Below are 115343 nucleotides of genomic sequence, written 5' to 3' on the forward strand. Positions count from 1 at the left end.
CAGTCATCGCTACTATTCCGGTTACTATACCTAATGTTTTATTTAAAACTTTATGACTTCCTCGTTTAAAAAAGTAATACATTGGTAATGTAAACATAGTCGTAGCTAAAAAACTAGCTGCATCACCCACAAAATTTTGAGGAGACAATCCTGTAGTAAATAGATGGATTGCTGATCGGATAAAAGCGGTACTGATCCCTGCTAATGGTCCAAATAAAAACATACTGATCATTACGGGAATATCGCTAAAATCGATTTTCAAGAAACTAAAAGCGGGCATGATCGGAAACGCCACAAACTGTAAAACGACACCTATTGCTGCTAACATTGCTACACTTACCATTTTTTGTACCTTACTGTTTCGCATATGAAATCCTCCTGTTAAGGACCCATCTTCAAACGAACTTTTCTAAACTAACATTTTCAGTGATGACTCTTATTTTGTTGTGAGATGCGGACTGATGAACACAGCTGACTTTGTAGTTGCATGACTATAATGCTATTGAGCGTACTTCAATACAAATCTAACTTCGTTCACGATTCACGCCGAATATTCCTCGTTTACTTTGTCTTTTGACAAGCTACGTGCTATCGGCTTAGTGACGTCACTTACTTCGGTCGCCAAGTGCTGTTCAACATCTACTCTGCCTCTGGCAATCGTAGTGATTCTTGACGGGTAACTTCGCTCACTTCGGTCGCCAAGTACTGTTCAGCATCTACTCTGCCTCTGGCAATCGTAGTGATTCCTGGCGGGTAACTTCGCTCACTCCGGTCGCCAAGTACTGTTCAGCATCTACTCTGCCTCTGGCAATCGTAGTGATTCCCGGCGGGTAACTTCGCTCACTCCGGTCGCCAAGTACTGTTCAGCATCTACTCTGCCTCCGGCAGTCGTAGTGATTCACAGCAAAAACTCTATTTTCCAACAGGGAAAATAGAGTAGAGTTATCTTATCTGAAAAATGCCAATTCAAATAAGCCCTATCTTCTTTATCCAGACTGTACTGTCGGTACTGGAATTTCACCAATTCGACTACTTAAAAAAGTAGTTCGTGGACTATAACCACCGGTCGGGAATTTCACCCTGCCCCTGAAGACGAACCTTTATTAAATTTTTATTACAAGTATAATTATACAACCTTTTATGAAAAAATCAATCTTTATGTTCAATAAGTCACATAATTAACATTCCTATTCGTACAAAAAAATGCTTGAACTGTCTCTGATAGAGGGTATGCTCAAGCATTTAAAATGTAATTATTTGGATTGATTCATTAGAACACTGATCTCTTTTTTATTTAAATTACGGTATTCTCCTGGGCGAAGGCCTTTTAAGGTTAGGTCGCCATATCTTTCTCTTTTTAGCTTTTGGACAGGATAACCAACAGCTTGAAGCATCTTCTTCACTTGGTGATTACGTCCTTCATGGATCGTTAATTCCACAATGCTGGTATTCGTTTTTAAATCGACAGATATGATTTGAAATGCAGCTGGAGCCGTTTTGTAGCCATCGATCTTCATTCCTTTCGTCAGAGGAAGAAAATCATGTTTTTTCGCTAAGCCTTTTACTTTTGCGACATATACTTTATCGATTTCGTGACTTGGATGTGTCAGTTTTTGCGAAAACTCCCCGTCGTTTGTTAGAAGCAACAAGCCTGATGTATCATAGTCTAAACGTCCGACAGGATAGATCCGTTCCTTGATATGAGTGAAATAATCTGTTACGACTTTTCGACCTTTGTCATCTGAAACAGCCGAAATCACTCCTTTAGGTTTGTAAAACAAATAATAGCCATATTCTTCTTTATAGATTGGAACATCATCGACTTCTACCATGTCGTTCTTCCCTACTTGAGTACCTAACTCCCGAACAATTTTTCCATTGACTTTTACGCGCCCGTTGACAATGTATTCTTCGGCTTTTCTGCGGGATGTGATACCTGCATGGGCAATTACTTTTTGAAGTCTCTCCATTTATTTTTCTTCCTCCGATTCATTTGTATCTGTAGTTTCTTCTTCATTTAATTCTTTATAACGATCAAAAAAGAGGTCTAGAGGTAATTCTTCTGCGATTTCTTCTTCCATTTGGTGAATATCCGGCAGTTCATCTAGTGATCTTAAACCAAAATAATCCATGAAATAGGCAGTTGTACCATATAAAATTGCTCGACCTGGTCCATCTACTCGGCCTTTTTCTTCTATCAATTGACGAGCAACCAGTTTTTGCATAGAACCTGCTGACTGAACGCCTCTGATTTCATCAACTTCGACTCTTGAAATTGGCTGCTTGTAAGCTACGATCGATAATGTTTCTAGCGCAGCTTGTGATAAAGCATTGGAAATCGGTGATTGGGCATATTTTTTTAATAGTGGAGCAAATATTTTTTTCGTGGATAACACAAAATGATTGCCAACTTCTAATATATTTAATGCCGATTGATCATCTGATTCATAGCGTTCTTTTAGTGCAGTCAAGGATTCATAGGTTTTAGCTGTAGAAAGTTCCAACAAGTAGGATAATTCTTCTAGACCAATCCCTTCCTCACCTACAACAAATAAGATCGCTTCGATTTGACTAATTGTGCTCACGCTGTTTCCTCCGTACTTGAATCAATCTCAGCCAATGCATTGTATAGCAAGATCGTACTGTAATTTTCTGTTTGCTCAACCTGAATCGATCCTTTTTTCATTAATTCCAATAAGGCCATAAATGTCGTAACGATCTCTTGTTTTGAATAAGAGGTAAAAAAGTCTTCGAAATTCACGGGTGTTCGCCGATCGATTTGAGCCATTCTTTCTGAGATTGTTGCTATTTTTTCTTCAATCGATACATCGTCCCCAGCCACAGTGGTTTCTATCGGCTGACGATTTTTTTTCTTTTCAAGCATTGCATGAAAAGCTAAGAATAAATCGATTGTGTTTAACTGATTTGGTTCCAGCAATGGATTGTCTTCTTTATACTCATCAACATCCATTGGCTCTTTCGTGTAATAAAGGCTTCGTTCTGATTCTTTTTCATGTAAAAGCCCTGCTGCATATTTAAATTTACGATATTCCAACAACTGTGCAACCAATGCATCTCTAGGATCCTCGCCCGCTAGAAGTTCATCGTCATTCGTTGCTTCCAACTCTTGTTTTGGGAGCAGCATCTTACTTTTGATTGCCATCAAGGTTGCCGCCATTACTATGTATTCACCAGCAATTTCTAGTTCTAATGTTTTCATGGTGTGGATATAGTTCATATATTGCTCTGTCACAGCAGCGATTGGAATATCATATATATCTATTTCTAATTTTTTGATCAAATGTAAAAGAAGATCCAACGGTCCTTCAAATACATCTAATTTTACATTCATTTCCTGCAAGATCATCCAACTTTCTTTTTCGACTCTCTAGTTTACCATAAAATTCATTCGTTGTGTTCTTTCCATTTAGATAAATACGCAGAAGTCGCTTTTGTACCATAGATTTTGGTCTCTGGATACATCGATGCTACTTCTTTCAGTAATTCAAATCCCAGATTTTCACCGCGAAAAGAAGGTGTAATCGAAATATCGTGAACAATTAATTCATCTATAGTTGTCCTCTCGATTCCTATGATTCCTTGAATATTTTGTTCATCATCAGGTGTCCAAAGAAATAAGTGTAAGTGTTCATCGTTTTCATACATATCGATTTCTTTCAATAATGACTGATATTCGGTCATTTTTTTGTGAAAGCTCAATAAACCCATAGCAATCTTTCGTTGTTCCTTTCGATAATACGTTAACATGATTTCACCTTCTTTTTCTTTTGCTTATGCTCTTGGAAAATGTTGTTTATAGACATCTGCCATTCTTTGCTTAGTAATATGCGTGTAAATCTGAGTAGTGGAAATATCGGCATGTCCCAGTAACTCTTGCACGATTCGTAAATCCGCCCCATTTTCCAACAAGTGAGTAGCAAAGCTATGTCTTAACGTATGAGGAGTGATGTTTTTGTTAATACCCGCTTCTTGAACAATTTGCTTCAAGTTTTTCCAGACACCTTGACGTGAAAGTGGCTTGCCATGATGGTTCACAAATAGATGCGTTTCATTTTGATTCTTTTTGATCAAAGTGGGTCTTGCTTCTTCCAGATATTTTTCGATCCATTGAATCGCATAGTCGCCCAGCGGAATAATTCGCTCTTTATCTCCTTTACCAATCGTTTGCAGCAAACCAATCGATAGATGTAAGTCGCCTATTTTCAAATCCACCAGTTCGCTCACTCGCAAGCCTGTGGCGTACATCACTTCTAAAATCGTTCGATTTCTGATGCCCAGTGGCTTGGTTGTATCCGGTGTTTCGATCAATGCTGTTACTTCCTCTACAGAAAGTGTGCTAGGCAGTTTTTGAGCTTTCTTAGGTGAATCTATGTGCTGCATTGGGTCGTGATCCATCACACGTTCCTGTCTCAAAAATTGATGAAAGCCTCTTAATGTTGAGATCATACGAATAATCGTTGCAGAAGAATTACTTTCATTGTTCAACAGCTGCAGATATTCCATAATTATGTATCGGTCAACAAGTTGCCATGACTCTATTTTTTGGTCTTGTAAAAAAGCCAAATATTTATGTAAGTCTCGTTCGTAACTTTTTCTTGTATTGAGAGATAGTCCACGTTCAATTTGTAAATAATGGAGATAATCGATCATTTGTTCTTCCATCTATTTTACCTCATTTCTTTTTATTATCCTATCAAAGAATGCTAGTTGATTTGTAATAATCACAGGAAATCTCACTCTTCAAAGATTAAAAAGGAGAACGGGACAGAAGTATCTGCTTTTACTGTTTATCTGAATTCCGCGTGAGTGGGATATGACGAAATGATTATGTTTCACTCACGCGTACGTTAACAGACTGTCTGTGACTAGCTTTTTTTATTATTGTACATATTTATTCAAGAAATGTTCCACTTTCTCTTTATAAGCTTTTTTATTCACTGAATAGGCTTTCGCATGCTCTGCTCCCGGCACAACATATTTGTCTTTAGGAGCATTTGTGGCAGCATAAACTTCGTCTAACATTTCAAAGGGAACAAAGGTATCTGCATCACCATGAATAAACAAGATCGGTGTTGTATTTTTCTTCAACTGAGCAATAGAACTCGCCTCACCAAAGAAATAGCCTGCACGAATCTTAGTAATTAAACTGGTAACAGGAACTAATGGAAATGACGGCAAATTGAACATATCTTTTAATTGATATGCCAACTCTTCATTTACCGTAGAATAACCGCAATCTTCCACAATTGCTTTTACATTTTCCGGCAGAGCTTCACCACTGGTCATCATGACTGTAGCGCCTCCCATGCTGATGCCGTATAAAGTGATCTGTGCATGTTCTCCATTTTTTTCAATAACTTGATTGATCCATTGAAGATAATCCTTACGCTCCGGCCAACCAAAACCAATATATTCTCCTTCACTTTTTCCATGACCGCGAGCATCAGGAACAAGAACATTGTAGCCCCAATCATGATACATTTTTGCAAAGCTTGCCATCGTTTCAGCATTTCCCATATAACCATGCGCCATGATGACATTTTTATCCGTTTTTTCAGCCGCTGGTAAATAAATGGCCTGTAATTTTAAGCCGTCTGCGGCTTCTAGCGTCCAATAAGTACGATTTTTGTCGTCCTTAAACCATTTTTCTTCGGGATTTTTTGCCTCTACATCTGTGCCAGGTGTGTCACCAGCTAAAAAATCTTTCTCAGAAGGAACAACTGCATAATTATAGAAATACATTCCTCCACCGATCAACACAATTATGATCACTATTAATAGTGCGATCAGTATTTTTACTATTTTACTCATCTAATAACTCCTCAACTACTTTGCTCGACTATTAAGATCTTTTCTTTTTTCTTACTCATTGAGCAAACTTTTTAAAATCAATAAATAGTATAAAGTTTTCTACCTATTTTCGCAATCTTAATCACAGATGATTTCATTATTGTTCTCTTGATAATCTTGAAAGAGCATATAATAATTTTCCTTGATTACTCGATTTTCAGAAAGGGACAGTGCTAAGATTTCTTTCAAATCAAAATAAGCTGCCTCACTTGTTTCAATACCTGGTTGGATTGTTTGGGTCTCTGCCTCACAACGAATAAAAAATTTATAGACATAGGTCAATGATGGCGGATAATCATGTTTTGCTTTATCTAAAACTGCAATCAAGCGTGTGGCTTTGACTTTAATACCGGTCTCTTCAAAGGCTTCTTTTTCAGCTATTTCTTTAGGTGAATAGCCGATATCCGCCCAGCCTCCAGGTAAGGACCATGAGTGATCACTTTTTTCTTTTACAAGTAATAGCTTACCTTCTTGATCAAAAATAACAGCTCGCACATCAACCTTCGGTGTTGCGTATCCTTCATCTTTATCAAAGAAAATGGAAAGCTCCTGCTCAGAAAGGGTTGGATAAATTAAGTGAGTCAATTCTTTTGCAACAACTGAAAGCTCCTCATAACGTTCTTGATCAAAGATATCTTTGCCAAATTTTTTGCCTGTTTGCGCGATTCCTTGAAGTTTGGCTAACAAAATACTTAATTCTTTTTCCATTTTTCCACCTCGTATCGTTTATTATAGCAAAAAGATGCTCATTTTCGACATTTCTGTATAAAAAAAGAATATACTGAATGTTTTTACAGCATACTCTTTTTTGTTGATTATTTTTTATTTTCGATCAGTTTAAAGCTAGACCATGGTTTTAAGAAGTCTAGTAAGAATAGTTCATCATCAGAAATTCGGCCAACAACATTTACACGTCCATCATTTTTCATTGATTTCAAGGCAATTTGTGTTTCGCCTTTGTATTGACCATAACCAACGTTGTCGATCAAAACATCCCCTTTAGTCATATCGATCGTATTATGCGCAGGGAACTCACGATCCTTAAAGTGAATACGAGTCATTGTTGAACGTAAAATGTATTCTGAACGATCCCCGCGATAGCTATGAAGACTGGTAAACAATACTTCTCTTTCATCGTCTGAAATATCTTTTGCAACATCTACTTTCACTGAAGGATATTCCGCATTGAATGCTTCTGCCATTGCTTTTAGCTCTGCTTCAGAGGCATACGCATTTCCCACTAAAATATCATCGATCAACCCAGTCAAAACAAGATGTTTTACTTGTGTGGCAATTTCTAAATCACGATGGTCTTCTAATGAACATAAACCGTCTTGTGTCGGCCACGGACCAAATGTAGCATCATGAGAGTTGACAAATGCCATCGTGTTTAAATTGTATTTTCTAAATTTTTCAGAGCAGAAAACAAAATGATCATAGCCTAAACCAGAATAACGATGCGGATAAAAGTTATGAGAGCCTAGTAAATTCTCAGTATTTGGTGAGTAACTCATAATATTATCAACATAGCTTGTTCCTGTACTCATATTGATTTCTATTTTAATACCATAGGGATTGCGAGTCATTTTAGCTTCTTCAGCACCAGTGAAGCCAACATCTAAACGTACACCGTAGGCACCCATTTCATTGAAAAAGGATAAATCATCATAAGAAATTTCCAATTGTTCGAATAAAGCAGGATTGATGTCGACCATCACTTCCATGTCGAGACTATTTGCATAATCAACGACTTTTTTGAACTCTGCCAATACTTTTTCTTTATCTTCTGTAATTTGTAGTAAGCTGGTAAATACACGTTTAAATCCATATTTATGTGCTAAATCTAGATATGCTTTGTCCTTTTCAAAAGTTGAACGTTCTGGATAAATAGAAATACCTAATTTTCCCATTGTTGCTGCCCCCTAAGATTTATAATGATTATAATGTATCCATTTTCATTATAGCAGAATGATGAAAAGTGGTCTACACCTTTCCGAAATCTTAAAAAAAATCTATTTTGACTAGAAGTTCTAGAGATCATTTGTTATTATGAAATGGAAACTATTTTTGAAAGGAAGACTTAACCTTATGAAAACAAAAAAATTCATTACTGCTACAGCGCTTTTAGCTTCATTAGTGCTATTTGCAGCGTGTGGATCTAAAACTGAGCAAAAAGCAGATTCATCTACTAACTCAGAAACGAAAACCTCTGAATCTGTTGATTTAAATTCTTTAGAATTGCCACAATTATCAGATGAAGTGAGTGACGATGAAGATTTAGTTGAAATGGTTACTACTGAAGGTTCTATCGAAATCAAGCTATTTCCAAAACAAGCACCAAAAACAGTAGAAAATTTTATGACTCATGCTAAAAATGGTTATTATGACAATGTTACATTCCACCGTGTAATCAAAGAATTCATGATTCAAGGCGGCGACCCTAAAGGAGACGGCACTGGTGGCGAAAGTATCTGGAATGAGGCTTTCGATGATGAAATCTCTAACCAGCTGTACAATATTCGCGGTGCATTATCAATGGCTAACGCTGGTACAGATGCAGATGGTAAAGGGACAAACGGAAGTCAGTTCTTTATCGTTCAAAACGATGAAGATGTTTCAGATGGCTTGCTGAAAGAAGACTATCCGCAAAAAATCATTGATGCTTACAAAGATGGCGGAACACCTTTCTTAGATGGAAAACATACAGTGTTTGGACAAGTAGTCAAAGGTATGGACGTTGTAGATAAAATCGCTGCCGCTGACACTGATGAAAGCGACAAACCAAAAAATGATATCCGTATCGAAAAAATCAATATTTTGCAAGAAGCAAAAAAATAGTTCATTACTAACTATCGAAGACAAAAGCATTTAGTTATGAGAAATAGAAATTCACGAAAATGACAAGAAACACAGAATTTTCAATTTTGATATTGGATGATTCTACAGGGTCTTCTTCAAATTTTCGTGAATTTTTTTATTGTGGAAGGAATTGCTTTTACGCGCTGTTTATTTTGGTTTGGCCCCTATACGAGTTTTGTCCCAGAGCTTTGTTAAGTTTAGATAGATGGAGATGAGGTACGAAATGAAAAAGATCATGATTTGTGGACCGGTTGGCAGCGGTAAAACCACCTTTGCCAAAAAGCTTGCAGCAAAAGAAAAGATACAACTAGTTGAATTAGACAATCTTATTTGGGAGCGAAACCCTCGTGGCGATAAACGCTTTACAAAAGAACAATCGATTCAACTACTACAAGGAACACTTGCTACAGAAAGCTGGATCATTGAAGGAACAACCACACAGGATTGGATAAAGCCAGCAGTGGCACAGGCGGATATTATTTTGCTCTTACTCCCTCCTTACCATGTTCGACTATATCGAATTTTCAGCCGCTTTATCAAACAAAAAAGAAACGTGGAGCAGGCAAATTACACCCCCACATTTCAATTATTAAAACAAATGATTGTTTGGAATCATCATTATGAACAGAAAAATATCTTTGAGCTAAAACGGTTAAATGATTCTTTTCCCGATAAAATCATTGTTTTAAAAGAACTCGATGCATATGCAGCTTATAAAATCATCATTAGAGATTATAATAAAAACTACTGACACCGAATCAAAAGATACTATTCAGCTCTCATTCTGTTCATTTTTTATGATTGAAGCATATATTTCTTCGAATTTTAGATCACTATTTTTGCCCCTATTATATCCGTTTACTCAAATTTTTTTAAAGCGGATACAACCTCTTCATCAGATAACTCTAAAATCCCAGAAATGTTTAGTGCTGCCATTCCCGTAACAAAAAGCCAGATGTTTGCAAATTGTTTTTCTAAGCTGTCTAATGAAACAGACGCAAAGCGCTTGTCCGTTTTAAGACATTTCTTAAATAGTTCAAAAGTTAATTGTCTAACATGTTGAACGTAAGAATGCTGATCAACAAAAAGAGCAATGAATAACTTGCTTCTTGCTTTAGCAAGCGCAATGTAGTTAAGGCTAAAGCTCACTAAAAGATCGTCCGATTGATTTATCGAGAAGTATTCCCTTTCAAACGACGCATAAATCGTTTGCAACAACGTCACTTTTAAATCATCCATGTTTTTGAACTCTAGATAAATAGGTTGTGTCGAAATCCCCATATGCTCAGCTACATTTCTTGCTGTTATCGCAGAAAAGCTATTTTTTTCTAATAAATCTGAGGCTGCCGCTAAAATATGCTGCTTTTTGTATACTTTTTTCCTGACCAAAAAAATCCCTCCATCAATCTCTTTTCTATTTATTTGTTTTTTATTTATTATCATTTCATTTTACACTTTTTTAACACCTTATTTTCTCAATAATTATAGAAATAATTAAAAAATGTGATAATTTATAAATAATGGTTAAATTTCCATTGACCAACACTACTTTGTCACGCTATAGTAAACTTATCAACTGATAACGGAGGTAGTGTTTATGGCTAGTAATAGCAGTCAACCCTTTTTTTTACAGACAGATAAAAAGCTAGAAAAAAAGTCCAGTCAAAAGAAACATTATCAGCTCTTGATTGTCTATTGTCTCCTTCTGATTTCCATTGGAATAAGCAGTGAGCCTTTTGCGGTTTTATGGGAAGGAATGGTACGTATTCTGACTTCTCCCAGCAATCTTTTGACCGATTATATTGCTTTGGGTACTTTTGGAAGCGCCTTTGTAAATAGTGGTTTACTCACCTTGATCAGCGTATTGATCGCTCAAAAAGAGAAAATCCCGATCAATGGCCCTATGATAGCAGCTCTATTTACCGTATCTGGCTGTTCTTTTTTTGGAAAAAATCTATATAATTCTATTCCGATTATTATTGGTGGTATTATTTATGCAAAAATTGTAAAAAAACCTTTTTCTCAATTCATCGTTGTTAGCTTGTTTGGAAGCGCGCTGTCACCGATCATCAGTTTTTTTACATTTGGACTTTCATTTCCATTGTTTTTTTCATTGCCTTTAGGTTGTATCGTCGGTGTCTTTATCGGATTGATACTACCACCGCTCGCTTCTCATGTTTTAACGTTTCATCAAGGGTTCTCTTTGTACAATGTTGGTTTTACTTCTGGATTGATTGCTATGATGTTTACAGGAGTATTAAGAATGTTTGGAGTGAAAATTGAAGGAAAAAGTTTGGTCTCAGATGAACATCATCTTAAACTACTCTTTTTTATGCTGCTCTTATTTTTTTTGATGTTTATTACTGGTTTTATTATGAATCATTTGTCTTTTAAAGGCATTAAAGAGATCAATCGAACATCGGGAAAGTTAATCACTGATTTTACATTTATTTCCGGTATCGGTGCAACAATGATGAATATGGCGTTTATGGGCTTTCTTCTCCTTTTATACACACAACTTAGTCACTGTACACTTAATGGACCAATCATCGGTGCCATTTTATCTGCTGTCGGTTTTAGTGCTTTTGGTAATCATCCACTAAATAGCTTGCCTTTACTCGTTAGTGTCTTCTTTACCGCCCAGTTATCTTCTGTTTTTGACGTCGATCAAACTACAGTTGCGCTTGCCGGAATATTTGGCACAGGACTTGCTCCGATCGCTGGATATTATGGACTGACATTTGGATTAGTTGCAGGGTTCTTGCATATGTCTTTAGTGACAAACGTCAGTTATCTTCATGGAGGATTAAATCTTTATAATAATGGATTTTCTACTGGTTTTGTAGCGGCTGTCATGGTACCATTACTAGATAACATTTTACAGATCAGAAAGGTGAAACAACATGCAAGAAAGAGAAAAAGCTAAACGTATTATCGATGAACTTTTGTCTTATTTTTTTTCAAATAATATTGAAGATATTCGGATCGGTCTCGATTTTACGCCTGAAGGGTTTTACATAGAAATGCAAGGACAAACCAAAGAGGAACCTGAAGGCGTCCTACACTTATTAGAACTGTTGAATACACCAAGAGATCTAAGCATTGAGAGCTATTATGATGAGCTTCTTGGCGTCACTCATCACGAAGAAGAAGATTACCACTTGCTTGGCTTGATGATCGATGAAGCCGAAATCAATTTTGATTCACCTATTTTTGATATTAAGGTTTTTAGAAAAAAATAACCTTCATTAATCACAAAACAGAAGCAAATTTTGCTTCTGTTTTATTCGTATACCGCACGATTTCCACCAATCAGTTTAGGTCGGCTATACAAGAAAGTGGTATGTGCGCTTCCAATTTCGCTGATCGATGTTCTAATTGGGATCTGTACGTGTTTAACATGCATTCCGATCGCGGTATCACCAATATCCATACCGCCTCTAGCAATGATTTTTTCAACTACGACTGGATTCGTGAATGATTGAAAAGCTGCAACGGCTGCGGCACCGCCAGCATGAAGTGCTGGAACAACAGATACGATTTCAAAATCATGTGTGTTTGCGACTTCTTTTTCTACTACAAGCGCCCGATTGATATGTTCACAGCCTTGTACAGCTAGATAGATCCCTTTTTCGTCTAAACTTTTTTTCACTATAGCAATCACTGCCTCACCAACATCCAGTCTAGAATTTTTACCGATTACACCTCCTAAAATCTCACTGCTGCTGCAGCCTAAAACAAAAATATCTCCCGCTTCAAATGATGTTAAATCGAAATATTCCTCTATACTTTTCGTTAACTGCTCTTGATAGTTTGGTTGTTGCGTCATTCGTCTACCTCCCTTTCTCTCTATTTTATTTCATTATGCGAAAGAATCATATATTAGTCAAAAGAAAAAAACATCCAAAAAGTTTGGATGTTTTAGGATTACTATTTACCATCTATGATATTTAAACGAACTTTTTTGGGTCCATCCACGCGCACACTGTAAACGATCGTGCGAATTGCTTTAGCAACTCGACCTTGTTTACCAATGATACGGCCAATATCTTCAGGCGATACAGTTAAATTATACTCTAGAAAAGTATCAGACTCTTCTACTTCTAATTTAACCATCTCAGGTTGACTGACTAATGGACGAACGATAGTTAACACTAACTCTTTCACATCTGCCATAATCGGTCACCTTATTTCTTTTCAAGTTTAGCTTCGTGGTGTTTCTTCATAACGCCTTCTTTTGAAAGGATGTTACGAACTGTATCTGAAGGTTGCGCACCTTTAGACAACCAGTCTAAAACTAAATCTTCTTTTAAAACTACTTCTGCAGGATCTTTCAAAGGATTGTAAGTTCCAACAGTTTCGATGAAACGTCCATCACGTGGAGAACGAGAATCAGCGACTACAATACGGTAAAAAGGACTCTTTTTAGAACCCATACGTTTTAAACGAATTTTTACTGACATTTTATTATTACACCTCCATTAACTTAATCACAAATGTTAGTTTAACAGATTTCAATTAAGCTGTAAAGAGTTTTTTCTTGACACCCTTAAAATTGTTTCTGCTCCAACGTTTTGCCCCCTCCATAAACGTATGCTATACTAACATTACCTTGGCAGGGGCAATTTTTTGCTTCAAAAAACAGCTTAGTATCTTTTCATTTGAAAAAATACTAAGCTGTTTTTATACGACCGATGAATAGTAGTCATATAACACATGCTGCTCAAATCCAATCGAACGATATAATCCCATTGCAGAATTATTTGTTGTTTCAACTTCCAAATAGATTCGAGAGAACTTTTCAATCATTAATTGGTGTACGACTTGGGTAATAATTTTTCGACCAATGCCTTTTCCACGCATATCTGGTCTAACGACAAAACCATAAATTCCGCATTCCTTATCACTTTTTTCGAGCCGAATACTTGCAATGATTTCACCGTCTTTTTTGAATACGAGCGTTTTAGCCAAATCAGCGGCTTCAATTACTTTGTATTCGCCATGATCTGAACCATCTTCAAGACAGGAAATTGCAGTTGTGTCTTCTTTTTTGGCAAATTCTAAAAGACAATTAGAAGGAGCTAAATCTATTGAATTATTAAAAACCATAGCACATTCAGAAAAAGAATAGTTGTATCTTCCACTTTGTTTGATGAAATCAACGAGATACGAATCATTTCTATCAACGATCCATAGTACTCGCTTATAATAATGTTTCCTTGCAAAATTTTGGACAGTTTCTTGTAATTTAGCGATAACGATTTGGTTTGGATCAACGATCATCGTTACCTCTAATTCCTCTAAATCATAACTATTCAAAGCAACATATCCAATAAAATTCTCCTTTTCCCAACACAGGATATGATGAATGTTATCAGACTTATTTGAAAAAAAGTTTAAATCTATTTTGTACTCATTTCCATAAAGCTGTTGATTTTTTTCTTTTAGCATGTTGATTTCTTTTAGCTCATGTTGGTCAATCGTCTTTTTAATGTTTAGTTTAATCTTATCTCCCTCTCTTTCAGTCTATTTTACTGAATTGTAACTTAGTACATATAGAAAAACAATATTAATGTAAACTAGTGTTCTTTTTTAAGACAGACTTAGTTATCTATGATACAACAGTTTTATTCCTTAATCGGTACAGGCTGCACCCAATGCTCCATGTATGCACGACCATCTGTCACTGGATAATACATTTCCACTGCAAAATCTGTAGTAGACAGTTTGTGTTCTTTCATCCATCTCTCCATAAAAGTTTGTGCTTTATAGACAGCGGAATTTGTTAATTCTTCAAAATTTACAGCTTCAAATCCGCAAACAAGATAATCTGAATCGGGAAGCTCAAAAACTGTATATCCCTCAATGACTGAGCCGTATTCGACCTCAGCTCCAGCTAAATAAGTACAATGATCTTTTTTAGCTCCTCCCATATAAAGCGCTCCCAATTTATTTCCATTTGCAAGTAAATAAGGAATTTTTGCTTTTACCTCATGAAACTCATCCCATAACTTCGCAGCAAATGAAACACCTGTGTTAGTACCGCCCATTAGCTCTGAAAGGGGGATTTCTTTTGCAATCCCTATAAAAGTTCTTGGTTTATCTAATTTTTTCCGTGTGACTTCCAGTACAATACCATCTGTAACTAATGGAACATTCTCATCAACCATCACATAATTCAACATCAAGTCAGGTTTTACAAACTGATTCAGTTGGATATCCGTTGTACGGTATTTATCTGGTGTAATACCATATACTTCTTTAAATGCTCTAGTAAAGTTTGCGTGACTCGAAAAACCGTAGTCCATCGCAGTGTCTAGTATTCGAGTATTGTTTGTTTTTAGGTCGCTGACTGCTTGTGCTAATCGACGAAGTTTAACATATTCAAAGACTGGTTTTTGGACTAAGCGAGAGAACAGTCTTTGAAAATAAAATGGTGATAAACCTGCCATTTCCGCGAGCTTTTCAATTGATACCTCTTCAGTCAAATTACTTTCGATATAATCAATCGATTTTTGAATTGCTTCCCATGCGTGCATAATTTGATACGCCCCCTTCTTTTGTTAACAACATCTTATCAAGAAATTTCCATATGTGCTTATCATTCAATGCTCTGTTTTATTACATATTCTTTTTTTTAACTCAGCTTCATATATATTCAGCATCTTATCTAATGTATCAAAAAAGACTGGGACATAACTCTATAAGTTACACCCCAGACTCTTGGAAGCAGAAACAATCTCTTCATTTTTATAAAAATAGGATTAAGCTATTTTTTCTTCTTTTTCTTCTTTTTATTTTTCTTCATCATACGATTCATCGCCATTTTGCCGAGTTTACCCTTAACGCCGCCACCAAGCATTTGATCCATGCCAGGGATATCCATATTGCCTTTAGACATTTGCTGCATCATTTTTTTAGATTCTTTGAATTGTTTGATCATTCGATTGACTTCGACCACACTATTTCCAGAACCAGCTGCGATTCTTCTCCGTCTACTTGGATTTAATAAGTCTGGATTTTCTCTTTCGGCAGGTGTCATTGAAAGAACCATCGCTTTTTTACGCGCCACATCTTTAGGATCGACTTTGACATTTTCAAGACCAGGCATTTGGCTCATTCCAGGGATCATTTTTAAAAGATCTTCAATTGGGCCCATCCCCATCACTTGATCAAGCTGTTCAATAAAATCATTGAAGTCAAAGCTGTTTTCTTTCATTTTTGTTGCAAGTTCTTCTGCTTTTTTCTCATCGTAATCTTGTTGCGCCTTTTCGATCAGCGTCAACATGTCACCCATACCCAAGATACGGCTAGACATCCGATCCGGATGGAAAATTTCTAAATCAGTTAATTTTTCACCAGAACCAATAAACTTGATTGGCGCTCCAGTCACAGCACGAATAGAAAGTGCTGCACCACCACGTGTGTCGCCGTCTAATTTCGTGATGACCACACCAGTGATGCCTAATTGTTGATTAAAACTGTCTGCTACATTTACAGCATCTTGTCCTGTCATTGCATCAACAACCAGTAAAATATCATCTGGTTCTGCAACTGCTTTGATTTGTTTTAACTCATCCATCAGTGCTTCATCGACATGAAGACGTCCGGCTGTATCAATCAGTACATAATCGTTTTTCTTTTCTTTGGCTAGTGCCATCCCTTGACGAACAATCTCAACTGGATCTGTGTCCGTTCCCATATCAAAAACAGGTACATCAAGCTGTTGACCCAACACTTTTAATTGGTCAATCGCAGCAGGACGATACACATCGGCTGCGATCATCAATGGACGAGCATTTTCCGTTTTCATCAGATGGTTTGCTAATTTCCCGCCGAAGGTTGTTTTACCGGCCCCTTGTAGACCGGCCATCATAATAACGGTTGGAATTCGTTCAGATTTATTTAAGCCAACGGTTTCTGAACCTAGCGTTGCCGTTAGTTCTTCATCAACGATCTTAACGATTTGTTGAGCTGGTGATAAACTCTCTAGGACTTCTACACCTACAGCACGTTCCCGTACACGTTTCGTAAAATCTTTGACCACTTGCAAGTTTACGTCGGCTTCAAGTAAAGCTAAACGTATTTCTCTCATCATTTCTTTTACGTCAGCTTCGGAGACTTTTCCTTTACGACGTAATTTACTCATTGCCTGCTGCAATCGATCTGTTAAACTTTCAAAAGCCATAATCTCATTCCTCTACTTCTTGTATTTGTTCTATATAATTTATTATTGTTGTATCTTTCGGATAGGTTTCACTCACGTAGTTTTTTAGCTTATCCAGTAATTCGCCACGTACAACATAATCAGAAAATAAATGAAGCTTTCGTTCATATTCTTCCAGTATTTTTTCTGTTCGTTTAATGTTATCATAAACCGCTTGACGACTTACATCGTATTCTTCGGCAATTTCACCTAATGAAAAATCGTCCGCATAGTACATCTCCATGTAATTCATTTGCTTTTCCGTCAGCAATGTAGAGTAAAACTCAAACAATGCGTTCATTCGGTTCGTCTTTTCAATTTCCATCGTTGCTACTCCTATCCTCGATCCCTCTTAGGTTACCGATTTCAAGTGAATTAGTCAATAGTTCTCAAGTGATTTCTATGGATTTCTTCAAAAATTTTGATCAACTGTTCATAGTAGCTTTCGGCATTTGCACAGAAATCTTTTTTAGCAAATCTTTCCCGGATCATTTTTTGCTTCTGATCATGTTGATGATAACCAGTTAATACAACCTCCGTCACTGAACCATTGAAAATACGTTTAAAACTAGAAAGAGGAATGCGAAACAAGCTACTTACCTCTTCTTCCTGTAAATCGAAGCCTCCTAGTGTAATCTCCTGTTGTACAACATAAACATTCGTAAATTCATTATCAATAAACGAGCCTAAATCAATACGCACAGGAAATACGCCTAAATATTCAGCCTCCTCTACGGAAACATCGAGACCTAATTCTTCTTTCACTTCTCTGAACCCATCTGTCACCGATTCATCTGCTAACAAATGACCAGCAGCTGTAATATCTAATTGATTTGGAAAATCTTTTTTCTTAGATGAACGTTTTTGAAAATAAATAATCAGCTCATCTTGATCTATTGTATAAAACCAACAGTGGAATGTTTCATGCCAAAGTCCTTCTTTATGGACACGTTGTCTAGTGGCAGTGCCAAGTTCTTGATACTGTTCATCAAAGATTTTTAACCACTCATTTTCAGCCATAGTCTGCCTCACGTTCAACAATTTTTTGCCACTGGTTTTCTGAAATAACTTCCAGTCCTTGTAAAATGAAATACGCTGTTGCGACTCCTGCTCCAGCTATTCGGCTGCCAGAGAAGCTGCCGTCATAAATACTGTTGCGACCACAAGAAGGACTATTCTCTTTAAGAACGATCGTATCAATGTTTTTATCACAGAGCTTTTGGTAGGCAAGTTGTGCGCCTTGCTTAAACATATCCGTCACATCGTCTCCTGAAGCCGTATAAACCTTTGCCTGATTCTGCCATACAGCAAAACCATCCCCACCACTTATTTCTGCGGGCTCTCTAGGTATCAGCAAGCCGCCTAAAACCTCTGGGCAAACTAGTATCGCTTGATTTTGTTCAACTAACTGCTTTAAATATGAAATTTCTTTGGCCTGGCCATCATATCGACAACAAACACCACCCAGACACGCACTGATTCCTATCATTGGCTTCCCTCTTTTCAATCTTTTTTATTATACCATTTCTTTGGTCTTGAATGTAGTATTACAACTATTCCTTAAAGTTTTTGATCACTGTAAAACTATGATAAAATAGCTTTGTATTGATATCGTATATAAAAGGAGCTAAATAGATGAAAAAAGTTCTAGTTGTTGACGATGAACCGTCAATTGTAACGTTGCTGACTTTTAATTTAGAAAAAGATGGTTATGAGGTTATGAGTGCTACTGATGGCACGGTAGGTTATGAGTTAGCATTGACCAATCAGTTTGATTTCATTATTTTAGATGTTATGCTGCCAAATATGGATGGGCTGGAAATCACAAAATCTTTGAGAAGAGAAAAAATTGACACGCCTATTTTGATTTTGACCGCTAAAGATGACCAAGTGGATAAAATAATCGGACTAGAAATCGGTGCAGATGATTATTTAACAAAACCGTTTAGTCCTAGAGAAGTTCTTGCCAGAATGAAAGCCATCTTTCGACGCTTGAAACCCACTACTGAAAAGAAGGAAGACATAACAGATTCTGTAAAAGAGCCCTTGATTTTAGGTGATATTATCGTTGATGAACAAAATTATGAAGTCTCTGTTCGTGGTAAAAAAATCGAATTGACCCCAAAAGAGTTTGAGCTATTGGTCTACTTCATCAAACGGAAAGACCGCGTGATCGATCGAGATACGTTACTCGACCGTATTTGGAACTACGATTTTGCTGGACAAAGCCGTATCGTTGATGTCCACGTAAGCCATTTGAGAGACAAAATCGAAATTGATCCAAAGCATCCAGTGTATTTGGTAACTGTTCGAGGATTTGGCTATCGTTTTCAGGAGCCTAAAAAATGAAAAAGCGGCAACGATTTGAATACCTGCTAGTGATACTTATGATGGTTGGACTTTTCGTCGGCAGTATTTTTCTTACCAATTATTTTTTTCGAAAAGAGCTATTAGCCCAGCAAGAAGAGTACCTGCAAAAAAAAGCGACGTTGCTTTTAGACCAGCTATCTCCTGAATCTTTTTCACGCCAACAATTTTCTTCTCAAGAAAAAACACTTATCGATCATTATTTGACTGACAAGAATGAACGTTTGAGCTTAATGAGTGCCAATGGGAAAATTTTTTATGACAGCATCGATACAGAGTTAAATGAGTCTCGAAAAAATCGACCAGAAATCAAAGCAGTTCTTTCTGGAGCGGACTTTGGATCTGCATTGCGAAAGAGCGCTACGTTAAATAAGGAATTGCTCTATCTTGCTCTGCCTATCAAAAAAAATGGAGAGCTTATTGGAATTATTCGAATGTCGGAGGAAACCACACAGTTTTCAAGTAGTATCCAGTCCTTTCGACGATATATTTTATTCACTCTCGGTCTTCTGTTTTTAATCATTACAGCGTTTGTTTTTCTATTGCTTCATCAAAAAAATGAACCACTTGTTACTGTTTTGCCTGTATTAAAAAAGATTGTTAAATATCCCGATGAGGCGCGCTCCATCATTCAAGATTCTCCCGAATGGAATGAGCTTTATCAAACCGTCAATTTGTTAAGTCAGCAAATGAGTCAAACGTATTTAGCTTATACTTCTACGGAAGAGCAGTTTCATGCGCTATTAGATGAGTTAATGATCGGTGTCTTTATAATTAATGTCGACGGTCAGCTTCAATTGATCAATCCTAAAATGCTGGATATTTTAAAAATCGATACAGACACCATTGGCAAAGATTATTTTGAAGTGATCAAAGAGCCCGTCTTAATTCACTTGATTCATCAAGTAATCACTGAAAAAAGTACGCTTCATCAAGAAATTACTTTAGCGGAAAGTTTAAACGACACGATTTTAGATATGTCCTTACGTTTTATTGAGGAAGATGGAAATGACTATCAAGTTTTGGGGATCGCCTACGATTTGACTCGCGTCAGACAATTAGAAAAGATGCAAAAAGATTTTGTTAGTAATGTGTCCCATGAGTTGAAAACGCCTGTTACGTCTTTACTGGGCTTCACAGAAACGTTGTTGGATGGTGCTAAAGAGGATCCGGAAACCTTGACTCAGTTTTTAGAAATCATGCAAAAAGATGCACTGCGTTTGCAGCAATTGATACAGGAAATTTTACAGCTTTCTCGTGATGGTAAAACAATTGCCTATGATGATCAAAAGATTGAGCTATATCCATTTACCGAAGAGATTATACGAACCTACCGTAAAACGATCAAAGAAAAAAAACTGACCGTTCAAATTCTTGGTGATACGACAGCAAACTATACAACTAAATATGAGCTATTTTATCCTATCGTAAAAAATCTCATCGAAAATGCTGTTCAGTACTCTCAGACAAATGAAACGATCACGATCGATTTTGGCTTTACCGACTTCTTTTATTTTACTGTAAAAGATACCGGTATCGGCATCAGTCAAAAGGATCAAGAACGAATATTTGAGCGATTCTATCGGGTTGACAAGGCTCGAAGTCGTCATTCCGGCGGAACAGGCTTGGGCTTATCCATCGTTCAAAACTATACTGAATTATTGGGTGGAACCGTAACGATCGACAGCCACTTAGGCTTGGGTACTACATTTACCATTCAATTACCTAAAAATTAACAATCCCAAAAATCGAATAAACGCCAAACTAAAAGCAGCTCCGAAAGAGCTGCTTTTAGTTTGATCAAAAAATTTATTTGTTTGTAATAGTACCCGATACGTCTCGTTCAACTTTCATATCTGTAATCGGCAAGTAGCCTAATTCTTTTACAATATTTTTTTGAACATCGTCTTCCAGCATAAAGTCTAGGAAGGCTTTTACTTCTTTATCAGGTTCTCCTTTAGTATACATATGTTCGTAAGACCAGATTTTCCAAGAATTGTCGGCAACGTTTTCTTCTGTTGGTTTCACATCATCTACACTTAATGCAGTTGTTGAATCGTCCATATATGAAAACGCTAGATAGCTGATTGCTCCAGGTGTTTGAGCAACGATTTGACGAACAGTCCCTGATGAATCTTGTTCTTGTGATTGAATCGCTGTTGCTCCATCTAATCCCCATTTTTCAAATGTTGCACGTGTTCCACTGCCGCTTGGGCGATTAATTACAGCAATTTCTTGATCCTTGCCGCCTAATTCATTCCAGTTTTTGATTTTACCAGTAAAAATATCGATCAATTCCTGTTTTGTAACATTCTTAACACCGACTTCTTTATTAACTACTGGGCCCATGCCAACAACTGCTACACGATGATCCACTAATTTTGATGCATCAACACCTGATTTTTCTTCTGCAAAAACGTCTGAATTACCAATCGTTACAGCGCCATCTGCAACTTGAGATAAACCAGTGCCACTACCGCCGCCTTGAACGGAAATCGTATAATTAGAATGCTCTGAAACAAATTGATCTTTTGCTGCATCTACCAGAGGCTGTAATGCAGTTGAACCAACGGCTACGATCTTTACCGGCTGGTTACTGTTACTTTCGTTTGTTTTATTGCCGCTTTCGTCAGTTGCTGCACCTTGATTGCCGCATCCTGCGATTAATAATCCTACACTCAAAACAATTGCTGATAATAAAGGTTTCTTCATTTCTGCACTTCCTTTTCAATTAGTTACAAGCATAGTTTAACAACCTAGTGTTAATTCTAATTCAAGGTTTTGTAAACAATCAGTAAAGGAGTGTAAAGGTTTTGTTTTGTAAAAAATGGAAACGTTTATTTCATTTCAAGCAATCGTTAACTATGCCTGCATATAATTAGCTATGCGTCTCATGGCCTCTTTTAATGTGTCTAAATCAGCTGCATAACTGATTCTTACATAGCCCTCCCCTTCTTGCCCAAAAGCGATACCAGGAATAATCGCTATGGCTTGTTTTTGAGCTAGGTCAACACAAAACTTCATAGAATCTTGCTCATAGCCTTCTGGAATTTTAGCGAAAATATAGAACGCACCATTTGGTCTAGCTACCTCAAATCCGATGTTTGTCATTTGCTCATAAACAAAATCACGACGTTCACGATACTCTTCTTTCATCACAGCTGCATCATGGATTCCTTCGATCAGCGCTCTAACTGCTGCTTTTTGAGAAATCGTAGAAGCAGCGGTAACCAAATATTGATGAACTTTAATGATTTCAGCAATCAGAACATTAGGTCCAAAAATAAAGCCGATTCGCCAACCGGTCATTGCATGAGATTTAGATAACCCATTAATAAGAATTGTTTGCTCTGGGATAAACTCTGCAATCGATACATGCTCATCTTCATACGTTAATTCACTATAAATTTCATCACTGATCACAAAAATTGGATATTTCTTCACCACATCAGCAATAGCTTTCACTTCTTCTCGATTATACGTAACACCTGTAGGATTGCTAGGATAATTCAAAATAATTGCTTTGACCTGATCCCCATGTTCTGCCATTGCATCTTCGATCATTTGCGGGGTTAAAACAAAATTATTTGATCGTGTGTCAATATAAACAGGTTCTGCATTTGCTAAGGTAATTACAGGTTCATATCCCGGATAAATAGGCGCAGGCATCAATAGTTTATCACCTGGCTCTAAGATTGCTAATAAGCTAGCTGAAATCGCCTCCGTTGCACCTACTGTTACTAGTACTTCGGATGCAGCATCATAGCGCACACCATATTTTTCCTGCATAAAAAGAGCAGCAGCTTCACGAACATCCGTCAATCCTGCCATGCCTGAATAATGAGAAAAATTATCATCGATTGCTTGGTGTGCTGCCGTTTTCACATGCTCAGGGGTGTTAAAATCTGGCTCCCCCAATGTCAATTTTAAAATGCCCTCAATTGATGAAACCTGCTCATCAAATTGACGAATAGTTGAAACAGCAATTTTATATACTTGCTTATTAAATCGTTGCGTTAAATCCATGAACCTCTCTCCTTCTCTCGTCACTCTCGTATCAAATAATGATCGATTATTAAGTTGCGGTAAACAGCTCCGCATTTTTTATCAATGGATTTATGATAGCATATTCTCTTTTAAAATGAAATTTGTATTTAAAAAAAGTGGATTTTCTTTCCAAATTCACATATTGCACTTGCGAAACCCTTTCTGCTTCTTTATAGTTATAAGAAATGAAGGGAGCAGTGTAGATGAAAGGACTTAGAAAAATCACCCCATATATTCCAGGGGAACAGCCTAATTACGTAAACATGATCAAATTGAATACAAACGAAAATCCTTATCCACCATCGCCAAAAGTAGTCGAAACGTTGAAAAACTTTGATGCAGCATCATTAAAGCGCTACAGTTCTGTTGACAATCAGGAATTAAAAAAAGCTTTAGGGAAAAAATTTGGGTTATCTACAGAGCATTTTTTGATTGGAAACGGCTCTGACGAAGTACTGGCTTTTTGCTTTCAAGCATTTTTCAATAGTTCAGATCCGCTTCTCTTCCCAGAAATCACTTATGGGTTTTATAAGGTTTGGGCGGAATTATTTCATATTCCATTCAAAGAACTACCCCTGACTGACGACTTTGATATTTGCTTCTCTGATTATAAACAAAAAAACGGCGGAATCATTATCGCTAATCCTAATGCACCAACAGGCTTGTTTCGCTCTCACGACGAGCTGGAACAACTGCTTAAAGAACAGACTGATGTGATTGTAATAATCGATGAAGCTTATATAGACTTTGCTGGAAAATCAGCCGTAACTTTACTTAAAAAATACCCGAATCTCATCATTATCCGTACCTTATCAAAGGCAAATTCATTAGCAGGTTTACGAGTTGGTTATGCAATAGGCAATCCTGAATATATCCGCATTGCGGAAAGCATCAAATCGTCTTTTAATCCTTATTCAGTGGATATGTTGGCAGAAACGTTGGCTACCGCAGCGATTGAAGATGACGCTTATTATCAGGAGACAACTGAAAAAATCTGTCAAACCCGTGAATGGTTCAGTGAACAATTAAGCACGTTAGGCTTTTGCTCATTGCCCTCAAAAACCAATTTTATCCTAACCACTCATCCAAAAATAAAGATAAATGAGCTTTATCACTACCTAGAAACTCAAGATATTTTCGTTCGCTATTTTCCGAATGTTCAACGTTTAAACACATACTTACGAATTTCGATTGGTACGCAAGCAGAAATGGAAAAAGTTCTGACTGTGCTTAAAAAACAGGTTTTATAGATATTCGTTCATAATAAAAAATGGATCTAAGGTATAACTATTATAGTTATACCTTAGATCCTAAACATTTAAAATTACAAGTTTCTGCTCTACTTTTTTCTATTTAGATACGTCTTGAATCGAATCCAAAATAGTTTCAAGTTCTTTACCGTTCTTAGCTTTTTTACTATTCATTGTCCATGCCATTTTTTGTGCATAATGACCTGCATCAGATTGAACGATATCATAGACATAGTAAGCTTTCATACCATCTATTTTTGCAGTGATCATATAGCGGGTACCTTTCCAGCCAGACTGGTCAATCTCTTTTTCAGTTTCATCTTCCACTTCTAGCCATTCGTGAAAATCGATGATACTTTTGAAGCTGTCAAAACCATCATAATCATCGGCAGATTCACTCAAAACAGCTACATACATAATCTTTTTATCATTCTCTAAGGCAAGATCTGCTTCATCGTTCAACTCAGTTGGTTCAATTTCTTCCCAACCTTCAGGTAAAACAACAGAAAAAGTGCCATTTTCCGTTTCAATCGTTTTTTTCTCAGATTCTTTTACATCAGACTCAGAAGCCTTAACTGGCTCTTTCGAGGAACTAGTCTGCTCTGTTTTTGTAGATTCTTTACTTGATTTACTCATGTTTGCTGAGGTTCCACAAGCAGATAATACCAACCCCAATGCAATAATCAGTGCTGCCTGTCCCATTTTTTTCTTTTTCATTTGTTACACTCCTTTTAGTTCTTTAAAACATACCTTCATTTATTTTATACTATTTAAATAAAGCTTACAACATCATTCAAATAGTTGCTTCAATTCACTTATAAAGTACTGACCTATCTCACTAATATGTTTGTTTTTCTGATAAAGAATACAAATTTTATTCTTTGTACTTTCCGCAAGCGGGATTAAGCGAATTTCTTTCTTCGTAAATCCTGTTACCACACCAGAGCCTGAAGCATAAGCATCTGTCTCCACAAGTAAATTCATCAAGGTGCCGCGATCATTCGTATAAATCACTGTTTCCTGCTCTTGATTTTCGATCAAATCTTCAGAAAAATAAGCAAAATTACTTCCTTCTTGGGTAAAACGGACTTGAGGATAACAGCCTAACTGCTCTAGTTTGATTTCCTTTTGTTGTGCCAAAGGGTGATCGTTTCCAATAAAAATATGCGTTTTAAAACTGCCGACAACGTCATATGCCAAATTTGCCTGCTCAAGATAACGTTCAATACCAGATTGGTTTTGACTGTTTAAATAAATAATCCCTAATTCACTATGATAGCTTTTTACATCTTCGATCACCTTAAGCGTTGTTGTTTCAAATACACGAAAATTTTTATAATGATCTTTAAAATGCCGGATGACTTTTCCCATGACAACACCGAGAAAGTCATAGTGCTGTGAAGAAATTGAAAAACGTTCGCTTGTGGTGACTTCCTGATATCGATTTTCTAACATGTCCATTTGTATCAGCACTTTTTCTGCATGCTCTAAAAACGTTAGTCCTTCTTCTGTCAGAGAGGCTCCTTTATTCGTTCTGATAAATAGACTGACGCCGATTTCCTCTTCTAATTCACGAATCCCATTAGAGAGACTTGGCTGGGTGATAAACAATTTTTTTGCCGCTTCTCTGAAGCTGCCATTATTTGCAACAGCAACCACGTATTTCATTTGTTGGATATTCATTTTGGCCCTCCATATTATTCAGAAAAATAAATTTTACGACCATTGAGCGGTTGAACCGGTCGATTATTAAACGGCAGCATACCTTCATCGATCCGCTGGAAAAAGTCATGATCCATTTGCTGAACTGTATCAAATACAAACCAATGAACTGGTCCTTTTGTCGGTGGCGTTGTTAAAGAACCCAAATAATGAAAATGAGATCGTTGCTCCGGTAAAAAAATTGCCGGATTAAACCATTGCTGATGTGTTTCTGTTTGCCAAATAAACGCGGCCTGATCTTTAGAAAATTTGTTGATTTCTTTCGTGAGTATAAATAAGCAGCCTACTACCAGGTTTTCACCTGAATTGTTCATATGAACAAGATGAAATTCTAACGGACAATGCTCGCCTTCAAAAGTATGCTCACTTGGTGTATGGAAATGGATATCTGTTAAATAGTATTTTTCTCCTTCAAAAACCACATAACTTTCTGTATTTGGCGGAACGAAATGAAAAGTATTTTTAAATTCTTTTTCAGTAAACTCTTCATTTTTATAAAAGAAAGTAATTTCTCTATCCGCGGTATTTTCGCTAATTAATGTCTTAGTTAAATTTACTGGAGATTGATAAGGGTATTTTGCTCCTAATGAAAACCAATCACAAAGCGTATGCCAATGCTCTGGTCCTGTTTCTCCTGTATAGCCCCATTCTACGTCCATATTTCGAATATTTTTCATCAAACCCCACCTTCTACTTTTGTCGTCTAAATCATTAAATAAAGTACTAGATTTATAGAAATTTTGTGGTCCTTCCTATAATTAACCAGTAATTTTTTTAATAGTCAAAGTATAGCATAAAACAAACAAAGGATATAAGAATAAAAAACATGATTTTTGATTGTTGAGCCAAAAATCATGTTTTTGTTTATTTTTTTAACCAGTTATCAGGATCTTTTTTCCATTCCTGCAATAAAGCAACATCGTTTTCTTCAATGTAGTTTGATTCCAACGCTGCATCGATCAGAGTCGAATAATTCGTAAGCGTTACTAATTTTGTTCCTTTTTCTGCAAATTTTTCTGTTCCTTTAGGTAATTCATACGTGAAAATTGCCGCAACACCTAAAACATCTGCGCCTTCACGTACAGCTGCTTCAGCTGCTTCCAAAACACTACCGCCTGTTGAAATCAAATCTTCAATAACAACCATTTTTTGTCCCTTGAAAATACGCCCTTCGATTTGATTTCCTTTTCCATGATCTTTCGCTTTGCTGCGAATGTAGACCATAGGTAAATCTAAAATCTCGGCAACCCATGCTGCATGAGGGATACCAGCTGTAGCAGTTCCAGCGATTACTTCAACATCAGGAAACTCTGCTTTGATTTTATCCGCTAAACCTTGAGCAATATCTTTACGTACCACAGGATAGCTCATAGTAATACGATTATCACAATAAATTGGGCTTTTGATCCCGCTTGCCCAAGTAAATGGCTCATTGGGACTTAAAAAAACTGCCTCTATTTCCAATAAATCTTTTGCTATTTTTTTTGCTAATTCTGTCATCAGACTTCCCCATTCCATTCATTTTTGATTATTTGATAGGCTTCATAAGGTTGTTTCGCTTGGGTAATTGGTCTGCCTACCACGATATACGTTGAGCCGATTTTTTTTGCTTCGCTTGGTGTTACCACACGCTTTTGATCACCAACCGCACTGCCGCTTGGTCGAATACCAGGAGTCAGGCAAACGAAAGCATCACTTGTTGCTCGATGAATAGCTTCCGCTTCCAAAGCAGAACAAACCACTCCGGCTAAACCAGCTTTCTCTGCACAGCTAGCGTAGTGTATGACACTTTCTTCTAAGCTGACATTGATCAGTTGGTCTTGGTGCATTTGTTCTTCACTTGTAGAGGTTAGCTGAGTAACAGCAATCAGAAGCGGAACCTGCTGACCTGGAGCAGTTCCTTTTTTTAAGCCTAATTTGGCAGCTTCCATCATCTTAATTCCACCAGCCGCATGAACATTGGTGATATCTACACCCAATTTAGCTAAACCAGTCATCGATCGTTCGACTGTGTTTGGAATGTCATGTAGTTTTAAATCTAAGAAAACAGAGTGCCCTAAAGATTTTAGCCAGCGAACGATTTCTGGACCTTCTTGATAAAATAATTCCATTCCTACCTTAAGAAATAACGACTCATCTGCGGGAAATTTTTCTAAAAATAATTGAACTTCGCTTTTTGAAGGAAAATCTAAAGCGATAATTGGTCTATGGCTCATTGTTGGTTTTCCTCCTTCACTTCTTTGATCAACTGTTCAAGTGATTCGATCCCCAATTCTGCCATTCTGATCGGTAAAGCATCGATTAGCTTAGGACAAATATATGGATCTGAAAAATTAGCCGTTCCTACACCGACAGCACTCGCTCCTGCTAGGAACATTTCTAATACGTCATCAACCGTTTGAACACCACCCATGCCGATGATCGGTAAATGACTAACTTGTGAAACCTGTTTGATCAAACGAATCGCTACAGGTTTGATTGCAGGTCCGGATAATCCACCTGTTTGATTGGCTAGGATCGGCCGACGTGTTTTTAAATCGATCCGCATGCCCAATAATGTATTAATCATTGAAAAGCCATCCGCACCACCGGCTTCGATGGCTTGAGCAATTGGCACGATATCCGTAACGTTGGGAGAAAGTTTTACATAAATTGGCACATCCGTTACTTTCTTTACAGCTTGTGTCAGCTGAAAAGCCACATCTGGATCTGTACCAAATGCTATACCACCATGTTTGACATTTGGACAAGAAATATTCAATTCTATTGCTTTTACATTAGGTGCATCACCAATTTTGCTGCAAACTTCTACATAATCTTCTTCACAAGCTCCAGCAACGTTTGCAATAATCGGAAGATCGTATTTTTCTAAAGGTGGAAGTTTTTCAGTCATTACTACGTCCAATCCCGGATTTTGTAAACCGATTGCGTTCAGCATGCCGCTAGGAGTTTCTGCTACTCTAGGAGTGGGATTTCCAAATCGTGCTTGCGGTGTCGTCGCTTTTACCATGATTGAACCCAGTTTTCCTAGATCATAATATTTTGCATATTCCTCACCAAAACCAAAACAACCACTGGCAGGAATAATTGGATTCTTCAATTCTAAACCAGGAATAGTGACAGCTAATGGATTTTTCATCATAAAACTACCTCACTCGCTCTAAAAATCGGTCCTTCATCGCAAACCTTTACACTTTTCGTACCAGTTTCGTCATCAGGAACATGACAAACACATGCATAGCAAGCACCCATACCACAAGCCATACGTTGTTCTAAAGAGAGAAAGACATTAGGCTGATCAGGAAAAACTTGAGCAATCATCTTCAACATGCCATTCGCACCACAAGCGTAGACTGCATCGGGGGTTTCGGTTTTGATTGCTTCTAAAATCAGGTTGCCGACGTTCCCTGCTACACCAAAAGAACCATCATCTGTTGCAAATCGAGTATCCCCTAGTTCGATGAACTCATTTTGAAAATAAGCAACTTCTTTAGAAGCATAGCCTAAAAAGTGTACAACTTCTATGCCACGCTGTTGTAATTGTTTCGATAATTCGTACATTGGTGGAATACCAATTCCACCACCGACAACAAAAGCCTTTTGTCCAGCTTTTAAGCAATCAACATCAAAACCATTCCCTAAAGGACCCATAACATCTAAACGGTCTCCCGCACTCATTAACGAAAACTCTTTTGTTCCATCGCCTTCAACTCGATAGATGATCGTACACGTCTGAGCTGATTGATCGATTTGATTTAGGCTAATCGGTCTTCTCAAGAGCAGATCTGCTCTAGGTACTTTTATATGAATAAATTGACCAGGTTTTTTCATTTCCTTAACTAATTCACCTGTCAAGGTCATCTGGAAAATTCTAGGAGCTAGTTGCTGCTGCGAAACGATCGTCATTATTTCCTGTTTCATGATTTCTACTCCTTTAAATGATAGTGTACTACTTCGTTAGAAAGAATCCTCTTGCAGAATTACAGCGCATCAGTCGAAAACGCTCTTGACTCTAGAACTTTTAAAATTGCTTCCGCTGTGTCGAGAGAGGTAAACAATGGAACACCATGTTCTACTGCTTCTCTACGGATCAAAAAGCCATCTTGGTTTAAATCTGAGCGGTTTTTATCCATCGTATTGACCACAACTTGAGCTTCTCCAGAACGAATTAAATCGAGGACTGTTTCATCATTTTCTTGATCGATTTTAGAAACAGTTTTAACAAACAAGTCATGTTTTTTCAGATACTCTGCTGTTCCTGCTGTAGCAATCAAACTATAGCCGATCTCATTGAAACGTTTGGCTAACTGTAAGGCTTCTTCTTTTGTCTCGTCAGCTATCGTAAATAATACGGCACCAAAACTCGGAAGATGTAATCCAGAAGCTTCAAAGGCTTTGTACAAAGCTTTTTCCAAACTATAGTCCGAGCCCATCACTTCACCTGTTGATTTCATTTCTGGTCCAAGATACGTATCAACTTTTTGAAGTTTTGTGAAAGAAAAGACTGGCGCTTTAATGTGCACTTGCTTGCTTTCAGGATATAATCCATCTTGATAGCCTAATGATTTAAGGCTTTGTCCTAAAATCGCTTTTGTAGCAACTTGCGCCATCGGAATACCAGTGATTTTGCTCAAGAATGGAACTGTTCGGCTAGCACGAGGATTGACTTCGATGACATAGACTTTTTCTTCGTGAATGACAAATTGGATATTCATCATCCCAATACAGTTTAAGCCCAGTGCTAATTTTCTCGTGTAATCAGCGATTGTTTGCTGAATTTCTGAAGATAAGGTTTGCGGCGGATAGACTGCCATCGAATCACCAGAATGAACGCCCGCTCTTTCAATATGTTCCATGATTCCCGGAATCAATACGGTTTCTCCATCACAGATGGCATCCACTTCACATTCTTTTCCTAAAAGATAACTGTCAACTAATACAGGATGTTCAGGAGAAGCTTTCACAGCGTTTTCCATATAATCCTCTAAATCTTTTTGATTTTCTACAATTTCCATGGCACGTCCGCCTAATACATAGCTCGGACGCACGAGAACAGGATAACCGATTTTGTTGGCTACAACTACTGCTTCTTCAGCACTTGTAGCTGTATCGCCTGGCGGTTGTGGAATATCAAGCTCTTGTAATGCTTGTTCAAATAAATCTCGGTTTTCCGCACGATCTAAATCTTCAATCGTCGTTCCCAAAATTTTGACCCCTTGTTTTACAAGTGGCTCCGCTAAATTGATTGCTGTTTGTCCGCCAAATTGAACGATAACACCTGTCGGCTGCTCTAGTTCAACGACATTCATTACATCTTCCAAGGTTAACGGTTCAAAATAGAGTTTATCTGAAATCGAGAAGTCTGTTGAAACTGTTTCAGGATTACTATTCATAATAATTGCTTCGTAACCCGCCGCTTGGATTGCCTTCACGGAATGAACCGTTGCATAGTCAAATTCGACCCCTTGACCGATTCGAATTGGTCCTGAACCTAAAACAAGTACAGATGGTTTTTCGGAACGAATACTCTCATTTTCAAATTCATACGTACTATAAAAATATGGTGTTTGAGACTCAAATTCAGCTGCACAAGTATCGACCATTTTGTATACAGGTAAAACCTGTTGTTCATGACGATAATCAGATACCTGCTGCTCTGTTAGCTGCCACAGCTCAGCAATTTTACGATCTGTAAACCCATTTTGCTTCGCTTCTTTTAACGTCTCAAGATCCTTTACTTTCTCTTTTAAGGTCGTTTCAATTTCAAAAATATGCAGAAGTTTATCTAAGAAAAAAAGATCGATTTTTGTTAATTCTGCCAATTCTTCGATCGTATAACCGCGTCGAATCGCTTCTGATAAGTAGAACAAACGATCATCTTGGGCTTTAACAATTTTCTCTGTTAAAAACTCATCTGTTACTTGTTGAATTTCTTTTAATTCATTATGATAGGCTCCAATTTCAAGTGAACGTACAGCTTTTAACAAGGATTCTTCGATGTTGCGACCGATTGCCATTACTTCTCCTGTTGCCTTCATTTGTGTCCCTAAACGACGTTCACCTTTTTCAAATTTGTCAAAAGGCCAGCGAGGAATTTTAGCCACCACATAATCTAATGCTGGTTCAAATTCTGCGTAAGTCGTTTCAGTAACAGGATTCTTCATCTCATCTAGGGTTAAGCCAACAGCGATTTTTGCAGCTAATTTAGCAATCGGATACCCTGTTGCTTTACTTGCCAAAGCTGATGATCTAGAAACACGCGGATTTACTTCGATCACATAATAATTGAAGCTATGTGGATCAAGGGCTAGTTGAACATTACAACCGCCTTCGATTTTTAACGCTCGAATGATTTTTAAAGATGCATCCCGTAACATTTGATATTCATAATCTGATAACGTTTGGCTAGGAGCAAAAACAATTGAGTCACCAGTATGAATGCCCACGGGATCAAAATTTTCCATGTTGCAGACAACGATCGCGTTATCAGCAGAGTCGCGCATTACTTCGTATTCAATTTCTTTATAACCGGCAATGCTCTTTTCAATCAGACATTGTGTTACTGGAGACAACTTTAAGCCATTTTCAGCAATTATGCGCAGTTCTTCTTCATTATCACACATTCCTCCGCCTGTTCCCCCTAGAGTAAAGGCCGGGCGGACAATGATCGGATAACCGATTGTGTTGGCAAACGCCACTGCTTGCTCAACCGTATTGACGATATCGCTTTCTGGAATGGGTTGATCCAGTTCTTCCATCAATTGCTTAAACAAGTCTCGGTCTTCTGCTTGATCGATCGCACTTAATTTTGTACCAAGTAGTTCGACATTTAGTTCATCTAAAATACCTGACTCAGCAAGTTCCATTGCCATATTCAATCCTGTTTGACCGCCTAATGTCGGTAACAGAGCATCTGGCCGCTCTTTGCGTAAAATCCGTGAAACAAATTCTAAAGTGATTGGTTCAATATAAACTTTATCTGCAATCTCTTTATCAGTCATGATCGTTGCAGGATTAGAGTTGACTAAAACGACTTCATATCCTTCTTCTCGTAAAGCAAGACACGCCTGGGTGCCGGCATAATCAAATTCTGCTGCCTGACCAATAATGATTGGACCTGAACCAATCACCATAATCTTTTTAATGTCTGTTCTTTTTGGCATTAGTCTTGCTCCTTCCATGCATCCATTAATTCCATAAACTCATCAAACAAGTGCAGTCCATCATGTGGACCTGGCGCTGCATCTGGATGATATTGAACGGTAAAAGCTGGGTATTGACGATGTCTGACTCCTTCAACCGACCCATCATTGACTTCCACATGAGTGACCATCAATTTTTCTGGATCAACAGTTGCTTCATCTACAGCATAACCGTGGTTTTGAGAGGTAAAATCTATTTTGCCTGTCGCAATTTCACGCACTGGATGATTTAAACCACGATGACCAAAGCGCATTTTATACGTATCTGCTCCGTTAGCTAAGGCAAATAATTGGTGTCCTAAACAGATGCCAAAAATTGGTACTTTTCCTTGAATTTTTTGAATCATCTCGATTGCTTCTGGTACGTCTTTGGGATCACCAGGTCCGTTTGTCAACATCACTCCATCTGGAGAAAGCTCCAAAATTGTTTCAGCATCTGTGTTGTATGGTAAAACGGTCAAATTACAATGCCGCTTCGACAATTCTCGTAAAATACTGTGTTTCAAGCCGAAGTCTACAACGACCACATTTCTGCCGATTCCAGGACTTGGGTATGGTTTGGTCGTCGAAACCTGCGCTACCTGATTTTTCGGTAAAACAGTTGCCTTTAATTGATCGAAAGCATGGGCCAAATCATCTCCTGCATCAATGAAACCTGCTTTCATTGTTCCTGCTGAACGGAGCTTTTTCGTTAATGCACGCGTATCAATACCAGAAATACCAGGAATTCCTTTTCGTTTTAAAAATTCATCTAAGGTCATTTGTTCTCGCCAGTTAGAAGCTAAACGAGCATGCTCTTTTACAACGACACCTTTACAAGTTGGAGCAATCGATTCATAATCGTCACGATTGACACCATAATTCCCAACCATCGGATAGGTAAATGTAATGATTTGACCATTAAAACTTTGGTCCGTGATCGTTTCTTGGTAACCTGTCATACTTGTTGTAAAAACAACTTCGCCAACAACATCGACATCTGCACCAAACGCTTTTCCTTCAAAAACTGTGCCGTCTTCCAGTATCAATAATCGCTTCAAATCTATGCATCTCCCTTAGACCATGCTGATTTTCCATCAACAAACGTCAGTAATGTATTCCCTTTTACTTTCCAACCAACGAAAGGCGTATTTACACCCATTGATTCAAACGCTTTATCATCGATTTCTTCCTCAAGATCAAGGTCAAAAACGGCAATATCTGCTTGACTCCCAACCGTAAGCGTTCCAGCATCTAATCCAAAAATCTGCGCAGGTTTTACTGCCATCCAATCAATTACCTGCTCCAGTGTGAATTTTCCTGTTTCAACAAAATGTGTGTAGATCAGTTGAAAAGCAGTTTCACTGCCAACGATTCCAAAAGGTGCTTTTAAAAATGTTTGATTTTTTTCTTCTAGACCATGTGGTGCGTGATCCGTAGCAATACAATCGATCGTTCCATCTAATAAGCCTTCAATCAACGCATCTCGATCTTCAGTTGCCCGCAGTGGCGGATTCATTTTCCAAAAACCGTTGTCTTCTGGAATATCTTCATCGACTAAAATCAAGTGATGAGGAGAAACTTCTGCGGTCACATGAACGCCTGCGCGCTTCGCATCTCGAATCACACGAACACTTTCTTTAGTGGAAACATGACATACATGATAATGAACACCCGTTTCTCCTGCTAATACTACATCACGAGCAATTTGAGAAGCTTCTGTTGAGCTTAAAATCCCCGGTAGTCCCAGTTTTTTAGAGATTTCTCCTTCATGCATCACACCGCCAAACAATAACGACTCATCTTCTGTATGAGCAACAAGTGCCATCCCTAATGCAGCAGCTTCTTTCATTGCTAGATACATTGTTCCAGCGGTTTGCACACCAACACCATCATTCGTAAAGGCAAAAGCGCCGACTTCTTTTAACGCTTTTTGATCCGTCAATGTTTCACTACGTAGTTCTTCTGTAATTGGCGCGTATTGTAAGACTTTTACGACTGCATTTTTTTCGATGATCTCATAGACTTCTTTTAATTTTTCGGGAGTATCAGGTACAGGGTTTAGATTAGGCATCGCACAAACAGTAGTGAAACCACCTCTAGCAGCAGATTTGCTTCCTGTTTCGATCGTCTCCTTATAAGTAAAACCTGGTTCTCTTAAATGAACATGGACATCGACCAAGCCTGGTGTGATTAGTTGACCTTTTGCATCGTATACTTCATCGAACAGCTCTTCATCAAATGACGTACCGATCGCTTTGATTTTTTCATCCTCGATCCAGATTTCAGCCGGGATCAATTGATTGCCTTTTTTGATGATTTTTCCATTTTTGATAAGTGTCTTCATTCTATTCACCTAAGCCTTTCCATGTAATACTGCTTCTAAAATTGCCATTCTCATGAATACCCCGTTGCTCATTTGTTGAATGATGCGAGATTGAATTCCCTCTACAAGAGAATCTGCTAATTCCACATCACGATTGACAGGTGCCGGATGCATGATCACAGCGTGCTTTTGGAGCTTTTTCGCACGTTCTACTGTTAAGCCATAATTTTGATGGTATTCTTCTTTTGAAAAAATTTCTGATCCATCGTGACGTTCATGCTGGACCCGCAGGAGCATCATCACATCGACCATTTCAACCAGTTCATCCAGCGGCATATAGTGCCCATATGCTTCAAATTGCTTATCGTACCATTCTTCCGGACCTGAGAAAAAGATCGTCGCACCCAGTCGTTTTAGCATTTGCATATTTGATTTTGCTACTCTTGAATGTGTGATATCACCAACAATCGCCACTTTTAGTCCTTCAAAGTAACCAAATTCTTCATATATTGTCATCAAATCTAGTAAACATTGTGTTGGATGCTGTCCACTGCCGTCTCCTCCGTTGATGATAGAACATTGGATCGTTTTGCTTTGGATCAATTCATCGTAATAATTTTCTTTACCATGGCGAATGACTGCCACATCTACACCAATCGCAGACATTGTCAACACTGTATCATATAATGTTTCACCTTTTTTTACTGAGCTCATACTTTCTTCGAACTCAATTACCTCGATCCCAAGTTTCTTTTCAGCGACATCAAAACTTTTATGCGTTCGCGTGCTATTTTCAAAGAATAGATTTGTTGCGAAGTATTGCTTTTTCTCCGGTTGCCAAGTTGCTCCTTGTTTGAACTCTTGTGCGCGGCGGATCAAGCCCATGACTTCTTGGTCACTAAGTGCTTCTACGGTTAAAAGATGCTTGAGACTGATACGTTCAGATGTGATGATCATTCGTTTTCCTCCTTAAAATTAAAAGCGTAGCGGGCTCGTTAAGCCTTGACAGAAAAATAGGAAAAGATGTTAGTGACGCTTCTTGTCACTGACAGATTTTATCTTTTTTCCGAAAGGCTAGCCCGCATAGCTAGATAGCATAAAAGCGTAGCAGTTCGTTTAGTCTTGACAGAAAATACATAAATGACGCTTTTATCACTGATACATCCTATTCTTTTTCTAAAAGACTATGCTTTAAAAGCTAAACAGACTTTTCTTCACTGCGCGCTGTTTCAGGCAAAATCAAGTTTAAAATAATTCCTAGAACAGTTGCTAGTGCCATTGATGAAAGCTCAAATGTATTCAATTTGAATACCAGCCCGCCAATTCCGATGACTAAAATCACTGAAGCGATTAACAGGTTTTTCTTTTTATCAAAGTTGATTTGATTATCGATTAAAATTTTTAATCCGCTTGCTGCAATTACACCGAAGAGAACAAAGCTGATTCCTGAAATAACTGGTCCTGGAATACTTAATATAATAGCACTCAGTTTTCCTACAAAGCCAAGTCCTACAGCAAAAACGGCTGCGCCTCCAATCACGAATACACTGTGTACTCTAGTAATGGCTAAAACACCGATGTTTTCACCATAACTTGTCACCGGAGGTCCTCCGACTAAACCTGCGACGATCTGAGCCGCTCCATCACCCATCAAAGTTTTTGACAACCCTGGATCTTGGAAGAAGTTTCGTTTGGTCAGCTTATTTAGTACCATCAAATGTCCGATATGTTCAGTCATTGTCACAAAAGCGATTGGTGCCATTGTGGTAATTGCATTTAAATGTAGTTTGGGTTGATATTGTACAAAGGGAATCTCAAAGTTCGGCATAGCAAACCAGGCTGCTTCTTTGATTGGTTCAACATCTACGATTCCGAATGCTAATGCAATCAGATAACCACTGACGATTCCTAATAAAATTGGTATAAGTCCTAAAAATCCTTTGAAAAACATGTTATAAAAAATCGTCAACCCTAAAGTAAGAAGCGCTACCGCAATATATTTGAAATCATATTCTCCATCATTGAACATTGCGTTATTAGCTGCATTGGAAGCAAGCCCTAATCCAATGACCATAACAACAGGTCCAACCACGATCGGTGGTAAAATTTTATCTAACCAATCAGAACCGATTTTTTTGATAATAAGAGAAACGATCAAGTAAACCAATCCTGTTGTAATTGCTCCTTGTGCAATTGCTGGATAGCCATCACTTTTCATCAGCATCTGCATTGCAGCAATAAAAGCAAAACTGCTGCCTAGATAGGCGGGAATTTTTCCTTTTGTTACAAACAAATACACCATGGTTCCTAAGCCGGAACTAACTAGTGCAATTCCTGGATCGATATCGACTAGTATCGGCACTAAAACTGTTGCGCCAAACATAGTGAATAAATGTTGTAAGCTTAAACCGATCCAATGTGCTGTTTTTGGCCGATCATTAATGTCTAAAACCGCTTCTTCATTGCGAAATTCTTTTTCTGTCATGTTCATTTACCTGCCCCATCTTTACTATTTCTACTGGTTTATTCTTCTGTGTTAGCGATCAATATTCGATCTAACCCATCTTTTTCTTCAACTTCTACAATGATTTCTTCTTTCATTGAAGTCGGAATGTTTTTACCTACATAATCTGCTCGGATCGGCAATTCTCTGTGTCCTCTGTCCACTAAAACGGCTAGGGAAATTTTTCTTGGTCTGCCTAGATCCATTACAGCATCCATTGCTGCTCGGATCGTTCTGCCTGTGAAAAGAACATCATCAATCAAAATGACTTCTTTTCCTTCAAGTGAAACTGGGATATTAGAAGAATGCAGTTCCGGCTCTTCTAAAGAACGTTCCTTCATTGTTTGTCCATCCATATCATCACGATATAAAGTGATATCCAGTTCTCCTACTGGTACATCTGTCTGCTCCAATTGTTTCAAACGCTCTGCGATTCGTTGAGCGATGTAAATTCCTCTTGTTTTGATTCCTACAAGTACAATATCTTGGATTCCTTTGTTTCTTTCAATGATTTCATAAGTAATTCTTGTTAATGCCCGTTTCATAGTTACTGCATCAACGACTTCTTTTCCTTGCATCGTTCTTCCTCTTTTCTATTTTTTAGTACCCCTTCAAGCTTCCTGTTTCAGCGCACGGGTTCTTCGCTTGCTCTTTTTCGATTAATAGTACAAATGCTTTTTGATACTTGTTGATTACCACATTGCTGTGTCGCTCTCTTTGCTTAAGAGCTTGACTGACACTTTTGACTTAAATCTTTTTTGCTACAGCTTCATTTGTTCAGAGTGTGACTTAGTCATGTGATTCCGTAATTCGGTTACTTCGCTCTCTTTTATCAGAGAGCTTATCTGGTACTTTTAACTATAATCTTTCACGCTACAGCTCAAATGGTTCAAGTGGTGACTCGGTCATGTGATTCCGTAATTCGGTTACTTCGCTCTCTTTGTTCGCCAAGTATTGTTCATCATCCGCTCTGTCAGCTTGCTGCCAATCGCAGTGATTCACAACAAAAATCCTCCTACCCGTAATTAGGTAGGAGGATTGAACAATCTATACAAAGATACCATCCATTACACGCAGCTCGATACTAAGCGCACTTAGTAGATTCTGCATGTTACCTTCTTAGCCTCACGGGACTACTCTTAAAGGATAAATTATTTAATTTACTTTCACAAAACAGTGTACCTTTTCTTCAGAGATAAATCAATCATTATTTCTTAAATCATCTAAAGTTTTTTCAAAAAGCTCTGGTAAAGGCGCTTCAAAAACCATCATTTGCCCAGTAGTTGGGTGTTTAAAGCCCAGCATTTGTGCGTGTAAGAATTGGCCATTTCCTTTTAGTGTTTTCCGAGGTCCGTAAAGCGGATCACCAGCAACTGGATAACCAATATATTTCATATGGACACGAATTTGATGTGTCCTCCCCGTCTCTAACTGTAATTGCAGTAATGTATAATCATTAAAACGCTCCATTACTTCAAAATGAGTGACTGCAGGTTTGCCGCCTTCGATCACAGCCTGCATCTTACGATCATTTTTTGAACGACCGATCGGCGCGTTGATTTCACCTTTATCATGAGAAATTTCTCCATGAACAAGTGCAACATATTTTCTAAGAGACGTTTTATCTTTTAATTGTTCCGCCAATGCAATATGTGCTTTGTCATTTTTAGCAACCATCAATAAACCAGAGGTATCCTTATCGATTCGATGAACAATCCCAGGACGAATAATACCGTTGATTGAGGATAAATCTTTAATATGATACAACAAAGCATTCACTAGTGTTCCTTGAGAATGACCAGCAGAAGGATGGACAACCATTCCTTGTGGTTTGTTGATAACCAGTACATCATCATCTTCATAGACAATATCTAGAGGAATATCTTCCGCTTGAATATCAAGTTCCTCAGGTTCTGGAATCGTAATAATAATTGTATCATTTGCTTTTACTTTGTAGTTTGCACGAATCGCTTCACCATTGACTTGTACATGATTTTCTTTAACCCATTGCTGGATTTGTGAACGAGAATATTCTTTTAGTAAATCACTTAAAACCTTATCAATGCGTCCTGTTTCTGTTTTTATCTTTACGTTAATTTGTTCCATCTTTTCCGTCCTTTGCTGCTTTTTCTTCTAAAATCAAGTAAATAAAAATACATGCTACTCCGATCACCAGTACTGTGTCAGCAACATTAAATATTGGAAAATTGATAAATTCTGTCTGGAACATATCCACAACATAGCCTAAACGTAAACGATCGATAAAATTCCCGATAGCACCAGCTAAAATCAAACTCAGACCAATCGTAAACCACTTACTGCCATGTATATTTTTAACTAGAATATACAGCACAACTGCAACCACTATAACAGTAATAATATAAAAGAACCACATTTTCCCCTCTAATAAGCTCCAAGCGGCTCCAGTATTTCGAATATTCGTAAATGATAAAAATCCTGGAAGAAACTCTTTGGTCTCTCCTAACTGAATATTGGCCACGGTTAAATATTTTACCCACTGATCTAAACCAATCAGTAAAGCGCTAATAACAAGATACACTGCTAACAAATTGCTTCATTCCTTCTCTAATATATTGTATAAATCTCTTGGTCGGATAATTCCCAATAAGTTCCCGTTTTGGTTACCATCTGATGTGATGAGAATGGCCTCCAACCTAACCTGAGTTGAAAACATTTCTTCTACTTGATATACGGTCGTTTCTTGATCCACAAACTGATAATTGCTTTCTTTATAATTTGCCAGTAAAAGCTCAGATGCCTTTCTTCCTTCCAAACGAATATCCCCTTTGGAACTCTCTATCGCAAACCAAATACCTAACCCTCGAGCTGTAATCAAGCCCTTGAAATTACCCCTATCATAAATAGGAAATTGTGAATATTGCTTTCTTGCCACGATTGCTAAAATATCTTTAATTGAAATAGTGATTTCAAAACCTGTCACTTTTTTAGCAAAGCGAGGTAATACTTTGTCTGGGCTGATCAATGCTTGCTCAATTTCTTTAATCCGATTAACTGCCCAATCATTTGGTTCAGCAATAATAAAGTCACTAGAAATCCGCTCATGTACGATTGCATTTCTTAATTGGGCCATTTGCAGCAGATCATCTTGGAAATGGACTACCTGACTGTCCTTTTTTCTAGCTAAACGCCGTACCATTTCACTAAATCCCATACTCGTTGGATTATTCAATTCTTCACGAAACCATTTCTCGATCCGATTAAAACTGGCTAAAAATTCTTCTGCTCTTTCTCCCATCATTGTATCTCCTTGATTATGTACGCTTTATTTAACATAGAAAATAAAAAAATAAAATAAATGACAAGTAAAAAAATGATTCCTATTATATTCAAGCGAAGGATCGGGACTAGAATCATTCCAATAAAAAGTATAACATAATTTGATAGTAAAATTGGATTCATTGTCACTTCTAACTCAATAGTTCGTCCTTCATCGACTAATGAAAGCGGCTGACTCTTCAAAAGAAAAAAATTTGCTTGAACAACACACTGTTTTTCATCGATTTCAACCGACTTTGTTTGATTGTGATTTATAGAAAACCACTTTTGATTATTTTTTTTGATCTCGATCGGACTACCCATTCCATAAAATCCAGTATTTCTGGTACAACGAATATTCATGCTGATCCCTCCTCGAGCTGTAGACTAAAGTATATAACAAAAATGTTTGAACGGAAAGAAGGAAGTTGATTTAAGATAGAATAACTAAAATTAATAAAAAAATAAACGCCCGATGTTCAAAGGACGTTTATTTTTAGCCTATTCGTTAATTAGAACAATCCAATAGCTTGACCGTTTTGATCTACATCCATATTAAGCGCCGCTGGTTTTTTAGGCAAGCCCGGCATGGTCATTACATCGCCTGTCAAAGCTACAATAAATCCTGCTCCGATTTTGGGTACCAATTCGCGTATTGTGATCATAAAGTCTCCTGGACGACCTAGCTTTTCAGGATCATCCGACAAAGAGTACTGCGTCTTTGCCATACAAACAGGTAAACGATCCCAACCATATTTTTCAAAAGTAGCTAATTGTTTTTGGGCTTTTTTTGAAAAGCTTACGTCGCTACCACCATAAATCTTAGTGACGATCGACTTAATTTTATCTTCTAAATTCATTCCAGATTGATAGATTGAATGAAAATCATTTTCCTGCTCATCAATCACTTGAATCACACGTTTTGCTAACGAAATACCGCCTTTTGGACCATTTGCCCATACACTAGTTAATTCAACAGGGACATCTTGTGTTTCACATAGTTCTTTCAATGTTGTCAATTCGTTTTGAGTATCACCAGAAAATTCATTGATTGCCACAACAACTGGTAAACCATAACTTCTCATATTTTCAATATGCTTTTGAAGATTGGCAAAACCTTTAACTAATGCTGGTATATTCTCTTCGGTCAATGAAGCTTTCGCCACACCACCATGCATTTTTAACGCACGTATCGTAGCAACGATTACTACAGCATCCGGTGCTTTTTTTAAATTAGGTACTTTAATATCTAAAAATTTTTCCGCGCCTAAGTCTGCTCCAAAGCCCGCTTCAGTTACTGTGTATTCTCCTAATTTGAGTGCCGTTTTTGTTGCTAGTAAACTATTACAACCATGCGCTATATTCGCAAACGGACCACCGTGAACTAAGGCAGCGGTACCGTAGATTGTTTGCACTAGATTCGGTTTTAGTGCATCTTTTAATAGTAAAGTTAAGGCCCCTTGAACACCCAAATCACTGACAGTTACAGGCTCCAGTTCAAATGTATAAGCAACAACAATATTTCCTAAACGAGACTTTAAATCCTCCAAATCAGAAGCTAAACACAAGATAGCCATGATTTCACTAGCAACAGTAATATCAAATCCATCTTCACGTGGAACTCCCTGAATCGGACCGCCTAAGCCAACCATGACTTGACGCAACTCTCGATCATTTAGATCAACTACTCGTTTCCAAATGACCCGTCGAGCATCGATCCCCAGCTCATTCCCTTGATGAATGTGATTATCTAATAAGGCTGAAAGAGCATTGTTAGCCGTTGTGATCGCATGCATGTCTCCTGTAAAATGCAAGTTGATGTCTTCCATCGGTAAAACCTGAGCAAATCCGCCTCCAGCTGCACCGCCTTTAATGCCCATAACAGGTCCTAAAGAAGGCTCCCGTAACGCAATCATTGTTTTCACGCCGATCTCATTTAATGCATCACCTAAACCAATCGTCACCGTGGACTTTCCTTCTCCAGCGGGGGTCGGATTAATTGATGTAACTAAGATCAATTTACCATCCTCACCTTTGGCTAAACGCTGAATCGTAGAGAAATCAATTTTTGCTTTATATTTTCCATATAATTCTAAATCATCCTCTTTTAGTCCAATTGATTGCCCAATGCTGGTGATTGGTTGTAAATCTACTGATTGCGAAATTTCAATATCTGTTTTCATTGACGCCCTCTTTTCCCGAACTTTATTCATAAAAACAATCATTTTCGTTAAGATATTACCTATTATACCTTTTATTCTCTTCCTTTTCTATGACTAAAATGTCTTTTTTGCAAAAGATTGACGGGGGTTGTTTTTCACTTTATAATGATGCTAGACTTTAGAAAATAAAGGGGCGTGATTTGAATGGAAAAAGGGTTCGTCAAATGGTTTGATAATAGAAAAGGTTATGGTTTTATTAAGTACAATGAAGACGATGAAATTTTTGTTCATTTCACAGCGATCGAAGAAGACGGCTTTAAATCGTTAGATGAGAATCAAGCAGTAGAATTTGAAGTTATGGAAGGTACACGTGGTCTACAAGCTGCACATGTGAAGAAAATATAAACTAAAAGCTGAGAAAAACCTTTCTTTTGAAAAGGAGTTTCTCAGCTTTTATTTATGTGTAAAGTGATTAAATTTTAGTATTTGGCGAAACGATTCGTTATTGCTTTCCAGCTTTTTGATTAGGATCTTCAGTGATTATGGCTACGAAATTTGAGTGTTCAGTCAATTGTCGGATAAAAGCAGCTTTTGTTTTTTTAGTCATCATAAACAATTGACTGCCTTCTTTAAAATCAGCTGAAACGATCTGAATCGACTTTGGTCCAATCTGTATTGAATCAATAGAAGAAAGCGAAATAGTGCTTCGTTTGATCGGCAACAACGTATGAATGATCAACTGATCTTCCTTCAAAATAAAATAACGATTTAATCCTAAAAGTGCAAAGAAAAAGAACACACCTAAAACGATGTTACTCGTTAGATAAGGACGAGTATGTTCCAACATTAAAATCAAACTTAAAAATAAAATGCCAAATGTACAGGACCAATAAATTATCGCTGTTGATAATTCTGGTTGCCAATAATAGACTTTTTTCTTCATACAGCGACTCCTTAGTAATTTTCAGTATGTTACAATAATAACATACATCAACTTTTAACAAAAAGAAAATAAGGAGATATTTATGTTACGAATATATGTCGATGCTGCAACAAAAGGAAATCCTGGTCCAAGCGGTGGCGGTATTGTAATCGTCGGCGAAAGAATTCACGACCAGATACACGTTCCTCTTGGAGAATGCTCCAATCATGAAGCTGAATTCAGAGTGCTCGTCCAAGCTCTGCAGCTGTTGCTTGAAAAAAACGAGACAGATCAAACAATCGTGATCCACTCCGATAGTAAAATTGTGGTTCAAACAATTGAAAAAAGCTACGCAAAAAATCCCCTTTTTCAACCATATTTAGACACTTATCATCAATTAGAGACTAAATTTTCGTTATTACTGATCAAGTGGATACCTGAATCACAAAATAAAGGGGCTGATACGCTAGCTAAGCAAGCCTTGCAAAAATATAAAGAAACAAACGAAGAATTTTAAGTCTCAGTATTTTTCTTTTCATTGTTAAACTCATGATCTTTCACCAGCTTTATTCATTACGCTTTCGTTGCCATAGTTAAATCTGTGATTTTACCTGAAGTCACTTTTAAGATAGCTGCTGGTGAAAGTTCTATTTGAAGTCCTCTTTTTCCAGCTGAAACAATGATCGCATCATACTGATTCGCTTCTTGTGCTAAAAATGTTGGAAAAAGCTTCTTCATACCAATTGGCGAACAGCCGCCTCGAATATAACCAGTCGTCTCTTCTAAGTCCTTCAAATGCAGCATCTCAACTTTTTTATTTCCGCTAGCTACTGCTAATTTTTTTAAATCCAATTCTTTGTTGCCTGGAATCACTGCAACAACTGGTCCAGTCTTATTTCCAACGGTAACTAAGGTCTTAAAAATTTTCCCATCCGCTACCGCTAATTTTTTCGTGACGCTTTCTGCGCTTAGATGGTCTTCACTCCATTCAAATTCGTACTCATTATATGGGATTTTTTGTTGCCCGATGATTCGGATCGCATTTGTTTTTTGAAGTTTCTTTTTCCCCATTTTATACACCTCTTTAGTTTTCTTATAGAGACAAGATGTTTAATAGATGTCGTAATTCAGTCACCGGGATCTGTCCGGGAGCAGACGCCTTTTTAGCCGCACCAAAGGTCAACGCCGAACCAAAGAGTTCTCCAGTTAAACGACTGATCATTCCAAGCTGCCCCATGGACATTGTAACGATCGGACGATCAGCATAAAGCATCTGCATTTCTTGTGTTGCTGTAAGTAACGTCAGCACATCCTCTGAAGTGTGCGGCATAACAGCAATTTTACAGATATCAGCATTTTTTTCCTGCATCTGTTGAAGTCTAGAAATGATTTCTGCTTTATTTGGTGTTGCATTAAAATCATGATTACACATCACTATTTTAATCCCTTTTTCATGAGCTGCTTGGATCGTTTGTTGGACATAGTTGTCATCCATAAACAACTCCACATCAAGCAAATCAAGACAGCCCTGATCAATCATCTTTTGGTACAATAAAAAATAATCTGTTTCTGAAAAATCGACTTCTCCCCCTTCTTTCTTTGTTCGGAAAGTAAAGAGGAGTGGTTTGTCAGAAAAACAGGTCGCAAGCTTGTGAGACAACTCAATCACCGTCTGAAAATCCTTTACTTCTTCGAAAAAGTCTACCCGCCATTCAACCAAATCACAATCTAATTGTGCTATTTCTTGTGCTTCAGTCAATAATTCAATTTCAGTTTTTCCAACAAGCGGCACCACGATTTTAGGATCTCCTGTACCAATCATGACTTCTTTAACTTTGATCGTTTTCATCTGATTTCTCCTTATAAAACCTAAAGTTCTTTCCTGCAGACTATACTTTTCTTATTTATTTTTTGATTTCGATAAAAAAGACCTTTAAGTAATTGCCTTCTTCAAATTGTTTATTCGTTCTAAAATCATTCGGAAGCTGGTAGGTTTCTTTAAACTGGTAGCGAACCTTTTTTTCTTCAAGCGCTTGAATGATCATCTTTTTATATTTTTCAATTGAAATATTAGCTGCGTTCGTTGAAGCGATTAAGAGTCCAGTTGAACTCAAAATGTCTACAGCATCCTTTACTAAATCACCATAATTTTTAGCCACAGAAAACACTTTTTTCTTATTACGTGCAAAACTTGGCGGATCAAGAACGATCACATCATAGCTAAGATTTTTACGGACAGCGTATTTAAAATACTCAAATACATCCATCACAACGATTTTTTGCGCGTCACTATCTAAATGATTGACCTCAAATTGTTCTCTAGTTTTTGGTAAACTTCTTTTAGCTAAATCTACACTCGTAGTGCCCATCGCGCCCCCCATCGCACTTGCAACTGAAAATGCGCCTGTGTAGCTAAACATGTTCAACACCGTTTTTCCAGCAGCGATGCCTTCGATGAGTCTTCCACGAACATCTTTTTGATCTAAAAAGATCCCAGTCATCAAGCCATCGTTCAAATAAGTGGCATAAGTAACACCATTTTCTACGATCAATAAAGGTTCTGGCGCCTCTTCACCGAAAAGTTTTTGTGATTCTGGTAAGGTCTGATTAGAAAAACGAATTTTTTCATATCCTCCTATAATATCTGGCACACTTTTTCTAAACGCTTGAACGATTTCTTCCTTCATATTATAAAGCGTTTCATTGTACCAAGAAAAAACAACGAAGTCATTATACCGATCAATCGTCAATCCGCCTAAGCCATCTCCTTCACCATTAAATAGACGATACGCAGATGTTGCCGGGTCCTGCTCATAAATAGCACGCTGTCTTTTGGCTTGAAAAAACAAGTCTTGCAAGAACGCCGAATCAACGCTTCCATGCCAATTTACCAGCCAACCGATTCCTTTATTTTGCTTACCAAGATAGCCAGAAGCGATAAAATTTCCTTTACTATCAATAAAATCCAGCCAGTTTGGACTAAAGTTTTGAGGCACTTCCTGTAAATCGTCTGGTTGAATCAGCGGATAGCCTGCATATAATTTTCTTTCAGATTTTTTTGTTATTCGTATAGTCATTCTTTACATCCTTTAACATTCATTTGCTCTGTTTAAAATAAAAGCAGTATTTAATGTACACTTCCTTGTTAGTATATCAAAAAAGAGGATCGGACAGAAGTGTTAAATCCCAAGAAACAAGACCTTCAACTCATAGTGTCTTTGATACTTAAAGATTGATGAGATCCAAATACAGTGCAGTATGTACTGTGCAATAGCAAACGCGCTTCTTGCCTTGATTTACAACAATAAGAAGAAATTCACGAAAATTGGTATTGTTCATCCGTTTTCCGATCAACCATCTGCTTGTTTCTATACGATTCTCTTAAGAAAAGTAAAATTTTATTAACAAATCATGTCTGAATCTTGATTTAAATTGACATGGAATAGGGAACAGAGTAAAATTGACACTGTATATGTAAAGTTTGTGAAGATTTTTCACCACTTTCTTTTAGATTTGATTGTAGAAAGGATACGTTAACTTTGAATATTTTAAAAAAAATACATACACCTAATTTTCTGAACACTCGCATGGGGTTGTTTCTTTTCATTGGTGTAATGATTTGGTTGAAATCGATTTTTGCTTATGTAGTTGATTTTCATTTACGTATTGAGAATGCCTTTGAGTATTTCATCCTCTTCATTAATCCGATTGCCTCTACCTTTTTCTTATTGGCGATTGCATTATATGTGAGAAGAAAGAAAGCCTCGTATATAACAATGATGGTGATTTATTTCTTAGTCAGTTTACTTCTTTTCTCAAATGTGACCTATTACAGAGAATTCACTGATTTTATCACTGTAAATACGATGCTTGGTGCTGGTAAAGTTGCCAGTGGACTTGGCGAAAGCGCGTTACGTTTGTTTAGACCCTATGATGTGCTTTATTGGCTTGACTTCATTATCATCGGTATTCTATTGATCACTAAAAAAATCAAGATGGATGAACGTCCTGTCAGAGCGAGAGTCGCCGTTTCAATGAGCTTATTATCTGCCCTATTTTTCGCGGCAAACTTAACATTAGCTGAAACAGCTAGACCACAATTATTAGGTCGTCAATTTTCTCGTGACTACATCGTTAAATTCTTAGGTTTGAATGCTTTTACCGTCTATGATGGTGTCACTACCTACCAAACAAACCAAGTTCGTGCGGAAGCTAGTGAAAATGATATGGATGCTGTTTCTGATTACGTAAAAGAACACTATGCAGCGCCAAACCCTGATACATTTGGGATCGCTAAAGGAAAAAATGTTATCTATATCCATTTAGAAAGCTTCCAACAATTTTTGATCGACTATAAATTGAAGGATGAAAACGGTGTTGACCATGAAGTTACGCCATTTTTAAACAGTATTTTCCATAATAATAGTACCTACAGTTTCGATAACTTTTTCCATCAAGTTGGACAAGGAAAAACAAGTGATGCAGAAACGATGTTTGAAAACTCATTATTTGGTTTAGACCAAGGTTCTTTATTTACACAAGTCGGCGGCAAAAATACCTTTGAAGCTGCTCCAGCAATTTTAGATCAAGAAGCAGGTTATACTAGCGCTGTCTTCCACGGGAATGCTGGAAACTTTTGGAACCGTAACGAAACCTATAAGCATTTAGGCTATGACTACTTCTTTGATGCTAGCTACTATGATGTAAACGAAGATAACTCATTCCAATACGGACTGCATGACAAACCATTCTTCAATCAATCCGTGCAATATTTGGAACATTTACAACAACCGTTTTATTCTAAATTTATTGCTGTTTCTAATCACTACCCGTATTCACAATTCACGAATGACGAAGCCGGGTTCCCGATTGCGCAAACATCTGATGAAACAATCAATGGTTATTTCGCAACAGCAAACTACCTAGATAAATCTGTTGAAGAATTCTTCAACTACCTAAAGGCTTCTGGCTTATATGATAATTCAGTAATCGTGCTATACGGCGACCATTACGGTGTTTCGACTTCTCGGAACAAAAATCTCGCTGAACTTGTTGGCAAATCAAAATCTACGTGGAATGACTTTGATAACTCTACAATGCAGCGTGTGCCTTATATGATTCATATTCCAGGCCAAACAAATGGTGGAATCAATCATACTTATGGCGGTCAAATCGATGCGTTACCAACCCTGCTTCACCTGTTAGGCATTGATACAAAAAATTATATTCAAATGGGACAAGATTTATTCTCTAAAGAAAATGAACAACTTGTAGCCTTTAGAAATGGAAACTATGTTTCACCTAAATATACAATGCTCGGCTCAAACATCTATGAAACAGCAACTGGACGTTTGATCACTGAACCTACAGAAGAAGAATTGCAGGAAACAAAAGCGTTGAAAGATAAAATCAGCTTACAATTGGAAATGTCTGACCAAACAACAAATGGTGATCTCTTACGCTTCTATACAAATAGCGGATTGACTCCTGTAAATCCAGACAATTACAATTACAAAGATCAGCTGGAGCAAATGAAAAAAATCGAATCTAAAAAAGGCAGTTCTTCAACAAGCGTTTATAGCAAGAATAAAAACACTTCTACTGTTGATAAGTACCATACTGAATCTTATCAAGACTATTTAAAGTCAAATAAATAACTGATAAACACGAAAGCTTGAGTAATTTACTCAAGCTTTTTTATACCTTTTTCATAGATTATTCATATTCTTATTCTATACTGATTTATGTGAGGTGAATCTATTTGAAAAACATACGTTACGCCTTTGCTAGCGTTTCCTATCATAAAAAAATTTCTTTTAGTCTTGGAATTTTTTCGATACTTTTTCTTACTCTATCGACTAGTCTGTTAAATCTTATCGATATTGAGAATATTTTTTATACAGAAGTCAAAGAATTAGCGAATATCTCAATTTATGTAAAAAATTATCAAAAACTGATACACCTATATTCAGTGATGTACATAGTACTTTTAGTCGTTGCCTTAATTTTTATCTGTGGTTTGATTTTTTCAGCAATACAGATAAAAAAACAAGATATGCTAAAATGGCGAATCATGGGATTTAAAAATCACTTCATCATTAAGCAAGCTGTTTTAGAAACGCTTATTCCATTACTTGCCGGAGTTCTCTTCACTGCAGTCGCTTTATTGGTTTGTCAGCACACGTATGAATTTCTTTTGACGTCTATCAAGCCGTGGCTCAGTCAACTATTAGGATTGGAACGTGTAGCCTTTTTCTCTTCTAACGCTATTATCGAGAGTACACCAAATCAAATTATGCACACAAACAGCAATACAAACTTCATTTCACTTGGAATCACTAATTTGGACACACATAACATCAGCACTGCATTTATTAAAAATAGCTTATTACTTATTGTCGCAGCAACAATAAGCACTATTGCTTCATCTTATACGTTTTTAAAGAAACGACCACAGTATTAATTAAGGACGTGATTGAATGGATTTTTCTCTGGAAGCTTTTTGGACAAATGGACGTTTTAACGAACTGTTCCAAGAACAGCATATGACAGTTATATTAGAAAATCAACAAAGTATTCAGGCAGACTTTTATTTCCTTATCGACAAGACATTTGACTTGAAACAGTCTATGGCAATCGGATTTATTTTGTCTGAAAATACCTTCTTACCTTATCTTTCCATTCAAGAAAATTTGTTTGTTGGTACGTCGATCAAGGAAAAAGACAAAAAGCAGCTGCTTACTCAACACTTTCAATATGTTGGTTTATCAACTGACAGCTTGCTGAAATCAGAAAGTGACTTAACTACTTTAGAATTAATCAAGCTACAGCTAGTCCAATTTTTATTGATCGATAAAGACATTATCATTATCGATGATATCTTTCAAAAATTATCGATAAGTCAACGTCAGGAACTCCTGCCCCTATTGCAAAAAATTACTAAAGAAAAGAAAAAAGCGATCCTCGTATTAACCAATGACATTCAGATTGCTGAAAGTCCTTATGTAGATAAAATCATTAATATAGCATAAAAAAACGATCAAGCTAATCTTGATCGTTTTTTATTTACATTTCATCTTGAATTTCTACGTCAGGGAAAGAGATCGTAAAGCTGGTTCCCTCTCCTTCTGTGCTTTCCACATTGATCTTGCCTTTATGCAGCCGGACCAGTTGCTGAACGATCGATAAGCCAAGACCTGATTCACCATATTTTGTATTTTTTCTTGAAGGGTCAACTTTATAATAGCGATCCCAAATATTTTGAACTTGTTCTTCTGACATGCCGATACCCGTATCCGTGATAGTGACAATCGTTTCCAAATACCCTTTTTGAAGGCTTACGCGGATTTCTCCATCTTGGGTAAACTGGATCGCATTCTGGATAATGTTGACAATGATTTGAACAAAACGGTCATAATCAGCGTACACATCGATCGACTCTTGCGTTTCTAAAATTAAACGGTCGTTAGCTGACTCAGCTTTTGCTTCTAATTGCGTTAAGATGTTCTTCAATGTTTCTGTGGCATCGAATTTCTTCACAACAATGCTAATCTGATTCGTTCGGATTTTTTCATAATCTAAATTCTCGTTCACTAATCTGATTAATCGTGATGTTTCATTTTGCATTAGTTTGATGGCATTTTCTCTTTGACTTTCTGGAATCGCATCATATTGAAGACCTTCCAGCAAGCCATTGATCGTTGTTAAAGGCGTTCTCATTTCATGAGAAGCGTCCGCCATAAATTGTCGACGCCGTTCCTCTTGACGATCGATTTCTTCTCGGGATTCTTTCAAGGATTCAGCCATCTTATTGAAGTCTTCAGCTAAGTCATCGAATTCGTCCTTATCATGCGTTGCCAATTTCACATCGAAATTTCCACTCGTGATTTCTTTCGTTGCTTTTCGCATTCGATTGATTCGTTTCACTTGGAAACTGGCAAAGAAATAGCTTAAAAATAAACCAACGATACTTGATATAATAAATCCTTTAAATAAATTGGAGGTGATCGCATCCATGCTATCTGAAACATTTTTTGCCGGCTGTGTGACCACTAACGCTCCAATGATCGTATTTTGCTGGGATTGAATATCTGTCATCGTCACAGGAAGCATCACATAAGAAGAGACTTGCTTAGTCCCATAGATATCTTTGTCGACAGTTGCATATTCCTGTTTTCCTTCCATCAAACCAGACCAATTCGCTTTGATCACAGAATCATCTAATTTTTTTTCTGGATTCAATGGATATTGAACATTCATATTCATATCATAAAAAACAAATTGAACGTCTTGATTGCTTAAAAAGCCCTCAAACAAATGAAATGATGCATTCCAAGTGTCCTGATCTGTCATTCCAGGTTGCCGATTGATTGAATCCTTTGCTTGCCAGGCGGATTTAGCGTACCCTCTTAACTGTTCATAGTTTGTATCTTGTAAGGTTTTTTTAGTTAGTTGCGTGAATGAGGTCCCCACGATCAAAATAATTAAAATGATCACACCCCAAAAAGCGAGTAATTGCTGATGTAAATATTTCATCTAAGCGACTCCAGAATCATCAAATTTATACCCTACACCCCACACGGTTTGGATCACCTGCGGTCCAACTTTTTCAATTTTTTGACGTAATTTCTTGATGTGGGCATCGACGGTTCGTTCATCACCAAAATATTGATAATCCCACACCATTTCAAGAAGCTGCTCACGTGAAAAAACTTGTCTTGGTTTTTTCGCTAACGTATATAGTAAATCAAATTCTTTGGGTGTCAATCCATCGATTTGTTTATCATCCAAATACGCTTCCCTCGTCTTTGTGTTCATTTTGAAATGATCGGTTGCTACATCAAATTTATCATCTGAAAGTGTTGAACTGTCAATATGTTCTCCAATTTCAGAACGTCGGTGCAGCGCTTTGATTCTCGCAATCAATGTTAGCGGGCTAAACGGTTTAGTTACATAATCATCTGCGCCCATTTCTAAGCCGATCACTTGATCGCTTTCAGAATCTCTGGCTGTAAGCATGATGATCGGTACAGTATTTGAGACCTTCCGTACCTCTCGGCAAACAGACATACCATCCATCGTAGGTAGATTTAAATCGAGGGTGATCATGTCCCATTTCTCCGGCATTTCTAAAAAAGCATCCAGCCCTTCTTTACCATCGTATTTAAAAGTTGCTTCCCATCCCTCATTTAAGAAAAACATTTGCATCATTTCTGATACAGATTCATTATCTTCTATCATTAGTACATTCATTGTATTGTCGCCTCTTTCCATTATAATTAACGTCACTTATATTATACTCTAAAAATCACCTAGCTCCAATAACTTCTATCTTTCTTCAAAAAAGCTTTGTCTTTTCTTCGATTTTTGATAAGATTAAGGATGAAAGGACGTTGAAAATTTATGGAAAACATCCAAGCAGTTGCTTTTTTTGATTTAGACGGAACATTATTAAATGAAAAATCACAAATTACTCAAGAAATCACTACAGCTATTCAGGCGTTGAAAGAAAATCATGTCCTACCGATGATTGCGACCGGACGTACACTGGTTGAAATTGAAACTATTATGAAAGACAGCGGCATCGATTCAGCAATCGTCATGAATGGTCAGTTCATTCAAGTTGAAGGGAAAAGTGTTTATTCGAATGAATTTACACCGGAAGAATGCGCCAAGATGCACATGCATGTAAAACAACTTGGTCATGAAATTTCTTACTATAATGATCGTCATATTTGGTGTTCTGGGCACAATGAAATCGTTACAAATGCCTACAAATTTATTCATTCAAAACCACCTGTGATCGATACGACAAATAGTGAAAATAGACCTGTTAATATGATGCTAGTTCTCTCAGAAGATGGAGATGAACATTATCTAGAGCACTTTCCTGAAATGACCTTTTATCGAAACGGTCCTTATTCGATTGATACGGTTCGAAAAGGGGTATCAAAAGGATCTGGTGTCAAAAATTTATTTCAAACGTTGAACTTGCCTAAAGTCCCTACATTTGCTTTTGGAGACGGCATCAATGATCTTGCCTTGTTTGACGCATGTGAGCATAAAATCGCCATGGGTAACGCACGTATTGAACTAAAAGAACGGTCAAGTTATGTTACTAAAAACAATACAGATGGCGGTATTGTTCATGCCTTAAAACATTTTGATTTGATTTGATGAATGGACATAACAAAAAATCCCACTTCTTATTTAGAAGATGGGATTTCTTTTTTATGTCTTTTTTGATGTACACAGATAACTGCTCCTGTCACTTGAATCAATAAGAGTACTAGTAGAAAAATACTCAAGGCAATATGCCCTTGCTCAAATGTTTTTACTAATAATACGAGTAAAATCAAACTGCTTATTGAATAAAGTGACCACTGTTTGTCCATAATATCTAGACCCCTTTGGTTTGTTACCATAAGGATAGGACTTTTAGATAGAAAATGCAAGGAAGTTTTGTGTATCTGTGAACTTTCCTATGTTTTTTTAGTGTTTCTTTAGTATTCTAAGCAAATTTTAAGCAATTCACTTTGTAAAAATAACTATTTTCACGAAAAGTAAAAGCACAATCCATTTAAAACCCTGAAGAAAAGTGATACACTGACTTTACGTATATTTTACTGCAAGGAGTTTTACTCATGGATAATGTAAAGCAAAACAACATACAATTAATCTTAGATACTTGCCTGTTGGCAGGAAAAATAATGACTGAAAGCGGCTCTGAAGTGTATCGTGTCGAAGATACAATGAATCGAATCGCAGAAAATGCTGGGCAAAAAGAAAGTGTTAGTTACGTTACTGCCACTGGGCTGTTTATGGGGTTTCGTTCTAGTAATTTTACACAACTGGAGAATGTGACAGAGCGAAGTATCAATTTAGAAAAAGTAGCACTCGTCAACACGCTTTCACGTCAATTTGCTAATCAAGAGATCACTTTAGAAGAATTAAATCAAAAGCTGGCCAATATTAATTCTGAAGTCCCCACTTATTCAATCACACTGCAGATCATAGCTGCAGGAATTGTCAGCTGTACTTTAATGTATATTTTTGGTGGTAGCTGGGATGATTTTTTTGCGACGTTCTTTATTGGAATGGCTGGATTTTGTGTTTCCTATTTTACAAATGCATGGCTGAGCATCAAATTTTTAGACGATTTTTTGGCTTCTTTTACGATAGGATTATTAGCCTATTTAGCAGTGAGGTTTCATTTGGCTGGCAATATTGACAATATCATTATTGGGGCAGTGATGCCGTTAGTCCCTGGCGTGGCAATTACTAATTCCTTCCGAGATATCTTGGCTGGACATTTACTAAGCGGAACCGCACGCGCAACTGAAGCAATTTTTGTAGCAGGTTCTATTGGTATCGGTATTGCAATTATTTTTAAATTATTTATGTAAGGAGAAATCATCTTGACGATTGTGGTTCATATTTTATTTAGCTATTTAAGTACTGTTACATTTGGAATTGTTACAAATGTACCTAGAAAATTGCTCAACGCATGCGGCATCACCGGTGTTGTTGGCTGGATGATTTTCTGGTCTACCAAAAATTTAGAGGCTGGTGCGATTTTCGCTAACTTCCTTGGCGCTATCGGCATTGGCTTGATGAGTATTTTCTTTTCACGTAGAAAAAAAATGCCTATGACTATTTTTAATATCCCTAGTCTTGTTCCCTTAGTACCTGGTGGTCCAGCCTATCAAGCCGTTCGAAGTATTGTTCTTGGCGATTATATCAGTGGTGTGCACTTAATTATCAAAGTAATCATGACCGCTGGAGCGATTGCGGCTGGATTTATGGTAACAGGTATCGTCGAACGACTGGTGAAAAACATTTTAGATAACAGAGGAGCCAAAACGAAGGTGTAGTTTTGGCTCCTCTTTTATCAATCAACGGCTATTTCTGCTTCCTCTTCAAAAAATAGCAATAGATCTTGCAATGTCAGTTTTGTTTTTTCTTCTTTATTCAAATCCTTGATGATTTGTCCTTTTTGCAAAACGATCAGACGATTTCCATATTGAAGGGCATCTTCCATTCGGTGAGTAATCATTAAACAAGTCAAATTTGCTTCTTTAATGCGCTGGTCAGTCAAATGCATCAACTGTTTTGAGGTTTTTGGATCTAATGCTGCAGTGTGCTCATCCAATAAAAGCAGATCAGGTTTTGTTAAGGTTGCCATCAGCAAACTTAAAGCCTGTCTTTGTCCACCAGAAAGATTCCCACATGGTGTATCCAAATGATTTTCCAATCCATTGCCGATTTCACTGCAAATTTTTGTGAAAAAGGCCCTCTGTTCATTGATTTTTCTTAAACGTAATCGTCTTTTCTGACCTCGATACATAGCCAGCAGCAAATTTTCTGCAACAGTCATTCTAGGCGCTGTTCCCATCTTAGGATCTTGGAAAACCCGTGAGAAAAAGTCAGCACGCTTTTCTTCAGAATAATGAGTAATTTTCTGATCATTAATGAACAGATCACCTTCGCTTAAGGCCAACGTTCCAGCAATACTATTAAATAGTGTACTTTTACCAGCGCCATTACCTCCTAAAACTGTTACAAATTCACCTTGCTCGATGGTTAGATTGATATGATCTAAAATCACTTTTGTTTCATTCAAGCCATTATCGATTTTTTTCGTCGCATTTTTAAGTTCAAGTACTGTACTCATTTTTCAACCTCCTTTTCGGGTAAAAAGTGAAGATTCAGCGCCTTTTTTAATTGAGGGATCATTAAACACAATGCTAAAATAACAGCAGAGAATATTTTTAGATAGGTCGTATCGAAGCCTAATTTGATTACTAGTAAGATAAGCAACTGATAGATAATACTACCAACTACAATAGCAACCAAACGTTCTGCAAACGTTAATTCCCCGAAAAGCACTTCTCCAATAATAATTGATGCTAAACCAATAACGATCACGCCTGTTCCTTTGTTCACATCTGCATAACCATCATTTTGAGCAATCAATGCGCCCGACAAAGCGATCACACCGTTCGATAACGTCAGCCCTAAAATCTTCATTGAATCTGTTTTGATTCCAAGGGACCGAGCCATATGTTCATTATCACCTGTAGCAATGTACGCTTGTCCCAGATTTGTATTAAAGAAAAACAATAGTAAGCTAATAATGATCACAAGGAAAATAACACCTAAAAAAACAATATCATAATAGTTTGGTAAGTTTAAACTTAGAAAGAAATCTTGAATTTTTGGTTGGTTCAATAAAGAAAGATTTGGTGTTTGCATCACATATAGAATGACTGAGTTTAAACCGGACATCACTAAGATTCCTGCTAAAATCACAGGTATTTTTCCTTTTGTAAACAGTAACCCTGTCACTAATCCTGCGCACATTCCCGCTAAAACACCTAATAATGTTGCAAAAATCGGATGAATCCCCGACGTAATTGCGGTGACACAAACGGCTCCGCCTAATGGAAATGAGCCTTCTGTTGTCATATCCGGAAAATTTAAAATGCGATAGGTCATGAAAATTCCTAACCCTAGTATTGCCCATAGCATACCTTGTCCTATTGCAGAAACAATCATTTGTTTCACTCCTTTTTCTATTCTATGATTTTCGCTTTTGATCGGATATTGTCAGGAAGTGTTATCCCTAATTTATCCGCTTGTTTTTGATTGATAATGATGTCACCTGTTTTAAACGTATAGATAGGTGTTGTTGCAGCTTGAGATTTACCTGACAAAATTGCGGCAGCCATTTTACCAGTCTGTACACCTAAGTCAAATTGGTTGATACCTACTGTTGCAACACCGCCTTGCTCAACCATCGTATCTACTGAAGGAAAAATCGGAACTTTTGCTTTATCGGCTTCACTGACCACTGTTTGCATGGCATTAGCGATCGTGTTATCTGTCGGAATATAAATGAGCTCCACTTCACTGGTCATTACCTGAACGGTTTGAGCAATTTCATTACTAGAAGGTACAGCAAATGTTTTAACCGTCATTCCCTTTTCTTCAGCGATTTTCTTTGCCTCTTCCACTTGGTATTTTGAATTTTCCTCAGATGAAGCATAAAGAATCCCGACTTTCTTACTCTTGGGTACCAGTTGGGCAATTAAATCAAATTGAGCATCAACTGGTGATTTATCACTAACGCCAGTGATATTTCTTCCTGGCTTTTCATTACTATCCACTAAACCGGCACTCACCGGATCAGTAATCGCACCAAGTACAATCGGTATTTCCGAAGTCGTATTTGCTAATGCCTGTGCCGCTGGAGTAGCGATTCCGATGAGAACATCAGATTTTTTTTCTTGTACTAATTGTTGGCTCATCGTAGCAAGCTTACTTTGATCCGCTTGACCATTTTGAAAAACAAGTTTCATATTTTTTCCTTCTTCATATCCTTCATCTTTCAGGCCTGCTTGAATTCCCTTATATATTTGATCTAATGCAGGATGACTGACAAACTGCAGCACTCCAACTGTCGGCAGCTTTTCCTTTGCCGTCTCTTTTTTTTCAACAAAAAATGAACCAATTAAAAAGAGAATAATAGCCGCTACAACAATGGTCAATCGATTTTTTCTCATTTCTTTTCCCCCTCAATAATAAATAATTAAAACAAAAAAACAACGACAAATCCTTAAAAGGAGCGGTCGTTGTTTTCAAACTAAAACCGCATAGATGATTCATCTATGCGGTCACACATCATCACTAATAAACCGACATAGATACAAACTTTAGAAATAGCTTCTAATTTGTTGTATCTATGAGAGCATCATACATACAACTATCTACGCCAGTTTTGCCATGAATTATTCAATTGCTCTAATGGTTTTGATAGTTTAGTCATGTAATCACTCCTATAGTTTCTCTGTTAAAAGTAGTCTACACTACGAATCATTTGTTCGTCAAGTCCAAAAAAGGTGAAAACACAATTTAATTTACTCTTTTTCTTGTGAAGGCTGCTTTTTCAATCGTTTTTGATAGCTCCAGCTATCTTTTTGTTGCTTGTAAGGATAGAAATTTAAACGAGTAAACATTTTTTGAGACGCTTTATTCCAGTTGAATATCTCACTGACCGTAATGCAATCTCTCCCTAGTTTCTTTGCTTTATAGATAAAATATTTAGTTACAGTTCTACCTATATGACGGTTTTGAAACTTTTGATCGATCACAATCGCATAATCATCCTCTGCTAACCAAACATCTCCGATCGTCTGGTAGTTCCGGCCATCATGATACTCGATATAATAAAGCAAGCCATGCGTGTTTTGCCAGCTGTACATTTGCTGGATCTGCTCTTTGCTGTAAGTTGTTTCAGCGCCGACAATATTGCGCATGCTCTTAGGATCCTGATACCATTTTAAAGATTCATAACGAAATTCATCGAAAGGGCTTAAACGAATCGTTTCATTTATTCGAACTTTTTTCAAGTGATCCCTATTGAAAGAGGACTCAGTAACTCTCTGAGTCCTCTTTTTTAACAAATCAGTTGCCAACTCCCGCCATTTAATCCCTGTCACGGCGATCACTTCTCACATAAACACGCTCTAGCTTAGGTTTCATAAACAAAAGACCCAGTAATAGGATAAAAAATAATTCTTTCATCATAAGCCCCTCTTTCTAAATAGTTGCTTTACTCTGCTGGAAGCTCTACTTCAGCTGGTTGCTCAGGAACTTGCCCTTGATCCTCAAGTCCTTGTGATTCTTCAGTTGTTTGCGTTGTCTCGGTTGTTGACTGTGTTGTATTTGCTTCTGGCGTTTGTGCAGATGGTTCAACACTGGCTAATGGCAACTGATTTAAGGCTGGTATCAGTGTTGTTTTTAGTTCTTGCTCGTCATTTAAAACAAATCTATTTTTCTCTTTGCCATTTTCAAAAAAGATAACGGTTGCTTCATCTTGCTTTAATTTGTATTTGTCTTCTACTTTTTTCGCATTATAGACAATAGGGTAAATAAAGATACTACGGTTAAGCGACTTCATTTGTTCTGGATCTTTTAAGACTTTGATTGTATCATCATAGGTTTTCCCACTAGGAACTGTAAATAAAACGGTCATTGCTGTTTTTTCACTAATTTCTTCATCTGCTGTCTTCGCATTTAAATAATTAGCTTTTTTAGCTAATGTCGTTTCACTGACTAATGAATCGATTTGGGAAGCACGAATATTGGCTTGTACTCTAGGTACAATCAAAAACAAGCTGATAATAAATACAACAACTGCTCCAATGATAATCGCCGTTAGCTTTTTTTGTTTATTCAAATAAATCATAATATCATCTTTTGTATCAATAAAATTTTTCTTCACTTGCTTCTCTCCTTACAACTTTTCACTTATATTATACCTGTACTTCTTTTTTTTTCCTAGTATTAAATATTTATCTCCCCTTCATTTCAAATAATCGAAAAATTTCATATTCTCTTTTGCGTAGTTAAAATTTGTCCACCTGCATTTTGTAAGCGGTATTTTTTGTGATAAAATGAACATGACAAAACTAGGAGGGATGACTATGAGTTCTATCGAGAAAATAACAATCGAACAAATCACAAAGAAAAATCCATTACTCTCTACTTTTCGAAGCATCATTGAAACAAGCTTTTATAGGAATAATGTCACTAAGATCAACCAGCTCAGTGAAAGCTATCATCTCGCTAAAGCGGCTTCTGGAAGTATCGTCACAGATCTGCCGATTTATGCGCCAGAAAAATTGGGATTACCTAGTGATGGAAAAGTATTAGTTGCAAATGATGGAAAAATTGTTGGACGGACTGCTGCCGCTAGAAAAGTGATCGGTCAGCCAGGCGTGGATGAACAACTCTATAGCGGTATTTTACGTGAAGCTATTTATAACGGCTGCAACAAAGAATTTTACTCTTGTGAAGCGATCATCGGACTTTCTGAAACATTTATGATCAAAGCGCATCTTCAACTACCTAAAGGATTTGAGCATAGTCTTTATGCTTATCTGCTGAATTTTCAATGTCTAACGCCAGAGTATCAGGCTCTTTATTCCACGTCAACGGCGTATACAGAAGGTGATATTTATTTATATGCTGATCCTGAGTGGCATCATCCTGATTTTCCTGACGGACTTGTACTGATCGATCCAGAGCATAATGTCGCTGCAGTTTTGGGACTTCGCTATTTTGGAGAGTTGAAAAAGGCCACATTGACTCTTGCCTGGGCAATCGCTCATCGTAATGGTTTTATTGCTTGTCATGGTGGTCTCAAACAATATCGTCTGGCTGATTCAAACTATACGATGGCTGTCTTTGGACTATCTGGTTCTGGTAAGTCAACGATTACTTTAGCTGAACATCAGCATAACTATGCTGTCTCCGTTTTACATGACGATGCTTTTATTATTTCAAAAGAGGATGGTTCTACTGTTGCATTGGAACCTGCTTATTTTGATAAAACCCAAGATTATCCGATGAAAGATCCCGGCATAAAGTATTTCTTGACTGGCCATAATCTTGGTGTCACCCTTGATGAAAAAAATCAAAAGGTTTTAGTGACAGAAGACATCAGAAATAATAATGGTCGAACAGTTAAATCTCGTTTTGCAACTCCGAATCGAATTGATTCTGTTTCTGAAAAGTTAGATGCGGTCTATTGGATCATGAAAGACGACAGTCTACCGCCAATTGTTAGAATCGATGATCCTGTCCTCGCTGCTGTCTTCGGCTTAACATTGGCTACAAAACGTTCTACTGCTGAAAATGTTACTCCTGAAACAAACTTGGATGAACTAGTTATCGAACCTTTTGCAAATCCATTTCGCTGTTATCCGTTAGCCGAAGATTATTACAATTTTAAAGAGCTTTTTGAAAAACAACAGGTTACCTGCTATATCTTGAATACAGGCTACTTTAATAAGGAAAAAATTACACCTGACCAGACACTCGCTTGTATCGAATTGATTATTGATCACGAGGATCATTTTATTCCATTTGGTCCTTTAACAGCAATGAGTTATGTCCCCATTGAAACATTAGAACCTACATTCGACGACCCAACCTATCTAAAAAAAATACGAACAAATTTTGAGCGTCGATTACATTTTATTCAAGAACAAAGGACTTTAATGGCTGGCTACAATGCACTTCCAGAAGAAGCAGCTCTACTGATTCAGCATCTACTTTTAGAATTGGAAGAACAGACGACATAAATGACCATCAAGCATCTGTTGACAAACATTTTGACCTAGCCTATACTTTCATTAATGATGAATAAATTAAAATACGATGAAAAAATGCTATTTTATGATATTCATAAGAGCGTCTCATTTAATGAAAAAGATGATTCACAGAACAAGAAGGCTGTCTTTTCTAAATAATATGCAGCACATAACTCTTTGCGTCATAGCTCATTCACATGGAATCCAAATAGATGGTGGAAGCAGCAGTAATCCCTTCTTATTTTATTGGAACAGGACTGCACTGCTCCATCCTCTTTTTTATTTTTAATTAAACTGAATTAATGGAGGAACAATTATGACAAATACTTCAAGTAAAATCCCTTTTCGCTACGATATCGTTGGTAGTTTTTTACGACCGGATACATTAAAAAAAGCTCGTCAAGCTTTTGCAGAAGGAACAATCTCAAAAAAAGAATTAACCCAAGTTGAAGATCAAGAAATTATTCAATTGATCGAACAGCAAAAACAGGCTGGTCTACACGCAGTCACAGATGGTGAATTTCGCCGACGTTGGTGGCATTTAGACTTTATCGCTGGATTAAACGGCATCACTGTTTACGACTTCCAAACAACTGCATTTGGCATCACAACGGAAGCACAGGGAACATTTGTAAGTAGTCCCCTCTCCTTTTCACAGAATCATCCTTTTTTAGAGCATTTTCGTTTTACTCAAGAGCATGCAGCTCCTGTTTTAGCTAAACAAACGATTCCTGGTCCAAATATGATTTTTTTAGATTCATTGATTTTATCAAAACAGTATAATGAAAATCCAGTGTATGATTCATTAGCAGCATTCAAACAAGATTTAATCACGACTTATCAAGATGCAATACAAGCATTTTACGATGCTGGCTGTCGCTATCTACAGTTGGATGATACTAGCTGGGGTGGATTATTTGATGAGCGTTTCCGTGAAATGATTAAAGGAAATGGGTTAGATCCTGATCAACTATTGCAAGATTTCCAAGATGTCACAGAACAAGCATTGGCAAAAAAACCAGCGGATTTAGCTGTAACCTTCCATTTTTGCAAAGGGAACTTTCAGTCTCACTGGTTATACAATGGTTCTTATGAAACAATTGCGAAAAATTTATTTTCGATCAATGCATTCGATGGATTCTTTTTAGAATATGACGATGAGCGCTCTGGAGGTTTTGAACCTCTTAAGGAGCTGCAAGATCAACGAATCGTTTTAGGCTTGATTACAAGTAAAAAAGGTGAATTAGAAGATCCTGAAGCGATTATCGCCAGAATCAAAGAAGCAAGTCAATTTGTTCCACTAGAACAGATTTGTTTATCTCCACAGTGCGGTTTTGCCTCAACGCACGAAGGAAATCATTTAACGGAAGAGGATCAATGGAAAAAGATCGAATTAGTCAAAACCATCGCCGAAAAAGTTTGGTCTGATGCTTAAAATGGAGGAACCTCCGCAACAAAAGTAACAATCAGTTTTATTTTAGGCTTAAGACTTGTAATAACTTACTAGAAAAAAGCAACTTTAAATAGCAAGAAAATCCACAAAAATGTTCGTCAAAATTTTGTGGATTTCTTGCTATTTTTTCGGTGCTAAATACTTTTTTGTTTTATCGATTAACTGAACGAGCCATCCGATTGATGGTATGACGCATTCCGCGAATCGCAAGTGACATTTCATAAATATTTTCTACAGGAGCTAAACCGCCATATCCTGCATCACCAATATGCTGGATATCTACTCCACATATTTTATTCAATAAAGCGATTTGGCGAATCGTCTCTTTACTCGCGCTTTCCTGACTTGTTCCAATCGCTGACATCGTCAATAAATCATATTTTTTAGCAATTGCTACAGCGGCTTTCATATCCTCTTCTGCAAATCCTTGAACTGTCCCAACAGCCGGCAATAATAGGATATCTGCCCCAGCTTTAGCATATGCCTCTACTGCCTCAGTAGAAACAACCGGTTCATCTGAACCAGCACTATGCATTTTACCAGCAATGATTAAACCTGAAAAATTGTCTTTTGCCACTTTTACCGCTTTAGCAATTTCCGCATTGGTTACACCCGTTCCCGGATTACCTGTTAGACAGATAAAGTCCACACCCATTTCTTCTGCTCTTTGAATGGTTGCTTTTGAACTTGTACGACCTTTACTAATTTCTAATTTTTCGCTGAACATCGCTGAAGACTCATCAACTGGTTCTAAGTTGACTCCGATTGGTCGGCCAACTAATTTCTTTAAGATTGGAATCGGATTAACTTGATTTTCTTCAGGATGCTGCCAGTAATTCATCACTTCTTCCAATGACATTCCAGGAATGCCTTGTACGATTGGGTTGAAGCAATCAAAAAGATTCAATAGAATTAAATCTGCTCCAAATGCTGCAGCAACTTCTGCATTACTGATATCTCCAGCTTGCGGCGATGCAGCCACAACATTTTCTGAAAGAATCGTCCGTCCTTCACTTGCTTTGATCGACTGCTTTAATTCTTGAGCGGTCATACTTGCTACTTCACTATAGCTTGCACTAATTAGTCTTTTTACCATAAAGCTTGCCTCCCTATTTTAAAAACTGTTACTTCATCTATTATACTAAACATCTCAAAAATACGCAGAGATTTACAACACACTTGTTATGATTTCCTCATTTTTTTCAATTTATTTTTCACTTCCTTTATAAATAAAGGGAACTCCGTTATAATAGTACTATTATGTTTATAGAATTGAGGGATGTTTATGTCATTTGATGGCGTATTTACACATACCATGGTTTCAGAATTGTCTGAAGCTTTAGTAACAGGCCGAATTTCAAAAATTCATCAGCCTTATGAAAACGAAGTTGTTTTAGTTATACGATCCAAAGGGAAAAACCATAAATTACTATTATCTGCGCACCCAAGCTATGCCCGTATCCAATTAACCGAAATCGCTTATGCAAATCCAGATACGCCGCCAAATTTTGTAATGATGCTTCGTAAATTTTTAGAAGGCGCAATCTTAGATCAGATTCATCAAGTCGACAATGATCGTGTTGTTCATTTTACTTTTACGAAACGAGATGAACTTGGTGATCTGCAAAATATTGTTTTGATCGTCGAATTGATGGGCAGACACAGTACAATCATTTTGATGAACAAAGAGAACGGAAAAATTCTTGATGCCATCAAACACATCGGTAGTTCTCAAAATAGTTATCGCTCCTTGCTTCCTGGTGTCGAATATATCGATCCGCCTAAGCAAGAGTCACAAAATCCTTTTACAGCAAGCAAAGAAAAAGTATTTGAACTCTTATCTCAAGCGGCTGTTTTAGATGGGAAGTATCTTCAATCGCAGTTTCAAGGATTAGGTCGAGACACGGCAGAGGAACTTGCTTTTCTTTTAAATGAGCGCCCAAATGAAAAAATGTCTGTTTGGGAAACATTCTGGTCCGAGCTGCTTGAAAACACGACACCAACTTTGACTACAACAAAGAAAAAAGAATACTTCACACCTCTTCCCTTTTCATCATTAGAGGGACCGCAAACAACCTATCAAACGTTAAGCGAACTACTTGATGCCTTTTATGGAGGAAAAGCTGAAAAAGATCGAGTGAAGCAACAAGGTGGCGAATTGATCCGTAAGCTAGAAAATGAACTGAAACGAAACCAAACAAAAATCATCAAGCTGAAACAAACCTTAGCCGATACTGAACTTGCGGAAAACTTTCGACGAGACGGTGAGCTTTTAACAACTTTTATGAGTCAGGTGCCAAAAGGAGCGGAAATGGTCGAGTTGGCCAATTACTATGATGAAGACCGGCCGCTGAAAATAAAATTAAATCCGGCTTTAACACCTAATCAAAATGCTCAAAAGTATTTCCAAAAATATCAGAAGCTTAAAAATGCCGTTAAAATCGTTCATGCTCAAATCGAACAAGCTGCTCAAGAAATCAGTTATTTAGAATCTGTATTAGCCCAATTAGAAATTGCCGGACCAATGGATATCGATCTAATCCGTGAGGAATTAATTGAACAAGGCTATGTTAAAAAGCGAAGTGCTAAAAAACAAAAACAAGCGAAACAAAGTAAACCAGAAGAATTTTACTCCAGTGACGGTACATTGATTTTAGTTGGTCGCAACAACTTGCAAAACGATCAATTGACCCTTCGTTCAGCGAAAAAGACAGATATTTGGCTGCATGCGAAAGACATTCCAGGTTCTCATGTGATCATTAAAGATAATGAACCAGCTGAAACGACCCTGCTTGAAGCCGCTAGTTTAGCCGCGTATTATTCCAAGTATCGTTTATCTGCTCAAGTACCTGTTGATTATGTTCAAGTCAAGTTTGTGCATAAACCGAATGGCGCTAAACCTGGTTACGTCATTTATGAAAATCAAAAAACACTCTATGTTACGCCAGAAGAAGATCTAGTGAATAAACTAAAAAAGAACCCAGCATAATTATTCTGAAGGAGAGGATAAAATGGCCGTCAGTGAATGGTATCAATCAAAAGAAGGTAGAGCTGAACACTTAGTCTATTTGAACTCAAAAGCAAAAGAACTGGAGAAACTTCTAACGAATGAAAAAACGATGATTATTCGCGGAGCAGCTGGAAAAAAAGTTCCTTTAGGTGGTCGAGCAAAAATTGGAGATATCATTTATTTTGTTGAAACTGGCGGAAACATGATCGTAACTCATCGTGCCATTATAAAAGATGTAATAGAATCTGAAAAAATGACGCCAGATGAATCCATCGCTTTTGTAGAAACCTATCAAAAGGAATTAAACCTGTCGACCGAACAATATAAAAGATGGGCTGGGAAAAAATGTTTAGCTGTCTTTGAAATCGATAAACTAGAAGCGATAGAACCATTCAAATATCGCCGTGATAAAAATATGGATGACTGGATCATCACTGAAACGATTCATGATATTAAATTATGATAGTCTGAAACAGAGGTGAAATCACTGGAAACGTGATTTCACCTCTGTTTAACTTTATTTATTCATTAGAAACCATTGCTCTTTTCACTAATTTGTTCGCAACACCTGAAATAATGTCATTCGCTGATGTACCATTTAATACAGGCTTTTTAAGTGTCATATAAAAGATGTATTTAGGATTTTCCGTAGGGGTGATCGTCACAACTGAATGTAGGTAATCCTGTTTCTGATAGCTGCCGTTTTCAAAGAATTCGGCTGTTCCGGTTTTAGCAGAGACATTTAGACCGTCCATTGCGTATTCTCGTCCTTTTCCGTATTTCTCATCAGTTGTTACATCTTTCATATATTCCAACACTTTATTTGCTGTTTCACTGGATATTGGCGTTCCTACCACTTCTGGTTCAACCGTTGTTTCTTCTCCTGTTGAAGAAACAATTTTACTGATAATATTCGGCTTTATCATATTACCGCCATTTGCGATTGCAGTGTAGGCTTGAAGCATCTGTAGATGAGTGACCGAAATTCCTTGTCCATAAGAAGTCATCGCTCTATCCACCGTTGTTTTATTTTGAATTTCTCCTGTTGCCTCGCCAGATAAGCCTAAATTAGTCGACTGACCAAAGCCAAATTTCGTCAGATATTCCTGCCACAGTTCCGGCATGCGTTCTTGAAGGGTGACCATTCCGACATTACTTGACCATGCCAAGCCTTGGCGAAAGGTCATATTGCCTTCTCCAACGCCATTATTCCAATCATTGATAGTTGTATCATCTACCTTGATACTTCCGGAGGTAAATTGTTCATTTTCATCAAATTTCTTTTCTTCCAGCGCACTCGCGATCATCATACTTTTCATAGTCGAACCTGGTTCATAAGCTTCTTCTAACAGCAAATTACTCCAGCGAAAGTTAGGTGCTTCTACACCATTTTTGGTGTCTAATTCAAATGAAGGACGCTGAGATGTAGCTAAAATATTTCCTGTCTTTGCCTCCATCAACGTGGCCGTCATTAATTCTGGTTGATAGTTGTTCATCACTTCATCCATCAATTCCTCTAAATAAAATTGTAGGTTACTGTCGAGTGTAGTATAAATATCGTTCCCATCAACTTTTTTTGTTTCTTTGACGGTTCCGGGTTTTACATCCCCTAATGAAGAATTTTTCTCATAACTTCTTGAGCCATTTTTTCCAGATAACTGATCATTATATGCCTCTTCAATTCCCATTACCCCTTGCTCATTTTCTTTATCATCCGCTTGGGTATACCCAATGAAATAAGAAGCAAAATTTCCGACTTGATAACTACGTTTTTTTTCTTCTCTAAAATAGATTCCAGAAATTTTTTGTTTGTCTAATTCTTGTTGGATCGTTCTTTTCGTTTCAAACGTTAAATTCTTTCCATTTGTACCAAATTCAACTGTTGTGATTGGTTCGCCTTCATCATTTACACTTGGTTTCAGTTGTTTCAATGTTGTTTCTTTATCGATGCCAACATGTTTTTCAAAAATAGTAGCGATCGCATCCCAATCTTTTTCTTGCACGTATAATTTTTTACCCTCTAAATCAGTATAGTTTTCATCTAAAATCGCATAGAGCGAAAACGCACTTGAATCCTCAACCAAAACATTCCCATCTTTATCAAAAATAGCGCCTCTTTTAGCTTCTAAAATTTCATGTACTTCATACAGTTCTTTCGTTTTCTCAGCTAATGAATTTCCTGCAACTTTTCCAGTCAAAACGATATAAGAAAAACGAGTAATAAAAAGTAAAAAAACAAGCACTGTTAAAAATAGAACAATGACCCCTACTCGTTTTCTATTTTTAGTTGTTGACAGATTGCGGTTTTGAAAGAAATGTTTGATTTTTTGCATTTTTCCTACTCTCCAATGACCATTTTTAAGATGTTTTTTTCTTCTGTTTCAGCTCTTCTATTCTACCTCTTTTATGCTGTTATTTTTTAATAGCTGTTGTTTCTTAATCAAAAATTAGAGTCTTGAATTTTTTCTTCCAATTCCTTTTTTTGTACCAAATTAAAAACTGTAACGAACCTTGGTTCGTCACAGCATTTAGCGTGCTTATTATTTTTTTCTTGCTTTGTGGACTTTTAATTGTTTTCCTTTAATGGTTCGAGCTTTCATTTCTTCTATGACTTGGGCTCCTTTTCCATTTAAAATATCAATATACGTCACGTTTTCTTGAATCGTGATGATACCAATATCTTCAGCTTTGACCCCATCTATACTTGTAAGTGTGCCGACAAAATCCACTGCTCTTAATTTCTTTTTCTTGCCTCCGTTAAAATAAAGTTTCATAATATCTTCATTTACTCGCTCTGCTTTTTGATAGGTCGGTTTTTGTTTTGTGGTTATTTTTTTCTCAAAAGCGGGTTTGCATTTTTCAACTACCTTTTTATTAGGGATTGCGATTCGCGTCATTGAAAGTTCGCCATAAACTTCGATTTCTCTTTTTAGCGATTCTTCTTTTGGCGTTACAAAAGTTAACGCAAAGCCCTCTTTTCCGGCACGACCTGTTCGTCCGACGCGATGAATGTAGCTTTCCTTTTCAACAGGTATATCTAAATTAATGACATGAGTAATATTTTCAATATCAATTCCGCGAGCGGCAACATCTGTCGCTACAAGATAACGGAATTTCCCTTTTCTAAAAGCGTCCATTACGTCAAAACGATCTTCTTGGAACATCCCTCCATGTAATTTTCCGACCGGATAACCTGCGTCAACCAGCCATTCATAGGATGCATTAACTTTTTCTTGCGTATTACAAAAGACGATACACGTATCTGGATTTTCAACAATAGTCAACGCTTCTAACGCAGCTAGTTTCTTTTCTTCGTCTATCTCCAAACAAGCATGTTGGATTTTCGGTATCGTTTTTTCTGTGGCTTCTATTTTTACAATCTGTGGCTGATTTAAATAAGTCTCACTCAAGCTTTCGATTTTGGAAGGCATGGTTGCTGAGAAAAGCAGTGTTGTTTTCACTGAGGGTAACGCATGAATGATGGCTTCCACTTGTTCAATAAATCCCATATTCAGCATTTCATCTGCTTCGTCAATCACTAAATAGTCGATTTTTTCTACAGGTAGTGTTTCTTTTTGGATATGATCCCAAACGCGCCCTGGTGTTCCTACCACCATATGACTTTTTTGTTTGAGTTCTGACTTTTGTTTAAGGTACGACGCTTTTCCAAAAACCGCTGTGGCTTTGATTCGTTTATATCTACCAAGATTGATCAAATCTTCCTGTACTTGCTGTGCCAGTTCTCTGGTGGGTTCTAAAACAAGAACTTGAGGTTTATTTTCCTCCCATATTACTTTTTCGCACAACGGAATCCCAAAGCTTGCTGTTTTTCCGCTACCCGTTTGTGATTGAACTAGAAGATCTTTTTTCTTCAAAACCATTGGTATTACAGCTTGCTGAACGGGTGTCGGTTTTCGATAGCCGAGATTAGCGATTGCTTTGATGATTGGTTCGCTTATGTCATATTCGTTAAAAGTTATTTTCTCCATTTTTTCCTCATTCTTCTATTTGATACATTACATTTTCAGTATGTTTGTGCAAATGTTTATTATCCATGAAAATCGATCGAACTGCAAGCTTTCCAAATAAAGAATAGCGGTTTTCTATTTATTCCTCTAGCTAGGCACCAATTATTATTCTGCAGAAATAACTATCGTATATTTTCTAAAAAAATGAATTTTCTTTTACAATAGAATATATCAATATAAAAAGAGGGATTTGTGTGAATACTTTAAAAAAATATGGGTTTAAACTAATGATTTTTGTCATCTGCAGCGAGCTGATCGTTCCTATAATTTTAGGCTTGCTTTATCCTAATTATGATCCAGTAACTATGTTGATCAGTGACTTTGGTGAAGATGGCAGTCCAGTTAAAATAGTTTTTAAGACTTGGCAGTTGCTTGATGGCAGCTTATTTTTACTAACGATTCCCAGCTTTTATGAACGATTCAAAAGAACCTCGCTGCCTTTAGCAAAATCGCTTAGTATCATGATGGGTATTTTTGCAATTGGTGATTGTCTCATTACCGGCTTATTTGATCGTTCTACAGATCCAACAGCTATCGATATTGAAGCACTCATCCATGACTATGCCTCTGGAATAGGCTTTGTAGCGCTGTTCATCGGAATTTTTCTATTGATCAACCTTTATTCCATAGAAAAAAAACATGTTTATGTTTGGAATTTTGTTCTTATTTTTATTCTCTCAGGTATCTTTATGATCCTATTTGCAGCACCAAAAATTCCTTTAATTGAGCAATTTCATATTCCATATCGTGGTCTTTGGCAACGCGCTAATTTATTTTTTCTTTATTTACCTTTTCTCGTAGTAGCACTTAATAAACAGTCAATAAAAGGATAGTAAGACAGTTGATTCACGTAAACGGTGTGAAACACCGCGTAGCTATCTTCTTTTATAAATAGGGCCTTGTAATCGAATCTGCTGAAATTGCCAGCTCTTGAGGAGAACCGCTGAACATCAATTCTCCTCCATTTGAACCACCTTCCGGTCCCATTTCAATCACCCAATCAGCTTGTTTGATCAAGCTTAAATGGTGTTCTAGAAGAATCAAACTGCTTCCGCCATCGACCATTTGATTAAAAAGAACTAATAGTTGGTTCATATCAGCTAAATGCAAGCCATCTGTTGGTTCATCTAGTAAATAAATTGTTCCTTTTTTGTGGAGTTGACTTGCTAATTTTAATCGTTGCAGTTCTCCGCCGGAAAGAGTTGTCAATGATTGATTCAATTTCAAATAGCCTAATCCGACTTCTAATAAGGTCCCTAATCTCTTCTTAAAGGGCTGATCAGAAAAGAACTGAGTGCTTTCATTCACTGTCATTTCTAAGATGTCCACGATCGTCTTTTCCTTATATGTGTATCTCAAAACGGCTGGATCGTAGCGAGCACCATGGCAGACTTCACATGTCGTAACTATATCGTCCATAAAAGCCATGTCTGAAACGATTACTCCTTTCCCGCGGCATCTTGGACAGGCTCCCTTTGAATTATAGCTAAATAAAGCTGCACTTACTTTATTTTCTTTGGCAAATAAATCACGAATTTTTCCAAATAAATCTAAATAAGTCAAAGGCGTTGAACGTAAATTAATTCCGATGATTTTTTGTGAAATAGCTACAATTTCTTGATTTTGCTCAATAGCAGTTTGGCGGATCATTTCCCCTAATGAAGATTTTCCTGAACCTGCAACACCACAAATAACAGTCATGATCCCTAAAGGAATTGCAGCTGAAAAGTCTTTTAAATTATGAAAGTTTGCATCGGTAATTGATAAAAAGTCTTTTGGCTGACGTGGATGCTCGTTGATTTTGATGTCTGTTTGTAGCGCTTGACTAGTAAGTGTGTCCGATTGCAGAAATTTAGAGTAATCCCCAGCGAATTGAAGTTTTCCTCCTGCCTCTCCTGCTCCAGGACCCATATCGAGAATATAATCAGCACAACGAATTAATTGAGGATTATGCTCAACCAAAATTACTGTATTCCCTTTCTCCTTTAAAGAGAGCAACGCATGAATAATTCGATCAATATCTTTGGGATGCAAGCCTGCACTTGGCTCATCTAAAATGTACACCATATCGTTTAGAGCACTATTGATATATTTTGAAATTCGAATACGCTGAGCTTCCCCGCCAGAAAGACTGCCAGTTGATCTGCCCAATGTTAAATAGCTTAGACCAATATCGATCAATGCTTGTACACGCTTTTGAATTTCTGGTTTGATATCTATAGCCAAAGGATCGGTTATTTCTCCGATAAATGCAAGCAATTCATCTAGTGAAAGCATTGCTGCATCGGCAATACTCTTTCCAGATATCTTACAGCTTCTCACTCTTTCATTGACACGACTCCCATGACATACAGGACAAGTTTCTACCGTTACGAAACGATCCAGTTGTTTTTGATGTCGTTTTCCTTCATCTGAATGAAGGATACTTCTTTTCATTCGCGGAATCAATCCTTCAAAAAGTGCAGTATGCGGCCATTTTTCCGGTGGATTTTTTAGTTTTTGCTGTGGTGCATATAAAAGCAAGTGCAATTCATCTGCTGAATAATCGTTTATTTTTTTGTCTAAATCAAACAATCCACTATCCGCATAACGTTTCCAGCGCCAAAAGCCTGTATGAAAAGTAGGAAAATCAATAGGATCTTCATTTAACGATTTATCAAAATCGACGAGTTTATGAATATCAATAGCTGTTACAGTTCCTAACCCGTCACATTCTGGGCATTTGCCATCTGGATGATTAAATGAAAAAGTATCTGAATAGCCAACAAATGGCTTACCTACTCTTGAAAAAAGCAAACGTAAAAACGTATAGATATCTGTATAGGTTCCTACTGTGGAACGTGAATTAGAAGATAACTTTTTTTGTTCAATAACAATAGCTACTGGTAAATTTTCAATACGTTCAACGATCGGTCTACCATATTTAGGTAGATATTTTTGTAAAAAGCTGGGAAAGGTATCATTCAATTCTCTGCGTGATTCTGCTGCCAATGTATCAAAAATCAGAGAAGATTTTCCTGATCCAGAAACACCTGTTACAACAGTCAGTTGATGCTTGGGAATCTGAGTCGTAACATTTTTTAAGTTGTTTTGTGTCGCATTTTTGATTTTGATCCATTCTTTTTCCATAATTTTCCTCCTATGTAAATGTATGAATGACATATGGTTAACGCTAAGAAGACAAGTTCTTCACTTCTTAAACTACGAGTACTTAGAAGTCAGTGTGATCAAAAAAGTGTCATTGAGACTGTTCCACATTTTCTCATACTTTAGTATGCTTCGCTACAAGAACTTGAAACGTTTTTTGGGGCTGTCGTAGCTGTGTCCTCAACATTTATTATAGAGCGAAAGATAGATGAATACGAATAAATCGTTGTAGTTTTCAAATAAAACGAAAGAGATTCTTAATTATTTATCATTATAAAAGTAAGGATAAAAAGACTTTTCTTGCATATGTATAGATTTCCTCTGAAAAGAAAAAGACTAATTAATTTTAATTGTTAATTAAAGAAAAAGCGAAAAGTCTTTTTGAGATTTGTATCAAAAAAAGGGATTGAGAAGTAACTCTCAACCCACTTGAGTCTAATGAATAAGATCGCTCAAAAAACTTTTCCGTTTTCATTTCTTGGAAAAATATTTTCAGATCTATCTTTATTCTCCGATGATCATCAACTGACACTTTCTCTTCCGTTGACGATTTTGATCAAAATCAATAAAGTAAATATAGCCAACCGAACCAATTTGAAGAGTACTCTCCTTCACAACAAAGGTTTCACTCGCTCCAAAAAATGAAGCACGTATATGAGCATCGCCATTTAATATAGTTCCTGGGTCACAAGGGTAATTAGCGTCATTTAAGCTCATCAAAAAGTCTAAATGCTTTGGTCCAGGATAACGATAATTTGTATTCTCTGATACTTCTCTTGGAATGATTGTATCTAAAATACGGTTAAGATCAACTTGTAAAAATTCGTCTCCATTAAAATCGGTATCATGAACATGTTCTTCAAATATTACAGCACAAGTGGTATGCGGAGACTGAACGACACAAAGACCATTCGTTACTTGACTTTCCTTGAGTGTTTGCTTCACTTCTTCAGTAATATTATGATAACTTACACGTTGCCCATTAGATGTTAAAATCAATTCCTTTGCATATGTTTTCATTCGCTAGCGCTCCTTCAATTCATCTCTAACCTTCGTAACTTCTTCAACCATTTCCTGAAGTGTGTGGATCGGATCAGTAGCGCAGACGATACCACTTGTCCCGCCTGTACCATCAGCACCAGATTCAATCGCTTGCCGCACATCAGCAATCGTACTAATACCAGCAGCTTGAAGCACTAATGTCTTCGGTGAGACAGCCTTAACGGCTTGATTGGTTTGCTCCATATAAGAAACATCACTCACTTTCCCCGTACCTATCAACTCTGTCGGTTCACATACCATCACATCAGGTTTTAGTGTAGCAATCGCTCTTGCTTCTGCAATCGAGTCAGCGCATGCAATCACTATTATTCCTTCTTCCTCGGCTCTTTGCATCGTCTTTACTAATTGATTGACCTTAATAGGATGTTCTGCATGGTTTAAAAACGTCGCTTGTACTCCTGCTGCGGAAATGCCTTCTGGTAAAATATACCCCATGCCCGCACCAACTGTTAATGCATCCATATGCTGAACAGTAATAATCAAGTTCGTTGTTTCCTTTGCAATTCGATAAGCATCGACATACTGAACAGTGAAAAAAATATCTATATCGAATGTTTTCGCTAATTCATCTGCAGCTTTTGCTAGCTTCAAGGCTTCTTCTCCATATAAATACGCTTTAGGATTCACACAGAAAAATGGTGCCCGAATCTCTCTTTTTTTCAAAATTTGTCACCTCTTTTATTTAGTTGCAAATACGGTATAGTAATGCGCTAATGCTTCTTCAATTGCACTGTTGGCTGTTTTCTTTAACTGAAAATAATCACTCGGACGATCCTTATCGATCGAAGTCATTGCTGCTGTGATAAAATCTGTAAAAATATTAATTTTGGAAATGCCTTCTGTTGCACAGCGTTGTAAATTCTCGTCTCCAGAAGAGGAACCACCATGTAAGACTAGCGGTGTTTTTACTGCTGATCTAAGCTCAGCCAAACGTTCAAAGCTGATTTTAGGTGTTCCTTTATAAAACCCATGGGCCGTTCCAATCGAAACAGCAAGAGAATCAACCTGTGTTTCATTAACAAAGTTTACAGCATCTACCACTTCTGTATAAATGGAGTCACTGTGGTCATGATTCTCGTAGTTGACTCCTGAACCAACAAATCCGATTTCTGCTTCAACTACTACACCTCTTTCATGTGCATATTCAGCAATTTCTTTAGATCGCCGCACATTTTCTTCAAATGGATCTTGTGATGCATCAATCATAACTGAAGAAAAGCCGAGTTCAATTGCTTGTTTCACAACCTTTTCATCTTGTCCGTGATCTAAATGCAGGACTACAGGAACAGTCGCTTTTTCTGCCAGATACTTTCCTATCAAAGCGGCTTCTTCTAAGGACATCATGTCCATATGCGCCTGTGCAAATGCTAAAATCAATGGTTTATTTAATCGTTCTGCAACTTTCACATATGAACGAGCAGAATCTAAATCGAAAAAATTAGCTGCTGGAATCGCATAGTTTCTTTTTTGTGTATCTCTAAAGAGTTCTTTCGATGTCACTAACACTGTTTTCCCACCTAGTCCTTTATTTTCGCTTCAATTTCGTGATACATTTCTTCTGTTCCAATACCCGTCAGTAATGGTAATCCCATAATAATTTTGTCTTTGATATTATCTGGTACAACGGTTGTACTTACGATAATGTCGTAGTCATCGATTCGATTCATCTCATCTGCTACTTTTGATTGATACAATCTAACATCATTTTCATAGCCTTTTTCTTTAAGCCATTCTTTCACTTTATTTGTTACGATAGTAGATGTAGCCACGCCTGTGCCACACATAATCAACATTTTTTTCATATTTTTTCGATCCTTTCAACTTTATTATTGTGGTGTACCTTGTCTTTTGGGTAAAATTTTATTTACATAAATCAAACCGAATAATACGACTGCGCCAATAATAGCAAGTCCGCCCCAACTAAGGACTTTTGTTAAGCCAATATAGATCCAAGTTGTCCATAGCCCTCCTTCAGCAAGTGCAGTAATACTTGAATTTCCTTGCAAATCAAAGTTTGCCGCTTTTGCAGACATTGTTACCAAAGGTGCCACCCAAGAAGTGATATAAAGAATACTGACCATGTAAATGGAACCTGCGATGACCGTTCGAACAATATTCCCTGCAAACACAGCTGCCATCAAACATACAAGAAACGGAATCGTCGCTAGATCACCAAAGGGTAATGTCGTATTTCCTGGTAAAATGACTGCCAGTAAGATGGTAATTGGAACAAGCAATAAAGAGGAAGAAAGTACAGCTGGATGTCCAACAGACAAAGCAGCATCCATACCAATATAAAGTTCTCTCCCTGGAAAGCGTTTCTTAACAAATTCATTCGCAGCTTCTGAAATCGGTGTCAATCCTTCCATCAATAAAGCAACCATCCTTGGCATTAGCACCATCACTGCACCGGTTTTCACTGCTAACTGACCAATACCAGCAACATCATAACCCGCTAAAATACCGATCACCAAGCCAATCAAGAATCCCATCACTGTTGAATCCCCAAAAATTCCAAAGCGCTTTTGGATGGTTTCAGGATCAGCTTTCCAGTTTTTGATTCCCGGAATACGATCGAACAACCAATTCATCGGTAAGGCGAAAATAAATCCAGGTGCAGCCGTTCCATGAGGAAAGGTAATATTGGGGAATCCATAAAACTTTTTAACGATGGGTCCAAGAATATCCCCAAATAACAAGATCATCATCATATAAACCACAGTAGCAGCAATCCCAATTGCAAAATTTCCTGTCAATGCATAAACAAGCGAAGCGATGAACGCCGCGTGCCAAAAGTTCCAAATGTCCACATCCAGAGTTTTTGTCAATCCGAAAATAATCAAGACCACATTCAGAAGTACACCGATAGGAATTGCCAAACTCCCAAGTACTGTTCCATAAGAAATAGCTGCTGCAGCTGGCCATCCAACATCGATTGTTGTCAAATTCAAACCAAAGCGTTCAACCATCGCTTGTGCTGCTGGGCCTAAGCTGGAGCTTAATAAATCAATGACCAAATTTAAACCGACAAATCCGACACCCACCGTTAACGCTGAGGTAAAAGCCTTACTTGGTTTAGTGCCAAGAATAATACCAAAAACAAAAATCAAGATCGGTAAAACAACGATCGCGCCTAAATCAACAAACCATTGTAATGCGTTTAACATATTTCTTCCCCCATTTCTTTATTTTATGCCAAGCCAACGTGATGAATCAGCTGAATAAACTCCGCTTTTGTGCGACAATGATACAATTTTTTCATTGTTTCTTGTTGCTGAATCATTTCAATTAATTTTTGCAGCATTTCTAATTGTTCATGTGGTTCTTTTAATGCCAACATAAAGATCATATGCACATCGATTGCTTTGTCATTTGTCCCCATTTCATAAAATCGGATTGGTTTTTCCAAAGACATAAAAGCTATTTGTGATTGTTTTACATACTCACTATCCGTATGTGGAATCGCTACACCAATCGAATTCACCGATAATCCCGTCGGGAACTGCGCTTCTCTTTCAATAATATGGTCGAGAAAATCATCGGTAACATATCCTTGTTGTTCTAGTTTATTTGTCAATTGTTGAAAGGCCTCTTCTCTGCTTTTTACGTTTACTTGAAATTCTGCTACTTCACCATCAAAATACATGCTCAACGTCCCCTCCTTTCCAAACAGTTTATTAGCTCTTTACTTGTTTTACACTGAACTATTTTTCGTACACTTTCTTCTGAACCGATCATGTCATATAGAATCGACACCAAATCTTTAGCAATTCCCATATCTTTTTCGGCTATCGCTAAGGTTATGATCAATTGAATTTGATTAGCTCCCCACATGATTGGTTTTTGAACGGTCATAAAGGACAGCTTAGTTTCTTTAATTGTCTCTGGTGCTGCATGAGGTAAGGCAACTCCGCTAGTGAGGCTAGTATTACCAAGCACCTCTCTTTGAAACATCGATTCTTCAAAGAATTCATTTACTAACCCTAACGCCTGGTATTGTTCTATTAAGAAATGTAAGACCTCGTCTTTTCGTTCTAAGTGCTGATTTAAAAATATCAATTCCTGCTGTATAAAAGGGTTTAAAGACCCAGCGTTTATTTCTTTTGAATACGTAAATGTCTTTTCGTTTTCACTTAGATTAGATAAATAGGTTGCGATCATTGAGACTTCTGCAGCAGTTGGTAACGCAGAAACATGAAGTACTGGTATGTCCTCTATTTCAAGAGGAATTGCTGCAATAATTAAATCAATATCATCAATTGGATTTTCCTTAAGCTGTCGTTCTGTTGCGATTTCTACGATCACGCTAGCAGGTAGATTTTGTTTGATACGATTATAAATCAATTCCGAAGTTGCCAAGCCATTTCCACAAACAATCAACACATGTTTTGTCGACTGGACTTTTTCAAATGCAATTTGAAAATGTATGGTCAAAAAGGACACCTCGTCTTCATTCAAAAATAGCTTGTAATCTTTCTCGAAAACCGTCGCTGCAAACTGAGTTAACATAAACATAGTGGTGTACTGTTCTTTTATGTTGTCTTTTAAAGGGTTTCGTACGTAGATATCATTTTTTAGCCGATGGATCATTGGCATTATGTGAGCGATCAGCGCGTGATATAATTGTTCATCATTATCGACTTTCACATCTAATAAATGCGTCATCTCATTCATCAATGTTTGCGTTGTTTTTCGGATCGTTTCATCAATATGCATATCAGAGATCCCCGGGACAACACCATGAGCCAGCAATAATGAGCATAAGTATTGAAGATCATTTTTATAAAAAATACATTGTAATTCTTGATTCATTTCTTCAGAGAAACTAAGGGCAACCATATATAGTTGCATTTTTTGTAGATCTTTAAAAACAAACTCATTTTGTTCTTCGACATGATGCCCAGCTTTCAATCTCGTTAAAAAAATAATCAACGACAACTTTAGTGAATAGACAAAATAATCGTTCAACATTTTACCTGTATGAATCATTGTTTTTTCAATGAACGAGTTCACCTGATCGATAATTTTCTGATTAAAAATTTCATTCAAAAACGTTAAATCATTGTTTTGAGTATTGCCTGCATGCGAATGATATTTTTTGTTATAGCTAATTAAATATTTCTTATACACTTTTTGAATCATCGTTTCTTTCTCTAAAGGACTTAAACATCTGTTTGTAAGTTCTTTCAATCCACTCGTTCTCAAATAACCCAATACTTCATCCATGTCTTTTTTTATTGACTGTTTACTGACTAAAAAGAGTTCTGCATACTCATCATAGGTTACCTTTTTCTCATCAAGTAAAATCGCAGAAATCATTATCAGCTGCCGATAAGCTGGAGAATACACTTCATCTTCTAAAACGCTGATCGTTTCTTGCTGCAGCACTCCTTTCAAACGTTCTTTGGCTTCTGGTGGTCCAATCAAATACAACCCTTTTCTTGGGACTCGATCAATTTTCAGCTCATTTTCAACAAGATAGTGTTGAATTTGTTCTAAATCTGAATAAATCGTTTTGTTGGACACAGATAATTGCTCACTGAAAAATTTTGCGGCTTGATATTCTTTTTGCGACAAGAGTAAGTAAAGCAATTCATTTTCTCGTAGTGTCAGTTTATTCATCCAATCCACCTCCGGAAAGCGCTTTCCATATTTTTAGTATACGTACAATTCTTTATTCAGTAAATGACCTTCTAGTTCCACATTAATGTGGAACTCTCTATTAAAGAGGAGCAGGCTTGCCATGAAGACAAAAAAAGTGTCAGAAAAAAGTGAAAAACACTTTTTATCTCACACTTTGTTTACATCAAAAAATGGTGCAAAAATCGCAGAGCCGTTTTATTTACTTTGATTAAACAGCCAATCACGAACAGCCGGGACTGTATAACCATAATCAAAAGATGCCATATGCTCCATGTTTCCTCCATTGGCAAGCACCGAGCCAGTAGTCCAAGTAACAAAATTTTGGTTTGTATTTTTAGCAATCATCTCATTTGCAGCCGTGTTCTTCTCATCTGCTGACCAAGTTGCATCCCATTCAGCTGAACTATAAGAGATACCGTCTTCATCAAAAAGATTCATTAAATCCGTTTGTCCCGCTGTCGCTTGAGAATCGCCACCTGCAACAATATAAAAGAATGTCTGATTTTCTAAAGCCTTTAACTGATCTACATCCCATTGAGAAGAAACATAAAGTGTAGCAGCAAAAAGATCTGCATACTGAGAATTTAAATAAAATGAAGTCATCCCCCCCATAGATTGTCCTGTTTGATATAGACGATCTGAGTCAATAGTGTATTCTTTTTGCAGCTCTTGAAGTAAGTCATAATATGTTTGCACCTGATCTTCAACTACTTCAGAACCACTTTGACCCATTCCACCAGCGATTGTTGATGTCTCAAAGTATGGCACAAGGACGAAACTTGCATGTTTTGCTTGCTCCGTATCGGTTGCCCAAATCGTTCCACCATAGCCTTGTGTTAATGCAGCATCAGCTCCTCCTCCCGTGACAGAATCATCATGAATAAACGAAATCATAGGATATGCTGTATTTTCGTCATAGTTCTCTGGTACATATAAATTGTAAGTCAATGTAATTCCTGTATCAGGATCCTCATAGGTTAATTGTTGAAATTTACTCTCTACCTCACTTAAGACCTCTGAAAGTTCAGGATCTTCTGTCGGATCATTCGTATCTGTTTTAGTAAAGGTCGACGATGAAGTTGTTGTTAGCTCACTTGAATTTGTTTCATTGATTGAACTACTTGTAGAGGAAGAATCAGTCGTTCCATTGTTCGTTGAATTACAAGCACCCAAAGTTAATAGTAAGGGGCCAATGATCATTAATAATCTAGTTTTTTGCATTTTGCCATCTCCTTTATGAAGATAACTTATAACTTAGACCTTAAAACTAACTTAAATCCTTTTCTATTTTATCAAGAGTGCCCTGGATTTTATTTTGCTCTTCTTTCGTCAAACTCTTACGAACCTTTTCATCTAGTTGTTCAAAAAGTTGATTTACTTGAGTCACTAAGTGTTCTCCTTCCTTTGTAAGGAAAATATTTTTTTGGCGTTCATTACTCTTAGGAATTTCACGATAGACAAGTTTTCTTTCCTCTAATCCTTTCAGAACATTTGTAACTGTTGCCTGCTGTTTCCCTAAATAATGTGCTAGTTCTCTTTGAATAGTGCCTGGATATACATAAATATAGCTAAGACTGCGTGCCTGTATGCTGTTCAATTGTAACGTTTTTAACTTTTCCGCTATAAATGTTTGTTGTAAAATACTTAGTCTATAAATTGTTTCTGATATACTACCTTCTTGAAAAATCATGATTCTCACCTCTTCAGTACAAAGTTTAATTCAAAACATTCTAATTGACAACTATTTAAAAATGAACTATCCTAAAATAGTTAAAAATACAACTGTTTAATATAAATGTTTCTTTAGAGAAGGAAGTCGATTTTATGTCATTAAACAATTATCAAGTCGCAGCAACTAAACAAGAGTTTCAAAAAACCTCGCACTGTCCAATTTGAGCATTTCAGAAATCGCTAACGATTTACACACCACTGTTATAACCATTGAAAACACATTAGCACTTAATGTCTACCATATTGAAGATCCGTGGATAGTAAAAAACTACTTAGAAGAAAAAATCATTGCTCAAGGAAAAGAGCCTGTCCCTTTTACAGCTTTAATTGGTGATTATCATCATCATTGGTTTTTAAATACAAAGCGAATCGATCAACGTAAGTTGGGATAATTCCATTTTATAAAAAAAGAACTTAGGCTGCCCCTTGTAGTGACATTGCCTAAATTCTTTTTTTATTTATATCGATAAAGTCTGGGACATAACTCTATGAGTGACAATCTAGTCACTTAGAATTCGAATAAAAAGTGGAAGCAGAAACACCGCCTTCGAAAATAAGCTGGAATTGCGGTGAAACACAGTGAAGCACGAACTGATGCAGAACAGTACCTACTATACTGTGTTTCGATTTCATCGATCTCTAAGTGTCAATTGAAGGGCTTGGTTCTCGGGTTTAAACGTTTCTCTCTCGGTCTCATTTATCAGGTTAGTCACCATAAATTTCTTTTGCGAGAGTAAATGCTGACCAGGCTTTTGGCCAACCAGTATAAAAAGCTAGATGGGTGATCAATTCCACTATTTCTTCTTTTGTCACACCATTTTGTTTTGCAATGTTCATATGTGCTTCTAATTGAGGTACTCCTTGTGTGAGTAGACTTGCGCAAGTAATCAGACTTCGATCACGAGCAGAAAGTTGTTCTTCTCTTGACCAGACTTCACCAAAAAGAACATCATCATTTAATTCCGCAAATTTCGGTGCAAATGCGCCTAATTGATCTCTACCAGCTGTTTGTTTTTTCATTAAATATTCCTCCCATCGTTTATTCATTTCTCCAACGTACGATATAGTTCATCTGAAACAGGCTCCAACCATTCAGGTGTGCCCGCTGTGATTGCTAAATGTTCAAACCAGCTATCTTCGGCAGCACCGTGCCAGTGTTTAACACCATCATGAGTAACGACCACATCACCAGCTGTTAAAAATTGAGCAGGTTTTCCTTCTTCTTGATACCAGCCCTCACCGCCTGTAACGAGTAATAATTGAAACCCATCGTGATGAATGTGCCAATTATTCCGGCATCCAGGTTCAAAGGTAACATTGCCCACCCCAACATTCACATCAGGATCTGCAACGAGTGTCTTCAAATAGCTTTGACCAATAAAATATTGAGCATAAGCTTCGTTTTTTTCTCCAGCTGGAAAAATGATTCCATTTTTTACTTCTTCAAACTTTGCCATTACTTTTCCTCCAGTTACGTCTTATTTGTGTCCAACAATTACATGTGGAATATAAGGTTCTTCTAAGAATGCGACTTCTTCTTTTGTTAAAATTAAATCTAAAGCAGGAATCGCATTTGTTAAATGACTCTCCTTTGTTGCACCAATGATAGGTGCAACCACTGGTTCTTTTTGCAATAGCCAAGCTAATGCGACTTGTACACGTTCAACCCCACGTTTTTCTGCGATTTCTGCAACTCTTTCAACAATAATACGATCTTGATCAGCGGTTTTATCATATTTTGACATCGCCATTTTATCTGTTTCAAAACGTTTCGTTTGTGCACTCCAATCACGAGTTAAACGCCCAGAAGCTAATGGACTATAAGGTGTAACCGCAATTTTTTGATCCTCACAAAGCGGCAGCATTTCTCTTTCTTCCTCACGGTATAACAAATTCAAATGATTTTGCATCGAAACAAATTTTGTCCAGCCATTTTTTTCCGCCACTGCCTGTGCTTTGGCAAACTGCCACGCAAACATCGCAGAAGCCCCAATATAACGAACTTTGCCAGATTTTACTACGTCATGTAAGGCTTCCATCGTTTCTTCAATCGGTGTATTGTAATCCCAACGATGAATAATGTATAAATCAACATAATCCATTCCTAAACGCTCTAAGCTAGCATCAATTTGATGGAAAATTTCTTTTCGTGAAAGTCCTCCACTATTTGGGACATCTTTTTTCATTGTAGTGAACAATTTCGTGGCAACAACGATTTCATCACGGTTGGCGTACTCATTCAATGCTTTTCCAAGAATCCGCTCGCTCTCACCATAAGAATATACATTGGCTGTATCAAAAAAATTTATGCCCAAATCCAGAGCTTTTTTGATTACTTTTTTACTTTCTTTTTCTTCCAAGACCCACTCATGAAATCCACTATTCGGATCACCGAAGCCCATTGCACCAAGACAAATTCTTGAAACTTCCATACCTGTATTTCCAAATTTTACATAGTTCATTTCGTTTCCTCCTTGTATTGGGTGTTGACTCTCTTTATTACTGATCTTAGTGTAACTCTTAAAGTGAACTCTAAGTCAAGGGATTTTTTGTGTAATACTTGAAAAAAGTATATATTCCTTACAGATTTAAATCTGCTATACCTTTTTAAACGACTAAAAGCGAAGATCCTTTTCACTATTGCCAGAATCAGAACAAAAAAAACAATAGAAAGAGACTAAAAAATCTTAGCTCTCCTCTATTGTTTTTTTTGTTTAACAAACATTTTTCCCACTATTTCTTCTCCATACTTCATTTACTTAACGAATAATTTTCCCAGTTTCTAACGCAAGAAAGCTTTCGACTTCTTCTTGGCTAAACTGATTACAGTCACCATGAACCGTGTGTTTGAGTGCAGATGCAGCTGTTGCAAAATCAATAACTTTTTGATAGTTATCCTTGTTGAGCAGTCCATGTAAAACGCCACCAGCAAATGCATCCCCACCACCTACTCGGTCAACAATCGGATCGATTTGATGACACTTGGATTCATAATAGTTTCCATTCGCCCACAAGGTTCCCGTAAGCGCATTGACACTGGCTGAATATACTTTTCGTTTAGTTGAGTAAAAAACGGACACATTTGGATATTTTTCCTGCATTTTTTTATAACAATATAGATTATCCTTTGCTGCAAGTTCGCTATCATACGAAGAAATTTCAAAAAAGTGCTGAGCATCTAATTTTCCAGCAGAACAATAGTCTACATAAGGTAAAATTTCCCGAATCGTTTTTCCCGCCTCTGCTTTGCTCCAAAGTTTGCCGCGATAGTTGATATCGAAACTGATTTTACAGCCTGCTTGTTTAGCCGCTTTGATCAAAATTAACGTTTGTTTCTTCCAACTATCTGACAGTGCAGGCGTGATTCCTGAAATGTGAAAAATATCAACTCCAGCAAATAATTTCTCTGAGTCCCATTCGATCGTCTCCATCATGGCAAAGCTTGATCCAGCTCGGTCATATACCACATTTGCAGCTCGTTCTCCTATTCCTGTTTCCAAATAATAGGTTCCTAGTCTTGGTCCTCCGAATAATAGATCAGACGTGTCCACGTTATACCGATTTAAATGCTTTTTAACAGCTTCACCTACACCATTGGCTGGTACTTTACTAGCGAATGTGACCTGATGACCATAATTAGCTAGGGAAATCGCAACATTGGCTTCACCACCGCCGAAATGAACAGAAAAATTTTCACTTTGAGCAATACGAATTCCCGCATCAGACGAAAGTCTAAGCATGATTTCCCCTAAAGTTACAACTTTTCCCATACCTATTCTCCTTTGATTTCATGGAACTTTGCCATATATTCAGCAGCTATTTCTGTAATTTTGTCAAACTCACCTGTTGCAGCTGGCGCTAATAAATTACCACCTACCCCAACTGATACAACGCCTGCTTTAAACCATTCTGCCATATTGTCGAGACTCACACCGCCAGTTGGCATGATGTTTAGATAAGGCATAGGTGCTTTAAAAGCTGAAATAATGTTAGGACCATAAGCACTGCCTGGAAACAACTTAATGATATCCACACCACTCTTTAAAGCCTGCTTCATTTCTGTAATAGTCATACAGCCAGGTAAATAAGGAATTTGATAAAGATTACAAATTTCTGCAGTCTCTAAATCAAACGTTGGACTAACAACATAATCCGCCCCAGCCATGATAGCTAGTCGAGCAGTTACCGCATCCAAAACACTTCCAGCTCCTACTACAACTTCTGGAGAATCTTTATACTGCTCCGATAATTCTCTGATCACTTCGTCTGCTTGCGGAACTGTAAATGTCAATTCCAACCCATTCATGCCGCCTTTTACGATTGCATGACTTGCTTTGAGTGCCTCTTCTTTTGTTTCTCCACGAACAACTGCTATGACACCGGCATTTTGTAAACGTTGAAGGATATTCACTCTTTTCAAAACAACCACCACTTTCCTATACAGAAATTATATTTTATTATAAAGAAATTCACACCATCATTATACATAGATATCCGTAAAATGCAAACGTTTTTTTATTTTTTCCATTGTAAAATCGATTATTAAGCTATGCATTTTAATAATCAAAGAACGTTTCAAATTAATAGGTGCGTATTAATTTTTAAACAAAAAAAATCAAAACCACCAGCAATTTCTGATGATCTTGATTTTAACTTTTTATCTCTTATTATGTTTGTCTACATATATTTAAAATAGCTTTGCGCCTTTTGTTTGCCACTCAATTCAAGACTTGTTCAATTTCTTTTTTTGTTTGTAAGACAGCCTGGATAATCTTGTTTTTTGAATCGTCGTTTAACCGATATTTTGGCATACTAACGCTAAAAGCACCAATCACTTGTTGATCCTTTTTAATTGAAGCTCCTATGCAGAAAATCTCTAACTCCACTTCTTCATCATCAAAAGCAATGCCTGAGCGCTGAACTTCCTCCAATTCTTTGGCTAATCTCAAGGGATTCGTGATCGTATGCTCTGTATAAGGTTTCAATGTATGCGTCGTTAAGTATAGCTGGAATTCCTCATCGGAAAAAGTAGATAACACAGCTTTTCCCATCGCAGAACTATACAAAGGACGAGTGATTCCAATTTTTGAAGACATTCGAATCGTTTGATGTTTTGGATCCAATTTATTGATATATAAAATCTCGTTGTCACTTAATATGCCTAAATGGATCGTTTCATCAATGCTTGCTTGTAATTTTTCAAGATAAGGAAGTGTTATTTCAGCCAGATCCAGTTGTTCTAGCCGCTGATTTGCATAGCGAATCAGCTTTGAGCCTAATCGATAGCTTTTATTTTCATTCTTTTGAACATACCCAATCAGCACAAGTGTATCCAATATTTTTATCGTTGTTGAAGCGGTCATTTCAGTATTTTTTGCAATTTCCAATAAAGAATGATTTGGGTTTTCTGCTAAATAATCCATGATTTTAGCTGCTTTAATCAATACTGTTCCATAAGGTTTTGTTTCTGCCACCACACCCACCCTTTCTATATAGGAAATTATATAACACGAATAAGAAAATACAAATGATTTTGCATAAAATTTTTATTGATTTAAAAGTCAGATTGGTTGTGTATGAATCAATGACTAAGATCTTTCAATCTATGTTGATTAAAGTCTCTTAACGCACTTTCTGCTGGAATCATATGTTCTTCATAATTAGCCAATTTAAATTCTAGCCGTTCAATGGCTGTATTTAACTCTGTCGCTTTTTCTTTTAGCTCTGCAATTTGATCCGCGATGATTTCTTTACGTGCAGGCACTGTTTCATTCCCAACTTGAAATAAAGTCAAATATTCAACTAAGGATTCAATAGACAAGCCAGCATTTCTCATTTGTCGACTAAAAACGATCCAGCGCAAATCTTCTTCATCAAAATCTCGAATCCCGTTATCACTACGTTTCACTGGTGGAATCAAGCCAATCCGTTCATAATATCTAATTGTATCTGCTGAAACACCGCTTAATTCGCTCACTTTCTTTATATTCATGCGTTTTACCTCCTTAACGCTTTCTTTGAAACATCTCATCTTTTTCATTATAGAACAATTTTCTACGATTTGACAAACTTTCTTATTGACTTGAAGTTCACTTTAAGAGATAAACTGACTTCACAACAACAATTGGAGGAATACAATATGAACAATCAGACATGGTTAATCACAGGAGTAAGCAGTGGGTTTGGCTTAGAATTGACAAAACAATTATTAGAAAAGGGACATACAGTGATCGGTACGGTTAGAAATGATGACACGGTTCAGACATTGATCAAGCAATATCCAAAAACATTTGACAGAGAATTTTTAGATGTGACAGATACTGAGGCAATCCAGTTATTGATAAACAAAATCTATCAGAAACACAAAATAATAGACGTTCTTGTGAACAATGCTGGTTATGGTCTTTTTGGAGCCGCAGAAGAATTAACAGATCAAGAAATAGATAAAATTGTTGCAACTAATTTGACTGGTTCTATTCAAATGATCCGTGCAGTGATTCCGTTTATGCGTATGCAACAAGCTGGGCGAATCATTCAAATTTCTTCTTATGGCGGACAAGTTGCTTTTGCAGGAAATTCTATGTATCATGCAACAAAATGGGGAATTGAAGGCTTTTGTGAATCTGTAACCCAAGAACTAGCACCGTTTAACATCGGCGTTACAATTGTGGAACCAGGCGGCGCCCGTACAGAATTTCGTTACGGCAGTGCTCACGTGGCCGAATTAATGCCCGAATATGATAATAATCCCGCTCATGCTTTTTTGACTATGTTAGATCCTACCAACGGCTTAGCTGCTGGCGACCCTGTAAAAATGGCAACAAGAATGATCGAAAGCGCAACGGTCGAACCCGCTCCCTTACGTATAATTTTAGGCTCGCAGGCATTGGATAGTACGATTCAAACATTGGAAAAACGTGTAGAAGATTTCAAAAAGCAAACTAGATTAGCCGCATCAACTGATTTCTAACCGTTTATTTTAAAATAATCATGAATAAGTAAAAGGTTTGTGTATTTTAATAGTGTAGAAAAGTGAAAAAGATGGTGGCTAACGCTCTCAAAAAGGGGGGATGCCTATGGTTCTTGGCTTTATCCTAGAAAGGAACAAGCATGTCTGTTTTTGAAGCACTGACACTAATGATTGCATTTGCAACTTTAGTTGTGTCGCTGACGGATAGAAGCAAACCAAAAAAATAACCATCTAATCTTTACTTTGGACAGTAATTAGATGGTTTTAACTATTTAATTATAGCCACCGTCTTTTGAACGGGTCTACAAGAGAGGCAGACATCCTGCCTCTTTTCATTTATAATTCTAACATAAAAAAACAAAAAGGTCACCACTATTAATATGAAAAAAATTATTTTCGAACAAGCATAATTATATAAGCAAAATGAAGAATGAACATAGCTTAAACATCGCCTCTATAGTTTCAGGTCTCAATAGGCTTAAGATGATTTCACTCATTCCATTGTTGTTCTAGGTTTCTACCAAGGTTGTGTTGTTGGTCCCACTGTAAATTCATTCACATTTACATCTTCTGGTTGATCGATTGCATAAGCAACAATACTCGCAATGCGGTCCGGTGTTATCCCATATTGCTTATACAAACCTGTCATTCCTTCTGAAGTTTCTTTATCTGTAATCGTTGTAAGCAACTCTGTATTAATTGCTGCTGGATAAATAGTTGCAGTCCGAATGTTCGTGCCTTCTTGTGCTGATTCCATACGCAAGACTTCCATAAAATCACGAACCGCCCATTTTGTCGCACCATAGACTGCTCCACCAGGATATGCTTTTAATCCAGCCACAGAAGATGTTGTGATCACATGTCCTGATTTTTGTTCAATGAATGACGGTAATACCGCAGCAATCCCATTCAAAACGCCTTTAATATTAATATCAATCATTTGGTTCCATTCATTTACCTTTAATGCTGATAATGGTGAGTTTGGCATAATACCCGCATTCAGAAAAATCACATCCACTTTTCCATATGTTTGTTTTGCAAACGAAACAAGGCGTTCATTTTCTTCCGGAATTGTCACATCGGTAACTTGATAAACAGCCTCTCCTGTGTTCTTTTTGATTTCTTCTGTAATACGTTTAAGGTTTTCTTCTCTACGTGCAGCTAAAACAACTTTTGCCCCTTTTTCAGCTAATAATTTTGCTGTAGCTTCTCCGATTCCTGATGATGCTCCTGTAATAATAATAACTTTATCTTTGATAGACATAGACTGTTCCTTCCTTTCAATGAAATCCTCTTTTGTTATTTTGTAAACCGAACTTCAATACTTGAATGATCCAACACTTCATTTAGTAATTCTCTTTCGCGGATCTTTCCCAATGGTGTATAAGAATAATTTGTTGAAAATGAGTCATAAAAAAGTACGAGACACTCCGAACCAAATAGCATGATATCACCTTTTTCAATTTGTGTAATTATTTCTGGATTGACAGGCAAAGGGTTTGATAAATAGCTGTATTTTTCATTGCTATTCAGCTCATCCATCGTGAGTGTTAACGGAAATCTTTCTTGCAACGCTCGTGATGAAGGATTATTCAGCCATTCGATAGAAAATATTTTTTGTTCGATTTCGATTTTTGTCATTCCCTTATCAGCTTCCTCTATACTTATCTGTTGGGGATATGTTTCCTCACTGCTTATAGACGACAAATTCTGTTTTTGTTCCACGCTTTCCAGTCCTTTACACCCTTTGATCATCGGCAGAAAAACCATGAGCGTGATTCCGAAAATCATTCGATTATTCATCGATCATTCGGACAACCTTTGCCGGACTTCCAACGACGATAGCATTCTTTGGCACATCTTTTGTCACTGTTGCATCTGCAGCAATAACTGAATTTTCACCCACAGTCACTCCAGGCAATATTGTCACATTTGCACCAATCCATGCATTTTCCTTGATCACTATGGGAGCCACTTTGATCCCTCTTCGTTTCTCTGGCTGGATTAAGTGATTTACTGTAAGTAGTCTGCTCCCTGGACCGATCAAGACATGATCTTCAATCGTAATACCGCCAAGGTCAACAAAAGTAACATTTTTATTAATGAAAATATCTTGACCAAATGCAATATGCCTGCCAAAGTCAGTATAAAACGGCTGAGAGATTGTAACAGTTTCAGAAATAGCTTTTCCTGTGATTTCTTCTAAACGAATCAAGAGTTCTTTGTTTTTTAGATACTGTGCATTTAGCTCCATAGCTTTAGGTTCATTTTCAGCTTTTATTGAGTGGATTTCTTTAAATAGCGGAGAATCTTGCAGAATCTCTTTTCCAATTATTTTTTCTTTCAAACCTATTTTAGACATGTTATCCCTCACTTTCTTTTTCTAAAGCTAGCTTTATTGTACAAGAATCAAGTATACTTAACTAATACTTATAAATAATACATGAACATAACTTTAAGTTATAGGAGGTAATAAGATGGACTTACGAGTGTTGAATTATTTTTTAACAGTTGCGCGAGAAAAAACAATTAGTAAAGCTGCAGAAGCTCTTCATATTTCACAACCTGCATTATCGAAACAATTAAAAGATTTAGAAGCTGAGTTGGGCGTTACTTTATTTGAGCGCGGAAATCGTTTTATCACACTAACCGAAGAGGGCGTTTATTTAGCCAACCGAGGAAAAGAGATCATTACTTTGGTGGACATGACGACCACAAATTTAAGTAGAAATAAAGTAGTCAGTGGAAAAATTGCGATTGGAGGTGGCGAGACTCAAGCGTTTAGCTTTCTTGCCGCCCGTCTCAATGAATTGCAACAAAAGCATCCCGACTTAACTTTTGAGTTATACAGCGGTAATGCCGATGATGTTTTAGAAAAAATTGATAAAGGACTCCTTGATTTCGGTTTAGTGATCGATCCTGTCGAAAAACAAAAATATGAATACCTACGTTTGCCTTTATCTGATCATTGGGGAATTCTTGTTAATGATGCGCATCCATTAGCTTCAAAAAAGGAAATAGTTCCAGAAGACATTCAGAAAATGCCTTTATTGATTTCAAATCAATCATTTGTAGATAACCTACTTGCTGAATGGCTCGGTGAAAATATTGAGCATTTCAACATTATAGGTACTTATAATCTACTCTATAATGCTTCGTTGCTTGTTAAAGAAGGTATGGCGGGAGCGCTTTGTATTGACGGCATTATCAATACTTCAGAGACAAACTTGACCTTTATCCCTTTTTCACCACCACTCACTGTAACATTAAATATTGTTTGGAAAAAAGGACAGATTTTTTCCAATGCCGCAGAAGAATTCTTGCGGGTTCTTCACTCTTTCTAAGAAAAAATACTGTAGCCTTCTGTCAAAAGCTACAGTACTTTCTTTTTCTTCTTCTATTTGAATCGATCTTTTAATCCACTTGAAAGATCCTTGAATTGTTTACCGATTTCTTTTCCTTTTGTTTTATATTCCTCACCGATGCCTTTTCCTTCTTCTGCATATTTTTCGCCAAGCGATTTTCCTTGTTTTTTGGTTTGTTGAACCGTTTCCTTTAGTTGCTCGATTTCTTCTTTAAATGACATTATTATTCCTCCTATCTTCTTTTATAGATATTATACATCTGTAGATAAAAATATATCTATAGATTGCTTAAAAAAAACGAATTACTCTTTTCTGAGCTCCACTTCATTGAAGCATTCAATTAGTGTGAATTTCTCTAATTATTTTTTCCATGTGCTGTGTCCTTCTTAATTTTAACAATTTCATTTGATCCCTTTATGCTATAATCAATCCATAAAGGGGGAGGTTGTATTTTGTTAACTAAATCTTTATATATTTCCTTATTAACTGTTAGTCTTCTATTTTGCATTGTCTTATTGTATTCAGAAATTTCTCTCTTTACTTTTGGATTAGTAATAGGAGCGTTGATTTGGATTCTAAGTCTCTATACTTTGTTAAAATATAATCAATTTTTCTTTCTCGCTATTGTATTTATATTTTTAATTATTTTATTGGTACCTCTGTTTTTATTGTTCCTTATGATGTATATTTTTAAAGGTATTCCTGACACTTCTCATTTATTTGAAACTACTCTTACATCAGTTACAGGTATGAGTTATTGTTTTTTAAATCCTTTATTGTCCTTAATCATCATTAGTCGCAGTCATGCAGAAAGACTTTTAAACGAAGCAAGATAACTGTATCTACTCCCTAAAATCTATTTGAAATTTCGCTATATCTTTGATACACTATTTACGAGTGATCACCGCTCGGACTTAGAGTTCTTAAGCGTGGTGCCTAGAGTTGTGACTCTAGGCTTTTTTATTTGAACTACTCTGGATGCTGCTCTTTTTCCAATACTAGCCTTGCATCCTAGTCTTTTTCTAAACGATCGTCTAATTCTTTTTTTGTCCATGTTTTACTACTTTCTTCACAATATCAGTTTTCATCCAATTCGTCATCGCACGCTGGACACATCAGGCAGCCGTAATCATCTCTCATCTATTCCACTCCTTAAAAATAAATCTTACTTCAAAATTTCAATGGACACTTATTCACACATGACTGACAAAATAAGAAATGAGACAGTTGATATCATGGAAAAACTACGGCAGAAGGACAACTAATTTGCCACAAAAAAAGCCACTGGCGGCAAACCGGTGGCAATTTTTATTCAATTTTTGAGAAAAAAACTTATTAAAACCTAGCTATTTCTTCGGTTCATCCTCGTCCATTTTCAGAACTGCCATGAAAGCCTCTTGCGGAACTTCAACGGAACCAATTTGTTTCATTCGTTTTTTACCTTCTTTTTGTTTCTCTAATAATTTACGCTTACGGGAAACATCTCCGCCGTAACATTTCGCTAATACGTTTTTACGCAACGCTTTAATATCTGAACGAGCAACGATTTTTTGACCGATAGCAGCTTGAATCGGTACTTCAAATTGTTGTCTTGGAATTAATTTTCTAAGCTTTTCAACGATTGCCTTTCCACGCTCATAAGCAAAATCTCTATGCACGATAAAGCTTAATGCATCGACTTTTTCACTATTCAATAGAATATCCATTTTCACTAGTCGGCTGGTTCTATAACCAGACATTTCATAGTCAAGAGATGCGTAGCCTTTCGTACTTGACTTTAATTTATCAAAGAAATCAAAGACGATTTCCGATAAAGGCAATTCATACACCACATTCACACGATAGTCATCCAAATAGTCCATTGTGACAAACTCACCCCGTTTGCGCTGAGACAGTTCCATCACAGCACCAACATAATCATTAGGTACCATGATTTGCGCTTTAACAAAAGGTTCTTCTACTGAATCGATTGTTACTGGTTCTGGGAAATCAGCTGGATTGTCAACAACCACTTGTGAGCCATCTGTTTTATTAACACGATAGATAACTGAAGGTGCAGTTGTAATCAAGTCTAAATTAAACTCACGTTCCAAACGTTCTTGAATGACATCCATATGAAGTAACCCTAAAAAGCCGCAGCGGAAACCAAAGCCTAATGCTTGAGATGTTTCTGGCTCAAATTGCAAGGCTGCATCATTTAGCTGTAACTTTTCAAGTGCTTCACGCAAATCGTTGTAACGAGAATTATCGATTGGATAGAGTCCGCAATAAACCATTGGATTCATTTTACGGTAGCCCGGCAATGCCTCCTGAGCAGGGTTCTCTGCTAATGTTACTGTATCTCCGACTTGGGTGTCTTGTACCGTTTTAATGCTGGCAGTAATGTAACCTACATCCCCTACCATTAAGTAGTCACGTGCTACAGCTTTTGGTGAAAAGATCCCAACCTCTGTCACATCAAAGGTTTTGCCGTTACTCATCATTTGGATTTTATCTCCTGGCTTAACGACACCGTCCATTACACGAACGTTTAACACAACACCACGATAACTGTCATAAACAGAATCGAAAATCAACGCTTTTAATGGTGCCTCTAGATCTCCTGTTGGTGCTGGTACATATTCAACGACTTGCTCTAGAATATCTTCAATCCCGATCCCTGCTTTTGCACTTGCTAGCACAGCTTCACTAGCATCAATGCCGATCACATCTTCGATTTCTTTACGAACACGTTCAGGATCAGCCGCAGGTAAATCGATTTTATTGATGACAGGCAAAATTTCTAAATCATTATCCAATGCAAGATACACATTCGCTAAGGTTTGAGCTTCGATTCCCTGCGCCGCATCAACAACTAAAACAGCTCCCTCACAAGCAGCCAAACTCCGAGACACTTCATAGGTGAAATCCACGTGTCCAGGGGTATCGATCAAGTGAAAAATGTATGTTTCACCATCTTTGGCAGTATACGTAAGTTCGACAGCATTCAACTTGATCGTAATTCCGCGTTCTCTTTCAAGATCCATGGAATCTAACAGCTGATCCTGCATTTCACGAGTAGTAACGGTATTCGTTTTTTCTAAAATACGGTCAGCAAGTGTTGATTTTCCGTGGTCAATATGGGCAATAATGGAAAAATTACGAATTTTCTCTTGTCTTTGTTTCATGTCATTTATATTCATTTATTGTCCTCATTTCTTTAATAAAAAGCTAAATGAGCGATGCATATAATTCGAGATATCCTATGCTCATCGCTCCGATCTTTTTCAATCAGCACTTACCATTATAGCAAGGATTTACTTAGAATTAAAGAACTTTCCACATTCCGACTGCTCTAATCAACTCAGGATTAAAAATCGTCAAACTGATTGGTAATAAATAGGACGTGCTGCTTTTCTATCATGAAAAAACCAGTTTGAGGTACATCAAGACGTAACAGCTCTTCATTGCTTAAATTTAATAAACAGCCTCTAAATACTCGACCGAAAAGACCATGCGCCATGATAATTACATGTTCCGCCTCTATTTCTGTCAAGTCTCTTATAAAATCATTACAACGTTCTTTTACCTCGAACAGACTTTCTCCATCTGGAGAGTTAAAATACCAGTTAAACGCATCGCAGTCAATTGTAGGATGAACTTGTTGAATTTGTTCTTTGTTTTTACCATTCCATCGTCCAATATTGACTTCCTTCAAACGCTCGTCTGTAATGAGCGTCAATGAGTTTCTATTAAGTATTTTCTGGATGAGTGCTGAGCTTTGCAGCGCCCTTTCTAATGGACTCGACACAAACATGATTTCTTGATCCGCAACTGCTATCAACTTTCGCTTTAAAAGAAATCCATTTGTTTGCGCCTGCTGTTTGCCGACTTCAGTCAAAGGAGAATCAAGAATTCCTTGGTAGATGCCTTTTCTATTGTAGGTCGTTTCTCCATGTCTTAATAAATAGATTTTTTTCTTCACGATACCAACTCCTCTTATGCTAGCGTAGCATAAAATGAACATTACGCAATCAATCTTAACTCTTTTTTAATAAGCAAATACTCTGTATATTCTGTTTTTTTTGATATACTGGACATAGTAAACTAATTGGAGATGGAAAAATGGACCAAAACGAGTTCAGAGAAAATTTAGAATTAAAAGTTGTTGATGAAAAATATGTAGACCAATTCAACGAATTGTTGAGTTACGTCTTTCAATTCACAGAAGCTGATTTGGAAGAAAGCGGCTATGAAAGTAAAAAAGAATTGATCAAGTCTAAGCAGCCGATTTTAGAACAGTCAAAAGTTTTTGGCTGGTTCCATGAGGACAAACTGATTTCACAGATTGCGATTTATCCCTGTGAGGTAAATATTCATGGTACATTATTCAAAATGGGCGGTGTCACTGGTGTCGGGACTTATCCTGAATACGCTAACCACGGACTTATGCAGGACTTGATTCATTTAGCTCTTAAAAATATGCGGGAAGATAAACAATGGATCTCTTATCTATATCCTTACAATATCCCTTATTACCGTAGAAAAGGCTGGGAAATCATGTCCGACAAGTTGTCATTTAAAATTCGTGATACTCAGTTACCTAAACAAGTCAGTGTTCCTGGTATGGTTGAGCGTGTGAGCGTAGATCATGAGGATGTTTTTACGGTCTATGCAAAATTTGCTCGTCAAAACCACGGCGCATTGATCCGTAGCGAATTCAACTGGGAAGAATACTGGCGTTTTGAAAATGAAGATGAACGAACTGCCGCAGTCTATTATGGGGCAAATCAAGAACCTTTAGGGGTTTTGTTTTACTGGGTCGCAGAAGAAGTCTTTCATATCAAGGAAATGTTTTATATCAATCAAGAAGCTCGTAATGGCTTATGGAATTTCGTTTCCGCTCATTTCTCAATGGTCTATTGGGTGACGGGCGATATATACAAAAACGAACCTCTTGCCTTTTTATTAGATGACAGTCAGATCAAAGAGACTATTGAACCTTATTTTATGGCGAGAATCGTAGATGTGAAGGAAATGCTGCTTGCTTATCCATATTCTAGCACCGCAAAACCATTTCACTTTGTAGTTAGTGATCCTGTCGCAGAATGGAACAATGGCATTTTCAGCTTGATTTGGGATGAAGACGATCAAGTGAGTGTTTCAAACGAACCATTGGGACATCCTGTCACGATCGATATTCAGACCTTAACTTCTCTTTTGATGAATTACCGTAGACCAACGTATCTTCATCGAATTGAACGTTTGAATACTGATAAAGAAACTTTAAAATCGTTAGAACGAATTTTCCCTGATCAAGAAGCTTATTTCAGCGATTATTTTTGATAAGACTTGTTTAATGCAGATTAATTAACTTAGATGATTATTGGAGGAACTTTGACATGAAAATTTATTTTGCAGGCCCAATGTTTGCTCAAGCAGACTTACGTTATAATGAGTATTTAGTAGAAAAAATCCGTGCTTTAGACCATTCTATCCATGTTTATTTGCCGCAGGAAAATGGTGCGATAAATGATAAAACTGCCTATGCTGACAGTCAGATGATTGCACTTGCTGATACACAAAAAGTTCTCGAAAGTGATCTCTTGGTTGCTGTCTTGGACGGCGCGGTCATCGATGCAGGTGTAGCTTCGGAAATTGGGGTCGCTTATGCCAAAAATATTCCAATGATTGGATTATATACAGATACTCGGCAGCAAGGAGCGGACAATCACAAAAAACTGACTGCGTTAAACAATACTGCAGAAAATCAATTCCACTACTTAAACCTTTATACTGTCGGCTTGTTAAAATTGAATGGTTCAATCACAACAGATGAACAATCCTTTTTATCATTGATTCAAGATCAGTTAAATTAGTTGAAAAACTTAGCTCTACCTTTCTAAAAGAGAAGATTTTGGAGGAGATTTTATGGCTATTGAATTTGAAGATCGACAAGAAAAAAGAGCATTTTACTTTTTGCTCATTTTCGGAATTATTACGTTACTCGTTAATATCGTGAAGATTTTTGTGGTACAGCCTACGGAACAATACGTATTACTAGCAGCTGAAATGGTTGCTGGTATTGCTGTGATCTTTGTTCCATTCATTTTTACAAGGTTCACTGGTTTGATTTTTCCAAAAATGGTTCGCCTTTATTACTGGTTTTTTATTTGGATTGCTGTATTTCTTGGTACTGGGCTGCGTTTGATCATTGTTATTCCATTTTGGGATAAAATTTTACATGCAGTCAGTCCTATACTTTTAGTGGCAGTGGGCTATGCAATTATCGGCTATTGTTTAAAAGAGACGGATTTTTCTAAAATCAGTCCTTGGTTGTTCATTATTATGGGGTTTGCCTTTGCTGGTTTATGTGGTGTTTTTTGGGAGTTTTGGGAGTTCATTTGTGATTCTATCGGAAATATGAACTTACAGCGTTATATGACAGAAGCTGGACAACCCTATGTCGGTCGCGCCGCTTTGATGGATACGATGGGAGATCTATTGACAAATACGATCGGCGCTTTGATTTTAACTGTTTATAGCTTTTTTAAACGACACGATGCTGATTATTTTAAAGCCTATGCATTTAGAAAAGCGAACTAATTCTGCACGTAAAAAAAGGAGATGATCATTTGGCTTCAATTTACAAAAAAACAGGTATGCTCTCGAGTGAAAAAATCGGTTCCTATGACTCAAGTAGTGTTTATAAGAAAACGGGCTTATTGTCGAGTGATAAAGTTGGTTCGTACAGCAATGGGAAAATTTACCGTAAAACTGGATTTTTATCAAATGAAACAATTGGATCATACGGAAATGGAAAAATCTATCGTAAAACTGGGGCTTTCGCAAATGAAAGAGTTGGTTCTTACGCCAACGGGAAAATCTATAAAAAGACTGGTATGCTTTCAACTGAAACAATCGGAACTTATAGTGGAGATGACGACGGAGCTGCGGCCGCAGCTTTACTTCTTTTAAACTTCGACTAAAAAATCTAGGAAAATATTAAAATCCAGTTTTGGTTGAAATTTAAATCTGATGAAACGGCAAAATCTTTTAAAAATAGCCAGAAAACCACAAAAGCCGTTCTTTCAGCTTTTGTGGTTTTCTGGCTATTTCTCATTTATATCGTTTTATTCTACTTCTAACTCTACTGAAATATTACCTTTTGTTGCTTTTGAATAAGGACAAACTTCATGAGCTGCTTTTACTAATTCTTCTGCTGTTGCATGATCTACATCATCAATTTTAACAGACAATACGACCCCAACTTGGAATCCTGTTTCTTCATCACTAAATAGTGAAACTGTTGCTTTTACAGTACTTTTTGAGTGAATGTTTTTTTGTCCCATCACTAGTTCCAAGGCACTATTAAAGCAAGAACTGTAGGCAGCGGCAAATAATTGTTCTGGATTTGTTTTGTTTTCCTTATGTGGCCCAGGAGATGTCACTTGATAGCTGAAAGATTTATCTGGTGAATACACTTCACCTTCTCTTCCGCCAGTATTAATGATTGTTGTTGAGTAAATTTTCTTCATGTTGTTTTCCTCCTATCGATTCGTTGTGCATATATCTATCATACAATTAAATTGTACACAACATTTTTAGATAAGTACATTACTTTGCTTATAGATTTATCACCTTTCAAACAAAAAGTCGGTCATAAAACACAACTATTTTGATCCTTGTTGCTTGATATCAATAGGCTCAAGCTAATCATTGTGAGTGATTTGGGCAATCTGTACACTCAGATTATTGATCTGCTTGATCAATGTAAAATAATCCGATCCTTCTACAGATAATTGTGTCAAGCAGCCTTCTACCTTTTCATAAATTTCCTGCTCCAACTGGATCGCCTTTTCTGAAAGAGAAATTATGACAGTCCGTTCATCTTCAGCGAAACGATTGCGATGGATAAACCCATTATTCTCCATTCTTTTCAACATAGGAGTCAATGTTCCGGTGTCCAACGCTAATTTTTCACCAAGATCTGTGATTCGCTGATCTGAATGTTCCCATAATACAAGTAAAACTAAATATTGCGGATAGGTCAGTTTAAATGGTTTCAATGCTTTTGTGTACATTCTATTGAACTGCTTTGATACCGTTTGTAAGGAAAAACATAGTTGTTCTTCCAGCTTTCTTGTCTTTTTTTCCATATTATCCCTCTTTTGACTGTCTTGGTCTTTGGTCTTTGTTCGTAATCATTTTTGTATAATCGTCGATTTGCTGCCTTTGAGTGATCAATTTTTCTTTCTTATGTTCTAAATGATCCTTTTGAGAAGGATCTGTGGTCTTCACTAATTCTTCATCGATTTCATTGATTTTGCGCTCTACTTCGATTTGCCATTGCTTATTGAATTGCTGCCACCATTTTGGATCTCTTTGTGCACCTTGTGCATTATTCATCGATGAACGTAATAAAGCTGAATATTTTTGGAAGCCATTTTCCCATGGTTGATTTTGTGACTGAAAATAATAATGCTTTTGTTCATCGTTCATTTGTTCTACATAAATGTCTTCTTCATGCGTAACGATATTTTGTAAAAAGCCGAAAATTGGTAGTCCAAGGTAAACGATTAAACCTAATTGCGGATAAAAATAGGCTAAAATCAAGATAAAAATCCTAAAAATAAAAGCGCCACGATGCTTTACTCTGATTTTCTTTTGAATCCCTTCATCGACCTTTTTATTTTCATTGATTTGCTGTTCTAGCGAATTAAGTAAAATTTGTAAAAAGATCGTGACGATAAAGGTCAATAATCCATACATCAAAACAATTTCTCTATTCGTATCTTCAATCAAGAGTCTAGTAAAAGCAGGTACAAGAGAAAGGAAAAACATCAAGATCATATAGACTACGAAATCCTTATTTTTGATTTTTTCTACTAGATTGAACACTTGAGCAGTCTGATACCATAAATTTCCAACAAAACAAAAGCTGATAAAGTAAATGCCAATAGCACGAAGCAACAATTCCATTTCAATATTGCCAGACTGAGTTAGCTTTATAGGCAGATCTAGTACCATGATCGTAATGATGATCGCTATGATCGCATCTCCGAGCATGACGACTCTTTCCTTCATTTTCTCCAAAGTGATCACTCCAATCGATTTACTCTTCATTATTTTATAGCAAAAATGAATTTTAGCAATCTTTTTGAATCAAAAAAGAGGATCGTGAACACAGCTTTGTTTGCTAGTCCACGATCCTGCAAAAGTCTTAACACTTCTTTTCTCTCTCTTGATCAGTCTTCCAAGGCTTCATTTTCAAAAACTAGTTGATTGTTCAACAGACTGATCGTTACTTTTGTTTTTGGCAAAACTCTTCCTGAAACGATTTCTTTTGCTAATGGTGTTTCTAATTCTTTTGTGATAAAACGTTTCAGCGGACGGGCACCATATGCGGGATCATAGCCACTCTCTGCAATCCATGTTTTTGCTTCATCAGAAATCACTAATTCAATTTCTTGATGCTCCAACCGTTTTGCTAATTGAGCAGTCATTTTTCCAATGATGCCTTTGACATTTTCCAAGCTTAATGGCGTGAATAAAATAGTATCATCGATTCTGTTTAAGAATTCCGGTTTAAACTTACCACGCAGAATCGTCATTACTTGCTCTTCTACTTCTTCTGGAATGGTTCCTTCTGAAGTCACTCCTTCAAGCAACAGTTGAGAGCCAATATTACTTGTCATGATCAAGACCGTATTTTTGAAATCAACAACCCGTCCTTTAGAATCGGTCAAGCGACCATCATCTAATACTTGGAGTAAAATGTTGAACACATCAGGATGTGCTTTTTCGATTTCATCTAATAAGACGATTGTATATGGATTGCGACGAACGGCTTCGGTTAATTGACCGCCTTCTTCGTAACCGATATATCCTGGAGGCGCTCCAACTAAACGAGACACGCTATGTTTTTCCATATACTCACTCATATCGATTCGAACCATGTGATCTTCTGAATCGAAGAGGTCCTCGGCTAAAGCTTTAGCTAGTTCTGTTTTCCCAACACCTGTTGGTCCTAAAAATAGGAAGGAGCCTAATGGGCGGTTTGGATCTTGCAGACCAGCTCGTGAACGAATCACAGCATCGCTTACCGCATCTACTGCTTCATCTTGACCAATAACGCGTTTATGCAGGGTTTCGTTTAATTTCATTAATTTTTCCCGTTCACCTTCAACTAACTTGGTCACAGGAATCCCAGTTAAACGACCGACCACTTGTGCAATTTCATTTTCAGTCACTGCTTCTTGTACCATACGAACGTTATCTTTCGCATTTTTAGCTTCAAGTTGTTTTAGTTCTTCTTCTAATTGGGGAATCGTACCATGGCGAAGCACAGCTGCTCTTTCTAAATCATAATTGTTTTCAGCATCTTCTAGTTCATGTTTGGCTTTATCGATTTCTCCACGTTTATTACTGACAGCATTGACTTCTTCTTTTTCTGTTTCCCATTGCATCTTCATCGCATTGGCTTCTTCACGAAGATCTGCTAATTCCTCTTGTAAAGCGTTCAAACGCTTTTTACTAGCATCATCGGACTCTTTCTTCAATGCTGCTTCTTCGATCTCTAATTGCATCAATCGACGTGTTACTTGGTCGAGTTCTGTCGGCATTGAATTCATTTCAACCCGAATCGTTGCACTCGCTTCGTCGACTAAATCGATAGCTTTATCTGGTAAGAAACGATCTGTAATGTAACGATCTGATAAAGTTGCAGCTGCGACTAATGCATTATCATGGATATTCACGCTATGATGAATTTCAAAACGTTCTTTTAGTCCACGTAAAATACTGATCGTATCTTCAACGGTTGGTTCTTTTACTAAAACTTTTTGGAAACGCCGTTCTAAGGCCTTGTCTTTTTCCATATATTGACGATATTCATCCAACGTTGTAGCACCGATCAAATGTAGCTCACCACGAGCAAGCATTGGTTTTAACAAGTTTCCAGCATCCATACTACCTTCTGTTTTGCCAGCACCTACGATGTTATGAATTTCGTCAATGAAAAGTATAATACGACCGTCACTTTTCTTCACTTCTTTTAACACAGCTTTTAACCGTTCTTCAAATTCGCCACGGAATTTAGCGCCGGCAATCAACGCACCCATATCTAATGAAAAAATCGTTTTGTCCTTTAGATTTTCAGGTACATCTTTGCGAACGATCCGTTGGGCTAAGCCTTCGATGATTGCTGTTTTACCAACGCCGGGCTCACCGATCAACACTGGATTATTTTTTGTTTTACGTGAAAGAATTCGAATCACATCTCGAATCTCCTCATCACGTCCAATGATTGGATCTTGGTTACCGCTTTTAACTTGCTGAACCAAATCTACCCCATATTTTTCTAGTGCTTTGTATTGTTCTTCTTGATTTTGAGAAGTCACACGATCTCCTCCTCTCATGTCTTCAATGTTTTTACGCAATTCCTTTTCAGTGATTCCTTGACTTGTTAGATATTTCGTCAAGCGATAGTTTTTCAATTTCATCAATGCTAAAATCACGATTTCTGTTGCCAAAAATTCATCTTGAAACGATTCTCTTAGTTTATCGGCTTCACCTAGCAAGTTAAACAGATTTTGGCTCATGTTTTGACCATATTGAACATTACCACCTTGAACACTTGGATATTCATCAAGCGCATGATCTACCTCACGCTCAAACGCATCAACATCAACACCAGCATCTGTATAAAAATTCCGACCAAAATGATTCGGCTGTAGAAAAATTTTCCATAAATGAGCAATATCGATTTCTTGATGACGACGAGCAACTGCGATCTGCTGCGCTTCAGCAATCGCTTCTTGTAACGTAGAAGTCATTTTTTCAATATTCATAGAATTACCTCCTAATTTTAAAAGCTGATCAGACCGTTTAACTCTGATGAAAAATAGGAAAATCAGTCTGTGACGTTCTTGGTCAATTACAGAGTTTATCTTTTTTCCAAAGAGTTGGTCTGAGAAGCTAGATAACATAAAAGCTGATCAGACCGTTTAACTCTGACGAAAAATAGGAAAATCAGTCTGTGACGTTCTTAGTCACTTACAGAGTTTATCTTTTTTCCAAAGAGTTGGTCTGAGAAGCTAGTCAGTAAAAACTGATCTAGGCAGCTATATAAATAGTACCGTTTCTTTTTCAAAAAAGCAGTACATCTTTTGTCCTATTTTTCAAGGTCTAAAGACTGACCTACTTTGACCTTACGCAATAATTATACTCTTTTGGTCAGTAAAGGTCAAACGAAATCCATCTCTTTCTTTATCTATTTTTATGATAACGCAATAGGCAATTTTAGCAACTGTTATGCAGGCAAAATGAATAGAAAAATAGTGCCTCAAAAAAATCAGACCAAAACTAATTTTTTGAGGTCACTATAAAAGGTTTACTTTGGCACAATTCACTTAAGATTGGAAAGTCACACATTGAGTCTCATGGTTTATTTACATTTAACTAAAATCGTGACGTTACCTCCCAATCAAGAACAATTTTATAACAATTCTCCATACCGTTTAACATAAAAGCTTTTAACAATCATCACTAAGAATAAATAGGCAAAAATCGTAATGCCTAACAATACAAAGTAATTTGCTGGTAAGACAGATAAACCTAGGTTTCGTCCGAAAGCTGTGAATGGCAAAACTGTTCCTACTACTATTCCCAAAGAAGTGATTGTTGTTAAAATGAACGATGCTCGACTTTGAATAAACGGTAATTTTGGTGTCCGCAACGTATGAATCACAAGCATTTGAGACCAAAGAGACTCGATAAACCAACCAGCATGGAAAACAGCAATAAAAGCGGCTTGTTGTGCTGGAGCTAGTTCATGATAATTTCCACCGATCACCTGAGGACAGATAACAAAATACATGAATAAATATGTTGTAATATCAAAGACAGAACTAGTTGGTCCCAACCATTTCATAAATGAACCGATTTTGGAAGAATCCCATTTTTTCGGCGTATCTAAATATTCATTATCAACATGATCCCAAGGTATGGACATACAAGAAATATCATAAATCAAATTCAAGAACAATAGTTGCAATGGCAACATCGGTAAAAATGGTAAAAAGATACTCGCAATAACTACGGAAAACATATTGCCAAAATTGGAACTAGCTGTCATTTTAACATATTTCATAATATTGCCAAATGTTGTTCTTCCTGCCAATAGACCACGTTCTAAAACCATCAAATCTTTTTCTAATAGAATCACATCAGCAGATTCTTTGGCAATATCAACTGCAGTATCGACAGAAATACCTACATCTGCCTCCTTCATTGCTGGTGCATCATTAATCCCATCTCCCATAAAACCGACGGTATGTCCAGCAGCTCTTAAGGTTTCAACGATCCTTGTTTTTTGCTGAGGTGTCAACTTAACAAAAATATTGTATTTCTCAACGATTGTTTTCAATTCAACATCGTTCATCTTTGCAACTTCATTTCCTGTCACCATTTGTTCATTTGCCAAACCAACTTGTTTACAGACGGATTTCGTCACTAAAGCATTATCTCCTGTTAACACCTTTACACCTACGCCATGTTTTGCTAGTGCTTCTAGTGCTGCTTTGGTCGTCTCTTTTGGCGGATCTAAAAAGGCTAGATAACCAATCAGAACCATTTCATGCTCATCAGATACAGAAAATTCATCGACACTGGCTGGATTTGTTTTTTGTGAAACTGCTAATACTCGTAAGCCTTCTTCATTCAGTCTTTCCACTGTTTTTAGGAGCTCATTTTTTATTTTTTTCGTTAGAGGTGTGACTGTTCCTTGATAATCAACATAGCTAGAAATTTCAAGCATTTCTTCAACAGCACCTTTAGTGATCATCTGTGTTTTTCCTTTGCGGTCTTCGATAACAACACTCATTCTTCGACGTTTAAAGTCAAACGGAATTTCATCTACTTTGCGATAATCTTCAGACTCAATTGATAGTTCTTTTTTAGCCGCATCAATAATTGCAACATCCATCAAGTTTTTCAAACCAGTTTGATAATAGCTGTTAAAAAATGCATGACGCAAGACACGAGCATCTTCTTTTCCAGCACAATCTAAGTGATATTCCAAAATAATTTTATCCTGTGTCAGCGTTCCTGTCTTATCTGTACATAAAACATCAATAGCCCCAAAATTTTGAATCGCATTCAGATTCTTGATGATCGTTCCTTTTTTTGCCATACTTGAAGCACCTTTGACAAGATTTGTTGTAACGATCATCGGTAACATTTCAGGTGTTAACCCAACTGCAACAGATAACCCGAAGAGAAAGGCTTCGAACCAATCACCTTTAGTCAACCCATTGATTAGAAAAACTGCTGGTGCCATCACAAGCATAAAACGAATCAATAGCCATGAAGTTTTACTGATACCTGTTTCAAAATTTGTTTGTGGATTTTTTTCAGATACATCTTTCGCAACCTTACCAAACAATGTATTGTCACCTACAGAGAAAACAACTCCTTCTGCGCTTCCACTAATGACGTTACTTCCCATAAACACAATATTCTCATAGTCTGTTTCCATGGCTTCTTTAACTAATTGGTAATCCGCTTTTTTCTCTACAGGATAACATTCCCCAGTCATTGCGGATTGGGAGACAAATAGATCTTTCGTTTTAGTTAAACGGATATCTGCTGGAATCAAGTCTCCTGCGGACAGTTTGACAATATCACCGCAGACGATGTCTTCGATTGGCAGTTCAATTGCTTTTTGTCTACGAAGCACCGTTGCAGTTACCTTGACCATATTTTTTAATTTTTCCGCTGCTTGATTTGATTTAACTGATTGGATCAACGTCATCGTACCACTGATCAAAACCATTACCACAATAATAATCACACCAACCAAGTCACGTTCTTCTGGTGCTGCAATCACATAGTCAGTGATAAAAGAAATGATTGCCAAAGTGATCAGTACGATCGTGAATGGTGTAATGTATGCTTTTAAGATTTCAATAATCATAGAATTCTTTTTGCCTTGAGTGATTACGTTTTCCCCATAGCTTTCTCTGGCAAGTACTGATTGTTGATGCGTCAATCCTCTTTTTGAAGATTTTAATAACGTCAAAATAGTTTCTACTGAGTTTCGTGCAAAATATTCATAGGACTGATTGTTTTTTTTGTTTAATACTGCTCTTTTTTCCATTACTTTCGCCTTCTTCCTAAAATTAACTCTTTGTTTGCTTTTTTTAGAGTTTAGGCTGATAAAAAGAAATGCTGCTAAACGAGAATATGGTTATCCATAGAAACAAATAGACAATAATAAATCGTTTTGTTTAGCTATTATTTCCTTTGGAATCAAGCCCTTACGCCTTCGACTACTGTCATCCATTTGTTTCCACCTCCTTTAACTTGTGTTCGTTCATTTCTTTATTTGGCTAGTCTGTTAATTGATTGACCTCGATGATCTCTGGTAATTGGGATAATTCAGATACGATTGCCTTCATAGCGAGCTCACTATTTGTTGCTGTCTCTATTTCTAGATATAAACGAACCTTTTTGTCTGCTAAATCCGTACAAGAAAATTTGTTAAAGTCTAAACCGTAGCGATCCAATAGCTGCAAAATTGCTGTCCTAAGAATCGTTTCATTGTTGTTGCTAGTTATGACAAAAAGATAGTGCGTTGATTCAGAATGGGCAAGATCTTGCGGTACGAATCCATCTAATTTGTATGATAGATTCCTCAGCAAAATATTGACCATCATAATAACAACAGCACAAATCATGCCTGCCATTGTAAAACCTGCGCCAATCAAACTGCCGATAGTAGCTGAACACCACAAGGTTGCTGCAGTATTGATTCCAGTTACACTAAATCCATCTCGTAAGATCACACCGCCAGCTAAAAAACCAATCCCACTAACAACTTGAGCCGCTATTCTAGTTGGACTGCTGTCTTGCTCAATAAATGTTGATAATGAGACAAACAAGCAAGCACCAAATGTGACCAATGTCATCGTGCGCATCCCAGCCAATTTTTTGCGCCACTGTCTTTCAATCCCAATAATCATTCCTGCAAAAATACTCATAAATACATTGATTAAAAAGTCATTCTTTTGCTCCTTTCTTAACAGATTTTATTTGGTAATCGGTATCCTGCTCGCCCTGTAAACCCGCCACCAGGACTATTTCAAAGCAAAAAACCTTTCGCCAAAACTCAGCGAAAGGTCATAAATATGCGCACAAAAAAAAGCCTGCATGATCTAGTCGTTGAGTTTTGGCACTATACAACGTAAAAAGCAGAGCTTTTAGCTACCTTATGAAAAGCCTTGTAATCGACAATCCCTGTTCTACCCATTGGCATCTCTCGATGTTTTTGGGCAGTAGCCTGTGTTTGTATAGGAGCCTCACCTAACAAATCTATTTAGTTATCTTACACGAAAGACTATACCATCATTTGAAATCAACTGTCAACAATTTTATCAATGACTTTATTTAGGGAACTTAAAATAATACGTTTGAGACAAAAATATCTCGTTTCGAAAAAATTGATTTTTCAGCACCGTTTATTCGGACTTTAGGAAGTTAATATATCACTCAACGAGTCATAACCTGTTCACCTAAAATCCGAATAAATAGTGAAAACAACAGCGGTTCTTTCTTCGAAAAAAATTAGATTTTTTCAACCTTAAAGACAGCATTTCCAACAATTTGAGGTGGAATCGACATTGACATTGCAGGGAGTCCAGTTAAAGTAAAGCGAATAGTGTCGCCTGCCTTCAACTGCTCCTCAGTAATACCATCAGCGAGTTGGTCTTTCGTAACATTTAGGATAACCCCATCATTTTTCATCATACCGATGATTTTTTCTGGATCTTCAACTGCTTCGACTTTATTTAACACAAGACGAATCGATTGATCCACAGTTTCATTTTGCTTGGCATCCTCCACTAAAGCAGCAGTAAAAATAGATTCTGTCTGTTCTTTACTACTGGTATTTGTGCTTGCGGTTTGCTTGTCTTGACTACTCATAGCTGTTTCTCCATTTTTTGATGTACTTGATTTTTCTTTGTTTCCAGTGCACGCTGCTAAAGAAATCGCTGCAACGATTGTGATAAAAGTGAGTACAATTTTTTTCATTGAATGACCTCCAATTTCTACACTTTATTATAACTAGACATCATATTGAAGTCCATTCAAACCTTCAGAGAGAAATTCGGATGCTGATTTTATTTCATTTGGATCATATTTTGCTTGTGCAATCAATAAATCGATCGTCAAGTTTTTTAAAGTCACTGATTTTTCCAGCTCTTCTAAGAAGCGTTCTTTCAGCAGATCACGAAAAATACGTAAGGACTCGTTTGTTGAGAAGGTATATGAGCTCCAAGTTGGCGTTACTTGATTGACCATATATAGACTGACACTTTGCTTTGAGCTTTCTTTGAAGAGTGCCGTAACCATTCCCAAGAGTTCTTTAGTTTGTTCATCTGTCATTAATTTCTTCAAACTATCCCAATAACGAATACGTATGACTACTGTATAAAGATCGGCGTCAAAACGTTCTGACATGTCAACAAACATTGAAAAATCACTTTCATATAAGGTCAGTGTTCTTAGCTGTGTCTCTGCATCTAGAGCGTTGTACTGAACGCTATTTCTTTTCAATTTTTCATTTTCTTTTTCCAGCAATCGCACTTGATAAGTGATCAAAAAAATACTTAAACAATAGAGTGGCGGAATAATCAGCCAAAATAACGATGAATAACTAAACTGATTCATAAAAACATACTGATACGTAACATAAACTAACTGGGCGAAAATGAAAATCATCGTAAAAATCAATCCAGGTACAATCCCAGTGAAATAAGTGATGATCACAAGAATCAACGTGATCAGCAAACTGACTAAATCTATAAAAAAGCCATTATTCCCTAAGCTGACAAAAATAGCAGTGATTGAAACCAATCCGATAAAAAATAACAGCGATAAATCCATAATCGTACTGACATAGCGCTTATTCAATTTCATCATCATTCACCCCTTTTGCATCTTTTTTCAAAATGAAGAACGTTGACAAACCGATAATTATAGCAACCAACAAGAAAATGACCATATAAATGCTCAATTTTTGATTATTGATGATTCGTTGACCTAAGTTTTCTTGTTGTGACTGACTGACTTCTTTTTTGAATCGATAATCGTAGCGTTTATAATTATTGTCTACTACCAATGCATCTCCTTTGTAAGTCGATGTATTTTTTTCAGTAGCTAGTTGAGTGGATGCTAAGAAAACATTTTCGGAGGTCGTACCTGTTACAACCAGCATTGCAGCTTTTGATTCATATGGAGAAAACAATAGTTGAGCCGTTCCGATACGCTTGCCATAATCTTCTTCTATACTTAATTTCTCATTTGATATAAACGTTGAAAATGACTTGTCGTAGGTAAAAAATAATTCGTCATTCAAGGATTTGATCAATGCATTATCTTCAGGCGTTCCTAAAACGATCAAACTATGCTTCGCTAAATCTGACTCTTTAGGTTTAGATTTGTAATAGGTAATCTCGCCAACATTACTTTGTGCGTAATTTCCAATCAAATTGAAGATATTGGTGATCGCCTTAAAATAGTCCTTATTCATTTTTTCAGGTAAAACAATGCCTAAATCAGCAAAAGACTGACTTTTGATGAACATATTCGGATAATTTGTAAATAGCATCGTATCAAGCTCTTGCGTTTTAATAAAGGCGTTTGACGTGTTTTCGATATAAGCCCACGGCGTTTGATTGCTTCTACTATTTTCAGAGTTTTTAAGCACTAAATCGAAGCTGACCTTCAACACAAAACTATCTGTAATGCCCAAATCTTTAGGGAAATCTATTAAAAAATCATCACCATTTGCTTTAGCCGCACTTAGTCGCTTACTACCGATCGGACGATCATTGATTGAGACCGTGATCAAGGAATTGTCAAAGTCTAAATTATCCGCATACTTAAAATTTAAATGGACTGAACTTCCATCAGCATTGTTTCGATCAACTGGTAAATTGACAAAATACACCTGCTCTTGATGATTCATCCCATTTAGTTTATCGCCATTTGATGTTAACGGATAAGTTCCGTCAAATTCTAATGATGAAGTAAAGGTCTGTGTTGATTTGGTGATTTGTTTTTCCGATTTTTCAGTTTGTGTCATCAATTCTTCATTTCCAATATATCGACCTGTTCGGATCAACAGCTCTTCACTTTTAGAGGTTACGATCAAGATATGTTTGCCATCTTTTTCAAAGCGTTTCAAAATAGCTTCGTCTTCCAGCTTTGCTCCATCGATTTGTTTACGATATTCTTCTGGAATTTTGTCGTATAAGCCTATGATTAATTGATAAGGCTGTTCGTGCGTTTCTTTTAATGACTCTAATTGGATCAATTCACTTTTTGTTGTGATGATTCTAGAAATTCCAGCTAGAGCATAGGTTGCCGCTGACAATTCTTTTTCAGAAGCATCGGCAGGAACCAAAATCACGTTGTGTTTATTTGCTATTGTATCTGCTCCGACAAAATGATTATAAAAGGAATGAATACTGGCTTCGGGTAAAATCAAATCGTATTGAAAATTCACATTAGAGCCTTCATAAATCGTCAACCAATTTGCAGGAGTTTCAATCAAACGATAAGAATCATCGTCGGACCGATTAATGATTTGCCCCTCAACAGTTAAGGTATTTGTATCCTGCAGCAAATCAAGGGGAATTGTAATTTCCTCTTCTTGAATTTCTGCCGCATTTTCTGGTCTGAATGAGAAAAATTTCACTCCATTGACTGCCACAGTTATGTCGGAATATTGAGAGTTCTCTAATTGAGTGATTTGATATTTTAGATTCAGAGACGCTTTTTTTACATCCCAATAATCGATCTTTGTAAAATACATCGTCGCCTTAACAGAAGTCCCGGTAAGAGAGATCGTTGGATTTTGAAAAGGCTGAGTGAATGTATGATTTTCCTGTTCCAGTGTTTCCGCGTGCACTGTTCGACTATTCAATACAAATAATAGACTAAAAAAACTGATGAAGGTAATTAACATCTTTTTCATAATTAACATTCTCCTTATTTGAATCGCTCGGTTTTATACCATTTTGTTTGTGTCTGCTTGTGGAACACAGATTCCTTGATATACATAAACATTCCATATGCTGCAACGACCAACCACATTTGACTGTAGGTAATATACATCAGTGCGATAATTAAAACGTTTTGCATTTTCATCTCGCCTTTTTCAGTAGAGATACTAACGTAGGTGCTAAAGATAAATAATAAGACCGCTAACAGCCATAGGGAATTACTGAATCCCTCTAGTGTCGTTCTTAGATAGCCTGATACAGAGAGGACTAGCATAATATCTGATAGAACTAAAGAAGTCATTAGTAAAAAATAAATCGATAGAAAATACAAAATATCGAAACGTATTCGTTTCGCTTTTGGATGGAAAATCAATTTAGCGTTCTTGACGATGACATAAATATTGCCTTTCACCCAGCGTGTGCGTTGTCTGAACCAAACAGACAAGGTTTGTGGTTCTTGCTCCCACGTCACGGCTTTCGGTTGAAATTTAATTTTGTACCCCATCATATAAATGCGAAAGCTAATTTCAGTATCTTCAGCCAACGCTTTGTCATCCCAGCCCCCGATCGCTTCAATAATCGATCTGCGGACAACAAAATTGGTTCCGGGAATCGTACACAATTTGAACAATTCAAACCTGCCTGCTTGAGCCATCCACTGAAAAGCTAATGTTTCAATATTAATAAATCGAGTAAGGAGATTCGTGTCCTTATTTCGTGTTCGAAACTTACCAATAACCGCACCATATTCATCGCCATCCATTAGTTCAGCAACTAAATACGTCAATGCATTGGCTTCCGGTGTATTATCAGCATCATAAATTGCAATGACCTCACCTTTCGCTTTTTTAAAGCCAATGTTTAGTGCATTGGATTTTCCTTTCCCCCCTGTTACTGCATCTGTATTGATGACTTTCAAATTTCGTAAAGGATAGTCATTTTTCAAATCATCTAATAATTCTGCACTATTGTCACTCGAGTTATCGTTAATAACAATCACTTCGTATCGCTCAGCTGGATAATTGAAATTCAATAAGGCTTCAACTGTTCGAACAATCACTATTCCCTCATTATGAGCGGGCACCATGATTGAAACAAAAGGAACTTCTCCTTCTTTCAATTTAGGTGGTTCAAGTTGGTCCGTCTTTAGATAATAGATATACCCAAAAATCACCAGTACAATATTTACCAGCAGCAGTGACCATATAATAATCGTTGCCGCCAACATTATTCCATCAGCTATTGTCATTTATTTTTCCCCGTTTTCTGAATGTATTTAGAACGATAATTTCTACGACCAAACCCAAACAAGACGCCCAAAATCAAAATTGTTGTGATCACGAAAACAATCAAGACAACATTAGTGACATTAAAAAACCGAGCAAACTGTCCTTTAAATACAGCTCCTGATACAGTAGTATTTGGCACATTATTAAAAGAATTGACCAGCTTACCATTCAGATATCTTCGTCTGTTGAGTAGTTGGATATGTTGAGTTTGTGTTTGAATATCAAATTGAATCTTTTTTTGACCAACAACATAGAAATTCAAAGGAGACTTGGAAATATTGTTAATGATCGTATTTATTTCTTTTTCAGTGTCAGGAAATGAAAAACTTAATGTTACAGGCATCGGAAATTGATAAGTAGCTTTACTACCGTTTACATTCCATGTTATTCCAGCTAAATAGTCATAAGGAAAATCATAGAAAGCTGTGCCAAAACGCTCCGAGTTATTCGTTTTCGCTCGATAATACTGATCCTCTATTGAAGGATTTTCTCTTAGTATGATCGTGTTGCTTATTTTCAACCCATCTGCTTGGTATTGAGCATCTTGATTCCAATAACCGTAGGTTGAAAAGCCTACAGGAAAAACATTTCGATCGACTAATAAACTGATTTGCTGTTCCAATAGCTGTGATAAAGCGTGATCATCATTCAAATTCACATTATTAACGACCGGCATCTCTAAAAAAATGACTCCTGCCCCAGATTCAAATGATCTAAGGACAT

Annotated in this window: 117 protein-coding genes and 2 riboswitches (2 of these 119 cut by a window edge); of the genes, 28 read left to right on the forward strand and 89 right to left on the reverse strand. The window is 37.0% G+C overall.

Annotated elements, in window-relative coordinates; translation table 11 throughout:
- The 9 genes from BCR25_RS19135 to BCR25_RS19175 form a co-directional block, all read right to left on the reverse strand.
- On the reverse strand, positions 1–367 hold the 5' portion of the coding sequence (locus tag BCR25_RS19135; protein WP_069665213.1) for an ECF transporter S component. 239 nt of this gene lie to the left of the window's left edge; only the first 367 of its 606 coding nucleotides appear in the window; its start codon is at positions 365–367; its stop codon lies beyond the left edge, outside the window.
- Positions 368–975: 608 nt separating this feature from the next.
- A riboswitch (FMN riboswitch) is annotated at positions 976–1098 on the reverse strand.
- Positions 1099–1253: 155 nt separating this feature from the next.
- A complete protein-coding gene (locus tag BCR25_RS19140) occupies positions 1254–1970 on the reverse strand; it encodes a pseudouridine synthase (protein ID WP_069665214.1) in 717 nt (238 codons plus the stop codon).
- Positions 1971–2585, reverse strand: coding sequence for an SMC-Scp complex subunit ScpB (gene scpB / locus BCR25_RS19145; protein WP_069665215.1), 615 nt, complete (start codon positions 2583–2585; stop codon positions 1971–1973).
- Positions 2582–3361 carry a segregation/condensation protein A gene (locus BCR25_RS19150; protein WP_069665321.1) on the reverse strand — a complete coding sequence of 260 codons (780 nt, stop codon included), beginning with the start codon at positions 3359–3361 and terminating at the stop codon, positions 2582–2584. The genes scpB and BCR25_RS19150 overlap by 4 nt, the downstream gene beginning before the upstream one ends.
- 44 nt (positions 3362–3405) lie before the next feature.
- Positions 3406–3768, reverse strand: coding sequence for a GNAT family N-acetyltransferase (locus BCR25_RS19155; protein ID WP_069665216.1), 363 nt, complete (start codon positions 3766–3768; stop codon positions 3406–3408).
- Between the two features lie 24 nt (positions 3769–3792).
- Positions 3793–4683 (reverse strand): site-specific tyrosine recombinase XerD, encoded by an 891-nt coding sequence (gene xerD, locus BCR25_RS19160; protein WP_069665217.1) that lies wholly within the window; start codon positions 4681–4683, stop codon positions 3793–3795.
- 216 nt (positions 4684–4899) lie between these two features.
- Positions 4900–5832, reverse strand: coding sequence for an alpha/beta hydrolase (locus tag BCR25_RS19165; RefSeq protein WP_069665218.1), 933 nt, complete (start codon positions 5830–5832; stop codon positions 4900–4902).
- A gap of 117 nt (positions 5833–5949) precedes the next feature.
- Positions 5950–6579: an NUDIX hydrolase N-terminal domain-containing protein gene (locus tag BCR25_RS19170; RefSeq protein WP_069665219.1), complete on the reverse strand. Its 630-nt coding sequence runs from the start codon at positions 6577–6579 to the stop codon at positions 5950–5952.
- A gap of 107 nt (positions 6580–6686) precedes the next feature.
- Positions 6687–7781: a DUF871 domain-containing protein gene (locus tag BCR25_RS19175; protein WP_069665220.1), complete on the reverse strand. Its 1095-nt coding sequence runs from the start codon at positions 7779–7781 to the stop codon at positions 6687–6689.
- Positions 7782–7959: 178 nt separating this feature from the next.
- On the opposite strand from BCR25_RS19175, the gene BCR25_RS19180 reads away from it, so the two are divergent.
- Together BCR25_RS19180 and BCR25_RS19185 are read left to right on the forward strand one after the other, a co-directional pair.
- Positions 7960–8709: a peptidylprolyl isomerase gene (locus BCR25_RS19180; RefSeq protein ID WP_069665221.1), complete on the forward strand. Its 750-nt coding sequence runs from the start codon at positions 7960–7962 to the stop codon at positions 8707–8709.
- Between the two features lie 244 nt (positions 8710–8953).
- Positions 8954–9481: an AAA family ATPase gene (locus BCR25_RS19185; protein ID WP_069665222.1), complete on the forward strand. Its 528-nt coding sequence runs from the start codon at positions 8954–8956 to the stop codon at positions 9479–9481.
- Positions 9482–9588: 107 nt separating this feature from the next.
- On the opposite strand, the gene BCR25_RS19190 is transcribed toward BCR25_RS19185, so the two are convergent.
- A complete protein-coding gene (locus BCR25_RS19190; RefSeq protein ID WP_069665223.1) occupies positions 9589–10173 on the reverse strand; it encodes a TetR/AcrR family transcriptional regulator in 585 nt (194 codons plus the stop codon).
- Between the two features lie 154 nt (positions 10174–10327).
- Between BCR25_RS19190 and BCR25_RS19195 the strand changes: the two genes are divergently transcribed.
- Together BCR25_RS19195 and BCR25_RS19200 are read left to right on the forward strand one after the other, a co-directional pair.
- Positions 10328–11656: a DUF1576 domain-containing protein gene (locus BCR25_RS19195; protein ID WP_069665224.1), complete on the forward strand. Its 1329-nt coding sequence runs from the start codon at positions 10328–10330 to the stop codon at positions 11654–11656.
- Entirely contained in the window at positions 11634–11972 is a 339-nt protein-coding gene (locus tag BCR25_RS19200) for a hypothetical protein (RefSeq protein WP_069665225.1), read from the forward strand. The genes BCR25_RS19195 and BCR25_RS19200 overlap by 23 nt, the downstream gene beginning before the upstream one ends.
- Before the next feature lie 41 nt (positions 11973–12013).
- Here BCR25_RS19200 and BCR25_RS19205 read toward each other — a convergent pair whose 3' ends face one another.
- From BCR25_RS19205 to BCR25_RS19245, 9 genes are all read right to left on the reverse strand, one after another.
- Positions 12014–12559, reverse strand: a complete 546-nt coding sequence (locus BCR25_RS19205; protein ID WP_069665226.1) for a TIGR01440 family protein — start codon at positions 12557–12559, stop codon at positions 12014–12016.
- Positions 12560–12660: 101 nt separating this feature from the next.
- Complete coding sequence (locus BCR25_RS19210; RefSeq protein WP_069665227.1) at positions 12661–12906, reverse strand: KH domain-containing protein; 246 nt, start codon at positions 12904–12906, stop codon at positions 12661–12663.
- A gap of 11 nt (positions 12907–12917) precedes the next feature.
- Positions 12918–13193, reverse strand: a complete 276-nt coding sequence (gene rpsP / locus BCR25_RS19215; RefSeq protein ID WP_010761445.1) for a 30S ribosomal protein S16 — start codon at positions 13191–13193, stop codon at positions 12918–12920.
- A 220-nt stretch (positions 13194–13413) separates the two neighbouring features.
- Entirely contained in the window at positions 13414–14181 is a 768-nt protein-coding gene (locus BCR25_RS19220; RefSeq protein WP_069665228.1) for a GNAT family N-acetyltransferase, read from the reverse strand.
- Between the two features lie 176 nt (positions 14182–14357).
- Positions 14358–15269: an AraC family transcriptional regulator gene (locus tag BCR25_RS19225; protein WP_069665229.1), complete on the reverse strand. Its 912-nt coding sequence runs from the start codon at positions 15267–15269 to the stop codon at positions 14358–14360.
- Between the two features lie 230 nt (positions 15270–15499).
- Positions 15500–16918 carry a signal recognition particle protein gene (ffh, locus tag BCR25_RS19230; RefSeq protein WP_069665230.1) on the reverse strand — a complete coding sequence of 473 codons (1419 nt, stop codon included), beginning with the start codon at positions 16916–16918 and terminating at the stop codon, positions 15500–15502.
- 4 nt (positions 16919–16922) lie between these two features.
- The gene (locus BCR25_RS19235) at positions 16923–17261 is read right to left on the reverse strand and encodes a putative DNA-binding protein (RefSeq protein ID WP_069665231.1); all 339 of its coding nucleotides are present in this window, start codon (positions 17259–17261) and stop codon (positions 16923–16925) included.
- 50 nt (positions 17262–17311) lie between these two features.
- Positions 17312–17956, reverse strand: coding sequence for an NUDIX hydrolase (locus BCR25_RS19240; RefSeq protein ID WP_069665232.1), 645 nt, complete (start codon positions 17954–17956; stop codon positions 17312–17314).
- Entirely contained in the window at positions 17949–18425 is a 477-nt protein-coding gene (locus BCR25_RS19245; protein ID WP_069665233.1) for a 2-thiouracil desulfurase family protein, read from the reverse strand. The genes BCR25_RS19240 and BCR25_RS19245 overlap by 8 nt, the downstream gene beginning before the upstream one ends.
- A gap of 146 nt (positions 18426–18571) precedes the next feature.
- Between BCR25_RS19245 and BCR25_RS19250 the strand changes: the two genes are divergently transcribed.
- Together BCR25_RS19250 and BCR25_RS19255 are read left to right on the forward strand one after the other, a co-directional pair.
- Positions 18572–19285, forward strand: a complete 714-nt coding sequence (locus BCR25_RS19250) for a response regulator transcription factor (RefSeq protein ID WP_069665234.1) — start codon at positions 18572–18574, stop codon at positions 19283–19285.
- A complete protein-coding gene (locus tag BCR25_RS19255; protein ID WP_069665235.1) occupies positions 19282–21039 on the forward strand; it encodes a sensor histidine kinase in 1758 nt (585 codons plus the stop codon). The genes BCR25_RS19250 and BCR25_RS19255 overlap by 4 nt, the downstream gene beginning before the upstream one ends.
- A gap of 73 nt (positions 21040–21112) precedes the next feature.
- On the opposite strand, the gene BCR25_RS19260 is transcribed toward BCR25_RS19255, so the two are convergent.
- A complete protein-coding gene (locus BCR25_RS19260) occupies positions 21113–22015 on the reverse strand; it encodes a phosphate ABC transporter substrate-binding protein PstS family protein (RefSeq protein ID WP_069665236.1) in 903 nt (300 codons plus the stop codon).
- A 150-nt stretch (positions 22016–22165) separates the two neighbouring features.
- Entirely contained in the window at positions 22166–23329 is a 1164-nt protein-coding gene (locus tag BCR25_RS19265) for a pyridoxal phosphate-dependent aminotransferase (RefSeq protein ID WP_069665237.1), read from the reverse strand.
- A 224-nt stretch (positions 23330–23553) separates the two neighbouring features.
- Between BCR25_RS19265 and hisC the strand changes: the two genes are divergently transcribed.
- Positions 23554–24600: a histidinol-phosphate transaminase gene (hisC, locus tag BCR25_RS19270; protein WP_069665238.1), complete on the forward strand. Its 1047-nt coding sequence runs from the start codon at positions 23554–23556 to the stop codon at positions 24598–24600.
- Positions 24601–24699: 99 nt separating this feature from the next.
- Here hisC and BCR25_RS19275 read toward each other — a convergent pair whose 3' ends face one another.
- The 19 genes from BCR25_RS19275 to BCR25_RS19360 form a co-directional block, all read right to left on the reverse strand.
- Positions 24700–25317 carry a hypothetical protein gene (locus BCR25_RS19275; protein WP_069665239.1) on the reverse strand — a complete coding sequence of 206 codons (618 nt, stop codon included), beginning with the start codon at positions 25315–25317 and terminating at the stop codon, positions 24700–24702.
- Positions 25318–25389: 72 nt separating this feature from the next.
- Positions 25390–26283 carry a LysR family transcriptional regulator gene (locus BCR25_RS19280; RefSeq protein ID WP_069665240.1) on the reverse strand — a complete coding sequence of 298 codons (894 nt, stop codon included), beginning with the start codon at positions 26281–26283 and terminating at the stop codon, positions 25390–25392.
- Between the two features lie 14 nt (positions 26284–26297).
- The gene (locus tag BCR25_RS19285; RefSeq protein ID WP_069665241.1) at positions 26298–26999 is read right to left on the reverse strand and encodes a carbonic anhydrase family protein; all 702 of its coding nucleotides are present in this window, start codon (positions 26997–26999) and stop codon (positions 26298–26300) included.
- A gap of 187 nt (positions 27000–27186) precedes the next feature.
- Complete coding sequence (gene pyrE / locus BCR25_RS19290) at positions 27187–27822, reverse strand: orotate phosphoribosyltransferase (RefSeq protein WP_069665242.1); 636 nt, start codon at positions 27820–27822, stop codon at positions 27187–27189.
- Positions 27822–28538 carry an orotidine-5'-phosphate decarboxylase gene (pyrF, locus tag BCR25_RS19295; protein WP_069665243.1) on the reverse strand — a complete coding sequence of 239 codons (717 nt, stop codon included), beginning with the start codon at positions 28536–28538 and terminating at the stop codon, positions 27822–27824. The genes pyrE and pyrF overlap by 1 nt, the downstream gene beginning before the upstream one ends.
- Entirely contained in the window at positions 28535–29464 is a 930-nt protein-coding gene (locus BCR25_RS19300) for a dihydroorotate dehydrogenase (RefSeq protein WP_069665244.1), read from the reverse strand. The genes pyrF and BCR25_RS19300 overlap by 4 nt, the downstream gene beginning before the upstream one ends.
- The gene (locus BCR25_RS19305; RefSeq protein WP_069665245.1) at positions 29461–30243 is read right to left on the reverse strand and encodes a dihydroorotate dehydrogenase electron transfer subunit; all 783 of its coding nucleotides are present in this window, start codon (positions 30241–30243) and stop codon (positions 29461–29463) included. Before BCR25_RS19305 ends, BCR25_RS19300 begins: the two co-directional genes overlap by 4 nt.
- Positions 30244–30302: 59 nt before the next feature.
- A complete protein-coding gene (gene carB / locus BCR25_RS19310) occupies positions 30303–33485 on the reverse strand; it encodes a carbamoyl-phosphate synthase large subunit (RefSeq protein WP_069665246.1) in 3183 nt (1060 codons plus the stop codon).
- Positions 33485–34564, reverse strand: coding sequence for a carbamoyl phosphate synthase small subunit (locus tag BCR25_RS19315; protein ID WP_069665247.1), 1080 nt, complete (start codon positions 34562–34564; stop codon positions 33485–33487). Before BCR25_RS19315 ends, carB begins: the two co-directional genes overlap by 1 nt.
- Positions 34565–34566: 2 nt before the next feature.
- Positions 34567–35850, reverse strand: a complete 1284-nt coding sequence (locus BCR25_RS19320; RefSeq protein WP_069665248.1) for a dihydroorotase — start codon at positions 35848–35850, stop codon at positions 34567–34569.
- 9 nt (positions 35851–35859) lie between these two features.
- On the reverse strand, positions 35860–36786 hold the full coding sequence (locus tag BCR25_RS19325) for an aspartate carbamoyltransferase catalytic subunit (protein WP_069665249.1): 927 nt from the start codon (positions 36784–36786) through the stop codon (positions 35860–35862).
- Between the two features lie 241 nt (positions 36787–37027).
- Complete coding sequence (locus BCR25_RS19330) at positions 37028–38314, reverse strand: solute carrier family 23 protein (RefSeq protein ID WP_069665322.1); 1287 nt, start codon at positions 38312–38314, stop codon at positions 37028–37030.
- A 38-nt stretch (positions 38315–38352) separates the two neighbouring features.
- Positions 38353–38910, reverse strand: a complete 558-nt coding sequence (gene pyrR / locus BCR25_RS19335; RefSeq protein ID WP_069665250.1) for a bifunctional pyr operon transcriptional regulator/uracil phosphoribosyltransferase PyrR — start codon at positions 38908–38910, stop codon at positions 38353–38355.
- Positions 38911–39205: 295 nt separating this feature from the next.
- Positions 39206–39334 (reverse strand): hypothetical protein, encoded by a 129-nt coding sequence (locus BCR25_RS20870; RefSeq protein WP_281247190.1) that lies wholly within the window; start codon positions 39332–39334, stop codon positions 39206–39208.
- 198 nt (positions 39335–39532) lie between these two features.
- Positions 39533–40438 carry an RluA family pseudouridine synthase gene (locus tag BCR25_RS19340; protein ID WP_069665251.1) on the reverse strand — a complete coding sequence of 302 codons (906 nt, stop codon included), beginning with the start codon at positions 40436–40438 and terminating at the stop codon, positions 39533–39535.
- Positions 40425–40901, reverse strand: a complete 477-nt coding sequence (gene lspA, locus BCR25_RS19345; RefSeq protein ID WP_069665252.1) for a signal peptidase II — start codon at positions 40899–40901, stop codon at positions 40425–40427. The genes BCR25_RS19340 and lspA overlap by 14 nt, the downstream gene beginning before the upstream one ends.
- A 6-nt stretch (positions 40902–40907) precedes the next feature.
- A complete protein-coding gene (locus BCR25_RS19350; RefSeq protein ID WP_069665253.1) occupies positions 40908–41609 on the reverse strand; it encodes a CBS domain-containing protein in 702 nt (233 codons plus the stop codon).
- Complete coding sequence (locus tag BCR25_RS19355; RefSeq protein ID WP_069665254.1) at positions 41609–41992, reverse strand: hypothetical protein; 384 nt, start codon at positions 41990–41992, stop codon at positions 41609–41611. Before BCR25_RS19355 ends, BCR25_RS19350 begins: the two co-directional genes overlap by 1 nt.
- 149 nt (positions 41993–42141) lie before the next feature.
- Positions 42142–43812, reverse strand: a complete 1671-nt coding sequence (locus BCR25_RS19360) for a formate--tetrahydrofolate ligase (protein ID WP_069665255.1) — start codon at positions 43810–43812, stop codon at positions 42142–42144.
- Between the two features lie 183 nt (positions 43813–43995).
- Between BCR25_RS19360 and BCR25_RS19365 the strand changes: the two genes are divergently transcribed.
- Positions 43996–44196, forward strand: a complete 201-nt coding sequence (locus BCR25_RS19365) for a cold-shock protein (RefSeq protein ID WP_069665256.1) — start codon at positions 43996–43998, stop codon at positions 44194–44196.
- 97 nt (positions 44197–44293) lie between these two features.
- On the opposite strand, the gene BCR25_RS19370 is transcribed toward BCR25_RS19365, so the two are convergent.
- Entirely contained in the window at positions 44294–44734 is a 441-nt protein-coding gene (locus tag BCR25_RS19370; RefSeq protein WP_069665257.1) for an EbsA family protein, read from the reverse strand.
- 82 nt (positions 44735–44816) lie between these two features.
- On the opposite strand from BCR25_RS19370, the gene BCR25_RS19375 reads away from it, so the two are divergent.
- A complete protein-coding gene (locus tag BCR25_RS19375) occupies positions 44817–45230 on the forward strand; it encodes a ribonuclease HI family protein (RefSeq protein WP_069665258.1) in 414 nt (137 codons plus the stop codon).
- A 56-nt stretch (positions 45231–45286) separates the two neighbouring features.
- Here the strand turns inward: BCR25_RS19375 and ybaK are convergent, their stop codons facing one another.
- The 3 genes from ybaK to BCR25_RS19390 are packed head-to-tail and all read right to left on the reverse strand — an operon-like array spanning position 45287 to position 47790.
- A complete protein-coding gene (ybaK, locus tag BCR25_RS19380) occupies positions 45287–45784 on the reverse strand; it encodes a Cys-tRNA(Pro) deacylase (protein WP_069665259.1) in 498 nt (165 codons plus the stop codon).
- 22 nt (positions 45785–45806) lie between these two features.
- On the reverse strand, positions 45807–46562 hold the full coding sequence (aroD, locus tag BCR25_RS19385) for a type I 3-dehydroquinate dehydratase (RefSeq protein ID WP_069665260.1): 756 nt from the start codon (positions 46560–46562) through the stop codon (positions 45807–45809).
- A gap of 55 nt (positions 46563–46617) precedes the next feature.
- Positions 46618–47790, reverse strand: a complete 1173-nt coding sequence (locus BCR25_RS19390) for a class I SAM-dependent rRNA methyltransferase (protein WP_069665261.1) — start codon at positions 47788–47790, stop codon at positions 46618–46620.
- Between the two features lie 510 nt (positions 47791–48300).
- Here BCR25_RS19390 and BCR25_RS19395 point away from each other — a divergent pair.
- The 3 genes from BCR25_RS19395 to BCR25_RS19405 all read left to right on the forward strand — a co-directional run bounded on the left by BCR25_RS19395 (position 48301) and on the right by BCR25_RS19405 (position 51744).
- Positions 48301–50370 carry an LTA synthase family protein gene (locus BCR25_RS19395; RefSeq protein ID WP_069665323.1) on the forward strand — a complete coding sequence of 690 codons (2070 nt, stop codon included), beginning with the start codon at positions 48301–48303 and terminating at the stop codon, positions 50368–50370.
- A gap of 104 nt (positions 50371–50474) precedes the next feature.
- Positions 50475–51176: an FtsX-like permease family protein gene (locus tag BCR25_RS19400; protein WP_069665262.1), complete on the forward strand. Its 702-nt coding sequence runs from the start codon at positions 50475–50477 to the stop codon at positions 51174–51176.
- A 16-nt stretch (positions 51177–51192) separates the two neighbouring features.
- Positions 51193–51744 (forward strand): P-loop NTPase family protein, encoded by a 552-nt coding sequence (locus tag BCR25_RS19405; RefSeq protein WP_069665263.1) that lies wholly within the window; start codon positions 51193–51195, stop codon positions 51742–51744.
- Positions 51745–51778: 34 nt separating this feature from the next.
- Here BCR25_RS19405 and BCR25_RS19410 read toward each other — a convergent pair whose 3' ends face one another.
- Together BCR25_RS19410 and BCR25_RS19415 are read right to left on the reverse strand one after the other, a co-directional pair.
- The gene (locus BCR25_RS19410) at positions 51779–53248 is read right to left on the reverse strand and encodes a sensor histidine kinase (protein ID WP_069665264.1); all 1470 of its coding nucleotides are present in this window, start codon (positions 53246–53248) and stop codon (positions 51779–51781) included.
- A complete protein-coding gene (locus tag BCR25_RS19415; protein WP_069665265.1) occupies positions 53249–53965 on the reverse strand; it encodes a response regulator transcription factor in 717 nt (238 codons plus the stop codon).
- Positions 53966–54115: 150 nt separating this feature from the next.
- On the opposite strand from BCR25_RS19415, the gene BCR25_RS19420 reads away from it, so the two are divergent.
- Positions 54116–54889 carry a Cof-type HAD-IIB family hydrolase gene (locus tag BCR25_RS19420; RefSeq protein WP_069665266.1) on the forward strand — a complete coding sequence of 258 codons (774 nt, stop codon included), beginning with the start codon at positions 54116–54118 and terminating at the stop codon, positions 54887–54889.
- A gap of 29 nt (positions 54890–54918) precedes the next feature.
- Here the strand turns inward: BCR25_RS19420 and BCR25_RS19425 are convergent, their stop codons facing one another.
- Entirely contained in the window at positions 54919–55107 is a 189-nt protein-coding gene (locus BCR25_RS19425; RefSeq protein ID WP_069665267.1) for a hypothetical protein, read from the reverse strand.
- 249 nt (positions 55108–55356) lie between these two features.
- Between BCR25_RS19425 and BCR25_RS19430 the strand changes: the two genes are divergently transcribed.
- Positions 55357–56118 carry a threonine/serine exporter family protein gene (locus tag BCR25_RS19430; protein ID WP_069665268.1) on the forward strand — a complete coding sequence of 254 codons (762 nt, stop codon included), beginning with the start codon at positions 55357–55359 and terminating at the stop codon, positions 56116–56118.
- A 12-nt stretch (positions 56119–56130) separates the two neighbouring features.
- Positions 56131–56586, forward strand: coding sequence for a threonine/serine exporter family protein (locus BCR25_RS19435; protein WP_083242761.1), 456 nt, complete (start codon positions 56131–56133; stop codon positions 56584–56586).
- 17 nt (positions 56587–56603) lie between these two features.
- Here the strand turns inward: BCR25_RS19435 and BCR25_RS19440 are convergent, their stop codons facing one another.
- The 5 genes from BCR25_RS19440 to BCR25_RS19460 all read right to left on the reverse strand — a co-directional run bounded on the left by BCR25_RS19440 (position 56604) and on the right by BCR25_RS19460 (position 60998).
- Positions 56604–57386: an ABC transporter ATP-binding protein gene (locus tag BCR25_RS19440; RefSeq protein ID WP_069665270.1), complete on the reverse strand. Its 783-nt coding sequence runs from the start codon at positions 57384–57386 to the stop codon at positions 56604–56606.
- On the reverse strand, positions 57383–58270 hold the full coding sequence (locus tag BCR25_RS19445; RefSeq protein ID WP_069665271.1) for an ABC transporter permease: 888 nt from the start codon (positions 58268–58270) through the stop codon (positions 57383–57385). Before BCR25_RS19445 ends, BCR25_RS19440 begins: the two co-directional genes overlap by 4 nt.
- Positions 58271–58287: 17 nt before the next feature.
- Positions 58288–59277: a tryptophan ABC transporter substrate-binding protein gene (gene trpX, locus BCR25_RS19450; protein WP_069665272.1), complete on the reverse strand. Its 990-nt coding sequence runs from the start codon at positions 59275–59277 to the stop codon at positions 58288–58290.
- Between the two features lie 354 nt (positions 59278–59631).
- Positions 59632–60123 carry a GNAT family N-acetyltransferase gene (locus tag BCR25_RS19455; RefSeq protein ID WP_245792193.1) on the reverse strand — a complete coding sequence of 164 codons (492 nt, stop codon included), beginning with the start codon at positions 60121–60123 and terminating at the stop codon, positions 59632–59634.
- Between the two features lie 203 nt (positions 60124–60326).
- Positions 60327–60998 carry a hypothetical protein gene (locus tag BCR25_RS19460; RefSeq protein ID WP_069665274.1) on the reverse strand — a complete coding sequence of 224 codons (672 nt, stop codon included), beginning with the start codon at positions 60996–60998 and terminating at the stop codon, positions 60327–60329.
- Positions 60999–61200: 202 nt separating this feature from the next.
- On the opposite strand from BCR25_RS19460, the gene BCR25_RS19465 reads away from it, so the two are divergent.
- Together BCR25_RS19465 and BCR25_RS19470 are read left to right on the forward strand one after the other, a co-directional pair.
- Entirely contained in the window at positions 61201–62862 is a 1662-nt protein-coding gene (locus tag BCR25_RS19465) for a phosphoenolpyruvate carboxykinase (ATP) (RefSeq protein ID WP_069665275.1), read from the forward strand.
- Between the two features lie 325 nt (positions 62863–63187).
- A complete protein-coding gene (locus BCR25_RS19470; RefSeq protein WP_069665276.1) occupies positions 63188–64306 on the forward strand; it encodes a 5-methyltetrahydropteroyltriglutamate--homocysteine S-methyltransferase in 1119 nt (372 codons plus the stop codon).
- Between the two features lie 169 nt (positions 64307–64475).
- On the opposite strand, the gene BCR25_RS19475 is transcribed toward BCR25_RS19470, so the two are convergent.
- Complete coding sequence (locus tag BCR25_RS19475; RefSeq protein ID WP_069665277.1) at positions 64476–65420, reverse strand: DUF7916 family protein; 945 nt, start codon at positions 65418–65420, stop codon at positions 64476–64478.
- A 189-nt stretch (positions 65421–65609) separates the two neighbouring features.
- On the opposite strand from BCR25_RS19475, the gene efbA reads away from it, so the two are divergent.
- Both efbA and BCR25_RS19485 read left to right on the forward strand, forming a co-directional pair.
- A complete protein-coding gene (gene efbA / locus BCR25_RS19480; protein ID WP_069665278.1) occupies positions 65610–67313 on the forward strand; it encodes a fibronectin-binding protein EfbA in 1704 nt (567 codons plus the stop codon).
- A gap of 22 nt (positions 67314–67335) precedes the next feature.
- The gene (locus tag BCR25_RS19485; protein WP_069665279.1) at positions 67336–67797 is read left to right on the forward strand and encodes a hypothetical protein; all 462 of its coding nucleotides are present in this window, start codon (positions 67336–67338) and stop codon (positions 67795–67797) included.
- Positions 67798–67855: 58 nt separating this feature from the next.
- Here the strand turns inward: BCR25_RS19485 and BCR25_RS19490 are convergent, their stop codons facing one another.
- On the reverse strand, positions 67856–69667 hold the full coding sequence (locus tag BCR25_RS19490) for a penicillin-binding transpeptidase domain-containing protein (protein WP_069665280.1): 1812 nt from the start codon (positions 69665–69667) through the stop codon (positions 67856–67858).
- A 207-nt stretch (positions 69668–69874) separates the two neighbouring features.
- Positions 69875–71323 carry a DEAD/DEAH box helicase gene (locus BCR25_RS19495; RefSeq protein WP_069665281.1) on the reverse strand — a complete coding sequence of 483 codons (1449 nt, stop codon included), beginning with the start codon at positions 71321–71323 and terminating at the stop codon, positions 69875–69877.
- Between the two features lie 233 nt (positions 71324–71556).
- Between BCR25_RS19495 and BCR25_RS19500 the strand changes: the two genes are divergently transcribed.
- Positions 71557–72195, forward strand: coding sequence for a DUF998 domain-containing protein (locus BCR25_RS19500; RefSeq protein ID WP_139124630.1), 639 nt, complete (start codon positions 71557–71559; stop codon positions 72193–72195).
- Positions 72196–72247: 52 nt separating this feature from the next.
- Here BCR25_RS19500 and BCR25_RS19505 read toward each other — a convergent pair whose 3' ends face one another.
- From BCR25_RS19505 to BCR25_RS19550, 10 genes are all read right to left on the reverse strand, one after another.
- On the reverse strand, positions 72248–74491 hold the full coding sequence (locus BCR25_RS19505; RefSeq protein ID WP_069665282.1) for an ATP-binding cassette domain-containing protein: 2244 nt from the start codon (positions 74489–74491) through the stop codon (positions 72248–72250).
- Between the two features lie 522 nt (positions 74492–75013).
- On the reverse strand, positions 75014–75529 hold the full coding sequence (locus BCR25_RS19510) for a YjbQ family protein (protein ID WP_069665283.1): 516 nt from the start codon (positions 75527–75529) through the stop codon (positions 75014–75016).
- Between the two features lie 3 nt (positions 75530–75532).
- A complete protein-coding gene (locus tag BCR25_RS19515; RefSeq protein ID WP_069665284.1) occupies positions 75533–76234 on the reverse strand; it encodes a triose-phosphate isomerase in 702 nt (233 codons plus the stop codon).
- Positions 76235–76249: 15 nt separating this feature from the next.
- Positions 76250–77077, reverse strand: coding sequence for a class II fructose-bisphosphate aldolase (locus tag BCR25_RS19520; RefSeq protein ID WP_069665285.1), 828 nt, complete (start codon positions 77075–77077; stop codon positions 76250–76252).
- An 11-nt stretch (positions 77078–77088) separates the two neighbouring features.
- Positions 77089–77373 (reverse strand): PTS sugar transporter subunit IIB, encoded by a 285-nt coding sequence (locus tag BCR25_RS19525; RefSeq protein ID WP_069665286.1) that lies wholly within the window; start codon positions 77371–77373, stop codon positions 77089–77091.
- A gap of 24 nt (positions 77374–77397) precedes the next feature.
- Positions 77398–78738 carry a PTS galactitol transporter subunit IIC gene (locus tag BCR25_RS19530; RefSeq protein ID WP_069665287.1) on the reverse strand — a complete coding sequence of 447 codons (1341 nt, stop codon included), beginning with the start codon at positions 78736–78738 and terminating at the stop codon, positions 77398–77400.
- 23 nt (positions 78739–78761) lie between these two features.
- Entirely contained in the window at positions 78762–79217 is a 456-nt protein-coding gene (locus BCR25_RS19535) for a PTS sugar transporter subunit IIA (protein WP_069665288.1), read from the reverse strand.
- A 2-nt stretch (positions 79218–79219) separates the two neighbouring features.
- Positions 79220–81193 carry a BglG family transcription antiterminator gene (locus BCR25_RS19540; protein WP_069665289.1) on the reverse strand — a complete coding sequence of 658 codons (1974 nt, stop codon included), beginning with the start codon at positions 81191–81193 and terminating at the stop codon, positions 79220–79222.
- A gap of 216 nt (positions 81194–81409) precedes the next feature.
- Positions 81410–82435: a carboxylesterase family protein gene (locus BCR25_RS19545; RefSeq protein ID WP_069665290.1), complete on the reverse strand. Its 1026-nt coding sequence runs from the start codon at positions 82433–82435 to the stop codon at positions 81410–81412.
- Between the two features lie 46 nt (positions 82436–82481).
- Positions 82482–82904, reverse strand: a complete 423-nt coding sequence (locus tag BCR25_RS19550) for a MarR family winged helix-turn-helix transcriptional regulator (protein ID WP_083242763.1) — start codon at positions 82902–82904, stop codon at positions 82482–82484.
- A gap of 202 nt (positions 82905–83106) precedes the next feature.
- On the opposite strand from BCR25_RS19550, the gene BCR25_RS19555 reads away from it, so the two are divergent.
- The gene (locus BCR25_RS19555; RefSeq protein ID WP_245792196.1) at positions 83107–83337 is read left to right on the forward strand and encodes a DUF2316 family protein; all 231 of its coding nucleotides are present in this window, start codon (positions 83107–83109) and stop codon (positions 83335–83337) included.
- A gap of 313 nt (positions 83338–83650) precedes the next feature.
- Here BCR25_RS19555 and BCR25_RS19560 read toward each other — a convergent pair whose 3' ends face one another.
- From BCR25_RS19560 to BCR25_RS19590, 7 genes are all read right to left on the reverse strand, one after another.
- Positions 83651–83965, reverse strand: a complete 315-nt coding sequence (locus tag BCR25_RS19560) for a carboxymuconolactone decarboxylase family protein (protein ID WP_069665291.1) — start codon at positions 83963–83965, stop codon at positions 83651–83653.
- 23 nt (positions 83966–83988) lie between these two features.
- A complete protein-coding gene (locus BCR25_RS19565; RefSeq protein WP_069665292.1) occupies positions 83989–84402 on the reverse strand; it encodes a cupin domain-containing protein in 414 nt (137 codons plus the stop codon).
- A gap of 21 nt (positions 84403–84423) precedes the next feature.
- Positions 84424–85407 carry an aldo/keto reductase gene (locus BCR25_RS19570; protein ID WP_069665293.1) on the reverse strand — a complete coding sequence of 328 codons (984 nt, stop codon included), beginning with the start codon at positions 85405–85407 and terminating at the stop codon, positions 84424–84426.
- A 297-nt stretch (positions 85408–85704) separates the two neighbouring features.
- On the reverse strand, positions 85705–86715 hold the full coding sequence (locus BCR25_RS19575; RefSeq protein WP_069665294.1) for a sugar kinase: 1011 nt from the start codon (positions 86713–86715) through the stop codon (positions 85705–85707).
- A 2-nt stretch (positions 86716–86717) separates the two neighbouring features.
- Positions 86718–87365, reverse strand: coding sequence for a bifunctional 4-hydroxy-2-oxoglutarate aldolase/2-dehydro-3-deoxy-phosphogluconate aldolase (locus BCR25_RS19580; protein ID WP_069665326.1), 648 nt, complete (start codon positions 87363–87365; stop codon positions 86718–86720).
- A 298-nt stretch (positions 87366–87663) separates the two neighbouring features.
- Positions 87664–88419, reverse strand: a complete 756-nt coding sequence (locus tag BCR25_RS19585) for an IclR family transcriptional regulator (protein WP_069665327.1) — start codon at positions 88417–88419, stop codon at positions 87664–87666.
- Between the two features lie 107 nt (positions 88420–88526).
- Positions 88527–88937 (reverse strand): MerR family transcriptional regulator, encoded by a 411-nt coding sequence (locus BCR25_RS19590; RefSeq protein ID WP_069665295.1) that lies wholly within the window; start codon positions 88935–88937, stop codon positions 88527–88529.
- A gap of 147 nt (positions 88938–89084) precedes the next feature.
- Here BCR25_RS19590 and BCR25_RS19595 point away from each other — a divergent pair, with 147 nt between their 5' ends.
- Positions 89085–89915, forward strand: coding sequence for an SDR family oxidoreductase (locus BCR25_RS19595; protein WP_069665296.1), 831 nt, complete (start codon positions 89085–89087; stop codon positions 89913–89915).
- Between the two features lie 140 nt (positions 89916–90055).
- A complete protein-coding gene (locus BCR25_RS21025; RefSeq protein ID WP_379975133.1) occupies positions 90056–90142 on the forward strand; it encodes a putative holin-like toxin in 87 nt (28 codons plus the stop codon).
- A gap of 290 nt (positions 90143–90432) precedes the next feature.
- On the opposite strand, the gene BCR25_RS19600 is transcribed toward BCR25_RS21025, so the two are convergent.
- Genes BCR25_RS19600 through BCR25_RS19610 form a run of 3 tightly spaced genes read right to left on the reverse strand, consistent with a single transcriptional unit; the run spans position 90433 to position 92277 of the window.
- Positions 90433–91179, reverse strand: coding sequence for an SDR family oxidoreductase (locus BCR25_RS19600; RefSeq protein WP_069665297.1), 747 nt, complete (start codon positions 91177–91179; stop codon positions 90433–90435).
- Positions 91180–91214: 35 nt separating this feature from the next.
- Positions 91215–91718 carry a cyclophilin-like fold protein gene (locus BCR25_RS19605; protein ID WP_245792197.1) on the reverse strand — a complete coding sequence of 168 codons (504 nt, stop codon included), beginning with the start codon at positions 91716–91718 and terminating at the stop codon, positions 91215–91217.
- Positions 91711–92277, reverse strand: coding sequence for a DapH/DapD/GlmU-related protein (locus tag BCR25_RS19610; protein ID WP_069665298.1), 567 nt, complete (start codon positions 92275–92277; stop codon positions 91711–91713). Before BCR25_RS19610 ends, BCR25_RS19605 begins: the two co-directional genes overlap by 8 nt.
- Before the next feature lie 115 nt (positions 92278–92392).
- Here BCR25_RS19610 and BCR25_RS19615 point away from each other — a divergent pair, with 115 nt between their 5' ends.
- Positions 92393–93259, forward strand: a complete 867-nt coding sequence (locus BCR25_RS19615) for a LysR family transcriptional regulator (protein ID WP_069665299.1) — start codon at positions 92393–92395, stop codon at positions 93257–93259.
- Positions 93260–93312: 53 nt separating this feature from the next.
- Here BCR25_RS19615 and BCR25_RS19620 read toward each other — a convergent pair whose 3' ends face one another.
- The 3 genes from BCR25_RS19620 to BCR25_RS19630 form a co-directional block, all read right to left on the reverse strand.
- On the reverse strand, positions 93313–93501 hold the full coding sequence (locus BCR25_RS19620; protein WP_069665300.1) for a hypothetical protein: 189 nt from the start codon (positions 93499–93501) through the stop codon (positions 93313–93315).
- Positions 93502–94626: 1125 nt separating this feature from the next.
- Entirely contained in the window at positions 94627–96462 is a 1836-nt protein-coding gene (gene lepA / locus BCR25_RS19625; protein WP_069665301.1) for a translation elongation factor 4, read from the reverse strand.
- Between the two features lie 167 nt (positions 96463–96629).
- Positions 96630–97244: a histidine phosphatase family protein gene (locus BCR25_RS19630; protein WP_069665302.1), complete on the reverse strand. Its 615-nt coding sequence runs from the start codon at positions 97242–97244 to the stop codon at positions 96630–96632.
- A 140-nt stretch (positions 97245–97384) separates the two neighbouring features.
- Between BCR25_RS19630 and BCR25_RS19635 the strand changes: the two genes are divergently transcribed.
- From BCR25_RS19635 to BCR25_RS19650, 4 genes are read left to right on the forward strand one after another with little or no spacing between them, the layout of a single operon-like run.
- On the forward strand, positions 97385–98605 hold the full coding sequence (locus BCR25_RS19635; protein WP_069665303.1) for a GNAT family N-acetyltransferase: 1221 nt from the start codon (positions 97385–97387) through the stop codon (positions 98603–98605).
- Between the two features lie 56 nt (positions 98606–98661).
- Positions 98662–99138: a nucleoside 2-deoxyribosyltransferase gene (locus BCR25_RS19640; RefSeq protein ID WP_069665304.1), complete on the forward strand. Its 477-nt coding sequence runs from the start codon at positions 98662–98664 to the stop codon at positions 99136–99138.
- A gap of 52 nt (positions 99139–99190) precedes the next feature.
- Positions 99191–99865: a DUF2238 domain-containing protein gene (locus BCR25_RS19645; protein ID WP_069665305.1), complete on the forward strand. Its 675-nt coding sequence runs from the start codon at positions 99191–99193 to the stop codon at positions 99863–99865.
- 29 nt (positions 99866–99894) lie between these two features.
- Complete coding sequence (locus tag BCR25_RS19650) at positions 99895–100248, forward strand: hypothetical protein (protein WP_069665306.1); 354 nt, start codon at positions 99895–99897, stop codon at positions 100246–100248.
- A gap of 144 nt (positions 100249–100392) precedes the next feature.
- On the opposite strand, the gene BCR25_RS19655 is transcribed toward BCR25_RS19650, so the two are convergent.
- The 11 genes from BCR25_RS19655 to BCR25_RS19705 all read right to left on the reverse strand — a co-directional run.
- A complete protein-coding gene (locus tag BCR25_RS19655) occupies positions 100393–100797 on the reverse strand; it encodes an organic hydroperoxide resistance protein (RefSeq protein WP_069665307.1) in 405 nt (134 codons plus the stop codon).
- Positions 100798–100971: 174 nt separating this feature from the next.
- Entirely contained in the window at positions 100972–101418 is a 447-nt protein-coding gene (locus BCR25_RS19660) for a MarR family winged helix-turn-helix transcriptional regulator (RefSeq protein ID WP_069665308.1), read from the reverse strand.
- 1 nt (position 101419) lies between these two features.
- Positions 101420–102346 (reverse strand): TMEM175 family protein, encoded by a 927-nt coding sequence (locus BCR25_RS19665; RefSeq protein ID WP_069665329.1) that lies wholly within the window; start codon positions 102344–102346, stop codon positions 101420–101422.
- A gap of 161 nt (positions 102347–102507) precedes the next feature.
- Entirely contained in the window at positions 102508–105111 is a 2604-nt protein-coding gene (gene clpB, locus BCR25_RS19670) for an ATP-dependent chaperone ClpB (protein ID WP_069665309.1), read from the reverse strand.
- 647 nt (positions 105112–105758) lie between these two features.
- Positions 105759–108479 (reverse strand): magnesium-translocating P-type ATPase, encoded by a 2721-nt coding sequence (mgtA, locus tag BCR25_RS19675; RefSeq protein ID WP_083242766.1) that lies wholly within the window; start codon positions 108477–108479, stop codon positions 105759–105761.
- A 172-nt stretch (positions 108480–108651) separates the two neighbouring features.
- The gene (locus BCR25_RS19680) at positions 108652–109302 is read right to left on the reverse strand and encodes an MgtC/SapB family protein (protein ID WP_071879547.1); all 651 of its coding nucleotides are present in this window, start codon (positions 109300–109302) and stop codon (positions 108652–108654) included.
- Positions 109303–109468: 166 nt separating this feature from the next.
- Positions 109469–109639, reverse strand: a riboswitch (M-box (ykoK) riboswitch).
- A gap of 246 nt (positions 109640–109885) precedes the next feature.
- Positions 109886–110353: a hypothetical protein gene (locus BCR25_RS19685; protein WP_069665311.1), complete on the reverse strand. Its 468-nt coding sequence runs from the start codon at positions 110351–110353 to the stop codon at positions 109886–109888.
- Positions 110354–110386: 33 nt separating this feature from the next.
- Positions 110387–111241, reverse strand: coding sequence for a diguanylate cyclase (locus BCR25_RS19690; protein WP_069665312.1), 855 nt, complete (start codon positions 111239–111241; stop codon positions 110387–110389).
- On the reverse strand, positions 111228–113303 hold the full coding sequence (locus BCR25_RS19695; RefSeq protein ID WP_069665313.1) for a cellulose biosynthesis cyclic di-GMP-binding regulatory protein BcsB: 2076 nt from the start codon (positions 113301–113303) through the stop codon (positions 111228–111230). The genes BCR25_RS19690 and BCR25_RS19695 overlap by 14 nt, the downstream gene beginning before the upstream one ends.
- 14 nt (positions 113304–113317) lie before the next feature.
- Complete coding sequence (locus BCR25_RS19700) at positions 113318–114580, reverse strand: glycosyltransferase family 2 protein (protein WP_069665314.1); 1263 nt, start codon at positions 114578–114580, stop codon at positions 113318–113320.
- Positions 114577–115343, reverse strand: the end of a protein-coding gene (locus BCR25_RS19705; protein ID WP_069665315.1) for a hypothetical protein. The gene runs 820 nt beyond the window's last position; only the last 767 of its 1587 coding nucleotides appear in the window; its start codon lies off the right edge, out of view; it ends in the stop codon at positions 114577–114579. Before BCR25_RS19705 ends, BCR25_RS19700 begins: the two co-directional genes overlap by 4 nt.

It is taken from the genome of Enterococcus termitis (assembly GCF_001730305.1).
Lineage (GTDB): Bacteria > Bacillota > Bacilli > Lactobacillales > Enterococcaceae > Enterococcus_L > Enterococcus_L termitis.

Coding starts and splice junctions, on each gene's coding strand:
- BCR25_RS19250 (WP_069665234.1), top strand. CDS start 18,572: ATGAAAAAAGTTCTAGTTGTTGACGATGAACCGTCAATTGTAACGTTG.
- BCR25_RS19640 (WP_069665304.1), top strand. CDS start 98,662: ATGAAAATTTATTTTGCAGGCCCAATGTTTGCTCAAGCAGACTTACGT.
- clpB (WP_069665309.1), bottom strand. CDS start 105,111: ATGAATATTGAAAAAATGACTTCTACGTTACAAGAAGCGATTGCTGAA.
- BCR25_RS19600 (WP_069665297.1), bottom strand. CDS start 91,179: ATGTCTATCAAAGATAAAGTTATTATTATTACAGGAGCATCATCAGGA.
- rpsP (WP_010761445.1), bottom strand. CDS start 13,193: ATGTCAGTAAAAATTCGTTTAAAACGTATGGGTTCTAAAAAGAGTCCT.
- BCR25_RS19635 (WP_069665303.1), top strand. CDS start 97,385: ATGGACCAAAACGAGTTCAGAGAAAATTTAGAATTAAAAGTTGTTGAT.
- ffh (WP_069665230.1), bottom strand. CDS start 16,918: ATGGCTTTTGAAAGTTTAACAGATCGATTGCAGCAGGCAATGAGTAAA.
- BCR25_RS19575 (WP_069665294.1), bottom strand. CDS start 86,715: ATGGGAAAAGTTGTAACTTTAGGGGAAATCATGCTTAGACTTTCGTCT.
- BCR25_RS19175 (WP_069665220.1), bottom strand. CDS start 7,781: ATGGGAAAATTAGGTATTTCTATTTATCCAGAACGTTCAACTTTTGAA.
- BCR25_RS19560 (WP_069665291.1), bottom strand. CDS start 83,965: ATGAAAAAACAAACAGCTGGTAGAGATCAATTAGGCGCATTTGCACCG.
- BCR25_RS19565 (WP_069665292.1), bottom strand. CDS start 84,402: ATGGCAAAGTTTGAAGAAGTAAAAAATGGAATCATTTTTCCAGCTGGA.
- BCR25_RS19485 (WP_069665279.1), top strand. CDS start 67,336: ATGGCCGTCAGTGAATGGTATCAATCAAAAGAAGGTAGAGCTGAACAC.
- BCR25_RS19220 (WP_069665228.1), bottom strand. CDS start 14,181: ATGCTAAAAGAAAAAAATCAACAGCTTTATGGAAATGAGTACAAAATA.
- BCR25_RS19370 (WP_069665257.1), bottom strand. CDS start 44,734: ATGAAGAAAAAAGTCTATTATTGGCAACCAGAATTATCAACAGCGATA.
- BCR25_RS19325 (WP_069665249.1), bottom strand. CDS start 36,786: ATGATCATCACATCTGAACGTATCAGTCTCAAGCATCTTTTAACCGTA.
- BCR25_RS19200 (WP_069665225.1), top strand. CDS start 11,634: ATGCAAGAAAGAGAAAAAGCTAAACGTATTATCGATGAACTTTTGTCT.
- BCR25_RS19235 (WP_069665231.1), bottom strand. CDS start 17,261: ATGGAAATTGAAAAGACGAACCGAATGAACGCATTGTTTGAGTTTTAC.
- BCR25_RS19140 (WP_069665214.1), bottom strand. CDS start 1,970: ATGGAGAGACTTCAAAAAGTAATTGCCCATGCAGGTATCACATCCCGC.
- BCR25_RS19245 (WP_069665233.1), bottom strand. CDS start 18,425: ATGATAGGAATCAGTGCGTGTCTGGGTGGTGTTTGTTGTCGATATGAT.
- BCR25_RS19545 (WP_069665290.1), bottom strand. CDS start 82,435: ATGCAAAAAACTAGATTATTAATGATCATTGGCCCCTTACTATTAACT.
- BCR25_RS19305 (WP_069665245.1), bottom strand. CDS start 30,243: ATGAAACAGGAAATAATGACGATCGTTTCGCAGCAGCAACTAGCTCCT.
- BCR25_RS19615 (WP_069665299.1), top strand. CDS start 92,393: ATGGACTTACGAGTGTTGAATTATTTTTTAACAGTTGCGCGAGAAAAA.
- pyrF (WP_069665243.1), bottom strand. CDS start 28,538: ATGAGCCATAGACCAATTATCGCTTTAGATTTTCCTTCAAAAAGCGAA.
- BCR25_RS19610 (WP_069665298.1), bottom strand. CDS start 92,277: ATGTCTAAAATAGGTTTGAAAGAAAAAATAATTGGAAAAGAGATTCTG.
- BCR25_RS19180 (WP_069665221.1), top strand. CDS start 7,960: ATGAAAACAAAAAAATTCATTACTGCTACAGCGCTTTTAGCTTCATTA.
- aroD (WP_069665260.1), bottom strand. CDS start 46,562: ATGAAAACGATCAAAGTTAAAGAAGTCATGATTGGTACAGGAGATCCT.
- BCR25_RS19535 (WP_069665288.1), bottom strand. CDS start 79,217: ATGTATTTTGATGGTGAAGTAGCAGAATTTCAAGTAAACGTAAAAAGC.
- BCR25_RS19350 (WP_069665253.1), bottom strand. CDS start 41,609: ATGGGAGAAAGAGCAGAAGAATTTTTAGCCAGTTTTAATCGGATCGAG.
- BCR25_RS19360 (WP_069665255.1), bottom strand. CDS start 43,812: ATGAAAACAGATATTGAAATTTCGCAATCAGTAGATTTACAACCAATC.
- BCR25_RS19420 (WP_069665266.1), top strand. CDS start 54,116: ATGGAAAACATCCAAGCAGTTGCTTTTTTTGATTTAGACGGAACATTA.
- BCR25_RS19195 (WP_069665224.1), top strand. CDS start 10,328: ATGGCTAGTAATAGCAGTCAACCCTTTTTTTTACAGACAGATAAAAAG.
- BCR25_RS19255 (WP_069665235.1), top strand. CDS start 19,282: ATGAAAAAGCGGCAACGATTTGAATACCTGCTAGTGATACTTATGATG.
- BCR25_RS19225 (WP_069665229.1), bottom strand. CDS start 15,269: ATGCACGCATGGGAAGCAATTCAAAAATCGATTGATTATATCGAAAGT.
- BCR25_RS19680 (WP_071879547.1), bottom strand. CDS start 109,302: ATGAGTATTTTTGCAGGAATGATTATTGGGATTGAAAGACAGTGGCGC.
- BCR25_RS19405 (WP_069665263.1), top strand. CDS start 51,193: ATGGATTTTTCTCTGGAAGCTTTTTGGACAAATGGACGTTTTAACGAA.
- BCR25_RS19300 (WP_069665244.1), bottom strand. CDS start 29,464: ATGATGAAAAATCCATTAGCTGTCACTATTCCTGGTTTAGAATTGAAG.
- BCR25_RS19660 (WP_069665308.1), bottom strand. CDS start 101,418: ATGGAAAAAAAGACAAGAAAGCTGGAAGAACAACTATGTTTTTCCTTA.
- BCR25_RS19410 (WP_069665264.1), bottom strand. CDS start 53,248: ATGAAATATTTACATCAGCAATTACTCGCTTTTTGGGGTGTGATCATT.
- BCR25_RS19415 (WP_069665265.1), bottom strand. CDS start 53,965: ATGAATGTACTAATGATAGAAGATAATGAATCTGTATCAGAAATGATG.
- BCR25_RS19505 (WP_069665282.1), bottom strand. CDS start 74,491: ATGGAAAAAGAATGGATCAAAATCAAAAATGCGACACAAAACAACTTA.
- BCR25_RS19285 (WP_069665241.1), bottom strand. CDS start 26,999: ATGAAAAATATTCGAAATATGGACGTAGAATGGGGCTATACAGGAGAA.
- BCR25_RS19470 (WP_069665276.1), top strand. CDS start 63,188: ATGACAAATACTTCAAGTAAAATCCCTTTTCGCTACGATATCGTTGGT.
- BCR25_RS19425 (WP_069665267.1), bottom strand. CDS start 55,107: ATGGACAAACAGTGGTCACTTTATTCAATAAGCAGTTTGATTTTACTC.
- BCR25_RS19260 (WP_069665236.1), bottom strand. CDS start 22,015: ATGAAGAAACCTTTATTATCAGCAATTGTTTTGAGTGTAGGATTATTA.
- BCR25_RS19540 (WP_069665289.1), bottom strand. CDS start 81,193: ATGAATAAACTGACACTACGAGAAAATGAATTGCTTTACTTACTCTTG.
- BCR25_RS19525 (WP_069665286.1), bottom strand. CDS start 77,373: ATGAAAAAAATGTTGATTATGTGTGGCACAGGCGTGGCTACATCTACT.
- BCR25_RS19700 (WP_069665314.1), bottom strand. CDS start 114,580: ATGACAATAGCTGATGGAATAATGTTGGCGGCAACGATTATTATATGG.
- BCR25_RS19390 (WP_069665261.1), bottom strand. CDS start 47,790: ATGACTATACGAATAACAAAAAAATCTGAAAGAAAATTATATGCAGGC.
- BCR25_RS19170 (WP_069665219.1), bottom strand. CDS start 6,579: ATGGAAAAAGAATTAAGTATTTTGTTAGCCAAACTTCAAGGAATCGCG.
- BCR25_RS19655 (WP_069665307.1), bottom strand. CDS start 100,797: ATGAAGAAAATTTACTCAACAACAATCATTAATACTGGCGGAAGAGAA.
- BCR25_RS19475 (WP_069665277.1), bottom strand. CDS start 65,420: ATGGTAAAAAGACTAATTAGTGCAAGCTATAGTGAAGTAGCAAGTATG.
- BCR25_RS19185 (WP_069665222.1), top strand. CDS start 8,954: ATGAAAAAGATCATGATTTGTGGACCGGTTGGCAGCGGTAAAACCACC.
- BCR25_RS19690 (WP_069665312.1), bottom strand. CDS start 111,241: ATGAAATTGAATAAGCGCTATGTCAGTACGATTATGGATTTATCGCTG.
- BCR25_RS19430 (WP_069665268.1), top strand. CDS start 55,357: ATGGATAATGTAAAGCAAAACAACATACAATTAATCTTAGATACTTGC.
- BCR25_RS19590 (WP_069665295.1), bottom strand. CDS start 88,937: ATGAATATAAAGAAAGTGAGCGAATTAAGCGGTGTTTCAGCAGATACA.
- carB (WP_069665246.1), bottom strand. CDS start 33,485: ATGCCAAAAAGAACAGACATTAAAAAGATTATGGTGATTGGTTCAGGT.
- BCR25_RS19550 (WP_083242763.1), bottom strand. CDS start 82,904: ATGATTTTTCAAGAAGGTAGTATATCAGAAACAATTTATAGACTAAGT.
- BCR25_RS19240 (WP_069665232.1), bottom strand. CDS start 17,956: ATGGCTGAAAATGAGTGGTTAAAAATCTTTGATGAACAGTATCAAGAA.
- BCR25_RS19365 (WP_069665256.1), top strand. CDS start 43,996: ATGGAAAAAGGGTTCGTCAAATGGTTTGATAATAGAAAAGGTTATGGT.
- trpX (WP_069665272.1), bottom strand. CDS start 59,277: ATGAGAAAAAATCGATTGACCATTGTTGTAGCGGCTATTATTCTCTTT.
- BCR25_RS19205 (WP_069665226.1), bottom strand. CDS start 12,559: ATGACGCAACAACCAAACTATCAAGAGCAGTTAACGAAAAGTATAGAG.
- BCR25_RS19685 (WP_069665311.1), bottom strand. CDS start 110,353: ATGAAAAAAATTGTACTCACTTTTATCACAATCGTTGCAGCGATTTCT.
- BCR25_RS19645 (WP_069665305.1), top strand. CDS start 99,191: ATGGCTATTGAATTTGAAGATCGACAAGAAAAAAGAGCATTTTACTTT.
- BCR25_RS19495 (WP_069665281.1), bottom strand. CDS start 71,323: ATGGAGAAAATAACTTTTAACGAATATGACATAAGCGAACCAATCATC.
- BCR25_RS19490 (WP_069665280.1), bottom strand. CDS start 69,667: ATGCAAAAAATCAAACATTTCTTTCAAAACCGCAATCTGTCAACAACT.
- BCR25_RS19695 (WP_069665313.1), bottom strand. CDS start 113,303: ATGAAAAAGATGTTAATTACCTTCATCAGTTTTTTTAGTCTATTATTT.
- BCR25_RS19320 (WP_069665248.1), bottom strand. CDS start 35,850: ATGAAGACACTTATCAAAAATGGAAAAATCATCAAAAAAGGCAATCAA.
- xerD (WP_069665217.1), bottom strand. CDS start 4,683: ATGGAAGAACAAATGATCGATTATCTCCATTATTTACAAATTGAACGT.
- BCR25_RS19445 (WP_069665271.1), bottom strand. CDS start 58,270: ATGATTGTTTCTGCAATAGGACAAGGTATGCTATGGGCAATACTAGGG.
- BCR25_RS19510 (WP_069665283.1), bottom strand. CDS start 75,529: ATGAAAACATATGCAAAGGAATTGATTTTAACATCTAATGGGCAACGT.
- BCR25_RS19620 (WP_069665300.1), bottom strand. CDS start 93,501: ATGTCATTTAAAGAAGAAATCGAGCAACTAAAGGAAACGGTTCAACAA.
- BCR25_RS19355 (WP_069665254.1), bottom strand. CDS start 41,992: ATGAATATTCGTTGTACCAGAAATACTGGATTTTATGGAATGGGTAGT.
- BCR25_RS19395 (WP_069665323.1), top strand. CDS start 48,301: ATGGGGTTGTTTCTTTTCATTGGTGTAATGATTTGGTTGAAATCGATT.
- BCR25_RS19275 (WP_069665239.1), bottom strand. CDS start 25,317: ATGAAAAAGAAAAAAATGGGACAGGCAGCACTGATTATTGCATTGGGG.
- BCR25_RS19155 (WP_069665216.1), bottom strand. CDS start 3,768: ATGTTAACGTATTATCGAAAGGAACAACGAAAGATTGCTATGGGTTTA.
- pyrE (WP_069665242.1), bottom strand. CDS start 27,822: ATGACAGAATTAGCAAAAAAAATAGCAAAAGATTTATTGGAAATAGAG.
- BCR25_RS19190 (WP_069665223.1), bottom strand. CDS start 10,173: ATGATAATAAATAAAAAACAAATAAATAGAAAAGAGATTGATGGAGGG.
- BCR25_RS19340 (WP_069665251.1), bottom strand. CDS start 40,438: ATGGAACAAATTAACGTAAAGATAAAAACAGAAACAGGACGCATTGAT.
- hisC (WP_069665238.1), top strand. CDS start 23,554: ATGAAAGGACTTAGAAAAATCACCCCATATATTCCAGGGGAACAGCCT.
- BCR25_RS19280 (WP_069665240.1), bottom strand. CDS start 26,283: ATGAATATCCAACAAATGAAATACGTGGTTGCTGTTGCAAATAATGGC.
- BCR25_RS19595 (WP_069665296.1), top strand. CDS start 89,085: ATGAACAATCAGACATGGTTAATCACAGGAGTAAGCAGTGGGTTTGGC.
- BCR25_RS19265 (WP_069665237.1), bottom strand. CDS start 23,329: ATGGATTTAACGCAACGATTTAATAAGCAAGTATATAAAATTGCTGTT.
- BCR25_RS19570 (WP_069665293.1), bottom strand. CDS start 85,407: ATGAACTATGTAAAATTTGGAAATACAGGTATGGAAGTTTCAAGAATT.
- ybaK (WP_069665259.1), bottom strand. CDS start 45,784: ATGGGGAAAAAGAAACTTCAAAAAACAAATGCGATCCGAATCATCGGG.
- efbA (WP_069665278.1), top strand. CDS start 65,610: ATGTCATTTGATGGCGTATTTACACATACCATGGTTTCAGAATTGTCT.
- pyrR (WP_069665250.1), bottom strand. CDS start 38,910: ATGCAAGGAAAAGAAGTCGTTGATGCAGTAACTATGAAACGGGCATTA.
- BCR25_RS21025 (WP_379975133.1), top strand. CDS start 90,056: ATGTCTGTTTTTGAAGCACTGACACTAATGATTGCATTTGCAACTTTA.
- BCR25_RS19530 (WP_069665287.1), bottom strand. CDS start 78,738: ATGTTAAACGCATTACAATGGTTTGTTGATTTAGGCGCGATCGTTGTT.
- BCR25_RS19465 (WP_069665275.1), top strand. CDS start 61,201: ATGAGTTCTATCGAGAAAATAACAATCGAACAAATCACAAAGAAAAAT.
- BCR25_RS19440 (WP_069665270.1), bottom strand. CDS start 57,386: ATGAGTACAGTACTTGAACTTAAAAATGCGACGAAAAAAATCGATAAT.
- BCR25_RS19375 (WP_069665258.1), top strand. CDS start 44,817: ATGTTACGAATATATGTCGATGCTGCAACAAAAGGAAATCCTGGTCCA.
- BCR25_RS19165 (WP_069665218.1), bottom strand. CDS start 5,832: ATGAGTAAAATAGTAAAAATACTGATCGCACTATTAATAGTGATCATA.
- BCR25_RS19210 (WP_069665227.1), bottom strand. CDS start 12,906: ATGGCAGATGTGAAAGAGTTAGTGTTAACTATCGTTCGTCCATTAGTC.
- BCR25_RS19330 (WP_069665322.1), bottom strand. CDS start 38,314: ATGACAGAAAAAGAATTTCGCAATGAAGAAGCGGTTTTAGACATTAAT.
- BCR25_RS19665 (WP_069665329.1), bottom strand. CDS start 102,346: ATGAAGGAAAGAGTCGTCATGCTCGGAGATGCGATCATAGCGATCATC.
- lepA (WP_069665301.1), bottom strand. CDS start 96,462: ATGAATATAAATGACATGAAACAAAGACAAGAGAAAATTCGTAATTTT.
- BCR25_RS19605 (WP_245792197.1), bottom strand. CDS start 91,718: ATGAATAATCGAATGATTTTCGGAATCACGCTCATGGTTTTTCTGCCG.